Annotated in this window: 106 protein-coding genes and 3 tRNA genes (2 of these 109 cut by a window edge); 68 read left to right on the top strand and 41 right to left on the bottom strand. The window is 72.5% G+C overall.

The genetic code is table 11. The annotated features are described in order from the left end of the window. Positions 1 to 4,037: the 3' portion of an FtsK/SpoIIIE domain-containing protein gene (locus FB462_RS16225; protein WP_141863008.1), read on the top strand. The gene continues 244 nt to the left of window position 1, outside the view; only the last 4,037 of its 4,281 coding nucleotides appear in the window; the start codon falls outside the window, past its left edge; its stop codon occupies positions 4,035 to 4,037. Positions 4,038 to 4,191: 154 nt separating this feature from the next. On the opposite strand, the gene FB462_RS16220 is transcribed toward FB462_RS16225, so the two are convergent. From FB462_RS16220 to FB462_RS16210, 3 genes are read right to left on the bottom strand one after another with little or no spacing between them, the layout of a single operon-like run. Continuing rightward, complete coding sequence (locus FB462_RS16220) at positions 4,192 to 6,198, bottom strand: serine/threonine-protein kinase (RefSeq protein WP_141863006.1); 2,007 nt, start codon at positions 6,196 to 6,198, stop codon at positions 4,192 to 4,194. 45 nt (positions 6,199 to 6,243) lie between these two features. Continuing rightward, positions 6,244 to 7,104 (bottom strand): mycothiol synthase, encoded by an 861-nt coding sequence (gene mshD / locus FB462_RS16215; RefSeq protein ID WP_141863004.1) that lies wholly within the window; start codon positions 7,102 to 7,104, stop codon positions 6,244 to 6,246. Further along, positions 7,104 to 7,787 carry a winged helix-turn-helix domain-containing protein gene (locus FB462_RS16210; protein ID WP_058741557.1) on the bottom strand — a complete coding sequence of 228 codons (684 nt, stop codon included), beginning with the start codon at positions 7,785 to 7,787 and terminating at the stop codon, positions 7,104 to 7,106. Before FB462_RS16210 ends, mshD begins: the two co-directional genes overlap by 1 nt. A gap of 150 nt (positions 7,788 to 7,937) precedes the next feature. Here FB462_RS16210 and FB462_RS16205 point away from each other — a divergent pair, with 150 nt between their 5' ends. From FB462_RS16205 to ygfZ, 3 genes are all read left to right on the top strand, one after another. Continuing rightward, positions 7,938 to 8,219 carry a hypothetical protein gene (locus FB462_RS16205; protein WP_141863002.1) on the top strand — a complete coding sequence of 94 codons (282 nt, stop codon included), beginning with the start codon at positions 7,938 to 7,940 and terminating at the stop codon, positions 8,217 to 8,219. A 136-nt stretch (positions 8,220 to 8,355) separates the two neighbouring features. Beyond that, complete coding sequence (locus FB462_RS16200; RefSeq protein ID WP_141863000.1) at positions 8,356 to 8,958, top strand: heme-binding beta-barrel domain-containing protein; 603 nt, start codon at positions 8,356 to 8,358, stop codon at positions 8,956 to 8,958. Beyond that, positions 8,958 to 10,022 carry a CAF17-like 4Fe-4S cluster assembly/insertion protein YgfZ gene (ygfZ, locus tag FB462_RS16195; protein ID WP_141862998.1) on the top strand — a complete coding sequence of 355 codons (1,065 nt, stop codon included), beginning with the start codon at positions 8,958 to 8,960 and terminating at the stop codon, positions 10,020 to 10,022. The genes FB462_RS16200 and ygfZ overlap by 1 nt, the downstream gene beginning before the upstream one ends. A 23-nt stretch (positions 10,023 to 10,045) precedes the next feature. Here the strand turns inward: ygfZ and FB462_RS16190 are convergent, their stop codons facing one another. Beyond that, positions 10,046 to 10,819 (bottom strand): class I SAM-dependent methyltransferase, encoded by a 774-nt coding sequence (locus FB462_RS16190; RefSeq protein WP_141862996.1) that lies wholly within the window; start codon positions 10,817 to 10,819, stop codon positions 10,046 to 10,048. Positions 10,820 to 10,863: 44 nt separating this feature from the next. On the opposite strand from FB462_RS16190, the gene FB462_RS16185 reads away from it, so the two are divergent. After that, a complete protein-coding gene (locus FB462_RS16185) occupies positions 10,864 to 11,610 on the top strand; it encodes a phosphoglyceromutase (RefSeq protein WP_111228265.1) in 747 nt (248 codons plus the stop codon). Between the two features lie 72 nt (positions 11,611 to 11,682). On the opposite strand, the gene FB462_RS16180 is transcribed toward FB462_RS16185, so the two are convergent. Further along, complete coding sequence (locus FB462_RS16180; RefSeq protein ID WP_141862994.1) at positions 11,683 to 12,228, bottom strand: P-loop nucleotide/nucleoside kinase family protein; 546 nt, start codon at positions 12,226 to 12,228, stop codon at positions 11,683 to 11,685. 127 nt (positions 12,229 to 12,355) lie between these two features. Further along, positions 12,356 to 13,027, bottom strand: coding sequence for a phosphate signaling complex protein PhoU (gene phoU, locus FB462_RS16175; RefSeq protein ID WP_058741550.1), 672 nt, complete (start codon positions 13,025 to 13,027; stop codon positions 12,356 to 12,358). Positions 13,028 to 13,185: 158 nt separating this feature from the next. Between phoU and FB462_RS16170 the strand changes: the two genes are divergently transcribed. Next, a complete protein-coding gene (locus tag FB462_RS16170) occupies positions 13,186 to 14,352 on the top strand; it encodes a sensor histidine kinase (RefSeq protein WP_058741549.1) in 1,167 nt (388 codons plus the stop codon). Beyond that, a complete protein-coding gene (locus FB462_RS16165; RefSeq protein ID WP_058741548.1) occupies positions 14,349 to 15,029 on the top strand; it encodes a response regulator transcription factor in 681 nt (226 codons plus the stop codon). The genes FB462_RS16170 and FB462_RS16165 overlap by 4 nt, the downstream gene beginning before the upstream one ends. A gap of 145 nt (positions 15,030 to 15,174) precedes the next feature. On the opposite strand, the gene FB462_RS16160 is transcribed toward FB462_RS16165, so the two are convergent. Then, positions 15,175 to 15,780 (bottom strand): hypothetical protein, encoded by a 606-nt coding sequence (locus FB462_RS16160; RefSeq protein WP_114849457.1) that lies wholly within the window; start codon positions 15,778 to 15,780, stop codon positions 15,175 to 15,177. Positions 15,781 to 15,939: 159 nt separating this feature from the next. Here FB462_RS16160 and FB462_RS16155 point away from each other — a divergent pair, with 159 nt between their 5' ends. Genes FB462_RS16155 through rlmB form a run of 4 tightly spaced genes read left to right on the top strand, consistent with a single transcriptional unit; the run spans position 15,940 to position 20,116 of the window. Further along, on the top strand, positions 15,940 to 16,422 hold the full coding sequence (locus FB462_RS16155; RefSeq protein ID WP_017888066.1) for a CarD family transcriptional regulator: 483 nt from the start codon (positions 15,940 to 15,942) through the stop codon (positions 16,420 to 16,422). A gap of 13 nt (positions 16,423 to 16,435) precedes the next feature. After that, a complete protein-coding gene (gene ispD / locus FB462_RS16150) occupies positions 16,436 to 17,638 on the top strand; it encodes a 2-C-methyl-D-erythritol 4-phosphate cytidylyltransferase (protein WP_167510207.1) in 1,203 nt (400 codons plus the stop codon). Between the two features lie 29 nt (positions 17,639 to 17,667). Next, positions 17,668 to 19,077, top strand: coding sequence for a cysteine--tRNA ligase (gene cysS, locus FB462_RS16145; protein WP_114849459.1), 1,410 nt, complete (start codon positions 17,668 to 17,670; stop codon positions 19,075 to 19,077). A gap of 28 nt (positions 19,078 to 19,105) precedes the next feature. Continuing rightward, positions 19,106 to 20,116, top strand: a complete 1,011-nt coding sequence (gene rlmB, locus FB462_RS16140; protein ID WP_058740486.1) for a 23S rRNA (guanosine(2251)-2'-O)-methyltransferase RlmB — start codon at positions 19,106 to 19,108, stop codon at positions 20,114 to 20,116. A gap of 258 nt (positions 20,117 to 20,374) precedes the next feature. Here the strand turns inward: rlmB and FB462_RS16135 are convergent, their stop codons facing one another. Next, on the bottom strand, positions 20,375 to 21,673 hold the full coding sequence (locus FB462_RS16135) for a DUF4032 domain-containing protein (RefSeq protein ID WP_425277724.1): 1,299 nt from the start codon (positions 21,671 to 21,673) through the stop codon (positions 20,375 to 20,377). A gap of 116 nt (positions 21,674 to 21,789) precedes the next feature. Then, complete coding sequence (locus tag FB462_RS16130; protein ID WP_058740485.1) at positions 21,790 to 22,890, bottom strand: ABC transporter ATP-binding protein; 1,101 nt, start codon at positions 22,888 to 22,890, stop codon at positions 21,790 to 21,792. A 248-nt stretch (positions 22,891 to 23,138) separates the two neighbouring features. Between FB462_RS16130 and FB462_RS16125 the strand changes: the two genes are divergently transcribed. Continuing rightward, a complete protein-coding gene (locus tag FB462_RS16125; protein WP_167510151.1) occupies positions 23,139 to 24,068 on the top strand; it encodes a DsbA family protein in 930 nt (309 codons plus the stop codon). A 28-nt stretch (positions 24,069 to 24,096) separates the two neighbouring features. Here the strand turns inward: FB462_RS16125 and ypfJ are convergent, their stop codons facing one another. Continuing rightward, a complete protein-coding gene (gene ypfJ / locus FB462_RS16120; RefSeq protein WP_141862990.1) occupies positions 24,097 to 24,987 on the bottom strand; it encodes a KPN_02809 family neutral zinc metallopeptidase in 891 nt (296 codons plus the stop codon). A gap of 60 nt (positions 24,988 to 25,047) precedes the next feature. On the opposite strand from ypfJ, the gene FB462_RS16115 reads away from it, so the two are divergent. Further along, a complete protein-coding gene (locus FB462_RS16115; protein WP_167510150.1) occupies positions 25,048 to 25,992 on the top strand; it encodes a 2-deoxy-5-keto-D-gluconate 6-phosphate aldolase domain-containing protein in 945 nt (314 codons plus the stop codon). Between the two features lie 54 nt (positions 25,993 to 26,046). Here the strand turns inward: FB462_RS16115 and FB462_RS16110 are convergent, their stop codons facing one another. Beyond that, on the bottom strand, positions 26,047 to 26,853 hold the full coding sequence (locus tag FB462_RS16110) for an NAD(P)H-hydrate epimerase (protein WP_229666863.1): 807 nt from the start codon (positions 26,851 to 26,853) through the stop codon (positions 26,047 to 26,049). On the opposite strand from FB462_RS16110, the gene FB462_RS16105 reads away from it, so the two are divergent. Both FB462_RS16105 and FB462_RS16100 read left to right on the top strand, forming a co-directional pair. Next, positions 26,852 to 27,643, top strand: coding sequence for an alpha/beta fold hydrolase (locus tag FB462_RS16105; RefSeq protein ID WP_141862986.1), 792 nt, complete (start codon positions 26,852 to 26,854; stop codon positions 27,641 to 27,643). The two genes, FB462_RS16110 and FB462_RS16105, sit on opposite strands and share 2 nt — an antisense overlap. Before the next feature lie 148 nt (positions 27,644 to 27,791). Next, on the top strand, positions 27,792 to 28,823 hold the full coding sequence (locus FB462_RS16100; RefSeq protein ID WP_114849466.1) for an aldo/keto reductase: 1,032 nt from the start codon (positions 27,792 to 27,794) through the stop codon (positions 28,821 to 28,823). Positions 28,824 to 29,059: 236 nt separating this feature from the next. Here FB462_RS16100 and FB462_RS16095 read toward each other — a convergent pair whose 3' ends face one another. From FB462_RS16095 to msrB, 3 genes are all read right to left on the bottom strand, one after another. Continuing rightward, positions 29,060 to 30,562, bottom strand: coding sequence for a glycosyltransferase family 39 protein (locus FB462_RS16095; RefSeq protein WP_141862984.1), 1,503 nt, complete (start codon positions 30,560 to 30,562; stop codon positions 29,060 to 29,062). Further along, positions 30,562 to 30,637: transfer RNA gene (locus FB462_RS16090), tRNA-Thr, on the bottom strand. Before FB462_RS16090 ends, FB462_RS16095 begins: the two co-directional genes overlap by 1 nt. Positions 30,638 to 30,670: 33 nt before the next feature. Beyond that, the gene (gene msrB, locus FB462_RS16085) at positions 30,671 to 31,072 is read right to left on the bottom strand and encodes a peptide-methionine (R)-S-oxide reductase MsrB (RefSeq protein ID WP_058740477.1); all 402 of its coding nucleotides are present in this window, start codon (positions 31,070 to 31,072) and stop codon (positions 30,671 to 30,673) included. A 62-nt stretch (positions 31,073 to 31,134) separates the two neighbouring features. On the opposite strand from msrB, the gene FB462_RS16080 reads away from it, so the two are divergent. The 7 genes from FB462_RS16080 (at position 31,135) to FB462_RS16050 (ending at position 37,153) form a co-directional block, all read left to right on the top strand. Continuing rightward, positions 31,135 to 31,602: a GNAT family N-acetyltransferase gene (locus FB462_RS16080; protein WP_141862983.1), complete on the top strand. Its 468-nt coding sequence runs from the start codon at positions 31,135 to 31,137 to the stop codon at positions 31,600 to 31,602. After that, positions 31,599 to 32,678 (top strand): DUF2332 family protein, encoded by a 1,080-nt coding sequence (locus FB462_RS16075; RefSeq protein WP_141862980.1) that lies wholly within the window; start codon positions 31,599 to 31,601, stop codon positions 32,676 to 32,678. The genes FB462_RS16080 and FB462_RS16075 overlap by 4 nt, the downstream gene beginning before the upstream one ends. A 98-nt stretch (positions 32,679 to 32,776) precedes the next feature. Further along, entirely contained in the window at positions 32,777 to 33,076 is a 300-nt protein-coding gene (locus tag FB462_RS16070; protein ID WP_229666864.1) for a DUF3263 domain-containing protein, read from the top strand. Then, positions 33,073 to 33,669, top strand: coding sequence for a LytR C-terminal domain-containing protein (locus FB462_RS16065; protein ID WP_114849471.1), 597 nt, complete (start codon positions 33,073 to 33,075; stop codon positions 33,667 to 33,669). The genes FB462_RS16070 and FB462_RS16065 overlap by 4 nt, the downstream gene beginning before the upstream one ends. Positions 33,670 to 33,861: 192 nt before the next feature. After that, complete coding sequence (locus FB462_RS16060) at positions 33,862 to 34,065, top strand: cold-shock protein (protein WP_058740472.1); 204 nt, start codon at positions 33,862 to 33,864, stop codon at positions 34,063 to 34,065. A 265-nt stretch (positions 34,066 to 34,330) separates the two neighbouring features. Next, entirely contained in the window at positions 34,331 to 35,950 is a 1,620-nt protein-coding gene (gene groL / locus FB462_RS16055) for a chaperonin GroEL (RefSeq protein ID WP_114849472.1), read from the top strand. A gap of 294 nt (positions 35,951 to 36,244) precedes the next feature. Further along, positions 36,245 to 37,153, top strand: coding sequence for a hypothetical protein (locus FB462_RS16050; protein ID WP_141862978.1), 909 nt, complete (start codon positions 36,245 to 36,247; stop codon positions 37,151 to 37,153). Between the two features lie 198 nt (positions 37,154 to 37,351). Here the strand turns inward: FB462_RS16050 and FB462_RS16045 are convergent, their stop codons facing one another. The 5 genes from FB462_RS16045 to FB462_RS16025 all read right to left on the bottom strand — a co-directional run bounded on the left by FB462_RS16045 (position 37,352) and on the right by FB462_RS16025 (position 43,713). After that, positions 37,352 to 39,040: a sensor histidine kinase gene (locus tag FB462_RS16045; RefSeq protein WP_114849474.1), complete on the bottom strand. Its 1,689-nt coding sequence runs from the start codon at positions 39,038 to 39,040 to the stop codon at positions 37,352 to 37,354. A gap of 61 nt (positions 39,041 to 39,101) precedes the next feature. Further along, positions 39,102 to 39,797 (bottom strand): response regulator transcription factor, encoded by a 696-nt coding sequence (locus FB462_RS16040; RefSeq protein WP_058740468.1) that lies wholly within the window; start codon positions 39,795 to 39,797, stop codon positions 39,102 to 39,104. A 55-nt stretch (positions 39,798 to 39,852) separates the two neighbouring features. Then, a complete protein-coding gene (locus FB462_RS16035; RefSeq protein ID WP_114849475.1) occupies positions 39,853 to 41,547 on the bottom strand; it encodes a DNA repair helicase XPB in 1,695 nt (564 codons plus the stop codon). 74 nt (positions 41,548 to 41,621) lie between these two features. Next, positions 41,622 to 43,385, bottom strand: coding sequence for a helicase-associated domain-containing protein (locus FB462_RS16030; protein WP_141862976.1), 1,764 nt, complete (start codon positions 43,383 to 43,385; stop codon positions 41,622 to 41,624). Between the two features lie 28 nt (positions 43,386 to 43,413). Beyond that, positions 43,414 to 43,713, bottom strand: a complete 300-nt coding sequence (locus FB462_RS16025; protein ID WP_058740465.1) for a hypothetical protein — start codon at positions 43,711 to 43,713, stop codon at positions 43,414 to 43,416. Positions 43,714 to 43,768: 55 nt separating this feature from the next. On the opposite strand from FB462_RS16025, the gene FB462_RS16020 reads away from it, so the two are divergent. Next, the gene (locus FB462_RS16020) at positions 43,769 to 44,146 is read left to right on the top strand and encodes a cold-shock protein (RefSeq protein WP_114849477.1); all 378 of its coding nucleotides are present in this window, start codon (positions 43,769 to 43,771) and stop codon (positions 44,144 to 44,146) included. Beyond that, positions 44,146 to 44,787 (top strand): DUF3027 domain-containing protein, encoded by a 642-nt coding sequence (locus FB462_RS16015; RefSeq protein ID WP_141862974.1) that lies wholly within the window; start codon positions 44,146 to 44,148, stop codon positions 44,785 to 44,787. The genes FB462_RS16020 and FB462_RS16015 overlap by 1 nt, the downstream gene beginning before the upstream one ends. Positions 44,788 to 44,925: 138 nt before the next feature. Here the strand turns inward: FB462_RS16015 and serC are convergent, their stop codons facing one another. Next, complete coding sequence (gene serC, locus FB462_RS16010; protein WP_114849479.1) at positions 44,926 to 46,044, bottom strand: phosphoserine transaminase; 1,119 nt, start codon at positions 46,042 to 46,044, stop codon at positions 44,926 to 44,928. A 222-nt stretch (positions 46,045 to 46,266) separates the two neighbouring features. Between serC and FB462_RS16005 the strand changes: the two genes are divergently transcribed. The 6 genes from FB462_RS16005 to argG all read left to right on the top strand — a co-directional run bounded on the left by FB462_RS16005 (position 46,267) and on the right by argG (position 52,147). Then, positions 46,267 to 46,962, top strand: a complete 696-nt coding sequence (locus tag FB462_RS16005) for an iron-dependent transcriptional repressor DtxR (RefSeq protein WP_114849480.1) — start codon at positions 46,267 to 46,269, stop codon at positions 46,960 to 46,962. 300 nt (positions 46,963 to 47,262) lie between these two features. Next, a complete protein-coding gene (locus FB462_RS17830; RefSeq protein ID WP_114849481.1) occupies positions 47,263 to 48,228 on the top strand; it encodes a C40 family peptidase in 966 nt (321 codons plus the stop codon). 378 nt (positions 48,229 to 48,606) lie between these two features. Continuing rightward, positions 48,607 to 49,101, top strand: a complete 495-nt coding sequence (locus FB462_RS15995; RefSeq protein ID WP_141862972.1) for an HNH endonuclease — start codon at positions 48,607 to 48,609, stop codon at positions 49,099 to 49,101. Positions 49,102 to 49,417: 316 nt separating this feature from the next. Continuing rightward, a complete protein-coding gene (locus FB462_RS15990; protein WP_141862970.1) occupies positions 49,418 to 50,521 on the top strand; it encodes an epoxide hydrolase family protein in 1,104 nt (367 codons plus the stop codon). 13 nt (positions 50,522 to 50,534) lie between these two features. Continuing rightward, positions 50,535 to 50,609: transfer RNA gene (locus FB462_RS15985), tRNA-Arg, on the top strand. Between the two features lie 95 nt (positions 50,610 to 50,704). Beyond that, positions 50,705 to 52,147: an argininosuccinate synthase gene (argG, locus tag FB462_RS15980; protein ID WP_058740458.1), complete on the top strand. Its 1,443-nt coding sequence runs from the start codon at positions 50,705 to 50,707 to the stop codon at positions 52,145 to 52,147. Between the two features lie 104 nt (positions 52,148 to 52,251). On the opposite strand, the gene FB462_RS15975 is transcribed toward argG, so the two are convergent. Further along, on the bottom strand, positions 52,252 to 53,406 hold the full coding sequence (locus FB462_RS15975; protein ID WP_141862968.1) for an AI-2E family transporter: 1,155 nt from the start codon (positions 53,404 to 53,406) through the stop codon (positions 52,252 to 52,254). A 340-nt stretch (positions 53,407 to 53,746) separates the two neighbouring features. Between FB462_RS15975 and FB462_RS17445 the strand changes: the two genes are divergently transcribed. Next, positions 53,747 to 53,914 (top strand): hypothetical protein, encoded by a 168-nt coding sequence (locus FB462_RS17445; RefSeq protein ID WP_167510149.1) that lies wholly within the window; start codon positions 53,747 to 53,749, stop codon positions 53,912 to 53,914. Positions 53,915 to 54,390: 476 nt separating this feature from the next. After that, positions 54,391 to 55,218, top strand: coding sequence for an ammonia-dependent NAD(+) synthetase (gene nadE / locus FB462_RS15970; protein ID WP_058740456.1), 828 nt, complete (start codon positions 54,391 to 54,393; stop codon positions 55,216 to 55,218). Positions 55,219 to 55,325: 107 nt separating this feature from the next. Here the strand turns inward: nadE and FB462_RS15965 are convergent, their stop codons facing one another. Next, complete coding sequence (locus FB462_RS15965; RefSeq protein ID WP_114849485.1) at positions 55,326 to 55,781, bottom strand: hypothetical protein; 456 nt, start codon at positions 55,779 to 55,781, stop codon at positions 55,326 to 55,328. Between the two features lie 149 nt (positions 55,782 to 55,930). Between FB462_RS15965 and FB462_RS15960 the strand changes: the two genes are divergently transcribed. From FB462_RS15960 to FB462_RS15925, 8 genes are all read left to right on the top strand, one after another. Next, positions 55,931 to 57,922, top strand: a complete 1,992-nt coding sequence (locus FB462_RS15960) for an MDR family MFS transporter (protein ID WP_188868865.1) — start codon at positions 55,931 to 55,933, stop codon at positions 57,920 to 57,922. Positions 57,923 to 58,132: 210 nt separating this feature from the next. Beyond that, a complete protein-coding gene (locus FB462_RS15955) occupies positions 58,133 to 59,473 on the top strand; it encodes an enolase C-terminal domain-like protein (protein WP_141862966.1) in 1,341 nt (446 codons plus the stop codon). 75 nt (positions 59,474 to 59,548) lie between these two features. Next, positions 59,549 to 60,784, top strand: a complete 1,236-nt coding sequence (locus FB462_RS15950) for an ABC transporter substrate-binding protein (RefSeq protein ID WP_229666865.1) — start codon at positions 59,549 to 59,551, stop codon at positions 60,782 to 60,784. Between the two features lie 107 nt (positions 60,785 to 60,891). Further along, complete coding sequence (locus FB462_RS15945) at positions 60,892 to 61,863, top strand: carbohydrate ABC transporter permease (RefSeq protein WP_141862961.1); 972 nt, start codon at positions 60,892 to 60,894, stop codon at positions 61,861 to 61,863. Then, positions 61,856 to 62,773, top strand: coding sequence for a carbohydrate ABC transporter permease (locus FB462_RS15940; RefSeq protein ID WP_141862959.1), 918 nt, complete (start codon positions 61,856 to 61,858; stop codon positions 62,771 to 62,773). Before FB462_RS15945 ends, FB462_RS15940 begins: the two co-directional genes overlap by 8 nt. 34 nt (positions 62,774 to 62,807) lie before the next feature. Beyond that, entirely contained in the window at positions 62,808 to 64,133 is a 1,326-nt protein-coding gene (locus tag FB462_RS15935) for an alpha-L-fucosidase (protein ID WP_141862957.1), read from the top strand. Then, on the top strand, positions 64,133 to 64,453 hold the full coding sequence (locus FB462_RS15930; RefSeq protein WP_114849490.1) for an L-rhamnose mutarotase: 321 nt from the start codon (positions 64,133 to 64,135) through the stop codon (positions 64,451 to 64,453). Before FB462_RS15935 ends, FB462_RS15930 begins: the two co-directional genes overlap by 1 nt. After that, entirely contained in the window at positions 64,450 to 65,400 is a 951-nt protein-coding gene (locus FB462_RS15925) for an aldo/keto reductase (protein ID WP_058740449.1), read from the top strand. Before FB462_RS15930 ends, FB462_RS15925 begins: the two co-directional genes overlap by 4 nt. 98 nt (positions 65,401 to 65,498) lie before the next feature. On the opposite strand, the gene FB462_RS15920 is transcribed toward FB462_RS15925, so the two are convergent. The 6 genes from FB462_RS15920 to FB462_RS15895 all read right to left on the bottom strand — a co-directional run bounded on the left by FB462_RS15920 (position 65,499) and on the right by FB462_RS15895 (position 70,716). Continuing rightward, on the bottom strand, positions 65,499 to 66,866 hold the full coding sequence (locus tag FB462_RS15920; RefSeq protein WP_141862955.1) for a HEAT repeat domain-containing protein: 1,368 nt from the start codon (positions 66,864 to 66,866) through the stop codon (positions 65,499 to 65,501). Next, complete coding sequence (locus FB462_RS15915) at positions 66,863 to 67,540, bottom strand: FadR/GntR family transcriptional regulator (RefSeq protein ID WP_083519733.1); 678 nt, start codon at positions 67,538 to 67,540, stop codon at positions 66,863 to 66,865. Before FB462_RS15915 ends, FB462_RS15920 begins: the two co-directional genes overlap by 4 nt. Positions 67,541 to 67,664: 124 nt before the next feature. After that, complete coding sequence (locus FB462_RS15910) at positions 67,665 to 68,408, bottom strand: SDR family NAD(P)-dependent oxidoreductase (protein ID WP_141862953.1); 744 nt, start codon at positions 68,406 to 68,408, stop codon at positions 67,665 to 67,667. Then, positions 68,408 to 69,262, bottom strand: coding sequence for a fumarylacetoacetate hydrolase family protein (locus FB462_RS15905; RefSeq protein WP_141862951.1), 855 nt, complete (start codon positions 69,260 to 69,262; stop codon positions 68,408 to 68,410). The genes FB462_RS15910 and FB462_RS15905 overlap by 1 nt, the downstream gene beginning before the upstream one ends. Before the next feature lie 48 nt (positions 69,263 to 69,310). Next, positions 69,311 to 70,285: an amidohydrolase family protein gene (locus FB462_RS15900; RefSeq protein ID WP_208738923.1), complete on the bottom strand. Its 975-nt coding sequence runs from the start codon at positions 70,283 to 70,285 to the stop codon at positions 69,311 to 69,313. 167 nt (positions 70,286 to 70,452) lie between these two features. Beyond that, a complete protein-coding gene (locus FB462_RS15895) occupies positions 70,453 to 70,716 on the bottom strand; it encodes a glutaredoxin family protein (RefSeq protein ID WP_141862949.1) in 264 nt (87 codons plus the stop codon). Positions 70,717 to 70,789: 73 nt separating this feature from the next. Here FB462_RS15895 and FB462_RS15890 point away from each other — a divergent pair, with 73 nt between their 5' ends. After that, positions 70,790 to 71,782: a PrsW family intramembrane metalloprotease gene (locus FB462_RS15890; RefSeq protein ID WP_141862947.1), complete on the top strand. Its 993-nt coding sequence runs from the start codon at positions 70,790 to 70,792 to the stop codon at positions 71,780 to 71,782. Between the two features lie 41 nt (positions 71,783 to 71,823). Here FB462_RS15890 and FB462_RS15885 read toward each other — a convergent pair whose 3' ends face one another. Beyond that, entirely contained in the window at positions 71,824 to 72,546 is a 723-nt protein-coding gene (locus tag FB462_RS15885; protein ID WP_141862945.1) for a hypothetical protein, read from the bottom strand. A 322-nt stretch (positions 72,547 to 72,868) separates the two neighbouring features. Here FB462_RS15885 and FB462_RS15880 point away from each other — a divergent pair, with 322 nt between their 5' ends. From FB462_RS15880 to FB462_RS15855, 6 genes are all read left to right on the top strand, one after another. Then, positions 72,869 to 74,569 (top strand): adenosylhomocysteinase, encoded by a 1,701-nt coding sequence (locus tag FB462_RS15880; RefSeq protein ID WP_141862944.1) that lies wholly within the window; start codon positions 72,869 to 72,871, stop codon positions 74,567 to 74,569. Next, positions 74,566 to 75,939: an amidohydrolase family protein gene (locus FB462_RS15875; protein WP_208738922.1), complete on the top strand. Its 1,374-nt coding sequence runs from the start codon at positions 74,566 to 74,568 to the stop codon at positions 75,937 to 75,939. Before FB462_RS15880 ends, FB462_RS15875 begins: the two co-directional genes overlap by 4 nt. Positions 75,940 to 76,013: 74 nt before the next feature. Continuing rightward, positions 76,014 to 76,517, top strand: coding sequence for a cupin domain-containing protein (locus FB462_RS15870; protein ID WP_229666866.1), 504 nt, complete (start codon positions 76,014 to 76,016; stop codon positions 76,515 to 76,517). A 132-nt stretch (positions 76,518 to 76,649) separates the two neighbouring features. Beyond that, the gene (locus FB462_RS15865) at positions 76,650 to 77,471 is read left to right on the top strand and encodes an ABC transporter substrate-binding protein (RefSeq protein WP_141862942.1); all 822 of its coding nucleotides are present in this window, start codon (positions 76,650 to 76,652) and stop codon (positions 77,469 to 77,471) included. A 4-nt stretch (positions 77,472 to 77,475) separates the two neighbouring features. After that, positions 77,476 to 78,354 (top strand): amino acid ABC transporter permease, encoded by an 879-nt coding sequence (locus FB462_RS15860; RefSeq protein ID WP_141862940.1) that lies wholly within the window; start codon positions 77,476 to 77,478, stop codon positions 78,352 to 78,354. An 89-nt stretch (positions 78,355 to 78,443) separates the two neighbouring features. Beyond that, complete coding sequence (locus FB462_RS15855) at positions 78,444 to 79,166, top strand: amino acid ABC transporter ATP-binding protein (RefSeq protein WP_208738948.1); 723 nt, start codon at positions 78,444 to 78,446, stop codon at positions 79,164 to 79,166. A gap of 105 nt (positions 79,167 to 79,271) precedes the next feature. Here FB462_RS15855 and FB462_RS15850 read toward each other — a convergent pair whose 3' ends face one another. Beyond that, entirely contained in the window at positions 79,272 to 80,237 is a 966-nt protein-coding gene (locus tag FB462_RS15850) for an NAD(P)H-quinone oxidoreductase (RefSeq protein WP_141862937.1), read from the bottom strand. Between the two features lie 109 nt (positions 80,238 to 80,346). Between FB462_RS15850 and FB462_RS15845 the strand changes: the two genes are divergently transcribed. Then, a complete protein-coding gene (locus FB462_RS15845) occupies positions 80,347 to 80,850 on the top strand; it encodes a hypothetical protein (RefSeq protein ID WP_114849499.1) in 504 nt (167 codons plus the stop codon). A gap of 128 nt (positions 80,851 to 80,978) precedes the next feature. Here FB462_RS15845 and FB462_RS15840 read toward each other — a convergent pair whose 3' ends face one another. After that, positions 80,979 to 81,854, bottom strand: a complete 876-nt coding sequence (locus tag FB462_RS15840; RefSeq protein ID WP_141862935.1) for an aldo/keto reductase — start codon at positions 81,852 to 81,854, stop codon at positions 80,979 to 80,981. A 153-nt stretch (positions 81,855 to 82,007) separates the two neighbouring features. Between FB462_RS15840 and FB462_RS15835 the strand changes: the two genes are divergently transcribed. Continuing rightward, the gene (locus FB462_RS15835) at positions 82,008 to 82,745 is read left to right on the top strand and encodes a DUF6891 domain-containing protein (protein WP_141862933.1); all 738 of its coding nucleotides are present in this window, start codon (positions 82,008 to 82,010) and stop codon (positions 82,743 to 82,745) included. 13 nt (positions 82,746 to 82,758) lie between these two features. Here the strand turns inward: FB462_RS15835 and FB462_RS15830 are convergent, their stop codons facing one another. Genes FB462_RS15830 through FB462_RS15820 form a run of 3 tightly spaced genes read right to left on the bottom strand, consistent with a single transcriptional unit; the run spans position 82,759 to position 85,362 of the window. Next, on the bottom strand, positions 82,759 to 84,000 hold the full coding sequence (locus FB462_RS15830; RefSeq protein WP_141862931.1) for an FAD-dependent oxidoreductase: 1,242 nt from the start codon (positions 83,998 to 84,000) through the stop codon (positions 82,759 to 82,761). Continuing rightward, complete coding sequence (locus tag FB462_RS15825; protein ID WP_141862929.1) at positions 83,997 to 84,479, bottom strand: DUF6264 family protein; 483 nt, start codon at positions 84,477 to 84,479, stop codon at positions 83,997 to 83,999. The genes FB462_RS15830 and FB462_RS15825 overlap by 4 nt, the downstream gene beginning before the upstream one ends. Positions 84,480 to 84,489: 10 nt before the next feature. Continuing rightward, on the bottom strand, positions 84,490 to 85,362 hold the full coding sequence (locus tag FB462_RS15820; RefSeq protein ID WP_141862927.1) for an HpcH/HpaI aldolase/citrate lyase family protein: 873 nt from the start codon (positions 85,360 to 85,362) through the stop codon (positions 84,490 to 84,492). A 138-nt stretch (positions 85,363 to 85,500) separates the two neighbouring features. Between FB462_RS15820 and FB462_RS15815 the strand changes: the two genes are divergently transcribed. Beyond that, positions 85,501 to 89,337 (top strand): AAA family ATPase, encoded by a 3,837-nt coding sequence (locus FB462_RS15815; protein WP_141862924.1) that lies wholly within the window; start codon positions 85,501 to 85,503, stop codon positions 89,335 to 89,337. 355 nt (positions 89,338 to 89,692) lie between these two features. Then, complete coding sequence (locus FB462_RS15810; RefSeq protein ID WP_114849505.1) at positions 89,693 to 90,277, top strand: CDP-alcohol phosphatidyltransferase family protein; 585 nt, start codon at positions 89,693 to 89,695, stop codon at positions 90,275 to 90,277. 118 nt (positions 90,278 to 90,395) lie between these two features. Here FB462_RS15810 and mscL read toward each other — a convergent pair whose 3' ends face one another. Genes mscL through FB462_RS15795 form a run of 3 tightly spaced genes read right to left on the bottom strand, consistent with a single transcriptional unit; the run spans position 90,396 to position 91,865 of the window. After that, on the bottom strand, positions 90,396 to 90,896 hold the full coding sequence (mscL, locus tag FB462_RS15805) for a large conductance mechanosensitive channel protein MscL (protein WP_058743106.1): 501 nt from the start codon (positions 90,894 to 90,896) through the stop codon (positions 90,396 to 90,398). A 56-nt stretch (positions 90,897 to 90,952) separates the two neighbouring features. Continuing rightward, a complete protein-coding gene (locus FB462_RS15800; protein ID WP_141862922.1) occupies positions 90,953 to 91,279 on the bottom strand; it encodes an FmdB family zinc ribbon protein in 327 nt (108 codons plus the stop codon). A 1-nt stretch (position 91,280) separates the two neighbouring features. After that, positions 91,281 to 91,865, bottom strand: coding sequence for a 5-formyltetrahydrofolate cyclo-ligase (locus tag FB462_RS15795; RefSeq protein ID WP_141862920.1), 585 nt, complete (start codon positions 91,863 to 91,865; stop codon positions 91,281 to 91,283). A gap of 115 nt (positions 91,866 to 91,980) precedes the next feature. Between FB462_RS15795 and galU the strand changes: the two genes are divergently transcribed. From galU to FB462_RS15775, 4 genes are all read left to right on the top strand, one after another. Next, positions 91,981 to 92,871 (top strand): UTP--glucose-1-phosphate uridylyltransferase GalU, encoded by an 891-nt coding sequence (galU, locus tag FB462_RS15790; RefSeq protein WP_141862918.1) that lies wholly within the window; start codon positions 91,981 to 91,983, stop codon positions 92,869 to 92,871. A 90-nt stretch (positions 92,872 to 92,961) separates the two neighbouring features. Then, positions 92,962 to 93,624 (top strand): GNAT family N-acetyltransferase, encoded by a 663-nt coding sequence (locus FB462_RS15785; protein WP_141862916.1) that lies wholly within the window; start codon positions 92,962 to 92,964, stop codon positions 93,622 to 93,624. Between the two features lie 119 nt (positions 93,625 to 93,743). Further along, positions 93,744 to 94,850, top strand: a complete 1,107-nt coding sequence (locus FB462_RS15780; protein WP_114849509.1) for a hypothetical protein — start codon at positions 93,744 to 93,746, stop codon at positions 94,848 to 94,850. Between the two features lie 84 nt (positions 94,851 to 94,934). Further along, positions 94,935 to 95,007, top strand: a tRNA-Ala gene (locus tag FB462_RS15775). Positions 95,008 to 95,072: 65 nt separating this feature from the next. Here the strand turns inward: FB462_RS15775 and FB462_RS15770 are convergent. Next, positions 95,073 to 95,456 (bottom strand): hypothetical protein, encoded by a 384-nt coding sequence (locus FB462_RS15770; protein ID WP_114849510.1) that lies wholly within the window; start codon positions 95,454 to 95,456, stop codon positions 95,073 to 95,075. Positions 95,457 to 95,529: 73 nt separating this feature from the next. On the opposite strand from FB462_RS15770, the gene FB462_RS15765 reads away from it, so the two are divergent. Further along, the gene (locus tag FB462_RS15765) at positions 95,530 to 96,579 is read left to right on the top strand and encodes an amidase domain-containing protein (RefSeq protein WP_114849511.1); all 1,050 of its coding nucleotides are present in this window, start codon (positions 95,530 to 95,532) and stop codon (positions 96,577 to 96,579) included. A 176-nt stretch (positions 96,580 to 96,755) separates the two neighbouring features. On the opposite strand, the gene FB462_RS15760 is transcribed toward FB462_RS15765, so the two are convergent. Next, positions 96,756 to 97,991, bottom strand: coding sequence for a hypothetical protein (locus FB462_RS15760; RefSeq protein WP_188868866.1), 1,236 nt, complete (start codon positions 97,989 to 97,991; stop codon positions 96,756 to 96,758). Positions 97,992 to 98,115: 124 nt separating this feature from the next. On the opposite strand from FB462_RS15760, the gene FB462_RS15755 reads away from it, so the two are divergent. Further along, the gene (locus FB462_RS15755; RefSeq protein WP_114849512.1) at positions 98,116 to 98,955 is read left to right on the top strand and encodes an alpha/beta fold hydrolase; all 840 of its coding nucleotides are present in this window, start codon (positions 98,116 to 98,118) and stop codon (positions 98,953 to 98,955) included. Positions 98,956 to 99,043: 88 nt separating this feature from the next. Here the strand turns inward: FB462_RS15755 and FB462_RS15750 are convergent, their stop codons facing one another. Further along, positions 99,044 to 100,900 (bottom strand): glycoside hydrolase family 2 protein, encoded by a 1,857-nt coding sequence (locus tag FB462_RS15750; RefSeq protein ID WP_114849513.1) that lies wholly within the window; start codon positions 100,898 to 100,900, stop codon positions 99,044 to 99,046. Between the two features lie 100 nt (positions 100,901 to 101,000). Between FB462_RS15750 and FB462_RS15745 the strand changes: the two genes are divergently transcribed. After that, positions 101,001 to 102,263 (top strand): phosphotransferase, encoded by a 1,263-nt coding sequence (locus FB462_RS15745; protein ID WP_058742095.1) that lies wholly within the window; start codon positions 101,001 to 101,003, stop codon positions 102,261 to 102,263. A 133-nt stretch (positions 102,264 to 102,396) separates the two neighbouring features. Here FB462_RS15745 and FB462_RS15740 read toward each other — a convergent pair whose 3' ends face one another. After that, complete coding sequence (locus FB462_RS15740; RefSeq protein WP_058742096.1) at positions 102,397 to 102,750, bottom strand: DUF1844 domain-containing protein; 354 nt, start codon at positions 102,748 to 102,750, stop codon at positions 102,397 to 102,399. Between the two features lie 274 nt (positions 102,751 to 103,024). Here FB462_RS15740 and infC point away from each other — a divergent pair, with 274 nt between their 5' ends. The 10 genes from infC to FB462_RS15690 form a co-directional block, all read left to right on the top strand. Beyond that, positions 103,025 to 103,684, top strand: a complete 660-nt coding sequence (gene infC, locus FB462_RS15735; protein ID WP_083519974.1) for a translation initiation factor IF-3 — start codon at positions 103,025 to 103,027, stop codon at positions 103,682 to 103,684. Between the two features lie 79 nt (positions 103,685 to 103,763). Continuing rightward, complete coding sequence (gene rpmI, locus FB462_RS15730; RefSeq protein ID WP_058742097.1) at positions 103,764 to 103,958, top strand: 50S ribosomal protein L35; 195 nt, start codon at positions 103,764 to 103,766, stop codon at positions 103,956 to 103,958. Between the two features lie 28 nt (positions 103,959 to 103,986). Beyond that, entirely contained in the window at positions 103,987 to 104,370 is a 384-nt protein-coding gene (gene rplT / locus FB462_RS15725) for a 50S ribosomal protein L20 (protein WP_022908516.1), read from the top strand. A 71-nt stretch (positions 104,371 to 104,441) separates the two neighbouring features. Next, positions 104,442 to 105,293 (top strand): TrmH family RNA methyltransferase, encoded by an 852-nt coding sequence (locus FB462_RS15720; RefSeq protein ID WP_114849514.1) that lies wholly within the window; start codon positions 104,442 to 104,444, stop codon positions 105,291 to 105,293. 70 nt (positions 105,294 to 105,363) lie between these two features. Beyond that, entirely contained in the window at positions 105,364 to 106,404 is a 1,041-nt protein-coding gene (gene pheS / locus FB462_RS15715) for a phenylalanine--tRNA ligase subunit alpha (RefSeq protein ID WP_114849564.1), read from the top strand. Continuing rightward, positions 106,404 to 108,899: a phenylalanine--tRNA ligase subunit beta gene (pheT, locus tag FB462_RS15710; RefSeq protein WP_141862914.1), complete on the top strand. Its 2,496-nt coding sequence runs from the start codon at positions 106,404 to 106,406 to the stop codon at positions 108,897 to 108,899. Before pheS ends, pheT begins: the two co-directional genes overlap by 1 nt. A 75-nt stretch (positions 108,900 to 108,974) precedes the next feature. Further along, positions 108,975 to 110,072 carry an N-acetyl-gamma-glutamyl-phosphate reductase gene (locus tag FB462_RS15705; RefSeq protein ID WP_141862912.1) on the top strand — a complete coding sequence of 366 codons (1,098 nt, stop codon included), beginning with the start codon at positions 108,975 to 108,977 and terminating at the stop codon, positions 110,070 to 110,072. Continuing rightward, on the top strand, positions 110,069 to 111,268 hold the full coding sequence (gene argJ, locus FB462_RS15700; RefSeq protein WP_244289142.1) for a bifunctional glutamate N-acetyltransferase/amino-acid acetyltransferase ArgJ: 1,200 nt from the start codon (positions 110,069 to 110,071) through the stop codon (positions 111,266 to 111,268). Before FB462_RS15705 ends, argJ begins: the two co-directional genes overlap by 4 nt. Beyond that, positions 111,268 to 112,296: an acetylglutamate kinase gene (gene argB, locus FB462_RS15695; protein ID WP_141862910.1), complete on the top strand. Its 1,029-nt coding sequence runs from the start codon at positions 111,268 to 111,270 to the stop codon at positions 112,294 to 112,296. Before argJ ends, argB begins: the two co-directional genes overlap by 1 nt. Further along, positions 112,293 to 113,497: the 5' portion of an acetylornithine transaminase gene (locus tag FB462_RS15690; RefSeq protein ID WP_141862908.1), read on the top strand. 16 nt of this gene lie beyond the right edge of the window; only the first 1,205 of its 1,221 coding nucleotides appear in the window; the start codon lies at positions 112,293 to 112,295; the stop codon falls past the right edge of the window. Before argB ends, FB462_RS15690 begins: the two co-directional genes overlap by 4 nt.

Here is a 113,497-nt window from a genome sequence, read left to right as displayed (position 1 = left end):
GCGTGACCCTCGCCGGAGGGCTCGACGCCGGCCTGGTCCTCGCCGTGCCGCGGAACCGGAAGCTCGTGGCTGGGCGAGCGCCGCAGGCCGACGTGGTCCTGCCGACCGAGAGCGCATCGTGGGAGCACTGCACCGTCGAGCGCGAGGGCGACGGGGTCCGGGTGCGCGACGCCGGCTCGACGAACGGGACTGTCATCGGCGGCGAACGGATCGACGACGAGGGCGTCCTGCTCACCCGCACGACGAGCGTCATCGTCGGCGGCGCCGTGCTGCTGGTCCGCCCGGAGCTGCCGGAGACCACCGTGCCGCCGGCCGGATCGCTGCCGAACCTCACCCCGGCCGCGACGGCACCGTTCAACCGTCCGCCGCGGCCCGGTCGGGTCGGTGACGCCGAGACGGTCGTCCCGCCGACGCGGAAGGACGTCGCTCCCGCGTCGAAGTTCAGCTGGATCACGGTGGCGGCACCGCTCGTCCTCGCGGGCGCGATGGTCCTGCTCCTCGGTGACGCGCGCTTCGCCCTGTTCGCCCTGCTCAGCCCCGTGACGGCGATCGGCATGTGGTTCGAGCAGAAGCACCGCCGCGCCAAGAACCTCAAGGAAGAGGAGACGCGCTTCGCCGCGGCGGTCGAGACGTTCCGCGGCGAGATCACGGCCGCGGCGGCGGTCGAGGCCGCGCGCCGGCAGGAGCTCGTCCCCGATCCGGCCACCGTCGTCCGCCGCGCCGCGCTGCCGACGACCGCGCTCTGGCAGCGCCGCTCGGACGACGACGACTTCCTCAGCCTGCACGCCGGCACGGGTGACGCACCGTGGCGACCCGAGGTCGACCAGCGCGCCGCGACCACGAAGCTCGAGGACGAGGCCAAGGCCGCGATCGCGGACAGCCGGCTCACCGCGGCGCCCGTGGTGACCGACCTGTCGGACGCCGGGGTCGTCGGGATCGTCGGCGACCGTGACGGCGCCCTCGCCCTCGCGCGCAGCCTGCTCGCCCAGGCGACCGTGCACTGCGGGCCCGCGGACCTGACCGTCGGCGTCTTCTGCGACCGCGGCCGCGAGACGGACTGGTCCTGGGCATCCTGGCTGCCGCACACCCGCGTGGCCGGCAGCAGCACCGGGGCGCGCTGGATGTCGGCGCAGCGCGACCAGAGCGCCGCGGTCCTCCGCGGCCTGCGTGAGTCGCTCGACGAGCTGCCCACACCGAACCTGCTCGTCGTCGTCGACTCCGAGGTCCTGACCGAGGGCCGTGACGCCCCGGCGCGCAACCTGCTCGGCCAGGGACGGACGGTCCCAGGGGCGTCACTGCGCCCGGGGGAGCGTCGGCAGCGCGTCAGCGGCATCGTCATCGCCACGAACGAGCAACAGCTCCCCGCCGCGTGCACCACGATCGTCACGGTCGCGGCGGACGCAGCCGCGACCGTGTACCGGCCGGAGGACCGCACCCGCGTCGAGGACGTCGTGCTCGCGGGGCTGTCGACGGAGACCGCCGAACGGACCGCCCGAGCCGTGGCGCACTTCGACGACCCAGAGCTCACCGTGCCCGGCGCCTCGCTGCCCGCGCTCGTCCGCCTGCCCGAGCTCCTCGCCGTGACCCAGCGCCGCGGGGCCGGCGACACCGCGCTCGACCCGTCGAGCCCCGAGGCGATCCGCGCGGCGTGGGACGCGCGGACAGGCGTCTCGACCCCGATCGGCTCGTCCGAGGGTGGCGTGCTCGAGATCGACCTCGTCCGCGACGGCCCGCACGGCCTGGTCGGCGGGACGACGGGCTCGGGCAAGAGCGAGTTCCTCCGGTCGTTCGTCGCCGGGCTCGCCGCTCGGAACGACCCGACCCGCCTGAACTTCCTGCTCGTCGACTTCAAGGGCGGCGCCGCCTTCGCCGCGTGCGAACGGCTGCCGCACACGATCGGCACCATCAGCAACCTCGACGAGCAGCTCGCCGACCGTGCCATCCGTGCGCTCGAGGCCGAGCTCGAACGACGCCAGCGGGTCTTCGCGACCGCGGGGGCCGACATCGACAACCTCGACGCCTACCTCGCCACGGGTCCGACCGAGCCGATGCCGCGGCTGCTCTTCGTGGTCGACGAGTTCGCCATGCTCGCGAAGGAGTTCCCGGACGTCCTCACGTCCCTCGTCGCGATCGCCGCGGTCGGCCGCACGCTCGGCGTGCACATGGTGCTCGCGACGCAGCGTCCCGCCGGTGTCGTGAGCGAGGACATCCTGGCGAACACGAACCTCCGCGTCGCCCTGCGCGTGCAGAGCCGCGAGGACTCGACGAACGTGATCGGCGTCCCGGCCGCATCGGCGATCGGCCGCCAGCAGACCGGTCGCGCCTTCGTGAAGCTCGGGCAGGACGACATCACGCCGGTGCAGACGGCACTGGTGACCGGCCGCGCCCGCGACCAGCGCGAGTACCAGCCGGTGACGGCGCGCCCGACCGACGTGTTCGGGGTCCCGGCGCCGATGCCCACGCCGGCACCGAGTGCGTCGGACGAGACCGACCTCGACGTCCTCATCGACGCGATCCGGCGCGCGAACGACGCCGCCGGGTACGCGCCGCCCCGCCCGATCTGGCCCGAGGCACTCGGCGACCGCGTCGACCTCGACACGCTGCCCATCAGCACCGCGACCACCCGACCCGAGCGGCAGGTCGTCGTCGCCCTCGCCGACGACCCCGACCACCAGCGCCAGGTCCCCGCCGGCTGGGACCTCGACGAGGGCAACCTCATGCTCATGGGCATCCCCGGCAGCGGCACGAGCACGGCCCTCGCGAGCCTCGCCCTGCGCCTCGCCGCCACCCACGACCCCGCCGACCTCGACCTCCTCGTCCTCGACATGGGCGCCGGTGACCTCGCGCCCCTCGCGCGGCTGCCGCACACCACCGCGTACGTCGGCTCCGGTCCGGGCGCCGGGGAACTACAGGCGCGGTTCCTCCGCCACCTCCGCGCGGACCTCGAGCGCCGACGGGCCGCCCCCGGTGGTCGGCGCGCGGTCGTGCTCATCGACGGCCTCGCCGCCCTCCGCGACGAGTACCAGGACTTCGAGGGGCAGCTGCTCCTCGACGCACTGCACCGCGTCTACGCCGAAGGCCCCGCGCTCGGCATCTCGTTCGCCGTCTCGACGACCCGCGCCAAGGCGGTGCCGTCGGCGATGGACGAGGTCACCACCCAGAAGTGGCTGTTCCGCCTCGCGGACCCGTACGACTACTCCTCGATCGGCGTCCGCCCGAAGGACGTCCCGCCGCCCGTGCCCGGTCGCTTCATCGACTCGACGATGCGCCTGCAGAGCCACGTCGCGACGCCGTCCGCTCCGCTCGACCGGGCCGTCGCGGACGTCGCCGCCACGTGGCCGGAGGCGCCGACCAAGACCAGCGCCGTCGGACGACTGCCGGACGCCGTCCGTGTGGGCGACCTCGCCGAACCCGCCCGGTTCGACGCCGAGCCCTGGCGCCTCCCCGTCGGCATCGCGGAGGACGACCTCGGCACCGCCGTCCTCGAGGTCTACGACGGCGAGCACGTCCTCGTCGCCGGCCCCGCGCGGTCCGGCAAGTCGACGGTGCTCCTCGCCCTCGCTGACCTCGCCCGCTCTGCCGAGGGTGTCCGTCCCGCCGTGTGGGGGATCTGCGACCGTCGGTCACCCCTCGCCGAGGCCCCGCTCGACCGCGTCGCCGTCGGCGTGGACGAGGTGCCCGCACTCCTCGCCGGACTCCGCCTCGAACGCGGGCCGGTCCTGCTCCTCGTCGACGACGCCGAACGGTTCGAGGACGCGGACCAGGGCATCGCGGCGCTGCTCACATCGGAACGACCGGGCCTCTGCGTCGTCGCGGCCGGCCGCTCGGTGGACCTCCGCTCGCTCTACAGCCACTGGACGCGGCAGGTCCGCAAGAGCCGCTGCGGGGTCCTGCTGCAGCCCGACGTCGACTACGACGGCGAGCTCCTCGGCATCACCCTGCCCCGGCGCGCACCCGTCGCGCTCAGCGCCGGTCGCGGCTACGCCGCCTCGGGCGGGTCGGTCCGCCTCGTGCAGACCGCGTCCTCCGGCGCCTGACCGACCCGTCCCACCGCCGGACGGGAGGCACGGTGCGAGCCCGCCGCACGCCTCCAGTACCGGGGAGCCACCGCCGGACGGGAGGCGCGGCGCCAGCCCGCCACGCGCCTCCCGTCCGAGGGGCCAGGCGCGCCGGGCGATCGGACGCGACGGATCAGTCCCGCGTGGTGATCCCGAACGGCGCGCTCTCGAGGTTCGTGAAGTTCCCCACCGTGGCCCGCACCGTGCACGACGGCGCGACCGACAGCGCCGTCACGACCAGTCCGTCCGACGACACCGCGAGCGCCCCCGAGCACCCGTCGGCGAACCGCACACCCGACTCGCCGCCGGCGACGTCGGTCAACATCTGCGACGGGCTCCCGGTCGCCGGACTGCGGTAGAGCGGGTTGAGGTCGTCGGCGCCGCTCGGCCACACCGGCACCAACGTCACCGGGAGCGTGGTCTGGCTGACCGTGCGGTCGGGCGTGCGGACCTCGACGCCCTGCAGCCGCTGCACCGGGTACGCGGTCCCCGTGACCCCGCGATCGGTGACTGCGGCGGTGGTCGCACTGCCGGCGGCGTCGAGCCACTCCTGCAGGGCCGCCTGGTCGCGGACGCCGGCGAGCCGGACGCTGGCCTGCACGGTGAGGTCCTGGCCGGCCGGGACCTCGACGTCGTCGAGCGCCCAGGAACACGCGGTGCCGACGCCGGTGAGCGACGGCTGGTTGCGCGCCGCGGAGACGCCCTCGCCGGTCCAGGTCACCGCGGGGCACGATGCCTTCGCGGTGGCGCCGGGCACCACCTCGAGCAGGGGCCCGCGGAGCGCCACGGACTGCGCGGCGTAGGTGATCGACAGGGCGACCGTGCCGCGCTCCGGGTCGAGCGTCGCCTTGCGGGTCGTGGTCAGCCCGGTCGGCAGCGGACGGTCCTGCTGGTACGCGCTGCCCGCCTGCGCGGTGGCGGCGGGCGTCGACGAGCCCCGGCCTGCCAGCGCCCCGGGGAGCCACACGACCCCGCCCACGACGAGCACGGCGACGAGGACGACACCGAGGGCACCGAGCGCCGCCATCCGGTTCGTCAGCCAGTCCGGGCGCTGCCAGGGGCTCCGCGGCGGTGCCTCGGGTTCGCGGACGACGGGCAACGGCTGCCGGGCGAGCGGGCGGATGACGGTCTGCGAGCCAGCCGGGCCGAGCTCCGGCGCGGGGGAGACGTCCTCGACCGCCGAGGCCTCGACTGCCGCCGTGTCCGGCCGGACACCACGGACGACGGTCGCCGGCCGCTCGACCTCGGCGAAGGACTCCGGGTCGGCCGCCGGGGCGAGTGCCGGGGCGTCCACCAGCGAACGCGCGAGCCGGCGGAGGGTCGCGGCGGCGTCGGCCGCGGCCGGACGGGCGCCGGGGTCCTTCGCCAGCAGCGTCGTGAGCGCGGTCCAGAGTGCGTCCGGGACGTCGATGCGGGGCGGGTCCGACGTGACGTGTCGGTAGGCGACGGCGAAGTCGGTGCCGGGGCCGGCGAAGGGCGTGCGGCCGGCGAGGAGCTCGTAGAGCATCACCCCGGCGCCGTACACGTCGGCCGCCGGACCCGCGCGGCCCTGGCTGATCGACTCCGGTGCCATGTACTGCGGCGTGCCGAGGAGCCCGGTGGTCGTGCGTTCGCGGTCCGCCACGACCGAGGCGATGCCGAAGTCCGACACCCGGACGTCGCCCGTCGCACCCGCGGTCCACGCCGTCGCGAGGAGCACGTTGTCGGGCTTCACGTCCCGGTGCGTGACGTCCTGCCCGTGTGCCGCAGCCAGGGCGTCGAGCGTCTCCGCCGTGATGGTCAGCGCGTCGCGGGGCGGCAGCGTGCCGGACGCCCGGAGCAGGTCCCGCGCGGAGCCGCCGTCGACCAGGTCCATGACGATCGCGAGCCGGTCGCCCTCGACCACGAGGTCCCGGACGCGCACGATCGAGGGGTGCTGCAGCCCGAGCAGCACGGTGCGCTCCCGCACGAAGCGTTCGACGATCGCCGGGTCCGCGGCGAGCTCGGAGCGCAGCAGCTTCGCGGCGACGTGCTCGCCCGAGGCGGTGTGCTCGGCACGCCAGACCTCGCCGGTGGCACCCGTGCCGAGCAGGTCGACGAGTCGGTACGAGGCGCCGAGCGGCTCTCCGCGGCCGTACTGTGCCTGGCCCTGCTCCGCCACGATCCCCCCGAGTGCCCCGGCCGACCCCTCGCCGACCGCGCCATGTTACCGGCCGGGACCCGCCGCGTACTGGACGTCGACCGCGTGCTGTGCGAAACCCGACCGGCGGTAGAGCGCGAGTGCCGGCTCGTTGTCGCCCTCGACGTAGAGCGCCGCCGCGGACAGTCCCCGCCCGGTCAGGCGCGAGGCACCGGCGCGCATGAGCACGCCCCCGATCCCGCGACCCTGCTGGTCGGGACGGACGGCCACGGCGTAGAACTCGCCGAGGTCGCCCTCGACCTTGAGCCAGCACGACCCGACGAGCTCGCCGGCGTCGTCGCGCAGGAGCAGCAGGTCGTCGCCGGAGAACCACGGCTCGGCCTCGCGGGCACGGAGGTCGTCGAGCGTCATCCGCCCCTGCTCCGGGTGGTGCGCGAACGCGGCGGCGTTCAGGGCGAGCCAGGCGGACTCGTCCTCGGGGTCCCCGGCACGGAACGCCTCGAGTGTCCAGCCCGTCGGGACCCGGGGGTCGACGGGGCCGTCGGCGATCGGCGCCCGCAGCTGCAGGAGCGTCCGGACGGCGGTCCACCCGTGCCGTCGGGCGAGTGCCCGGGCAGCGGGGTGGTCCCCGTGCGCCCACGCGAGCCGCGGGACACCGGCCCCGGACGTGCCGCCGGCCTCGCCGGCGGCACCGGCGTCACCGGGCGCGAGCACCTGCGCGACCAGGGCCGACCCGATCCCGCGACCACGGGCCTCCCGTGCGACCACGAGCTCCAGCTCGCCGTCACGGACCACGGCGACCCCGCGCTCGTCCCCCACGACGTGCGCGCGCCCCGCGCGCACGTCGACCAGCGTCTGGTCGGAGAAGGGCGGGGCCTCACCGGCGGCGGCGGACGCCGCGGCCAGGAGCTCGACGACCGCGAGCACTACTGACCCGCCAGCCGGTCCGCCTCGTCGTCGTAGACGTTGAAGCGGTAGCCGACGTTCCGGACCGTGCCGATCAGGGACTCGAGGTCCCCGAGCTTCGCGCGGAGTCGGCGGACGTGGACGTCGACCGTGCGGGTGCCGCCGAAGTAGTCGTAGCCCCAGACCTCGCTGAGCAGCTGCTCGCGGGTGAACACGCGGGAGGGGTGCGTGGCGAAGAACCGGAGGAGCTCGAACTCCTTGAAGGTCAGGTCGAGCGGCCGACCCCGGACCTTGGCGGAGTAGCTCGCCTCGTCGATGACGACGCCGGAGGCCTGGATCTTCGAGCCCGTCTGGGTCTTGGCGGCGCGCCCCGTGGTGAGGCGGATGCGGGCGTCGACCTCGGCCGGTCCCGCGGTCTCGAGCACGACGTCGTCGACGTTCCACTCGTTGTTCACGGCGGTCAGGCCGCCCTCGGTCACGACGAGCACGATCGGCGTCGTCGACCCGCTCGTGGCGAGGATCTTGCACAGGGCCTTCGCGCTGACCAGGTCGGTGCGGGCGTCCACGAACATCAGGTCGCTCTGCGGGGCGTTGACCAGCTGCGCCGCCTCGGCGGGCACGTGGCGGATCCGGTGGCTCAGGAGACCGAGACTCGGCAGGACGTCGCCGGGCGCGGCTGAGGTGAGTACCAGGAGCTGGGCCACAGGACCTCCAGGGCGTGGGGGAGTCGTGCACACATCCTAGTGATGCTCGGGAAGACGGCCCCCGTCCGGCCGGACGGCGGCCCGGCGCCGCGCAACGACGCCGGACGTCGACCGGACGCCGGACACCGTGCGCCTGCCATGATGGTCCGCGTGAGCGAGACGGACCAGCCCCTCGACCAGCGTCGCCTGCGTCTGACCTCCGTGCTGCCCGTCTGGCTGCTCGCCGTCGTCGGCGCCGTGCTCGTCCTGACGCTCACGCAGAAGGACTCCTTCGCGTGGCTGCTCCTCGTGTTCGTGCTGTGCGTGCTCGTCAGCTTCGTGCTGCAGCTCATCACCGCGACGAAGGACGGCCTGGTCGAGCGGATCAGCATCGCCTCCTCGGGGGCGTTCGTCGTCGTGCTCGTCACCGCCGTGGTGCTCCTGGCGCGCTGAGGTCCACCGCGTAGACTCGCGGCATGGATTCGCTGCTTGCGCTCGAGCTGTTCTACGTGGGTCTCCTCGGCCTCGCGTCGCTCGCGATCGCGTTCATCTCGGTCGTCGTCGTCGTGAAGCTGTTCAAGGGTCAGCGTTGATCGAACTGCCGGAGGGCCTGGCGCCCGAACTCGTCCCGCTGTCGTGGCTCGTGGGCGTCTGGGAGGGCACCGGCGTCGTCGAGTACCCCGTGGGCGACGAGGACGAGCCCCGGAAGTACGAGTTCGGCCAGCGCGTGAGCTTCAGCCACGACGGCCTGCCGTACCTCAACTACTCCTCCACGACGTGGCTGCTCGACGACGAGCACACGCCGCTCGCCGCGGAGATGGGCTACTGGCGGATCGACCGGCCGAACGAACCCGGCGACCGCGGTCCCGCGATGCTCATGGGTGACGGGCCGACCCCGTTCAGCACGGTGGAGAGCGTCGAGACGCTGCGCAACACCACCGACGGCTTCGACGTGGAAGCCGCGATCATCCACCCGACGGGCGTCGACGAGCTCTACGTCGGACGCGTCAAGAAGGGCCGCATCGACCTGGCGACCGACGCCGTGATGCGCTCGCCGAACGCGAAGGACTACTCCGCGGCCACCCGGCTGTACGGCCTGGTCGAGGGCAAGCTGTTCTGGGCCTGGGACATCGCCGCGCTCGGGCAGCAGCTCACGTCGCACGCCTCGGGGCAGCTCGCGAAGGTCGACTGATGGCCGTCTTCGCCGAGCGACCCGGCTTCGTCGCGTCCGACGCCGGTCCCGCCGCGCACTTCGGCAACCCCACGGGCGAGCAGCGTGCGCTCGCCGCGGGCCGTGCCGTGGTCGAGCTCGGCCTCGGCATCGTCACGGTGACCGGGCCGGACCGGCTGACCTGGCTCAACTCGATCACGTCGCAGCTGATCACCGGGCTCGCGCCCGGCACGTCCACCGAGACGCTCGTGCTCGACCAGTCCGGTCGCGTCGAGCACGCCGCGCGGGTCGTCGACGACGGCGGGACGACGTGGCTCCTCACCGAGCCGGCCGACGCCGCACCGCTGGCAGCCTGGCTCGACAGCATGCGGTTCATGCTCCGCGTCGAGGTCGCGGACCGCTCCGCCGACCTCGTCACGCTGGGCCGCTTCGCGGGGTCGGCGGTCGCCGACCCGGTGGTCGAGTGGGTCGACCCGTGGGCGTCCGTCACGCCCGGTGGGTGGGGCTACGCCGCACTGGAGGCACACCCCGCCTCCGACTGGACCCTCCGCATCGACGTGGTCACCTCCGAGGCCGCTGCCGACACGGCCGCGTCCGACGTCCCCGCCGCGGGGCTCCTCGCGCTCGAGGCCCTGCGCATCGCCGCCTGGCGTCCCTCGCTCTCCGACGTCGACGAGCGGACGATCCCGCACGAGCTCGACTGGCTCCGCTCCGCCGTCCACCTGTCGAAGGGCTGCTACCGCGGGCAGGAGACGGTCGCCAAGGTCCACAACCTCGGGCACCCGCCGCGCCGCGTCGTGATGCTGCACCTCGACGGGTCGGACGGTGTGCTCCCCGCGCCCGGCACCCCCGTGGTGTCCGACGGGAAGGACGTCGGCCGGCTCACCGCGGCGGCGCTGCACCACGAGCTCGGGCCGATCGGGCTCGCGGTCGTCAAGCGCTCCCTGGACCCGGCGGCGACGCTCGAGCTCACGGTCGACGACGTGGTCGTGACCGCTGCGCAGGAGACCATCGTCCCGCCGCAGGCCGGCGCGACGGCGAACGTGCCGCGCCTGCCCCGGCTCGGAGCCGTCCGGCGCGGCTGAGCAACAGCGCCTGCGGCCCGGGCTCAGGCAGGGGCGACGGCCGACCAGGGGACGCTGAGCTCGCCGAGGCGCCACCGGGTCACCCCGTGCAGCACCGGCCAGCCCCGGTCGCGCACGCCCTGCACCGTGGCGATCCACCGCTGGCGGGGACCGTACGTGCCGAGCGGCGCGGCCACCGCCCACGCGCGGTCGAGGTCGAGCAGGAACGCGTGCACCCGCTCCCCGGGGACGTTCCGGTGGATGAGTGCCTTCGGCAGCCGTTCGGCGACGATGCTCGGCACCTCGAGGCCGGCGACCCGCAACGACACCGTGAAGGTGTGCGGCGCGTGCTCGTCGAGGGTGACCCACGACGCGACCCGCCCGACCTCGTTGCAGGTGCCCTCGACGAGCGCCCCGCCCGGCTGCAGGCGGTCCTGCATGATCCGCCACGAGTCGACGACGGCCGACTCGTCGTACTGCCGCAGGACGTTGAACGCCCGGATCACTGCCGGGCGGCGGTCTCCCGGCGTCGGGGTCTCGAACCCGCCGAGCCGGAAGGTCACCCCGTCGCGGGTGCCGGCGTTCGCCAGGGCCACGCGTGCGGGCTCGATCTCGATGCCGGTGACCTCGACGTCCGGACGGACCCGGGCCAGTCGGTCGCGGAGCTCGAGCGTCGTGGTCGGCCGGGCGCCGTACCCGACGTCGGCCACGAGCGGGTCGTCCGTCCGCCGCAGGACCGGGAGCGACGCGATCCACCGGTCGACCCGGCGGAGCCGGTTGTACCCGGTGGTGCCGCGCGTGACGTTCCCGATGGGCATGGGACCAGGCTACGGGGCCGACGCCGCTCGGTAGACTCGGGCGCATGACCTCCACGCTCGTCCTGCTCCGTCACGGCAACAGTGACTGGAACCAGAAGAACCTGTTCACCGGTTGGGTCGACGTCCGGCTCAGCGAGCTGGGCGAGAAGGAGGCGAAGCGCGCCGGCGAGCTCATCGCCGAGTCCGGCATCGTGCCGGACGTCCTGTACACGTCGCTCCTGACCCGTGCGATCCAGACCGCCGACATCGCCCTGCTCGAGGCCGACCTCGCGTGGCTGCCGGTCAAGCGCGACTGGCGCCTCAACGAGCGGCACTACGGCGACCTGCAGGGCAAGGACAAGGCGCAGACGCTCGAGCAGTACGGCGAGCAGCAGTTCATGGAGTGGCGCCGCTCGTTCGACGTGCCGCCGCCCCCGATCGCCGACGACGCCGAGTGGTCGCAGGCCGGCGACCGCCGCTACGCCGACCTCGGCGACCAGCTGCCCCGGACCGAGTCGCTCAAGCTCGTGATCGACCGCCTGCTGCCGTACTGGGAGTCCGACATCACGAAGGACCTCGGCGCGGGCAAGACCGTCCTCGTCACGGCCCACGGCAACTCGCTGCGGGCGCTCGTGAAGCACCTCGACGGCATCTCCGACGACGACATCGCCGGCCTGAACATCCCGACGGGCATCCCGCTCGTGTACGAGCTCGACGACGACTTCCGTCCGACGAAGCCCTCGTACTACCTGGACCCGGAGGCCGCCGCAGCCGGCGCCGCCGCGGTCGCCGCCCAGGGCGCCAAGAAGTAAGCAGCCCCACGACGAACGCCCCGCCGGCGACCGGCGGGGCGTTCGTCGTCTGCGGCGGTCGGACCGGTCGGGTCAGACAAAGTGCGACGCGATCTCCTGCACGAGGGCCCCGACGTCGTACGGGTGCGCGGTGTCCACCCGGACGACGGGCACCCCGGGCAGCGCGACCGGGCCGGCGTCGCCGTGCTCGTCCCAGAACGCCAGGACGTCGGCGAGGTCGCCGTGCACCTCGTGGCGCACCGGCAGGGTGCCCGGGTCGTACCGGTCGCGCAGCCGGGCCTCGGCGGTGGCCCGGTCGACGTCGCACCACACCTCGACGGCGCGGGGCGACGAGGCGGCGGCGAGTCCCTCCTGCAGGCGGTCCCGGTCACGCGACGGCAGCCAGACGGCGTCGAGGACGACCCCGTTCTCGACGGCCCGCGCCATGGACCACATGGTGTCCATCGCGATCCCGCCGAGCGGACGCGAGGCGATCATCGGGCCGACGACGTCGGCGAGCGGTTCCTTGATCCGGTCCTTCGACAGGAAGGGACAGCCGAGCACCTCGGCGAGGGCCGCCCCCACCGTGCTCTTGCCCGAACCGGGCATCCCGTTGACGACGATCGCGACCTGAGCCATGCCACGATCCTCCCGTCCCCCTGCGCAGAGCGCAAAACGCAACAGGGGCGGTTCCTCGCAGCGGTATGGCGCTGCGAGGAACCGCCGACGTTGCGTCTTGCGGATGCGACGCGACGGGAGCGGTGGGTCAGGCGGGGGAGGCCGTCACCGACGCGGCGCCGGCCCAGTCGCCCGTCGCCAGGTACTCCACCTTCTTCGCGATCGACACCGCGTGGTCCGCGAAGCGCTCGTGGTAGCGCGAGGCGAGCGTGGCGTCCACCGTGTCGATCGGGTTGCCCTTCCAGGTCTCGCCGAGCACGAAGTCGAAGACGCTGGCGTGCAGCTCGTCGACCTGGTCGTCCTCGTCGCGGATCTCGGCGGAGAGCGCGATGTCCTCGGTGGCGAGCAGGCGGGTGAGCTTCTGCGCCATCGCGACGTCGTGCGCGCCCATCTTCTTGAAGGTGGGGCGCAGGCCCTTCGGCACGACCTTCTCCGGGAAGCGCTGGCGGGCGAGCTGGGCGATGTGCTCGGCCATGTCGCCCATGCGCTCGAGCGACGAGCTGACGCGCAGCGCGGTCACGACGACGCGCAGGTCGCGGGCGACGGGGGCCTGGCGGGCGAGGATGTCGATGGCGACCTCGTCGAGGGCGTTCGCGGCGGCGTCGATCTTGGCGTCGTCGGCGATCACCTCCTCCGCGAGGGCGACGTCGGAGTCGCTGAACGCCTGCGTCGCGCGGGTGATCGCGGACTCGACGAGCCCGGCGATCTCGGTCAGACGCTCTTGGACGTCCTGGAGCTCCTGCTGGAAGACTTCGCGCATGGGGGATGTGCCTCTCTGATGCGTACCGGTCGAGTGTCGTCAGGGCAGGTGAACGAACGGTGACCTGCGGCTGAACACCTCGCGCAGCGGACCCGGAAACACCGTCGCCGGGGGTGAACGGCGTCGGAACCGGACGTGTCCGTCCCTACACTGGCGGCATGGACAACGTGTGGCTCGTGCCACTCTCGATGCTCCTCGGTGGGGTGTTCGGCGCGGGGGTCGTGGTGCTCGTCATCACGGCGGAACGCACCGCCCGTGCCGCCGACGTCGCGGAGCGGACCCTGCCGGACGGCGTCGCCGCGGTGATCGCGACGATGCACAACCCGGCGGTCGTGGTCGACCCGTCGAACACCGTCGTCGCGGCCTCGCCGCAGGCGCTCACGGTCGGGCTGGTGGTGCGGCGGAAGCTCGCGCACCGGGAGCTCGTCGAGCTGGTGGACCGGGTGCGTCGGAGCGGCGAGATGGGGTCGGAGGACCTCGAGCTGCCCCGCGGCCGGAGCGGCGAGCTCATCGGCTACCTGAGCTTCCGGGCGGCGCAGCTCGGCAACCGGTACGTCCTCGTCACGGCCGACGACCTCACCGAGAGCCGCCGCATCGACGAGGTCCGACGGGACTTCGTCGCGAACATCTCGCACGAGCTGAAGACCCCGATCGGCGCGATCGGCCTGCTCGCCGAGACCCTGGTCGTCGCCGCGGACGACCCCGAGCACGTGAAGAAGTTCGCCGGGCAGCTGATGACCGAGTCCGAGCGGCTCGGTGCCCTCACGAAGGACATCATCGAGCTCTCGCGCCTGCAGTCCGTGGACACGCTGGAGAACAGCGAGGAGACCTCGATCGACAAGATCGTGCAGGCCGCCGTCGACGCGAACGAGGTCGTCGCGCGCGCCCGGGACATCGACCTGGTCCGTGCGAAGCGCACGAAGCTCCGCGTGATGGGGGACCCGGGGCTGCTGCAGGTCGCGGTGTCGAACCTCATCGCCAACGCCGTGAAGTACTCGCCGGACCACACCCGCGTCGGCGTGGGCGTCCGGTCGGCGAAGGGCTTCGTCGAGATCGCCGTGACCGACCAGGGCGTCGGCATCCCCGAGGCCGACCTCGACCGCGTGTTCGAGCGGTTCTACCGCGTCGATCCGGCGCGCTCCCGGGCGACCGGCGGCACCGGGCTCGGCCTCGCCATCGTCAAGCACGTCGTCGGCAACCACGGCGGCGACGTGCGCGTCTGGTCGCAGCCCGGCAAGGGCTCGACCTTCACGATCCGTCTCCCCGAGGCGGATCCCGACCTCACCACCGCCCTCGAAGAGCAACTGGAAGAGCAGCCATCGTGACCAAGATCCTCATCGTCGACGACGAGCCGGCCCTGAGCGAGCCCCTGGAGTTCCTCCTGCAGCGGGAGGGCTACGAGACCGCCGTCGCGGCGGACGGCGTGACCGCGCTGTCGAAGTTCGACGCGGAGAACCCGGACCTCGTGCTGCTCGACCTCATGCTCCCGGGCCTCAGCGGCACCGAGGTCTGCCGGCAGATCCGCACGCGGTCGAACGTGCCGATCATCATGCTCACCGCGAAGGACTCCGAGGTGGACATCGTCGTCGGGCTCGAGCTCGGCGCGGACGACTACGTGACGAAGCCGTACTCGACGCGGGAGCTGCTCGCCCGGCTCCGGGCGGTGCTGCGGCGTCGGACCGAGGACGACCCGGGCGACAGCGGGATCCTGCAGGTCGGCGGGATCCGGATGGACGTCGAGCGGCACACGGTGTCGGTGGACGGGTCCGAGACGCCGATGCCGCTCAAGGAGTTCGAGCTGCTCGAGCTGCTGCTGCGGAACGCCGGCCGTGTGCTCACCCGCGGGCAGCTCATCGACCGGGTGTGGGGGTCCGACTACTTCGGGGACACCAAGACGCTCGACGTGCACATCAAGCGGATCCGCTCGAAGATCGAGCGCGTGCCGAGCACACCCGAGATCCTCGTCACCGTCCGCGGCCTCGGCTACCGCATCGAGGGCTGAGCCCGACCCGTCGGCCGTTCCTGGTCGCGTCGCCTCGGCGACGCGGCCGGGTCCGGACGGACTGGAGGCCCGGTGCCGGTTCTCGGAACCGGCCCCGGGCCTCCAGTCTGACGCGCCTGGTGCGCGCTCGCTTTGGCGCGCTGCGTCAGTTGCCGGAGCTGGTGGCCTCGCCGGTCGGGGTGGCCCCGTCGGTGGACTCGGTGCCGGCGCCCGGCGTCGCGGTGCCCGTGGGGCTCGGCGACGGTGCGAGGCTCTGGTACTCCTCCATCGCGTTGGTCAGCACGGGGACGCTGGCCGAGACGCCCTCGGCGCCGGAGTACGAGAAGTAGGTCTTGACGAGCGAGCCGGGCCGGGCGTCCGCGCCCTCGAAGACGACCGCCTTCGCGCCGGTCTGCTCGGTGCCCTGCGAGTCGCTGCCCTCCTGGGCGCTCGAGCCCTCGCTGCTCGACACCGTCGGGGTGTTCGTGCCGAGGTCGCGGCGGCTGCCGGCGGGGACGACGACCGTCTGGGTGTCGCCGCCGAGCTCGATCGAGAGCGTGATGTCCTCGGACTCGTCGGTGTTGATGACGGTGCCGATGAAGCGTGCGTCCTCGCCGCGGTCGGAGATGAAGAGCGCGTTGCGGATGTCGAGCTTGCCGGTGGTGACGTTCACGCCGTCGGTGATCTGCTTGATCTCCGTCGTGTGCGCCGGCGACATGAACTCGCAGCCGGTGGCGCCGAGCGCGATGGTTGCCGCAACGGCGACGGACACGAGTACCCGAGCTCGCAAGAGATTCCTCCGGAAGATCACGATGGTGGACCGGACGGTCCGGCACCATCCTAGCGATCACCCGGGTGTGGGTCCGCCCCGGCCCCACTACCCGAAACGCCCTTGTGGTAAACTGGGGGTTCTGGGAACGGAGCCTGATACATGCAATTCGAGGTCGGCGAGACCGTCGTCTACCCCCACCACGGGGCGGCAACCATCTCTGAAGTCAAGACTCGCGTCATCAAGGGCGAGGAGAAGGTCTACCTGAAACTCCGCGTCACGCAGGGTGACCTGACGATCGAGGTCCCGGCGGACAACGTCGACCTGGTCGGCGTCCGCGACGTGATCGGCAAGGAAGGACTCGACAAGGTGTTCGAGGTCCTCCGGGCACCGTTCACCGAGGAACCGACCAACTGGTCGCGCCGCTACAAGGCGAACCTCGAGAAGCTCGCCTCCGGTGACGTCATCAAGGTGTCCGAGGTCGTCCGTGACCTCTGGCGCCGCGACCAGGACCGCGGGCTCTCGGCGGGCGAGAAGCGGATGCTGGCCAAGGCGCGCCAGATCCTGATCTCCGAGCTGGCCCTGGCCGAGAAGACCGACGAGGACAAGGCGTCGACCGTCCTCGACGAGGTCCTCGCCTCCTAGCGCGACCAGCACCCTGGCGCCACAGCACGACGACACGACCGCCCTGCTCCCCGGACCCCGGGTGAGCAGGGCGGTCGTCGTCGTCGCGGCCGGCTCCGGGACGCGCCTGGGCATCGGTGACGCGAAGGCCTTCGTGCCGGTCGCCGGCGAGCGCATGCTGACGCGGGCGGTGCGGACGGTGTTCACCCTGGCCGAGCCGACCTTCGTGGTCGTCGTCGCGCCGACCGCCCGGTTGGACGAGTGCCGGGCGCTCGTCGCGGCCGTCGCGGGTCCCGCCGCTGCCCTGACGAGCGTGGTCGCCGGTGGCGCCGACCGGCACGCGTCCGTGCAGGCCGGGCTCGACGCGCTGCCCGACGGCATCGAGTGGGTGGGCGTGCACGACGCCGCCCGGTGCCTGACCCCGGCGGCGCAGTTCGCCGCCGTGTTCGAGCGCGCGGAGACGACCGGGGACGGGGTCGTCCCGGCGCTGCCCGTGACCGACACCGTCAAGCGGGTCGAGGGCGACCTGGTGGTCGAGACGGTCGACCGGTCCGCGCTCGTCGGTGTCCAGACCCCGCAGGTGTTCCCGCTGCGGGCCCTCCGGGACGCGTACGCGGCGGCGCAGCGGTCCGAGACCGACGACGCCGGGGTGTTCCGTGCGGCGGGCGGCGTGGTCCGCACGGTCCCCGGGCACGCCGACGCGTTCAAGATCACCACCCGCTGGGACCTCGCACGGGCCGAGGCGATCGTCGCGGACTCGGCGCTGCCCACGGTCCGCATCGGGCTCGGCGTCGACGTGCACGCGTTCGACGACGCATCGCCCTGCCGCGTCGGCCTGCTCGACTTCCCCGGACAGCCCGGACTCTCCGGCCACAGCGACGGGGACGCCGTGGCGCACGCCGTCTGCGACGCGCTGCTCTCCGCCGGCGGGCTCGGGGACATCGGCGGTCGGTTCGGCACCTCCGACCCCCGGTACGCGGGCGCGTCCGGCGACGTGTTCGTCCGCGGGGCCGTCGAACTGCTCGCGGCGGCGGGTCTCGTGCCGACCTCGGTGACGGTGCAGGTGATCGGCAACCGCCCGCGCATCGGGGCACGGCGGACCGAGATGCAGGACGCCCTCGCCGCGGTCGTCGGGGCACCCGTCGCGGTGTCCGGCACGACGACCGACGGGCTCGGGCTGACCGGACGCGGCGAGGGGCTCGCCGCGATCGCGACCGCCGTGGTGCGCCCCGCCTGACCGCCCGTCCGACGTCCTAGGCTGGACGGGTGACCGTTCGCCTGTACGACTCCCGCGCCGCAGCCGTCGTCGACCTCGTCCCGCTGGTCGACGGACAGGTGAGCATGTACGTCTGCGGTCCGACGGTGCAGTCGTCGCCCCACATCGGGCACCTGCGCTCGGCGCTCGTGTACGACGTCTGGCGCCGGTGGCTGACCTACCGCGGCTACCACGTCACCCTCGTGCGGAACGTCACGGACATCGACGACAAGGTGCTCGACCTGGCTGCGGGCACCGACGAGCCGTGGTTCGCCCGGGCGTACCGCGTCGAGCGGGAGTTCACCGCGGCGTACGACGCCCTCGGCATCCTGCCGCCGACGTACGAACCCCGTGCGACCGCGAGCGTGCCGCAGATGCACGACATCATCCAGCGGCTCATCGAGCGCGGGCACGCCTACGCCGCCGCGGACGGCTCCGGCGACGTCTACTTCGACACCGGCAGCTGGGCCGACTACGGCGCCCTGACCCGGCAGCGCCGCGAGGACATGGTGGACGCCGCCGACGCCGACCCGCGCGGCAAGCGGGACCCGCGGGACTTCGCGCTCTGGAAGGGCGCGAAGCCCGGCGAGCCGGCGACCGCGACGTGGGACTCCCCGTGGGGCCCGGGTCGGCCAGGGTGGCACATCGAGTGCTCCGCGATGTCCCGCCGGTACCTCGGTCCGGCGTTCGACGTGCACGGCGGCGGGCTCGACCTGCGCTTCCCGCACCACGAGAACGAGCTCGCGCAGTCGACCGCTGCCGGTGACGGCTTCGCGTCGTACTGGCTGCACAACGGACTCGTGACCGTCGACGGGCAGAAGATGTCGAAGTCGCTCGGCAACTCGATCTTCGCCGCGGACTTCCTCGGCGCCGCCCGGCCGGCGGTCGTCCGGTACTTCCTCGGCGCCGCGCACTACCGCTCGTCGATCGACCACCACGAGGGCTCCCTGGCCGAGGCCGAGGCGGCGTACGACCGGATCGCCGGGTTCCTCGACCGTGCCGCCGGCCGCCTGACCGGGCAGCACGCGACGACCGCCGCGGGGGTGCCCGACGCCTTCGCCGCGGCCATGGACGACGATCTCTCGGTGCCCCAGGCCCTCGCCGTGCTGCACGACACCGTGCGCGCCGGGAACGCCGCCCTGGACGCCGACGATGCGGAAGCGCTCGGGGTCGCGTACCATCAGGTGGCCGCGATGGTCGAGGTCCTCGGCATCGACCCGCGAGCGGCCCACTGGTCCGGTGGTGGTCAGGACGTCTCGGCCGCACCGCTCGCCGCGCTCGTCGACCGCCTCGTGCAGGAGCGCGCGGACGCCCGTTCCGCACGGGACTTCGCCACGGCGGACCGCGTGCGCGACGACCTCGCAGCCGCGGGGATCACCATCGAGGACACCGCAGCAGGAACACGCTGGAGCATCGCCTGACAACGGCCGTGCCGGACAGGAGAGAGCAATGAAGAACGTCTCGGGGAGCAAGAAGGGCCGGCCCGGCGCCGTCCGCTCCGGCCGCAAGGGCAACAAGCAGGTCGGCTCCGGCGGCCAGGGCGCGCAGGCGCTCGAGGGGCGCAAGCCCACGCCGAAGGCCGAGGACCGGCCGTACCACCCCGCCGGCAAGCGCAAGGCCGCCAAGGAGCGCTTCGAGGCCGCTCGGGGTCGCCACGGCGCCTCGAGCTCGCCGCAGCAGCGCACCGGCCGCCCGCCGCAGCGGAAGACCGACGACTCGGAGCTCGTGACCGGACGCAACTCCGTGCTCGAGGCCCTGCGCACGAAGACGCCCTCGACGACGCTCTACGTCGCCGCCCGCATCGAGGTCGACGACCGCGTCAAGGAGATCCTGGCGCTGGCGAACCACCGAGGTGTCCCGATCATGGAGATCATGCGGCCGGAGCTCGACCGCATCACCGGGCACGACAGCGTGCACCAGGGCGTCGCGCTCAAGGTGCCGGCGTACGAGTACGCGGTCGCCGAGGACCTGGCCGAGCGTGCGTTCTCCCGCGATCAGGTGCCGCTCATGGTGGCGCTCGACGGCATCACCGACCCGCGGAACCTCGGCGCGATCATCCGCTCGACCGCGGCGTTCGGCGGGCACGGCGTCATCGTGCCGCAGCGTCGCTCGGTCGGGGTGACCGCGTCGGCGTGGAAGACCTCCGCCGGTGCCGCCGCCCGCACCCCGGTCGCGATGGCGCCGAACCTGACGCAGACCCTGAAGTCGCTCAAGTCGATGGGCCTCTTCGTGCTCGGCCTCGATGGTGACGGTGACGTGGAGCTCGACGCCCTCGAGCTCGCCGACCGGCCGATCGTGATCGTCGTCGGGTCCGAGGGCAAGGGCCTGTCGCGCCTGGTCACCGAGACCTGCGACGCGATCGTCTCGATCCCGATCTCGAGCGCCACGGAGTCGCTCAACGCCGGCATCGCCGCGAGCGTCACCCTGTGGGAGGTCGCCCGGCGCCGACGCGCCCAGTAAGCGACGAGCGCTGCGCGGACGAGCGCTGCGCGCACCAGCGCGACCACCGCAAGGCCCGGTGCCGGTCCACGTGACCGGCACCGGGCCTCCTGTCCGTCCGCCCGCCCGTCTCGCGCCGCGAGCGTTCACGACGTGCCGCGTGCGGTCCGCCGAGCATGCACCAAGTGTCGGCTGCGGGCCGCGAACGTGACAGATCTGGCCCGCTCGCGGAACGCGAGCGGGCCAGGCGCGCCCCGGAAGGCGCGTGACCCGGCAGCGTCAGACGCTCGCGCGCCAGTCCTCGACGTCCTCCTCGTCGGACGCTGTGTCTGCGTCGTCGACGACCGGGATCGGCAGCGTCATGGACGAGGTCGGCGGGTTGATCAGCAGGCGCTCGTCGCGGCGGTGCCGGAGCACGTCGTTGATGTACGCGGTCGTGGCCTCGGGGAGGGAGACCGAACGCTCCTCCTCCTGGGACATGTACCAGCGGTGCTCGAGCAGCTCGTGGAAGACCTCGGCGGGCTCGAGCCGTCCGCGCAGGTCCCGCGGGATCGAGCGCACGACGGGCTCGAACACGCGCGAGACCCACTCGTGCGCCACCATCTCCTCGTCGAGCCGGTCCCGGCCGTTGCGCGCCCGGTACGCATCGAGGTCGTTGAGCAGCCGCCGCGCCTGGTTCTCGCCCGCGTCCAGTCCGGTCAGGCGGAGCAGCCGGCGCTGGTGATGCCCCGCGTCCACGACCTTGGGCTGGATCCGCACCTGCGAGCCGCCCTCTGTCGTGTGGATCGACAGCTCCTCGATGTCGAAGCCGAGCGCGTTGAGCCGCTCGACCCGGTCGTTGATGCGCCAGCGCTCCTTGATGTCGAACTGCTCGGTGCCGGTGAGCTCCTTCCAGAGCGTCCGGTACTGCGCCACGATGCGGTTCGACACGTCCACGGCGTCGGCGTTCTCGTCGAGCCGCCCACCGGCCTCGAGGTCGAGCAGCTCGCCCGCGATGTTGACGCGCGCGACCTCGAGGTCGTTCTCGCGCTGCCCGTTCGACAGTCCGCCGGGGTAGAGCTTGCCGGTCTCGGCGTCGACCAGGTAGGCCGCGAACGCGCCGGCGTCACGGCGGAACAGCGTGTTCGAGAGCGAGACGTCGCCCCAGTAGAAGCCGATCACGTGCAGCCGGACGAGCAGCAGGGCGAGGGCGTCGACGAGTCGCGTCGCCGTCTCCGGGCGGAGGGTCTGCGAGTACAGCGCCCGGTACGGCAGCGAGAAGCGCAGGTGCCGGGTGACGAGCACCGGGTGCAGCGGCTCGCCGTGCTCGTCGACGCGGTTCGTGATGACCGCCACGGGGTCCACACACGGCACGTCCATGCGCTGCAGCGTCTTGAGCATCTCGTACTCCGCACGGGCGACCTCTTCGCCGGTCTCCTTCACGGCGGCCACGTACCCGCTCAGGTGCACGAAGCGGACGAGGTGCCGCGAGATGCCCTTCGGGAGCGCGACGATGACGTCGTCCGGCCAGTCCTCGAGCGGCAGGTCCCACGGCAGGTCGAGGAGACCGGGGTCGACGGTGGCTGCGGTGATGGACATGGAGTCGGGCACGGTTGGCTCCTGTTGATACGGGTGGCTCCTGCTGGTACGCGCGGCTGGCAGACGGGAGGCGCGGTGCCAGCTGGCACCGCGCCTCCTGTCCGGCTGTTCCAGCGTCAGGCGCTGACGACGGCCTTGTCGTCGAGACGCTCGCCCGACTCGGTGTCGAAGGCGTGGACGTGGCCCTGCTTCGGCGCGATCACGATCGTGTCACCGATCGAGGGGTGCGAGCGACCGTCGACACGGGCGACGATGTCGGCGCGCTGGCCGTTCACGTCGGCGTGACCGTACAGGTAGCCGTCGGCGCCGAGCTCCTCGACGACGTCGACCGTGACCGGCAGGCCCTCGCCCGAGGTCGAGACGATGACGTCCTCGGGACGGATGCCGACGGTGATCTGCCCGGCGCGCGCGTTCGACAGCGTGTCGCGGTCGATCGCGTGGTTCAGCGTGCCGAACTTGATCCCGCCCTCGACGACGTCGGCCGGGAGCAGGTTCATGGCGGGCGAACCGATGAAGCCGGCGACGAACACGTTGTTCGGCTTCTCGTACAGGTCGCGCGGGGTGCCGACCTGCTGCAGGATGCCGTCCTTGAGCACCGCGATGCGGTCGCCCATGGTCAGCGCCTCGGTCTGGTCGTGCGTGACGTAGACCGTGGTGACGCCGAGGCGACGCTGCAGCGAGGCGATCTGCGTGCGGGTCTGGACGCGGAGCTTGGCGTCGAGGTTCGACAGCGGCTCGTCCATGAGGAACACCTGCGGCTGACGGACGATGGCGCGGCCCATCGCGACGCGCTGACGCTGACCACCGGAGAGCGCCTTCGGCTTGCGGCCGAGGTACTGCTCGAGGTCCAGGAGCTTGGCGGCCTCCTGCACGCGGGTGGCGCGCTCTTCCTTGCCGACACCGGCGATCTTGAGCGCGAAGCCCATGTTCTCGGCGACGGTCATGTGCGGGTACAGCGCGTAGTTCTGGAAGACCATCGCGATGTCGCGGTCCTTCGGCGGGACGTCGGTGACGTCGCGCTCGCCGATGCGGATCGCACCGGAGTTGACCTCTTCGAGGCCGGCGAGCATGCGCAGCGAGGTCGACTTGCCGCAGCCGGAGGGGCCGACGAGGACGAGGAACTCGCCGTCGGCGATGTCCAGGTCGAGGGAGTCGACCGCGGGGCGGTTGCCTCCGGGGTAGAGACGGGTTGCCTTGTCGTAGGTGACGGACGCCATGAGCGTTCGATCCTTCCTTCACCGGCAGGTACGTGCCGGACGATCCGTTGTGAAGCGGTTGCCCGATGGGGCCCCGGATGGTCGCCGTCGACCATCGATGCTCATACAACACGAGTTCCCCCCGCAGCGCCAGTGCCCCGGACGACCTGGTTGGCTGGTCCCAGGAAGGACCACTACGATCGGCGGGTCCGTCCGGCGTGCGGGGGAAGCCGTGCGGACACCAGGATCGACGTGAGGACCATCGACGCATGACCAACCGCCCCGAGGGTGACGCACGCGCCGCGCGCAACGAACGACGAGAGGCCGCGCGACAGCGGGCCCAGCGGATCCGGACGCAGCAGAAGCGCCGGCAGCGCGGGACCCGGCTCGGCCTGCAGATCGGCCTGGGCGTCGTGCTCGTCGCGGCGGCGGCCGTCGTCACGCTGGTGCTCGTCGACTCGACGCAGCCCGCCGGCCCCGGACCCGCGAACATGTCGCAGGGCGGCATCACCATCGGGCAGGACCTGAAGGCCGTGGGGTCGGGTTCGTCCGCTTCCTCGGACGCCTCGCCGTCGGCCGACCCGAGCGCGACCGCGGCGCCGAGCGTCCGCATCACGATGTACGTCGACTACCTCTGCCCGACGTGCGGCCAGTTCGAGAAGGCGAACGGCGACTACATCGCGAGCCTCGCCGAGTCCGGTGCCGCCACGGTCGACATCCACCCGATCGCGACCCTGTCGAACCGGTCGCAGGGCACGAAGTACTCGCTCCGGGCCGCGAACGCCGCCGCGTGCGTGGCGGACCGCTCGCCCGACCAGTTCTACGCCGTGAACCAGGCGCTCTTCGCCCGCCAGCCGGAGCAGGGCACCGCGGGGCTCACCGACGCACAGCTGCAGCGCATCGTCACCGGGGTGGACGGGATCCGCGACGCCGGTGCGATCCGGGACTGCATCGCCGACCAGACCTTCGCGAAGTGGGTCGACGAGCGGACGACCGCGGTGACGGCTGGCGACGTCCCGGGTTCGGACCTGCAGGACTTCCCCGGTACGCCGCTCGTGCTCGTGAACGGCAAGCAGTACGAGCTCACCTCCCCGATCACCAACGACGACTTCCGCACGTTCGTTGTGTCCGCCGCGGGGGCGACCGAGGGCACGCCGACGCCGACGCCGAGCGCGTCGGCCACGCCGTCCGCCGAGTAGCCGGCCGCCCGGCAGCGCCGGCCAGCCGTTACAGCGCGGACCCCGGCACGCTGAAGGTGTCGCACCGGGTCACGCCCTGCTCGTACCCGCGCGTGAACCACGCCTGGCGCTGCGCGCTCGACCCGTGCGTGAACGAGTCCGGGTCGACGCTGCCGGTGGCCCGCTCCTGGATGCTGTCGTCGCCGACCGCGCTCGCGGCCGACAGGGCGTCCCGGATCTGGTCGCGCGTGATCGGCTCGAAGAAGGTCTGCCCGTCGGCGTCCTTCGTCGTCGCGGCCGCGCCCACCCAGGCGCCCGCGTAGCAGTCCGCCTGCAGCTCGACGCGGACGCTCCCCGACGACGCTCCGGTGCCGGACCGGTCGGTCGCCGCGAACGTGCCCTGCAGCTGCTGCACGTGGTGGCCCCACTCGTGTGCGACGACGTACATCTGCGCGAGCGGTCCGCCGGACGAGCCGTAGCGGGACTGCAGGTTGTCGTAGAACGCGGTGTCGAGGTAGATCGATCGGTCCGGCGGGCAGTAGAACGGTCCCGTCGCGGCGGACGCCTGCCCGCACCCGGTGCCCGTCGAGCCGTCGAAGAGCACGAAGCCCGGGGTGGCGTAGTCCGTGCCGAGGTCGCGGGACTCCCGGATCCAGTAGGCGTCGAGCGACTCCGCGGCGCCCTCCATCCGGCACTCCACGTCGAGGTTCGCGTCGCGGCCGGTCCGGCACCGGGACGCCGCGTCGACGGTGTCGCCCTGCTGCTGGATCTGGGTGGTCCCGTCCCCGCCGAGGAACGGCGTGAGGTCGACGCCCGTGAACTGCGCGACGAGGAACACCACGATCGCGCCGATGCCCACCGCGCCGCCGCCGATCGCCGCCCCGCGACCGCGACGCTGCACCTTGCCGCCGGACAGCCTGGAGTCGTCGTTGAAGGTCATGCGCCAGAACGTACCCGCTCGCCGGGTCGGCGCGGAGGGACGGCGAGGAACATGGCCGGCATGGCCGACCTCGACGAACAGCACCCCCTCTTCCTCTTCGCGATGGACCAGCGGTCCTCGCTGCTGGAGCACACCTACGGCGACGACTCCGGTGAGCCGGCCGACGAGGCCGACGCCGAGCGGGTCCGCGCCGGCAAGCAGCTCGTCTACCGCGGTGTGCTCGCGGCGCTGGCCGCCGGCGCGTCCCGGGCACGCACGGGCGTCCTCGTCGACGAGCGCTACGGCGCCGACGTCGCACGGCTGGTCAAGGAGGCCGGGCTGGTGCTCGCGATGCCGGTCGAGCGGTCGGGCCGGGAGTGGTTCGAGCTGGAGTACGGCGACGACTGGGTCGCGCACGTCGACGCGTTCGACCCGGACTTCGTGAAGGTGCTCGTCCGCGACAACCCCGGTTTCGACGCCGACGAGCGCGCCGCACAGGCCGAGCGGCTCGCGGCGGTGTCCCGCACCCTGCACGACGCCGGGCGGCCGTTCCTCGTCGAGCTCCTCGTCCCCGCGACGGACGAGCAGCAGCAGGACGGCGGGACGGACTACGACCGCGACGTCCGCCCCGGGCTCGTCGTCGAGGTCGTCGGCTACCTGCAGGAGCACGGAGTCGAGCCGGACGTGTGGAAGCTCGAGGGGCTCGACCGCTCCGAGGACGCCCGACGCGTGGTCGAGGCCGTCCGCGCGGGTGGCCGGGACGGCGTGCAGTGCATCGTGCTCGGCCGGGACGCCCCGGAGGAGCAGCTCGACCACTGGCTCCGGACGGCGGCCCCGGTGGACGGGTTCGTCGGGTTCGCGATCGGCCGGAGCAACTGGGAGGACGCGCTCGACGACGTCGTGCACGAGGGCCTCGACCACGAGGGCGCCGAGCGGCTGATCGCGGCGAACTACCGGCACTTCGTCGACACCTGGCTCGAGGCGCGACCGGACGTCGTCGACGGGGTGGACGCCGGCGGGCACTGACCCGGCGACACCGTCCCGGTCCCGGTCCCGGTCCCGGGCCGGGGTCCGGGGCGGTCAGGTCCGGACGAGGGGCTCCACGGCCGCGAGCTCGTCACCGATGCCGACGTCCACGAGCTCGATGCGCCCGGCGAGGGTGGCACCGGGCCCCCGCAGGAGCCCCGCCTTCACCGCGCCGAACGTCACCGTCACGTCCGCGTGCAGCACGTGGTCGTCGGCCACGCCGCCCGTGTCGACGTCGATGCCGCTCGGCACGTCGACGGCGACGACGTACGGTGCGCGCTGGTCGCGGGCGAGCTCCCGGACCGCGTCGACGACCTCGCGGGCGGGGGAACGCAGCGCGGTGGCGCCCCGCACCCCGATGCCGAGGACGCCGTCGAGCAGCAGGTCGGCCCGCTCCGCGGCCTCCGCGGTCAGCGCCGCGAGCCGCTCGCCGTCCGACACGACCGCCGCCCGCAACACGTCGGCAGCGCCGGCGGCCGCGACCCCGCCACGGGGCGGGGTCGGACCGGCCAGGAGGCGCGCCCCGGCTCCCAGCGCGGCTGCCAGGCCCGCCTCGTGCACACGTCGGCCGACGCGCACGACCGCCACGTGCCTCCCGGCCGACGCCAGCCGCGCCGCCGCGAACAGGGCGTCACCGCCGTTGTCGCCGCTGCCGGCGAGGACCAGCACCGAACCGGGCCCGTCCTGCGGACGGACCGCGGGGTCGTCGAGCAGGTCGCCCACGACCCGGGCGAGGCCGTCGGCCGCCCGCTGCATGAGGGGCTCGCCCGCCTCGAGGTGCGGCCGCTCCGCCGCCCGGACCTGATCGCCGCCGTAGCCGTCCATGTCGACCACCATGCCCCGGTAGCCTGGTCGCGCCATGTCACTCGTCCCCGAAGCGCCCCGACCACGTGCCGTGATGTCCCCGGACGGGCTGAAGCTCGCCACCTACGACTTCGGCGACCCGGACGCCCCCGTCGTCGTCGCGGTGCACGGCTTCGCGTCGAGCGCGGTGCTCAACTGGCACGCCTCCGGTTGGACCCGCGACCTCGTCCGCGCCGGCTACCGGGTCGTCGCGCTCGACCAGCGCGGCCACGGAGCATCGTCGAAGCCGCACGATCCGTCCGCGTACTCGATGGACCTGCTCGTGGCGGACGTCACCGCGGTCATCGACACCTACCTGCTGTCCGACGTCGCCTACCTCGGGTACTCGCTCGGCGCGCGCGTCGGCTGGCACACCGCCGAGCGGATCCCGGACCGCGTGACCCGCGCCGTCTTCGGCGGCATCCCGGACGCCGACCCGATGCGCCGGGTGGCCGTCGACCAGGCGAAGGCGTACATCGTCGACGGGACCCCCATCGAGGACCGCGTCACGAACGGGTACCTGCAGATGGCCTCCGGGGTGGAGGGGAACGACCTGCGGGCCCTCGTCGCGATGGTCGAGGGGATGCGGGACAGCATCGAGCCGACGCCCGAGAACGCCCCCGCACAGCCGATCCTGATGGCCGCGGGCAGCGAGGACGGGATCAAGGACAGCGCGGTGCGGCTCGCGGCGGCGGCACCGGACGCGGACTTCTTCGAGATCCCGGGGCGCAACCACTTCAACGCCCCGACGTCGCGGGCGTTCCGCGAGCGGGCGATCGCGTTCCTCGGGGGCGGAACCACGCAGTGACCTCGCTCGGCGCCACGACGTCGCGGGCCTTCCGCGACGCGGCGATCGCGTTCCTCGGCGCTTCCGTGGACGCCGCGGTGTCCGACGGGCGCTGACAGGTACTCGTGGGTCCTCGCTGACGCAGACGCCCGCGCGTAGCGTCCCGGCCATGGACTACAGACTCCTCGGCAACAGCGGGACATCGGTGTCGACGCTGACCCTCGGCACCATGACGTTCGGCAGCGAAGCCGACGAACCCACCTCGCACCAGATCCTCGACACGTTCGTCGCCGCGGGCGGCACGCTCGTCGACACCGCGGACGTGTACTCCGGCAACGAGTCGGAGCGCATCATCGGCCGCTGGCTCGCCGCGCACCCGACCGAGGCGCAGCAGGTCGTCCTCGCCACCAAGGGGCGCTTCCCGCAGGGCGACGGCCCGAACGACCTCGGCCTGTCCCGTCGGCACCTCCGGGTCGCCCTCGACGCCTCGCTCGAGCGACTCGGCGTCGAGCACATCGACCTGTACCAGATGCACGCGTGGGACGCCCTCACCCCGATCGAGGAGACCCTGCGCTTCCTCGACGACGCCGTCTCCGCGGGCAAGATCGGCACGTACGGCTTCTCGAACTACCTCGGCTACCAGGTGACGAAGGCCGTCTACGAGGCGAAGGCGCACGGCTGGGCCCCGCCGGTGACCCTGCAGCCGCAGTACAACCTGCTCGTCCGCGACATCGAGCACGAGGTCGTCCCCGCGTGCCTGGACGCCGGCATCGGCCTGCTCCCGTGGTCGCCCCTGGCCGGCGGCTGGCTCTCCGGCAAGTACCAGCGCGACGAGGCCCCCACCGGCGCGACCCGGCTCGGCGAGAACCCGCAGCGCGGCATGGAGGCGTGGGAGGCCCGGAACGGCGACGAGCGCACGTGGCAGGTCCTCGACGCAGTGTCCGCCGTGGCCGATGCGCACGGGGCCTCGAGGTCGCAGGTCGCCCTCGCGTGGCTGCTCGCCCGTCCGGCGGTGACGAGCGTCATCCTCGGCGCCCGGACGGTGTCACAGCTCGAGGACAACCTCGGTGCCGCCGACCTCGTGCTGACGGACGACGAGCTCCGGACGCTCACCGACGCGAGCGCCCCGCGGATCGACGACTACCCGTACGGCACGGCGGGCGTGGCGCAGCGCGAGCGTCGCATCACCGGCGGCCGCTGACCCCGGGCGGCTGCCTGCGGGAACGCAGTCGAGGCGGCCGGATCCTGCACATCCGTGCGGGAAGCCGCGAAGAGTCACCGATCTGTGGACACGTCCCCCGTTCTGGTGTCATCCTCGACACACGGCCGGCTGGTTACCGCGTCGAGCGCCCGGAACGCCCCCTGATCCGCGTTCCACGCGCCGAGAGCCCGAGCGATCCGTCGCTCGGGCTCTCGCCGTCCACCGGTGTCGCTCGGTCAGCGCGGGACCACCTGCCACCCTCCCGGGGTCAGCTGCAGGCGTCCGTCGGGAACGAGCACCTCGACGTCGTCCAGGTGCACGACCCGGACCAGGTCGGGGTGCGCCGCCGCGAACGCCGGGAGGGCCGGGTCGAGCCCGTACCGCGGGTCCTGCCCGATGACGACCAGGTCGAACGGTCCGGCCGCCGGGTCGCGCGTCTGGTCGTGCCCGACGAACGCGGCGACCGAGGACGGCGACTGCCGTTGGGCGAGCACGAAGGCGTCCTCGCGGGGGGTCTGCGCGAGCACCTCCGGCAGCCGGCCGATGCCCGTCGGGTGCATGGTCCAGGTCGCGATCGACAGCCGGACGGACGAGAACCCGGCTGCGGACACGAGCGCCAGGGCGACGACGAGGCCGGCCACGCGCCACCAGGTCGGGCCGCGCAGGGTGCCGAGTCGGCCGATGCCGATCGCTGCGAGCACGACCACCATGGGGACCCAGGCGATGTAGTACTCGCCGAGCGCCACGTCGCTGACCGCCAGGAAGAACACCACGAAGGGGACGGCCGCGAGGGCGACCCAGAGGACCAGCCGGGACGGGCGGAGCACCAGGGCGGCGAGGACCCCGACGCCGAGGACCGTGCACACGACGGTGCCGGTGCCCTGCCACATGTACCAGAGGTTCGCCCACCACGGAGAGTGCCGCGTGATGATGCCGGCGACCTCGACCAGGTGCCCGTCGACGGCGTGCTGCCGCTGGAAGGCGATCATCTCGGTGATCGTCGAGACGACCCCGAACGGCAGGTACGGCACCACGACCGTGGCCGCGAACCCGGCCAGGAACAGCGCACCGCCCCAGAGCAGCGCCCACCAGCGACGGAAGAGCACGGGGAGGAGCAGGAACGCCGGCACGAGCAGGACGCCGATCTCCTTGGACGTCACGGAGAGCCCCGCGGCCAGCCCGGCGACGAGCACCCACCACCAGCGGCCACCGGTCGCCCACCGCCAGCCGCACCACATCGCCACGACGCCGAACGCCACCATCGGACCGTCGAGGAGTGCCAGACGGTCGATGCGACTCGGGTCGTCGAGGATCCCGTGCGGCGGCAGCCACCAGAGCGCCGCGGCGAGCAGTCCCGTCCACCACCCGACGTCGCGCCGCAGCCACACGAACAGCACGAGACCGGTCAGGAGTCCGAGGACGGCGACCGCGATCCGCGCCGACGTGACGCCCTCGCCGAACACCAGCTGCGACAGGCCCATCAGGTACTTCGCGGTCGGCGGGTGCTGCCGGTTCTCGCTGAAGTCGCCGTGCAGGTAGCCCCAGCCGGGCTGCTGGTAGGCCGGTTCGTCGGTCTGGACGTTGCCCTCGCCGAGCCGCCACAGGTCCTGGTACACCGCCCACAGCGCCACGACGGCGAAGACGCTCCAGCGGGTCCACGGCGCCGTCGCCAGGGGGAGCCACCGCGACGGTCGTCGTCGGGGCCGCATCGGAGCGGGTGCGGTGGCCGTTGCGATCATGGGGCCGGCAGCGGGACTCGAACCCGCAACCCCCGTATTACAAGTACGGTGCGCTACCAATTGCGCCATGCCGGCTGACGCGCCCACTCTACCGGGGCGCGTCGGGGGTCACTCCGCGGCCTCGAAGTTCAGCGAGATCGAGTTCATGCAGTAGCGGTCGCCGGTCGGGGTGCCGAAGCCGTCCGGGAAGACGTGCCCCAGGTGGCCCCCGCAGTTCGCGCAGCGGACCTCGGTGCGGACCATGCCGAGGGACTTGTCCTCGATGAGCTGGACGGCCTCGGGGCGCACCGACTCGTAGAACGACGGCCAGCCGCAGCCGGAGTCGAACTTCGTGCCGCTCTTGAACAGCTCCGCTCCGCAGGCCGCACACGTGTAGACGCCGGCGCGCTCCTCGTCGAGCAGCTCACCGGTCCACGGGCGCTCGGTCCCGGCCTGCCGGAGGACGGCGTACTGGTCCGGAGAGAGCTCCTCGCGCCACTGGGCGTCGGACTTGTCGACGTTGTACGTCATGTGTTCCTCCTGCTTCCGGCCGGGTCGACGTGCTGCCCGGCCACCTCAGTAAACTCGCCACGATGTCCGAGCATTCCGTGCGCCACGCCCGCTGGGACTGTCTGACGACGGACGAACTGTACGGCATCGTCGTCCTCCGGAACCGCGTGTTCGCGCTCGAACAGCGGGTCACGGCAGAGGACTTCGACGGCCGCGACCGCCACCCGGACACCGAGCACTGGTGGTTCGGAGCGGACGACGATCCGGTCGGGTACCTCCGGCTCGTCCGACCGGCCGCGGGGGAGCCGCACCCCGACGGCGCCGCAGCACCGGCGTGGGTTGTCGGTCGGGTCGCGACGCACCCGGACTACCGCGGGCAGGGGGTCGCCGACCGGCTGGTCGGCGCGGTGCTCGCCGCCCACGGCGACGAGCCGTTCGTGCTGCACGCGCAGGAGTACGTGGCCGGGCTGTACGAGCGGCACGGGTTCGCCCGCTTCGGCACCCCGTACGACGAGGCCGGCATCCGCCACGTCGGCATGTACCGACCGTGACCGGGACGCGGGAGCGGTACGCCGCCTACGCGGAGCGCATCGCCCCGGGCTCGCCGTCGTACGCGGCCTGGGCACGCTCGGTGGACGACGACCTGGTCGCGCTCCTGGAGGCGGTGCCGGCGCAGCAGCGGCAGCCCGAGCTGGTCTTCGCGGTCGCCCGGCGGCTGGGTGCGGACCCGGCGGACCCCGGTGCGCTGCGCGCGCTCGGCCGGGAGGCACGCCCCATCCTGGTCGCGGCCCTCGCCGCCGCCACGGTGCAGGCCAACGACCCGCGTCGCCTCGGTCCGGTGGTCCCCGTCCTGCAGGCGCTCGCCGCGGCGACCGACCGGCCGCTGGGGCTCGTCGACGCGGGTGCCGCCGCCGGACTCTGCTCGATCCCGGACCGCGTGACGCTCGACCACGTGCCCGCTGCCGAGCGTGCGTCCGGTCGCACGCCGGTACCCGCGTCGCACCCCGGTGTGACGGGGTGCGACGTCGGTGGCGGGGTGCGCGACGAGCGGGTGCGGGTGCACACCGCGGTCGCGGAGCCGTCGATCCACCTGACGGTCGCCGTCTCCGGTGCCGTGCCCGCGCCGCGTGCCACGCCGATCCGGATCGGTGCGCGCGTGGCCCTCGACCCGAACCCGATCGACCTGGCCGAGCCCGGCGCGTTCGACCGGCTGGTCGAGGCCGTCCCGCCCGAGGCGACGGACCGCACCGCCCTGATGCGTGCGGCGGCGCGCGCGACGCTCGCCGTGCCTCCCGTCCGGATCCGGGGCACCCTGCCCGGTGACCTGGACCGCGCACTCGACGCCCTGCCGGACGACTGCGAACCGGTGGTCCTGACGACCGGGACGCTCGTCTACGTACCCGGCGCGGACCGGCAGCGGGTCGTCGACCGGCTCCGCGAGCGCGGCGTGCGCTGGGTCGCACTCGAACGGACCGGGATCCTGCGCGGGGTGGCCGCCAGCCTGCCCGGCGACGTCGACCCCGGCGACCCGGACGCGTTCGCGACCCTGTCGCTCGACGGCGTCGCGCTCGCGGTGTCCGACCCGTTCGGCGTCCGCGTGCGGTGGTTCCGCGCGCCCGCAGCCTGAACGCGGGCTTCGCGACAGTCCAGGCGCGTGCCAGGGTCGGCGTGCCCGCCACCCCTACGATGTGCGAGACCCGTTACCCCACCGTGACCGGAAGTGCCGTGACCACCATCCCCGCCGACGAGCTCAGCGAGCTCGACAAGCACGTACTCGCCTTCGAGCACGAGCGGGCGCGGCACGACCGCACGAAGGAAGCGGAGATCCGGGTCGAGTTCGACATGTCGCCGGCGCGCTACTACCAGGTGCTGAACCGCGTGATCGACCTGCCGGCGGCGCTCGCGTACGACCCGCAGCTCGTGACGCGACTGCAGCGGCTCCGGCACGCCCGCACCCGTGCCCGCGCGGCGCGCTCCTTCGTCGCCCCCGGCACGACGACCGATCCCCGTGAAGAGGAACGATGACCCAGAGATTCCCGCGAGACCGGTTCGACGACGTCACCGACGGCCCCCGGGTCGGGGCGCACCGCGGTGCCCGGCGTCGTGGCCGCGGCTGGATCGCGTTCGCCTGGGCAGCGCTCGCCACCGGGGTGCTCGTGCTCATCGGGGTGCTCGTGCTCGCGCTCCTCAACGGCAGCTACTCGTTCCCGGGGACGACGTCCTCGCCGGCTCCGTCGTCGTCCGCGTCCGCCTCGGCCCCGGCGACCGGTGCGCCCTCGGGCGAGGCCACGCCGTCGCCGTCCGAGACCCAGGCCCCGACGGCCGCGACCCCCGCCGAGCAGGGTGCGACGAGCGTCGTCGTCCTGAACGGCACATCGACCACCGGGCTCGCGGCGAAGGGCTCGACCGCGCTGCGGAACGCCGGCTGGCAGGTCCGCTCGACCGGGGACGCCGGGACGACCGGCACCACCGCGACGATCGTGTACTACCAGCAGGAGTCGCAGGCGGCCGTGGCGCAGGGCGTCGCGCAGGCGCTCGGGGTCTCCGCGGTGCAGCAGTCGGCGGCGTTCCCGAACGCCGACGTGACCGTGGTGCTCGGCGCCGACTACGCCGGCTGACGCGCTCCCCGCGCCGGGTTCGTTACGGCGGTGTTTCCGGGACGTTGAATTCTGACGGAATCGGCGTGAAAGGGCGTCACAACCCTTGCCACGCCGCGCTTGTTCGGTCAGAGTCATCGCCAGACGACGGCCTGTCGTCCGCACCAACGACGACCCGTCGTCTGCACCAGCACCACCAGGGAGCAAGAGATCATGGCCAACGGAACCGTGAAGTGGTTCAACGCCGAGAAGGGCTTCGGCTTCATCACCGTCGATGGAGGGGGCCAGGACGTGTTCGTGCACTACTCGGCGATCGACATGTCGGGCTACAAGGTCCTCGAGGAGGGCCAGGCGGTGACGTTCGACGTCGGCACCGGCGCGAAGGGGCCGCAGGCCGAGTCGGTCCGCCCCGCCTGAACCGCGACACCCGGAACGCGCCGTCCCCTCGGGGGCGGCGCGTTCGTCGTGCCGGGTGTTCGTCGTGCCGGGTGTTCCTCGTGCAGGGCGTTCGTCGTGCCGGGCGCGACCGTGCCGTGTCGGTGCGTGTCCTGGGAAGACGACCCGTGCCTCCCGGCTGTGTTGCACTCGACCTCGTCGAGTGCCAGAATCGGCGTTGGCACTCGCTCACGCTGAGTGCCAGCACGACCCCCATGACGACGTCCGGGAGGGACGAGAAACTCACATGGCTAAGATCATTGCTTTCAACGAGGAGGCCCGTCGCGGCCTCGAGCGCGGCCTGAACACCCTGGCCGACGCCGTGAAGGTGACGCTCGGCCCGCGCGGCCGCAACGTCGTCCTCGAGAAGAAGTGGGGCGCCCCCACGATCACGAACGACGGTGTCTCCATCGCCAAGGAGATCGAACTCGACGACCCGTACGAGAAGATCGGTGCGGAGCTCGTCAAGGAGGTCGCGAAGAAGACCGACGACGTCGCCGGTGACGGTACGACGACCGCGACCGTCCTCGCCCAGGCGCTCGTCCGCGAGGGCCTCCGCAACGTCGCCGCCGGTGCCGACCCCGTGTCGCTCAAGCGCGGCATCGAGAAGGCCGTCGCCGCCGTCTCCGACCAGCTCCTCGCCAACGCGAAGGACATCGAGACCAAGGAGCAGATCGCCGCGACCGCGTCGATCTCCGCCGCTGACTCCACCATCGGCGAGCTCATCGCCGAGGCGATCGACAAGGTCGGCAAGGAGGGCGTCGTCACCGTCGAGGAGTCGAACACCTTCGGCACCGAGCTCGAGCTGACCGAGGGCATGCGCTTCGACAAGGGCTACCTGTCGCAGTACTTCGTCACGGACCCGGAGCGCCAGGAAGCCGTCTTCGAGGACCCGTACATCCTCATCGTCAACTCGAAGATCTCCAACATCAAGGACCTGCTCCCGGTCGTCGACAAGGTGATCCAGTCGGGCAAGCAGCTCCTCATCATCGCCGAGGACGTCGACGGCGAAGCCCTCGCGACCCTCGTCGTGAACAAGATCCGCGGCATCTTCAAGTCCGTCGCCGTCAAGGCCCCGGGCTTCGGCGACCGTCGCAAGGCCATGCTGCAGGACATCGCGATCCTCACCGGCGGCCAGGTCATCTCGGAAGAGGTCGGCCTCAAGCTCGAGAACGCGACCCTCGACCTGCTCGGCAAGGCCCGCAAGGTCATCATCACCAAGGACGAGACGACCATCGTCGAGGGTGCTGGCGACGAGGACCAGATCGCCGGCCGCGTCAAGCAGATCCGCGGCGAGATCGAGGCGACCGACTCCGACTACGACCGCGAGAAGCTCCAGGAGCGCCTTGCGAAGCTCGCCGGTGGCGTCGCCGTCATCAAGGCGGGCGCTGCGACCGAGGTCGAGCTCAAGGAGCGCAAGCACCGCATCGAGGACGCCGTCCGCAACGCGAAGGCCGCCGTGGAAGAGGGCATCGTCGCCGGTGGTGGCGTCGCGCTCATCCAGGCGTCCGTCGTGCTCGACTCCCTCAAGCTCGAGGGTGACGAGGCGACCGGCGCGAACATCGTCCGCGTCGCGATCGACGCGCCGCTCAAGCAGATCGCGCTGAACGCCGGTCTCGAGCCGGGCGTCGTCGCCGCGAAGGTCCGCGAGCTCGAGTCGGGTCACGGCCTCAACGCCGCGACCGGTGAGTACGTCGACCTCGTCGCCGCGGGCATCATCGACCCGGCCAAGGTCACGCGCTCGGCGCTGCAGAACGCTGCGTCGATCGCCGGTCTGTTCCTCACGACCGAGGCCGTCGTCGCCGACAAGCCCGAGAAGGCTCCGGCCATGCCGGCCGGCGACCCCACGGGTGGCATGGACTTCTAAGCGGTCCTGACAGAAGGGCCCCGCACGCTGCGCGTGCGGGGCCCTTCTGCGTGCGAGGGGCGCGGGCGGTGCGGTGCGGTGGTCGCGCGCGCGGTCGGGTTCGCCGAGGTTCCGAAATTCTGGCATCCGGCCGCGCCAGACGCCCGGCGGTCACACCCGGGCGTCGCTGATGCGGCGAGTCGTGTCACCTGGGTGCGCACCGGCCGGGTTCGGCCTGGAGGGACGTGGCGAGATCTTCTCCACAGATCGACCCGAGGCGGTCGGCTGGGAACCGCCGTCGGCAACGCTCGAGTCGTGCAGAGACGATCCGAGCCGCCCCGGTTCGACACCGAGGCGTTCCGCGTCCGAGACGCGGTCGCCACCGGCAGCAGCCGGACCCGGCTGACCCGACGAGACCTCACGGCTCCGATCCACGGTGTCCGCGCACCGGTGGATCTCGACCTGCGACTGGTCGAGGCGATCGCGGTCGTCATGCGGCGCGACCAGTTCGTGAGCCACCTCGACGCAGCGCGCCTGTGGGGTGGGCCGGTCCCGGCTCGGTTCGACGGCGGGCCGGTGCACGTGACGTCCATCGGCGACAGCCCGATCATGCGACGGCCGCAGGTCACACCTCATCGCACCCGCCTCGTCGACGTCCCGGTCGACACCGTCCGGGGGATCCGCGTGAGCACACCCGCTCGGGCCTGGTTCGAGTGCGCGAGTCTCCTCACCGAGGAGGAACTGGTCGTCCTCGGCGACCACTTCGTCGGACCGGCGGGCCTCGCGACCCCGGACGACCTGGCGGCATCGATCGTCGCAGGCAGCCGTTCGGCGCGTCGCGCGCGGGCCGCACTCGCCCGCGTGCGGCCCGGTGTCGAGTCGCCGATGGAGTCGCGCATGCGCCTGGCGGTCGTCGACGCCGGCTTCGCGGAGCCCGAGATCAACGTCGACGTCACCGATGACGACGGCGGATTCCTCGGGCGCGTGGACCTGTCGTGGCCGGCCCTCCGGATCGGCCTGGAGTACGACGGCGACCACCATCGCGACCGCTCGACGTTCCGACACGACCAGCGACGGTCGAACGGCTTCGTGGTGAACGGCTGGATCCTGATCCACGCCACCGCGTCCGACGCAGCACGACCGGCCGTGCTCTTCGAACGGCTCCGACAGGCCTTCGTCCAGCGCCGCCTCGCGCGGATGGCGCCTTCGGGGCAATCGTCCTGATCAGCCGCCGGCGCCCACGGCGTTCGAGCGGCGCGACACGTCGAACATCGGAGCGTCGAGGTGCCACGACTCGCCGCGACTCCCTCGTCGAGGGAGCGAAGACGGGGGCTGAGCGGGCCCAGATGCCGAAATTCCGGCACCTCGGCGGGGGCGGCGGGGCGCGGGGCGGGCGCGCCGGCGGCGGCGCCGGCGGCGGCGTCAGGCGGTGGGCGTCGGGGTGTAGTCGCGGGGGAGCAGGGGGAGCCAGACGCGGAAGGTGGCGCCGCCGCCCTCGGTGTCGAAGACCTCGACCGAGCCGTGGTGCGCCTGCACGATGCCGGAGACGATCGCCAGGCCGAGCCCTGAACCGCCGGTGTCCCGGGCACGCGAGGTGTCCGCACGCCAGAAGCGCTGGAAGATCTTGTCGCGGAGCTGCGGCGGGATGCCCTCGCCGTGGTCGATCACGTCGATGTGGGCCATCCCGCGCTCGTCGTCCACGCCGATGCCGATCTCGATCGGGTCGTCGTGCTCGGTGAAGCGCATCGCGTTGCCCATCAGGTTCGTGACGACCTGGCGGATCTTGTTCTCCTCCGCCAGCACGATCGGTGGGCGGGCCGGCAGCACGATCGTCGGCAGCGGGGTGGTCTCGTCGGTGGGCACGCCGCCTTCGACGCCCATCGCCCGCGTCCGACGGGCACGCAGGCGCGCGATGGTCTGCCGCGAGAACGCGATCGGCCCGGTGGTGTTCGCCGACGGGGGCGAACCGGGGACCTCGCCGGTGTCGCCCTTCGCCAGGGTCGGCCGCACGGGCTGCGCGACGCTCACCCCGGTGACGGAGTCCTCGACGAGCACCTGGATCTCGCGGTCCGGGTTCGACGCCATCGTGTCGAGAGCGGAGTCGCGGGCGATCGCGACGAGGTCGACCGGTCCGAGCTCCAGCGGCTTCGACTCGTCGATGCGCGCGAGCTGCAGCAGGTCCTGCACGAGCAGGCCCATCCGCTGTGCTTCCTTCTCGATGCGCTCCATGGCCTGCGCCACGTCCTCCTCCTTGCGGAGGGCACCCATCCGGTACAGCTCGGCGTAGCCGCGCAGGGACACGAGCGGCGTCCGGAGCTCGTGCGAGGCATCGCCGACGAAGCGGCGCATCTGGTCGATCGTGCGCTCGCGGTCCTCGAACGCCGAGTCGATCCGCTCGAGCATCGCGTTGAGCGAGCGGTTGAGCCGTCCGACCTCGGTGTTCGGGGTGTCGGCCTCGAGGCGCTGGTTGAAGTCGCCGGCGGCGAACCGGGCGGCGGTGTCCTCGACGTCGCGGAGCGGGTCGAAGGTGGCCGTGACGAGGAGCCGGGTGAGCATCGCGCCGAGCAGGATCACCGAGATGCCGAAGCCCAGGAAGATGACCGTGAACCGTGCGATGGTCTGGTCGGTGTCCGCGCTCGACACCGCGACGAGCACGTAACCGGTCTCCGACGTGCCGCTCGACTGGTTCTGCAGCGACGCCGGGATGATCTGCGCACGCCACTCGTGGTTGTGCTGGCTGTCGTACAGCGAGAAGCGCTGCGAGCTCTGCGCGGCTGCCGAGAAGTCGAGCGAGCGGATGTCCGGCCGGCTCGACGCCTTCGTCTGGCAGATCTGGTCGCCCCGGGAGTCGTAGGCCGCGACGTAGGCGCTCTGCGACAGGACGACGGACAGCTTGCAGTACTGCTCGCCGTCGCTGATGTTCTGGCCCTCGAGCTGCTCCGTCGTCTGCTTGACGTTGTTGTCGAGCTGCGACATCAGGTACGTCGACAGCACCGTCATGGTGCCGAGTCCGGCGACGAGTAGCCCGAGCGCGACGAGCAGCACCGTGATCCCGGTGATCTTCGTGCGGAGGGAGATCCCGTCCCACCAGCGGCTCATTCGCGTGTGCATGCTGTCCCGAGGATAAGCGGCGGGCGTCCGGTGGAACCGGACGCCCGCCGAGAGAGCGACCCTAGGACGCCTTCGTCGCCTTCAGCATGTAGCCGAACCCGCGCTTCGTCTGGATGATCGGCTCGCTCGAGTACTGGTCGAGCTTCCGGCGCAGGTACGAGATGTAGGACTCGACGATGCCGGCGTCGCCGTTGAAGTCGTACTCCCACACGTGGTCGAGGATCTGCGCCTTCGACAGCACCCGGTTCGGGTTGAGCATGAGGTAGCGGAGGAGCTTGAACTCGGTCGGGGACAGCTCGATCTGCGCGTCGCCGATCGTGACCTCGTGCGTGTCCTGGTCCATCGTGAGCTCGCCCGCGCGGATGATCGCGTCCTCTTCGTCGTTCATCGTGCGGCGCAGGATGGCCTTGATGCGCGCGACGATCTCGTCGAGTGAGAACGGCTTCGTGACGTAGTCGTCGCCGCCGACGGTGAGGCCGGTGATCTTGTCCTCGGTGTCGTCCTTCGCGGTGAGGAACAGGATCGGCGAGGTGTAGCCCGAGGAACGGAGGCGCTTGGTGACGCCGAAGCCGTTCATGTCGGGGAGCATCACGTCGAGGATGATCAGGTCGGGTTCCTCCTCGAGCACGGCCGAGATCGCCTGGGCCCCGTTGCCGACCGCACGGACGGCGAACCCGGCGAAACGCAGCGAGGTCGTGAGGAGGTCGCGGATGTTCGGTTCGTCGTCGACGATCAGGATCTTGGGGCCATCGGTCATGGACACATCCTCTGACCGTTCCCTAGAGGTTTCCTGGGAGCGACTCGTGTGCCGGCTACGCGGCTGCCTGGACCTGGTCGGCGTCGAGGATGGTGTACGCGTACCCCTGCTCGGCGAGGAACCGCTGCCGGTTCTGCGCGAAGTCCTGGTCGACGGTGTCCCGCGTCACGAGCGTGTAGAACGACGCCGGCAGACCGTCCTTGTTCGGGCGCAGGAGTCGGCCCAGTCGCTGGGCCTCTTCCTGACGGGACCCGAAGGAGCCGGACACCTGGATCGCCACGGTCGCGTCGGGCAGGTCGACGGAGAAGTTCGCGACCTTCGAGACGACCAGGACGTCGATGTCACCCTGCCGGAACGCCTGGAACAGCCGCTCGCGTTCGTCGACGGGCGTCGCCCCGGTGATCTCCGCGGCGTCGAGCGACTCCGCCAGCGCGTCGAGCTGGTCGATGTACTGGCCGATCACCAGGATCTGCTCGCCGCGGTGCTTCTCGATGAGCTCCCGCACGACCGGGGTCTTCGCCGGTGACGTCGCGGCGAGCCGGTAGCGCTCGTCGTCGCCGGACGCGGCGTACTCCAACCGGTCGGCGTGCGGCAGGTCGATCCGGACCTCGTAGCAGGCGGCGGGGGAGATGTAGCCCTGCGCCTCGATCTCCTTCCACGGGGCGTCGTAGCGCTTCGGCCCGATCAGCGAGAACACGTCGCTCTCACGCCCGTCCTCGCGCACGAGCGTCGCGGTCAGGCCGAGCCGACGGCGCGCCTGCAGGTCCGCCGTCAGCTTGAACACCGGCGCGGGGAGCAGGTGGACCTCGTCGTAGACGATGAGGCCCCAGTCGAGGGCGTCGAGGAGCGACAGGTGCGTGTACTCGCCCTTCCGGCGGGCGGTGAGGATCTGGTACGTCGCGATGGTGACCGGGCGGATCTCCTTCGACGTGCCCGAGTACTCGCCGATGTCGTCCGCGGTCAGGCTCGTCCGGCGGAGGAGCTCGTCGCGCCACTGCCGCGCGGACACGGTGTTCGTGACGAGGATGAGCGTCGTCGCCTTGACGGTCGCCATAGCACCGGCACCGACCAGCGTCTTGCCCGCGCCGCAGGGGAGCACGACGACGCCGGAACCCTGCGCGAAGAAGGTGTCGACCGCCTGCTCCTGGTACGGCCGCATGTGCCACGACGCGGTGTCGAGGTCGATCGGGTGCGGCTGCCCGGGCGTGTAGCCGGCGAGGTCCTCGGCCGGCCAGCCGAGCTTCACGAGCTCCTGCTTGACCTGGCCCCGTGCCCACGGCTGCAGCTCGATCTCCGAGGACGACCGCTGGTCGCCGAGCAGCGGCTTGATCCGCTTCGAACGGGTCACCTCGGCCAGGACGGACGGGTCCTCGGCCGTCAGGAGCAGCACGGGCTGGCGCTCGAGCTCCTCGGTGGGTGAGTTCGCGATCACCGGGGCGTCCGGACGCTCCTCACGCCGGATCACGAGCCGTCCGTAGCGCGACACCGTGTCGCGGATGTCCACCGTGACGCTCTGCGGGACCGGGAACTTCGCGAAGCGCTCGAGCGTGCCGATCATCGCCTCGGCGTCGTGCCCCGCCGCCCGTGCGTTCCAGAGCCCGAGCCGCGTGATCCGGTACGTGTGCACGTGCTCCGGGGCGCGTTCGAGCTCGGCGAAGGCGGCGAGCTCGTGCCGCGCGTCCTCGGCGTCGGGGTGCGCGACCTCGAGGAGCACGGTGCGGTCGCTCTGCACGATCAGCGGTCCGTTCATGACGGATCAGCCTAGGCGTCGCGGCTGCGAGCTGCCGTGCCCGGCCCGGACGCTGCGCGTCGCGGCCCTCGGCGTCACGCCTCGCTCTCGACCGCCACGACGAGCGACAGCGGCAGGGTGCGTTCGACGTCGACCGCCGTGTCCCGTCCGCGCACACGGCCGGCCGCGACGGAGGTCGGGATGATCGAGACGGGCCGTTCGGATCCGTCCGGCATGCGCACCGTCAGCCGGATCGGGGTCTTCCCCCGCACGGCCAGGTCGATCTGCCGGCCGAGCCACTCCTGCTCCGGCTCCGCCTCGCCGCGCTCGGTCGTCAGCCGCAGCCGCTCGACGAGTGCGTGCGCCGCCTGTTCCGGCGTGCGTCCGGCGGCACGGCGACGGACGGGAGGCACGCCCTGCGTCGCGGGGCGGGCTGCGGCCGTCAGCACGGCCGGGTAGCGCTGGTCCTCGAGCGCCGCGTGCACCACGTGCGCCGGGTGCCGGGTCACGAGGGTCGTCAGGTCGGGCCGCTCCCACGTGAGCTGGCGGAGCTCGGCGTCGACCCCGACCAGGTCGAGCTGGTCCGGCGTGCCGTGCACCCGGGTGCCGACCCCGCCCGGTCCGACGTCGACGACGATGCTGCCGTCGCGTCCGGCGACCTGCTCGACGAGGTAGCCGAGCGGCTGCGGCACGCCCGTGGCGGACAGCCGGTCCAGCAGCGCGAGGAGCTCGTCCTTCGTGCTGCCGGCGCGGAGGGCACGGCGGACGGACTCCTCGGACACGCGGTACCGGGCCGCGAGCCCCGGGGCCTCGAGGTCGGCCACCGAGCGGAGGGCCGCGTCGTCGGCGGGGGAGAGCGGCCCGGGAGCGATGACCGTCAGGTCGTGCTGCAGGTACACGCCCTCGACCGTGGGCGGCAGGTCGGCGGCGGCGGCGTCGGCGTCCCCGTCGAGCACGGCCCGACCGGTCGGGGTGAGCACACCGTCGACCGCGAGCCCGATGGACTCCGCGGTGCCGGCCACGACGAGGAGCTCCGAGTCGAGCCACCGCGCACCGGCCGGGTACGCCCAGCGCCCGAGCGCCACGAGGTCGCGCAGGTCGTCGCCGGCGGTCTCGAGCACGTCGTGCACCGCCGGGTCGAGGGCGTCCCGCCAGCGCCCGGCGAGCCCGACCCAGCGGTCCGGCCACGGCGCGACGAGCCAGTCGTCGCCCGCCGGTGTGGTGTGCCAGAGCCCTTCGCCGGGGTCGGCGAACCCGACGCGGGCGAGGAGCGCGAGCCGGTCGGGCACGAGCTCGGGATCGGTGCCGGTGCGCTCGCCGAGGATCCTGGCGAGCGGCGTCCCGATCCCGCCCTTCACGAGCTCCTTCACGCTCCCGGCGCGGACGGCGCGCAGGAGCTCGGCGAGGACGGTCATCGTCGTGAAGGCGCGTTCGGCACCCGTGGCGCGCGCGCGGTCGGGGTCAGCCGCCTGCGTGACGTCGCCCGACCGCCGGACGCCGGACGGGCCTCCTGTCCGGTCCAGTGCCACGAGGTCGGGGTGGGCGGCCAAGCGGGCCGCGACCGCGTCGTCGACGCCGCCGGACGCGTCCGCCAGGCCGAGCGCCACGGCGGGGGCGAGTGCGTCACCCGCCTCGCCGTCCCGCAGCGCGAGCAGCGCGGCACGGGGCAGGTGCTCGAGTGCGGCGTCGACGGCGTCGTCGGTCCGCAGCGCCTCGGCGAGGTCGAAGAAGTCGGCGGCGTGCTGCGGACCGGAGTCCGCGAGGACGGCCGCGGGCAGCCGTCGGGCGACGACGAGTCGTTCGAGGTCGTCGTCGGGCGTCGCGCGCAGGCGTGCGGCGAGGTCTGCGGTGGTCGTCATCGTCCGCCGCTCCGGTCGTCGCCGGTCCTCAGCGTGCCGACCGGTTCTCGCGGGCGCGCTTGGACCAGGTGAGACCGAGGAGGACGAAGACGAGCACCATCCCGATCGGCAGACCGATCAGCGGGATCGCCATGATCACGGGCCAGGGCATCGAACCCTGGGCGCTCGGGACGGTCAGCCACATCACGATCATGGCCGCGATGCACAGGAAGGCGGCGATGAAGATGCCCCCGACCATGAACCCGAGGACGCGTTCGGTACGATTGAACGTCACCGAGGAGTCCGCTGCGTCGCGGGGGGTCCCGGTGGATCGGGTCGGCTTGGCCATCGACCCAGGATATCCGACGCACCACGGCCGTTCCACGACCACGAGGAGTCCACGCATGCCCACCGGCAAGGTCAAGTTCTACGACGACCAGAAGGGGTTCGGGTTCATCTCCGGAGACGACGGTGAGTCCGTGTTCCTGCACGCGTCCTCGCTGCCGGACGGTGTCACCTCGGTCAAGCCCGGGACGCGGCTGGAGTACGGCGTCGTCCAGGGCAAGAAGGGCTCGCAGGCGCTGTCCGCCCGCCTGCTCGAGCCCGCACCGTCCCTCGCGAAGATGTCCCGCCGATCGGCCGACGACATGGCCGTCATCGTCGAGGACCTCGTGAAGGAGCTCGACCGCATCAGCGGCGACTTCCGGCACGGTCGCTACCCGAAGAACGGCGAGCGCATCGCCGCGATCCTGCGCCACGTCGCAGACCAGCTGGACGCCTGATGGTGGACGTCACGGAGCTCGCGCGGAAGGCGCTGCTCGAGGTCACGCCGGAGTCCACGGTGGGGCAGCCGGTCGGCACGGTCGACGAGGGCGACGGGGTCGTCTCGGTCCAGTTCTCGAACCGGATGCCCGGGTACCCCGGCTGGCGCTGGACCGTCTCGGTCGCGCAGGTCGAGGGTGACGAGCCGACCGTGCTCGAGGTCGAACTCCTGCCGGGTGACGGCTCGCTGCTCGCGCCGGAGTGGGTGCCGTGGTCCGAGCGCCTCGCCGAGTACCGGGCGGGGCACGACGACGCGGAGGCGGAGTCGGACGAGGACGACGACGAGTCCGACGAGGACGACGACGACGAGGACGCGGACTACGAGGACCCGGACGACGACGAGGCGGACGACGACGAGTCCGACGACGACGACGCGTTCGGCGACGAGGACGAGGACGACCTCGAGGAGTCCGACGACGACGAGCTCGACGGGGTCGACGTCGACGCGGCGGACGAAGACGACGAGGACGAGGAGCCCGCTCCGCTGCGCTCCCGTGGCGCCCGACGTCGTGCCGCGCGGGTCCGCCCCGTGGACCCGGACGACGACCTGGAGCTCGACCGGCTCGACCCGACCGAGGTCGACCCGGACCGGCACGCCTGACGTCGGTCTCCGGCCTCCGGGCCCGGCCTTCGCAAGACGCAACGAGGGCGGTTTCCCGCAGCGACGTTCCGCTGCGAGGAACCGCCCTCGTCGCGTCTCGGGACCCGAGCCAGCTCGCGCGCCCGGCCGCCGCGGGGGTCAGCCGCGCAGGGCCTGCACCACGAAGTCGATCGAGCGGACGAGCTGGGCGACGTCGTCCGGGTCGATCGCCGTGAAGGTCGCGACGCGGAGCTGGTTGCGCCCGAGCTTCCGGTACGGCTCAGTGTCGACGATGCCGTTCGCGCGGAGCGTCGCCGCCACGGCCTTGGCGTCGATCGCGTCGTCGAGGTCGATCGTCGCCACGACCTGCGACCGGTGCCCGGGGTCGGTGACGAACGGCGTCGCGTAGTCGACCGACTCCGCCCAGTCGTAGATCGTCGCGGACGACGTCTTCGTGCGGGTGTCCGCCCACGCGAGCCCGCCGGACTGGTTGATCCAGGACACCTGGTCGTCGAGCATGAGCAGGGTCGCGAGGGCCGGGGTGTTCAGCGTCTGGTCGAGCCGGGAGTTGTCGACAGCGTTCTTGAGCGACAGGAACTCCGGCACGTAGCGGTCGCTCGCGGCGACCCGCTCCACGCGCTCGAGCGCCGCGGGGGAGAACAGTGCGAGCCACAGGCCGCCGTCCGAGGCGAAGTTCTTCTGCGGCGCGAAGTAGTAGACGTCGGTCGCGCTGACGTCGAAGGCCGCACCGCCGGCGGCGCTCGTGGCGTCGACGACGGTCAGGGCACCGGGGTCGCCGGCCGCGCGGACGACGGGGGCCATCACGCCCGTGGACGTCTCGTTGTGCGGGTAGGCGTAGAGGTCGACGCCCTCGACCGGCTCGAGTGCGGCGAGGGAGCCGCCGGGGGCCTCGACCACGTGCGGGGCCTCGAGCCACGGGGTTGCGGTGGCCTTGGCGAACTTCGAGCCGAACTCGCCGAAGGACAGGTTCTCGGCCCGGCGCTCGACGAGCCCGAACGCGGCGGCGTCCCAGAACGCGGTCGAGCCGCCGTTGCCGAGGACGACCTCGTATCCGTCGGGGAGCTGGAACAGGTCGGCGAGGCCGCGCCGGACGCTGCCGACGAGGTCCTTGACGGGCTTCTGCCGGTGGGACGTGCCGAGGATCGTCGCCCCGCGCGTCACGAGGGACTCGAGCTGCGCGCCGCGGATCTTGGACGGTCCGCAGCCGAAGCGGCCGTCGGTCGGGAGGAGGTCGGCGGGGATGACGATGTCTGCCATGGAGCGATCCTAGCGAGCGGTATCCCAGCCCAGCCGACCCTGCACCGGCCGGACGGGGCGGGCGTGGGGCATGCCTCCAGGCCCGTCGCCGCGTGCCGGACGGGACCCGGACGCGCGTGACGATCCCTCGGGACGGTCTGTCCCCTGACGGATGTCGGTCCGTCGCTGTCACCGTGAACAAGTAGGGTGGGGCGCGCTGGAACCGGACCTGAGAGGCGGACCGTGACCGATCTCGTCGACACCACGGAGATGTACCTCCGGACGATCCTCGACCTCGAAGAAGAGGGGATCGTCCCGCTGCGAGCGCGCATCTCCGAGCGCCTCGGTCACTCGGGTCCGACGGTCTCGCAGACCGTCGCCCGGATGGAGCGCGACGGACTCGTCGTCGTCTCCGGCGACCGGCACCTCGAGCTCACGACCGAGGGCCGCTCCCGTGCGACCCACGTGATGCGGAAGCACCGGCTCGCCGAACGCCTGCTGTCCGACGTGATCGGGCTCGACTGGGCGTTCGTGCACGACGAGGCCTGCCGCTGGGAGCACGTGATGAGCGAGCAGGTCGAGGTCCGCCTGCTCGAGATGCTCGGCAACCCGACCGAGTCGCCGTACGGCAACCCGATCCCCGGGCTGGCCGAGATCGGCGGGCCGACGGCGCCGGGCTTCCTCGACGGTGTGCGGAACATCGTCGCCGCGACCGAGGGCACCGACGCCGTGGCGACCGGGGTCGTCCGCCGTCTGGGCGAGCCCGTGCAGTTCGAACCCGAGCTCCTGCACCAGCTGCGGACCGCCGGCGTGATGCCGGGTCGGGTCGCGAGCGTGCAGCGTGCGGGGGCCTACGTGGCCGTCCGGGTCGAGGGCGAGGAGTCGGGCATCGAGCTCCCGGCCGAGGTCGCCCAGCACGTCTACATCGAGCACGCCTGACCCTGGCGCGGTTCGCAACGAGCACCCCTGAGCCTGAGAAACCGCACAAGGTCATGCAGGTGACGGGCCCCTGATCAGGGATTCGTCATCGTTCCGTTACCGAACCACCGTTTCATCTCGACACGGTAACGACGCCCACGTACACTCGTCGAGTCCCGGGTCGCCCACGAGGCCCAGGACCCGTGGCAGGACGTCTCGCGCCCGTCTCCTGCCTCGATCGGAAACGATGACGAACGGATGGGGTTGCACGACCGGGAACACCCGCCCGGCCGTGGTGACGAGACGCCGGAGACACCACCCTTGACGCAGACCGGTTCCGCCGCGGACGGCCAGACCCCCGCGAACCCGACGAACACCGCGAACGCCATCCCCACGGCAGCCGCCCCGCTCACCCGGCGGGCAGCACGCCAGGCCCCCGCGACCACCTCCACCGTCCGCAAGGTGACCCCGGTCCGCGACGCGCCGCTCCCCGGAGGTCGTCGTGCCGCGCAGGCCGCCCTCGCCGCCGAGAAGACGAAGGCGAGCGCCACCGCCCGCAAGCGCCGCTTCCTGGCACCGGTCGTCCTCACCGTCGCGTGCGGCATGTTCGGCACCGTCGCGGTCGCCCCGGCGTTCGCCGCGACGCAGCAGACCGGCTCCGCCGCGGCCACCGCCCAGCGCGAGGTCCGTGCGACCCAGGCGCAGGAGTTCTCCGTCTCGGACGCCGTCGCCCTCGCCGGCACCAACCGTGACGGCTACGGCGCGACCTCGCAGGCGACCCTCGACCAGGAGGCCGCGCAGAAGGCCGCAGCGGACGCCGCCGCCGAGGCAGCGAAGCAGGCCGAGGCGACGCAGGCCGCCCGTGCCGCGACGGCGAAGCAGTACTCGTCGTACAGCGGCCCGAGCGCCGAGCAGATCGCCGCGACCTCGGCGAACACCCCGTTCTCGCTGCCGGCCGTCGTCGCCACCGCCAAGCAGTACATCGGCACGCCGTACGTCTTCGGCGGCGCGGACCCGTCCGGCTTCGACTGCTCGGGCTACGTCATGTACGTCTACGCGCAGTACGGCATCAGCCTCGCGCACTCGGTCCCGCTGCAGGACGCGGCCGGCACCACGATCCCCGAGTCCCAGGCGCAGCCCGGCGACGTCGTCGTCTTCAACGACGGCTCGCACGACGGCTTCTACATGGGCAACGGCATGATCATGGACGCGCCGAAGCCCGGCGGCAAGGTGTCGATCCGCCCGATCTGGACGAGCAGCTACCACATCGTCCGCTTCGGGATCTGACCCCGGCCCTACCCCCCGCGGTGACGACCCGTGTGTCGTTCCCGTGAACACTCCCGGAAACCGGCCCGCACACCCTCGTGCTGGGCCGGTTCCTGACGTAGCCTGATGCTGCACCGGTCCGAACACGGCCCGACCACGGGAGACCTCATGTCAGCGATCCGCACGACCCGCACCACGGGTCGGCGCGCGCTCGTGGACATACGGTCCACCGCCCCCTGCGTGCACCATCACGCCCTGACCTGACGAGAGCACTACCCATCCGGGTGGTGCTCTTCGTGGTTCCGGGCGTGGTCGCAGACCGCGGTCCCACGTCGGCGTCGCTCGGTCCGACGCACCCGCAGCGCCTGGAAGCCGTCCAGGCACGTCGGAAGGGAACCCATGCGCACTCTCGTCCTCAACGCCGGTTACGAGCCCCTCGCGGTGATCTCGGACCGACGGGCCCTCGTGCTGGTGATGAACCAGAAGGCCGCCATCGTCACCGCCGACGCCGAGCACCCGGTCACCGGGTCGACGTCGTCGTTCGACCGTCCGTCCGTCATCATCCTCACCCGCTACGTGCGCATCCCGCACGCCCGGCTCGTGCCCGTCTCGCGCCGCGGGGTCCTCCGGCGCGATGCGAACCGCTGCGCGTACTGCGACCGGCACGCGACGACGATCGACCACGTGCAGCCGCGGTCCCGCGGTGGGCAGGACTCGTGGGAGAACCTCGTCGCCTGCTGCCTGGCGTGCAACAACACCAAGGGCGACCGCACCCCGCAGGAGATGGGCTGGCGACTCCGGTTCCGGCCGAAGGCGCCGCACGGTGCCTCGTGGGTGGTGCGCGGCATCGAGCGGCCGCAGTCGGAGTGGGACGAGTACCTGGTCGCCGCGTAGCGGCGGCTGCTGCCGCAGCCACGGACGGACGGGAGGCACGGTGCGGCGCCGCCACGTGCCTCCCGTCCGCCGGTGGTCGCGCCCGGCGACCGTGGTGTGCCGATCCGCGCGTGGTGGGCCGATCCGCGCGTGGTGTGCCGATCCGCGCGTGGTGGGCCGATCCGCGCGTGGTGTGCGGATCCGCGCGTGGTGGGCCGATCCGCGCGTGGTGTGCGGATCCGCGCGTGGTGGGTCAGGTGTTCCTGCGCATCATGCGCGGAACGTCCTCCGATCGCGAGCGTGATGGGAAGGAACACGCGGGCGTAGCGTGCGCTGCATGAGCGAGACGCCGGACATCGACGACGCCACCATCGCGGACCTCCGGGCACGCCTCCGGGCGACCCGCTGGCCGGACGCGACGGGTGTGGACGGCTGGTCGCTGGGCGTCGACCTCGACGAACTCCGCCCGCTCGTGGCGTACTGGGCGGACGGGTTCGACTTCGACGCGCACCGCGCCGCCCTGGCCGCCCTGCCCTCGCGTCTGGTCGAGGTCGACGGCATCCGGGTGCACGTGCTGCGCGCGCGGTCCGGACGGGACGACGCGATCCCGCTGCTGCTCGCGCACGGTTGGCCGGACTCCGGGTGGCGGTACCGGAAGGTGCTGCCGATGCTCGTCGCGGCGGGCTTCGACGTCGTCGTCCCGGACATGCCCGGCTACGGGTTCTCGGACGCGCCGCCGCAGGTCCTCGACGCGCGACAGGTCGCCGGGATGTGGGCGGAGCTCATGACGACGCTCGGGTACGAGCGCTTCGCGGCGTCCGGCGGCGACATCGGCACGCACGTGGTCCGGTACCTCGCGCTCGACCAGCCGGACCGGGTCGTCGCAGTGCACCGCATCGACGGCGGCCTGGCGTGGCCGGGGCTCGACGCCTCGGCGCTCTCGCCGGCGGAGCGGGCCTTCGTCGACGAGACGGCACGGTGGCGGACCGACGAGGGTGCCTACGCGATGCTGCACCGGACGAAGCCGCAGACCGCGGCGGTGGGGTTGACGGACTCGCCGGCGGGCACGGCGGCGTGGATCGTCGAGAAGCTGCGGTCGTGGAGCGACTGCGGCGGGGACCTGTGGTCGGTGTACACGCGGGACGAGGTGCTCGCGCTGCTGACCGAGTACTGGGCGACCGGAACGATCGGGTCGTCCATGCGGATGTACCACGCGAACGCGGCGATCCCGGCGGAGCAGCTGGCCCGGCGGGTGGAGGTGCCGTCGGGGTTCTCGGTCTTCCCGGGGGACCTCGTGCGGGCACCGCGGGAGTGGCTCGAGCGGACGACGAACCTCGTGTACCACCACGAACTCGACCGGGGCGGCCACTTCGCGCCGGTCGAGGTGCCGGAGCTGTACGTGTCCGAGGTCCGGACGTTCCTGGAGCCGTACCGCCGCTAGAGTGGACGGGCCAGCCTCTGTAGCTCAACGGAAGAGCAGTTCCGTCCTAAGGAAACGGTTGGGGGTTCGAGTCCCTCCAGGGGCACCAGGTGCACCAGGGCCGCCAGAGCACCAGGACACGATCGATCCACAACCGTCGGCCCGGACGGTAGTGCGGCCCAGCGGACCCGTACGATTGTCACCGTGTCCAAGGTCCTGAGCAGTCTCCCCGTCGGCGAACGAGTCGGCATCGCGTTCTCCGGAGGTCTCGACACCTCCTGCGCGGTCGCCTGGATGCGCGAGAAGGGAGCGGTGCCCTGCACGTACACGGCCGACATCGGCCAGTACGACGAGCCGGACATCGACGCCGTCCCCGGTCGCGCCCACGAGTACGGCGCGGAGATCGCCCGCCTGGTCGACGCGAAGAGCGCCCTGGTCGAAGAGGGCCTCGTCGCGCTGCAGACCGGTGCCTTCCACATCCGCTCGGGCGGCAAGACGTACTTCAACACGACGCCGCTCGGCCGCGCCGTGACGGGCACGATGCTCGTCCGCGCGATGAAGGAGGACGGCGTCGACATCTGGGGCGACGGCTCCACCTACAAGGGCAACGACATCGAGCGCTTCTACCGCTACGGCCTGATGGCCAACCCGCGGCTCCGCGTCTACAAGCCGTGGCTCGACTCCGAGTTCGTCGAGGAGCTCGGCGGCCGCAAGGAGATGAGCGAGTGGCTCGTCGCGCGCGGCTTCCCGTACCGCGACTCCACCGAGAAGGCGTACTCGACCGACGCCAACATCTGGGGCGCCACGCACGAGGCGAAGAGCCTCGAAGAGCTCTCCAGCGGGCTGGACATCGTCGAGCCGATCATGGGCGTCGCCGCCTGGCGCGACGACGTCGACGTCGCGACCGAGGTGGTCTCGGTCCGCTTCGAGGCCGGCCGCCCGGTCGCGATCAACGGGGTCGAGTTCCCGGACGCCGTCGCGCTGGTGTACGAGGCGAACGCCATCGGTGGTCGGCACGGCCTCGGTGCGTCCGACCAGATCGAGAACCGCATCATCGAGGCGAAGAGCCGCGGCATCTACGAGGCGCCGGGCATGGCGCTGCTGCACATCGCCTACGAGCGGCTCCTCAACGCGATCCACAACGAGGACACCGTCGCGGCGTACCACAACGAGGGTCGTCGCCTCGGCCGTCTGATGTACGAGGGCCGGTGGCTCGACCCGCAGTCCCTCATGCTGCGCGAGTCGCTGCAGCGCTGGGTCGCGTCGGCCGTCACCGGCGAGGTCACGCTCCGCCTGCGTCGCGGGGACGACTACACGATCCTCGACACGACCGGGCCCGCGCTGTCGTACCACCCGGACAAGCTCTCGATGGAGCGCGTCGGGGACGCCGCCTTCGGGCCGGACGACCGGATCGGGCAGCTCACGATGCGGAACCTCGACATCGCGGACTCGCGCGCGCGGCTCGAGCAGTACGCGGCGGCCGGTCTGATCGGCGGCGCGACGGGCGAGCTCGTCGGGCAGCTGCAGGCGGGCGAGGCCGAGGAGATCCTCGGCGGCGCGGTCGTGACCTCCGACGCGGACGACGCGCTCGGGCGGGCGACGGACGCCGCGTCCGAGGGTGCTGCGTTCGACTCCGGGACCGACTGACCCGTCCCGTCGGGTCGAGGCCGGACACGACGAAGGGGAGCCACCGCGGCGTGCGGGGGCTCCCCTTCGTGGTGCGTGGGCGGCGTCGGTGCCGCGCCGGCGCGCTACCGCCGCTCGACGGTCTCCGGGCGCTTCTGCCGCCACGGCAGCGCAGGCTGCCCCGGTCCGTCCCACACCTGCACGGCACCCCAGGCCGCGGCGAGCAGCGGCACCGAGATGATCGCGCCGGTGATGCCCGCGAGCACCGTCCCCGCGGTCAGGCCGATCAGGATGACGAGCCCGTGCAGCTTGAGCGTCTTGCCCATCAGGACGGGCTGGAGCAGGTTGCCCTCGAGCTGGTTCACGAGCACGACGATGCCGACGACGACGAGGGCGGCGACGGGGCCGTTCGCCACCAGGGCCACCAGGGCGGCGAGGATGCCGGCGGCGGTCGCACCGACGATCGGGATGAACGCCGTGATGAACACGACGACGGCGAGGGGGAGCGCCAGTGGGACCCCGACGATCGCGAGCCCCACGCCGATGCCGATCGCGTCGACCGCGGCCACGCTGGCCGTGCCGCGGACGTACCCGCCGAGGGTCTGCACCACGCGGTCGCCCACGCGGCGCGCCCGCTCGTAGCGGGCCCCGGTGAAGGGGCGGAGCAGGAACTCCCAGATCGCCGGACCGTCCTTGAGGAAGAAGAACAGCACGACGATCATCAGCACGAGGCCGGTGAGGAAGTTCGCGGTGGCCGAGGCGCCCGCGAGTGCGCCGGAGCCGAACTGCGAGCTGGTCAGGAAGCCCTGCACCCCGTCGACGACCTGGTCCACCTGCTGGTCGGAGATCGCGAAGGGCAGGTGGTCGACCGCGTCCTGGAGCTGCTGGAAGCCGCTGATCGCGGACTTCTGCAGGTCCGGCCACTGCGCGATCACGGCGACGACGATGAGCCACCCGACGAGCCCGAGCACGACGAGCACACCGAGCAGCACCGCGAGGGTCGCGAGCACCGACGGCACCTTGTGGCGTCGGAGCCAGGAGACCACGGGGTGCATGGCCGACGCGATGATGAGCGCGAGGAGCACCGGGATGGTCACGACGCTCAGCGTCGCGGCGGCGTAGACGATGCCGATCGCGACGACGAGCACCACGATGATCTGCAGGCAGCGCGTCGCGAGGGTGCCGAACGGGTCGGCCCACCTGCGGGCGAAGACACTGGGGGCGGCATCGGGGCGGGCGGCGTCGGACTGGGCGTCGCTGGGACGGCCGAACAGGGGCATGGGGCTCCTCGTGGTCGTGCGGAGCCACCACGCTACCGGCGCGGCAGCACCTCGGCGGGGTCGCCGCTAACCGCATCCACCTGGACGCGGTCCACCACCACTCCTACCCTGGAGTCACCGGGTTCTCCTCCAGGTCCCGTCGTCACGATGCCCTCGCGGTCCGCGAGGTCTGGCACAGCGGGACGGCCCGGTCGGATCCGAGGTCTGCAACTCCTCGATGAAGGGCTGTCACCATGGCCGCCACGAACTGCTCGTGCACCGCACACCCCCTCGACTTCTCGGCGGGCCAGACCCGCACCCCCGTCGTCCCGTCCGCCACGACCGTCCTGCTGGGGCTCTCGTGACGCCCCGGGCCCCGGAGGACTGGCACCGGCACGGTCTCCGGTCCCCGGAGGAGGTCGCCGACATCATCTCCGAGCGGATCGCCGGCGCCTCGGACGCGTCCGCGCCCGCCGGCGCGGAGCACGACGAACCGTCGTACGCCGACTTCCTCGGCGAGCAGGTCTGACCCGCGCGCGACCGACGACGCGACGCAACGCGCCCACGGGGCCCGGCAGCGCGACGCGCCCACCCAACGGACGGGAGGCACGGTGCCAGCTGGCACCGTGCCTCCCGTCCGTCAGTGCGGTCCGTGGCTCTCGCTGGCTGTTCCGCGCGTAGCCTTGTAGATTGCTCATGTCTCCGCGTGCCCGGCGGAGGTGCCTCCACATCACCGGTGGAGCGCGGATCAGCGGCGGGCACGGGGCGACCCGTGGCCGCCGGAGAGCGAGGACCCGAGTGCACGACCACGACACCCACCCCCTGGACCGGCACGTCGGCCCGCCCCACGTCGAACGTTTCCGCCTGACCCGCGGCGACGAGACGTTGCGCGTGGTCTGCACCTGCGCGATCGGGACGGACCACGACAACACCATCCGCCCGGAAGGAGCCGCGACCTCGCGGTGAATCCGTGCCGTCCGCGGCCCGGCGCGTGATACTGGAGCGGTGCGTGAACTCCAAGCCGCCATCGCCGCGGACCTCGACGTCCAGCCGACCATCGACCCGGAGCAGGAGATCGCCCGACGCGTCGGGTTCCTCCGGGACTACCTGACCACCACGGGTGCGAAGGGCTTCGTCCTCGCCGTCAGCGGCGGCCAGGACTCCACGCTCGCCGGGCGGCTGACGCAGCTCGCGGTCGAGGGCCTGCGCGCCGACGGGCACCCGGCCGAGTTCGTCACGGTCCGCATGCCGTACCGCGTGCAGGCCGACGAGGACGACGCGCAGCTCGCCCTCCGCTTCATCGCGGCGGACCCGGGCATCGTCGTGAACATCGAGCACGGGGTCGACGGGGTGGTGCAGGACACCACGGCCGCCGGCGTCGAGCTGAGCGACTTCGTCAAGGGCAACGTCAAGGCCCGCATGCGGATGGTCGCGCAGTACGCGGTCGCCGGGCAGCGCGGGCTCCTCGTCGTGGGCACGGACCATGCAGCCGAGGCGGTCACGGGCTTCTTCACGAAGTACGGCGACGGCGGCGTGGACCTCACCCCGCTGACGGGCCTGACCAAGACCCAGGGGCGGCAGCTGCTCGAGCACCTCGGGGCGCCGGCCCGACTCTACGAGAAGGCGCCGACGGCGGACCTGCTCGACGACCTGCCCGGCCAGACGGACGAGGCGAACCTCGGCCTGACCTACGCCGAGATCGACGCGTACCTGCAGGGCCACGACGTCCCGGACGAGGTCGCCGAGGCGATCGAGGCGCGCTACCGCGCGACCGAGCACAAGCGCCAGGTCCCGGCGACGCCCTTCGACGCGTGGTGGCGCCAGGGCTCCTAGTCACCAGGGCGCCTGGTCACCAGGGCGCCGAGTCACCACCGCGGCCACGGACAGGAGGCGCGGTGCGGGTTCGTCCCGCACCGCGCCTCCTCGTGTGCTCGGGCTGGTCAGCCGTCGTCGCGGGGGTCGTCGTCGCGTCGCTGCGGGTGCCCGGCGTCCTCGCGCTCGCCGGCATCGGTGTCCGTCCCCGGGTCCGCCTCCGTCGGCCGCGGCGCGCTCGTGGCCGCGGCGTCTCGCTCGGCGGCGAGGCGCTGCTGCCAGACGACGCTCCGGGCCGCGCCCTCGAGCACGTCGTCGACGCTGCTGCCGGTCTTCGCCGCGAGCGCGCCGCTCAGGCCGGCCGTCAGGGTGCCGCCGGCCGAGGCCAGGCGCTCGACGACCTGCTCCTGCCGGTCCGTGAGGGGTTCGTCGACCATGCTGTCGACGGTCTCGCGGATGTTCTCCTCGCTGGCGTCGAGTGCGCCGTCGTCCCCGGCGTGCAGGGCGGCGGCCTCGCCGACGACGACGAGTCCGAGCCGTGCGGCGTCGTCCTCCGGGCGGGGGTGTTCGTTCGCGTCGGTCATGGCGGGGACGGTACGCCGCGCACCCTGGACGCGCTGCGCACTCGACGCGCGCCTGAAGATGCGTGCAGACAGGGCAACCTTGCGCTGGTGGCAAAGGTGCCACGGGTGTAAAGTTGCACGGTCTGCAAGATAGAGTCCCAGGAGGATCGATGTCCACTGCCACCGCACCTGTCGAGGTGCAGCGCGGCCGACCGGAGGCCACGGCTCCCGCACTCGCGAAGCCGATCATGACCCACCGCCAGATCCTGCTCGTCATCTACGGGCTGATGGCGGGCATGTTCCTGTCCTCGCTCGACCAGACGATCGTCGGCACCGCGATCCGCACGATCGGCGACGACCTGCACGGGCTCGACCAGCAGGCGTGGGTCACGACGGCGTACCTCATCGCGTCGACGATCACGACGCCGATCTACGGCAAGCTCTCCGATGTCTTCGGCCGCCGACCGCTCTACATCTTCGGCATCAGCGTCTTCGTGCTCGGTTCGCTGCTCTCGACCTTCTCGACCTCGATGGTCATGCTCGCCGCCTTCCGGGCGTTCCAGGGCATCGGTGCGGGCGCGCTCATGTCGCTGCCGCTCGCGATCATGGGCGACATCCTCGCGCCCCGTGAGCGTGCGAAGTACCAGGGCTACTTCCTCGCGGTGTTCGGCATCTCGTCGGTCATCGGTCCGCTCATCGGTGGGCTGTTCGCCGGTGCGTCCTCGATCCTCGGGGTCACCGGGTGGCGGTGGGTGTTCCTGGTCAACGTCCCGATCGGCATCGGCGCGCTCCTCATGGTGATCGCGTTCCTGCACCTGCCGAAGTTCGGCGACGCCGCGCGGAAGCCGCGCATCGACTGGTGGGGCGCGACCGCAGTGATCGTGGCGCTCGTGCCGCTGCTGCTCGTCGCCGAGCAGGGCCGCACCTGGGGATGGGCCTCCGCTGGCTCCATCGCCTGCTACGTCGTCGGCGGGCTCGGGATCGTGGCGTTCCTGGTCGCCGAGACGCTCATGCGCGACGACGCGATCATCCCGCTCAAGCTGTTCCGCTCGGGGACGTTCTCGATGGCCACGGTCCTCGGGTTCCTGGTCGGCTTCGCGATGTTCGGCGCCATGCTGACCATCCCGCTGTACCTGCAGATCGTCACGGGGCTCACCCCGACGGAGTCCGGCTTCGCGACCCTGCCGATGATCGGCGGCCTGATGATCGCGTCGATCGCCTCGGGCCAGATCGTGGCGCGCACCGGCCGCTACCGGGTGTTCCCGGTGATCGGGACCGCGCTGGTGTCCGCCGGTTACGTCGTGCTGACGTTCATGACGATCGACAAGCCGCTCTGGTTCCTGATGATCGGCATGTTCCTCATCGGCCTCGGCCTCGGCCAGCTCATGCAGAGCATCACCCTGGCGTCGCAGAACTCGGTCCAGCCGCGCGACATGGGCGTGGCGACGTCGTCGGCGACCTTCTTCCGGCAGATCGGCGGGACGCTCGGCACCGCGGTGCTCCTCAGCGTGCTGTTCTCGCTCATGCCGACGAACATCACCGCGGCGACCGCCGACAAGGCGAACCTGACCGGCGCGCTCGACGCGGCCCTGAACCCGACCGTCGCGAGCGCGAAGGTCAACCGTGGCGTGATGGACCAGCTGTGGACACCGATCGTCACCCCGCTCGAGCAGCAGGTGCAGTCCGGGCTCGACCAGGCCACGGCGAAGGTGACCGCGGCGACCGCCGGTGCCCCGGAGGCCGTGCAGCAGCAGGCGCTCGCGGCCGCGGCCGACCAGGCGCACGCGTCCGTGCAGGGTGACCGCCTGGTGGTCGACTGGTCGGACACCGCGCAGCGCACCTACTGGGTCGACCAGCTCGCGCCGAAGCTCTCGGACGCGATCTCGTCCGGGTCCGGCAAGGGCGGGAATGCCACCGCGGAGACGAGCGACACCTCGTTCCTGAACGGGGCGGACCCCGCGCTGACGAAGCCCTTCATGACGGGCTTCAACGCCTCGGCGGTCACCGTCTACTGGGTCGGCTTCGCGGTGATCCTGCTCGCGTTCGTCCTGAGCTGGTTCTTCAAGGCACCCCCGCTCCGGAAGAGCTCGGCGCTGCAGGAGCAGGCCGACCGGGCCGGTGCGGCGGAGGACCTCCCCGCGACGGCGGCGGTCCGCGCCTGACCCGACCGCGAGCGGGTGTGTGCCCGCCGGGGTGACGCAGTCCGCAGAACGCCCCGTGGCAGCCGCCACGGGGCGTTCTCCGTGTCACCGGTAGGACGACTCCGCCGCTCCTGACCGCAGAACGCGGGCCGATCGGCTCTTGACAGCCGATACATCCGATGTTTCGATGTCCTCGTTCGGTCGACGGCGACCGGACGGGCAGGAGCAACGATGAGCCGCATCACCGGTCTGCGGGTCCGGGACATCCGGTTCCCGACCTCGCGGGAGCACGACGGGTCGGACGCGATGAACCCCGACCCCGACTACTCCGCGGCGTACGTGGAGGTCACCACGGACGCCCTCGACGGCCTGACCGGTTCGGCGTTCGTGTTCACGATCGGCCGGGGCAACGAGGTGCAGGAGGCCGCGATCGCCGCGCTCCGCGGGCACGTCGTCGGCCGCGACGCCGAGGCACTGCTCGCCGACATGGGCGGCACGTGGCGGAGCATGGTGCACGACTCGCAGCTGCGGTGGCTCGGCCCGGAGAAGGGCGTGATGCACATGGCCATCGGCGCGGTGGTGAACGCGCTGTGGGACCTGAAGGCCAAGCGCGCCGGACTGCCCCTGTGGGCGCTCCTGGCATCGATGTCGCCGGAGGACCTGGTCGACCTGGTCGACTTCCGGTACCTGACCGACGCGATCACCCCGGCCGAGGCCCTCGAGCTCTTCCGCGCCGCCGAGCCCCTCCGTGCGGAACGCCGACGCCGGCTCGAGCAGTCCGGCTACCCGGCGTACACGACCACGCCCGGCTGGCTCGGCTACGACGACGACAAGCTCGCCCGCCTGTGCCGCGAGGCGGTGGCCGACGGCTTCACCCAGATCAAGCTCAAGGTCGGCGGCAGCGTCGACGAGGACGTCCGACGTCTCCGCATCGCCCGGCAGGTCGTCGGCCCGGACGTCCGGATCGCGATCGACGCGAACCAGCGGTGGGACGTCGACGAGGCGGTCGAGTGGATCGACCGGCTGCGGGAGTTCGACATCGCCTGGGTCGAGGAACCGACGAGTCCGGACGACGTCCTCGGGCACGCCGAGATCGCCCGCCGCATCGCCCCGGTGCCGGTGGCGACCGGGGAGCACATGGCGAACCGCGTGATCGCGAAGCAGCTCATCCAGGCGGACGCGATGCGGGTGCTGCAGATCGACGCCACCCGGGTCGCCGGCGTCAACGAGAACGTCGCGATCCTGCTCCTCGCCGCCAAGCACGGCGTCCGGGTCTGCCCCCACGCGGGCGGCGTCGGGCTGTGCGAGGCGGTGCAGCACCTGTCGATGTTCGACGCGGTCGCGCTCTCCGGGGCGCTCGAGGACCGCTGCATCGAGTTCGTCGACCACCTGCACGAGCACTTCGTGACCCCGGTCGACGTCCGCGGCGGCCGCTACTGGCCCCCGACCGCCCCGGGCGCCGGCACCGAGATGCTCTCCGACTCCCTCGACGCCCACACCTACCCCGACGGCCCGGTCTGGGCGGCGGCCTCGGCCGCCGACCCGGTCCGCGACACGATCCGCGTCGCCTGAGCCGGACACGTCAGACCGACTCGCCAGACCAACCCCGACACACCCCAGCACCACCACGACGAAGTGGAGACACCGATGCAACGACGTTCCATCGCGGGGCTCGCGGCAGCAGCTGCCGTGACCCTCGTGCTGACCGGCTGTTCCTCCGGCAGCAGCGCCGGCGGCGGCCAGACCGAGGACTCCCTGACCTGGTCCATGTGGATCGCCGGGAAGGAGGACCAGGCCGCCTGGCAGAAGGTCGCCGACACCGTCAAGAGCGACGACGGGATCACCCTGACGATCCAGGGCGCGCCGTTCGAGAACTACTTCACGAAGCTCAGCACGCAGCTCAGCGGCGGCAGCGCCCAGTGCGTCGTGAGCATGCAGTCCCTGCGCGCGGCGAACTACACCTCGTCGCTCCTGCCGCTCGACGAGCTGGCGAAGAAGGACGGGCTCGACCTGTCCGCGTTCGACAGCACCGCGCTCGACGGCATGAAGGTGGACGGCAAGCTCTACGGGCTGCCGTACGACACCGGGCCCATCATGATGTTCTACAACCGGGACCTGTTCAAGCAGGCCGGCGTCGACGAGCCGAAGCCCGGCTGGACCGTCGACCAGTTCGAGGCCGCCGGCGCCGCGCTCAAGGCGAAGGGCATCACCGAGTTCGGCTCCACCGTCAGCGACCTGAACCTCGAGTCGATGATCTACGGCTACAACGGCGGTCGGGTGATCACCGAGGGCGGGAAGATCGACGCCACGGACGCGAAGTTCGCCGAGGGCCTGGACTGGCTCGGCAGCCTGGTGCAGAAGGGCTACGCCACGCAGGCGTCGTCCGACTCGTCCCAGTCGAGCAACGACTTCGCCGCCGGCAAGGTCGCCATGTACACCGACGGTCCGTGGTCGCTCATCAGCCAGAAGGCCAAGGTGCAGTTCGACCTGGGCGTCACGACGCTGCCGAGCGGTACCTCCGGCCCGTCGACCTTCGCGGCCGGCTCGGGCTTCGGCATCTCGAAGCAGTGCAAGTACCCGGAGCAGGCGTTCAAGGCCGTCCAGACGATGACGAGCGAGAAGGTCCTGACCTCGCTCGCCGAGGAGGGCCGCGCCTTCCCGGGACGCACCGCCGCCCAGGCGTCGTGGTACTCCAGCGCCGGCATCGAGGGCGCCGAGGAGGCGCTCAAGGCCGCGCTGGCGAAGTCGTCGCCGCTGCTCGGCAACAAGCAGAGCGACCAGCTCTCGCAGCTCTTCACGCAGTACGCCCTGCAGGCGGTCAACGGACAGGCCTCCGGGAAGGACACCATGTCCTCCATCTCGGGCCAGCTCGGCTCGCAGTGAGCGAGCCCACCACCTGACTGACTGGAGGCACGGGTCGACCCCGCCGCGTGCCTCCCGTCCGCCCCATCCCGCCACCAGGACCGCGTGAACGACGAGGAGGTCGTCGCATGACCACCATCCAGGACCCACCCACCGCGGCCGTGCCCGCGGTCGCGACCGCGGTGGCCGGCCCGGCCGCGCCGCGCCGGACCACCGGCGACGCCGAGGGCGTCACGGGCCGCCGCTCGTGGTGGGGCGCCGTGTTCGCGGCACCCCACTCCATCGGGCTCGTCGTCTTCACGGCGTTCCCGATCCTGGCGTCGCTCGTCGTCAGCTTCATGAACTGGCCGATGCTCGGCGAACGCACGTTCGCGGGCGTCGAGAACTACGTCCGCCTGTTCAGCGACCCGGTGTTCCGCACCGTCGCGCTCAACACGACGCTGTTCGTGGTGCTCTACGTGCCGCTCAACCTGGTCGTCTCCCTCGGACTCGCCGCCTGGCTGACGCCGCGGATCGCCGGCCGGCACGTCTTCCGCGTCCTGTTCTTCATCCCGACCATCACGCCGATCGTCGCGAACGTCGTCGTCTGGCGGATGCTGTACCAGCCCGACGGCGCCATCGACGCGACGCTGCAGTCGACCATCGGCGTGCACGCGCCGAACTTCCTGGCCGACCAGCACTGGGCGATGCTCGCGATCGTCGCGATGAGCGTCTGGCAGGGCTTCGGCTACAACATGCTGATCTTCTCGGCGGCGCTCGACGCGGTCCCGGAGAACCAGATCGAGGCGTCGCAGCTCGACGGTGCGAACGCGTGGCAGACCTTCTGGGCGATCAAGTTCCCGCTCATCTCGCCGTCGGTGTTCTTCGCGACGATGATGACGCTCATCACCTCGTTCCAGGTCTTCACGCAGCCCTTCGTCCTGACCAAGGGCGGACCGGGCACCGCGACGGAGACCCTGGTGCAGTACATCTACAACACGGGCTTCCAGAACCAGCAGCTCGGCCTCGCCTCCGCCGGTGCCTGGGTGCTCTTCGTCATCATCCTCGGGATCACGGCCGTCCAGTTCCTCGGACAGAAGCGGTGGGTGCACTATGAGTGAAGCGGTCCGCTCGCGCCTCGGCGCGACCACGTCGAACCGGACGGTCAACCCCCGTGCCGTCGCCCGCACGAAGTCGGCGCCGCGCCCCGGCCGGGTCCGCCACACCGTCGGGTACGTGCTGCTCTGCCTCGTCGCGCTGCTGTTCGTCTCGCCGCTCGTGTACATGGTCGCGACGAGCCTGAAGCCCGCCGACCAGGTGTTCACCACGCCGCCGACGCTCTGGGGGCGCTCGCTCGAGTGGGACAACTACGTCCAGGCGTTCACGTACCTGCCGTTCGCGCGGTTCATCCTGAACGGGATCCTGGTCGCGGTCGCCGGCACCGCGATCAACGTGACGGTCGCGGTCCTGTCCGGCTACGCGTTCTCGCGGCTGCGGTGGCGCGGGCGGAACACGGTGTTCGTGCTGTTCCTGGCGACGCTGATGATCCCGCAGGACGTCCTGGTGATCCCGATGTACGTGATGATGCAGGGGTTCGGGTGGGTCGACACCTTCCAGGCGCTCATCATCCCGTGGGCGTTCACGGCCCTCGGCGCGTTCCTGGTGCGGCAGTTCTTCCTGACCGTGCCGCAGGAGCTCGACGACGCGGCGCGCGTGGACGGCGCGGGACCGATCCGCACGTTCTTCTCGGTGATGCTCCCGCTCGCGCGGCCGACCATGGCGGTGCTCGCCGTCTTCTCGTTCATCTCCTACTGGAACTCGTTCCTGTGGCCGCTCGTCGTCGTGAACGACGTCGAGGCGCACGGGACCATCCCGCTCGGGCTCCAGCAGTTCTTCGGCCAGCAGGGTTCCGAGTGGAACCTGGTGATGGCGGCGTCGGTGATCTCGATGCTGCCGACGGTCGTGCTGCTGGTCCTGCTGCAGAAGCACCTCGTCAAGGGCATCGTCACCTCCGGCCTCGGCGGCCGGTGACCATCTCCACCTCCACGAAAGGAACACCGGTCCCATGACCATCACCGCACCCGCCCAGCCGCAGCCCGACACCGACGCCTCCGGCCTGCCCGCGTGGTTCACCCACGACCGGTTCGGCATGTTCATCCACTGGGGCCTCTACGCGCTCCCGGCCCGCCACGAGTGGGTGAAGAACTTCGAGCGGATCACCGACGAGGACTACCAGAAGTACTTCGACCACTTCGACCCGGACCTGTTCGACCCCGCCGACTGGGCCCGCCGCGCCCGCGAGGCCGGGATGAAGTACGTCGTGCTCACCACGAAGCACCACGAGGGCTTCTGCCTGTGGGACACCGCCCTCACCGACTACAAGTCCACGAACACCCGCTTCGGACGGGACATCGTGCGCGAGTTCGTCGACGCCGTCCGCGCCGAGGGGCTCCGGGTCGGCTTCTACCACTCGCTCATCGACTGGCACCACCCGGACTTCACGATCGACGGCGTGCACCCTCGTCGGGACGACAGCCCGGAGGAGATCGCCCGGCTCAACGAGGGCCGGGACATGGCCCGCTACCGCGAGTACCTGCACGGGCAGGTCGAGGAGCTGCTGACCGGCTACGGCCGGATCGACTACCTGTTCTACGACTTCTCGTACCGGGACAACGACCACGAGGACCGCTGGGGCGGCAAGGGCCGCGACGACTGGGGCTCCGAGGAGCTGATGGCGCTGACGAAGCGGCTGCAGCCCGGGATCATCGTCAACGACCGGCTGGACATCCCCGGCGACCTCGTCACGCCCGAGCAGTACCAGCCGGACAAGCCGATGGAGGTCGACGGCGTCCCCGTGCCGTGGGAGGCGTGCCAGACGCTCAACGGCTCGTGGGGCTACGACCGCGACAACCTCACCGTCAAGAGCGTCGACCTGCTCGTCCGGATGCTCGTCGACGGGGTCTCGAACAACGGGAACATGCTGCTGAACGTCGGCCCGACCGGCCGCGGCGAGTTCGACGGGGTGGCGCGGAGGGCGCTCGAGGGCATCGGGGAGTGGATGCGCCGGCACGACCGGTCGGTGTACGGCGCCGGGCCGTCGTCGTACCGCGCGCCGGCCGGCACGGTCTACACGCAGCGGGGCGACCGGCTCTACCTGCACCTGCTCACGTGGCCGTTCGAGCACGTGCACCTGCCCGACCTCGCCGGCAAGGTGGCGTACGCGCAGCTCCTGAACGACGCGTCCGAGGTGCACTTCCGCGAGATCCCGCCGGGCACCCGCGCGCAGAACACCGGACTCGGCGGCCAGCCCGCGGGGACGCTGACCCTGACGCTGCCGATCGTCCGCCCCGACGTGGCGGTGCCGGTCGTCGAGCTGTTCCTCCGCGACTGATGCAGCGGATCCTCTCCCGCACCCGGCTGCGCGCCGGACACGAGGCCGAGTACGAGCGGGTGCACGCCAGCATCCCGCCCGAGCTCGCCCAACGCCTGCGCGCCGCCGGGGTCGCGAACTGGAGCATCTGGCGCGACGGCCAGGACCTGGTCCACCTCATCGAGGTCGAGGACTACCGTGCGATGCGACGGGCACTGGCCGACGACCCCGTGAACGCGGCGTGGCAGGCCGTGGTCAACCCGCTGCTCGAGGCGGACGACGACTACTCCGGCAACGACGACGGCGTCCCCCTGGTGTGGACGCTCGAAGGGCAGGCATGAGCGACGTGGACCTGGACCGCGGGCCGTTCTGGTTCGGCGGGGCCGGCATCGGGAACCTGTTGCGGGAGGTGTCCGACGACGACGCCCGCGCGACCGTCGACGCGGCGTGGGACGTCGGCGTCCGCGGCTTCGACACCGCCCCGCACTACGGCCTCGGGTTGAGCGAGCGGCGGCTCGGGGCGGCGCTCGCCGGACGGCCGCGGGACGAGTACGCGATCTCGACGAAGGTCGGGCGGCGGCTCGTGCCCGGGCCGGGCGACGGGGTCGACGACGACGGCTTCGCGGTGCCGAACGACCTCGTCCGGCAGTGGGACCCGACCGCCGACGGGGTCCGTCGGTCGCTCGACGAGTCCCTCGACCGGCTCGGCCTCGACCGGGTCGACATCGCGTACCTGCACGACCCCGACGTGTACGACCTGGCGGCCGGGCTGACCCAGGCGCTGCCGGCGCTCGCCGCGCTGCGGGACGAGGGCGTGGTCCGGGCGGTCGGCGTCGGGTCGAACTCGGTGGCTGCGCTGACGGCCGCCGTCGAGACCGGGCTGTGCGACGTCGTCATGCTGGCCGGGCGGTACACACTGCTCGAACAACCCGCCGCCGCGCTGGTCGACCGGTGCGCGGAGCTCGATGTGGACGTCGTCGCGGTCGGGGTCTACAACTCCGGGCTGCTCAGCCGTCCGCTGCCGGCGCCGGACACCACGTACGACTACGCCCCGGCCCCGCCCGAGCTGGTCGAGCGGGCGCGGGCGCTCGCCGCGGTGTGCGGACGGCACGGGGTCACGCTGCCCGAGACCGCCGTCGCGTTCCCGCTCCGGGCACCCGCGGTGCGGGCGATCGCGGTCGGCGCGCAGTCCGCCGAGCAGGTGCGGTCGAACGCCGAGCGTGCCGCGGTGCACGTGCCCGCGGCGCTCTGGGACGAGCTGCGGTCGATCGGGCTCCTCGCCGACTGACGGCTCCGGCTGGGTTCCGGTCGACTGGTCAGCGCCGACTGGTCAGCGTCGACTGGTCAGCGCCGACCGGTCAGCGTCGACTGTTCCTGGCCGACCGGTCAGGGGCGGCTCCGTCGGAAGAACGACCATCGCCTGCGCCGGACCGGTCGAGCGGGAGGAGGACCGTCGGCCAGGGCCCGGAGCTCACGGACGAGCGCCGGGTCGTCCTGCGGGACCCCGACACCCGGGTGCCGGGGGAACGGCGAGCCCTCGACGGCGAGGATCGCCAGCGCCGAGCGGGCGTGCTCGGCGGCATCCTCCGGCCGTCCACGGCGGTGGGCCACCCGGGCCAGAGCGGTCAGCCAGCGCACGACGCGGTTCCGGAAGAACGCGGTCCGCAGGATCTCGGGTTCCACCGCCACGAGCAGCGCATCGGCCTCGGCGAGCGATGCTGCGTCGCCCTTGCCGAGCAGGACCTCGGCCAGGAGCAGCTCCGTCCCTCCCGAGGTGAACGAACTGCTGCCGCACGCGGCGATCCCACGGAGGGCCGTGCGGTACTCGTCCACGGCGTCGTCGAGCCGACCGGACACGACGTACGAGTTGCCGAGCTCCTCGTGGATCCCGTTGACGACGGTCGCGGACGCGCCGATGCGGTCCCGCTCCGCCAGGTAGCGACGGAGCAGCGACCGACCGGCGCGCCGTGTGGCCTCGTCGGCGGTCGCCTGCACGGCGAGCGTCCCGCCCTGGATCCGGAGGTACTCGCCCCGCGACGACCGCGACCTCGCGAGACGCGCCTCGAACGCCTCTGCGATCGCGGTGTTCCACTCGGTGGACCGGTACCAGTCGTGGTCGACGGGAGGACGGACCCGCTTCGGCGGCGCCTTCGGGGCCGCAGGCGGCAGGGCATCGAGGTGTTCGAGCGCTCGTCGTGCCGGGCGCCTCGCCCAGGCCGGGCCGTGCTCGAGTGCGCCGAGCAGGGCCGGGACGGCCGCGGGGGTCCGCAGCCGAGCGAGGGCGGTGATGGCTTCGCCGCGCACGTCCGGGTCGTCGACCAGTCCGAGGAGCACCGCCACGGCCTCGGGACGCCGTGACCTGCCGAGCGCGGCGACCGCTCGCCCACGGGACGGGCCGTACGACGAGTCATGCACGAGCGCGACGACGTCGTCGAACCACCGGTCGTCCCAGGTCCGTTCGACGGCGCCACCGAGGGCGAACCGGACGTCGGCGTCCTGTTCCACGCGGAATGCGTCGAGGAGGGCCTGGTTCACGGTCGGACGTGCCCATCGCTTGCCGAGGGCACCGGCGACGGACCGGCGGACGGCCGGCGAGTCGGCGCGCCGCAGCCAGTCCAGCAGCACCGGGAGTGCCGCCCGGTACCGCTCGCCGGAGCTCGTCATCGCGGCGAGGCTCCGCACCACGACCCCGGCGGCACGGAGGTCGTCGAGGATCGCCGCGGTCTCCCGCTCCGCGGCGGAGGGCCCGGTCACTCGAGGGAACGGCGGAGCCAGCGCTCGACGCCCTCGACGTGTGCGACCACGAGCGACTGCACGAGCTGCGGGTCGCGGCGACGGATGGCCTCGACGATGGCCGCGTGCTCGTCGAGCGTGCGCTGGACGGAGCCGTTCTGCGTCAGGCCCCGCCAGACCCGAACGCGGACGGTCTTGCTCGACAGGGCGTCGAGCAGGCCGGACAGGTACCGGTTGCCGCCGATGCCGGCGATCGTGGAGTGGAAGTGGAGGTCGTGGGCGACGAGGTCCTCGACGCCGGTGTCCTCACCGACGCTCTGCATGAGCACCGCGAGGTCGTCGATCTGCTGTTCGGTCGCGCGGGCGGTCGCGAGCACGGCGGCCGCGGGCTCGAGGATGCGCCGGACCTCGAGCAGGTCGACGAGCGACCGGTCGTGGTGCATGTCGACGACGAACGACACCGCCTCGAGCAGCACGTTCGGCTCGAGGGACGTGACGTACGTGCCGTCGCCGCGACGGACGTCGAGCACGCGGATGAGCTCGAGTGCCTTCACCGCCTCGCGCAGGCTGTTGCGGGACAGACCGAGCGATTCGCTCAGTTCCTTCTCCGGAGGGAGGCGCTGCCCCGGTCGGAGCTCACCGCTCACGATCATCTGCTGGATGCGTGCGATCGCATCGTCCGTCAACGACGCCACGTCACCACCTCCTGCTGCAGCCCGGCAGCGCCGGGTCGACGGGCCGGGCCGCGTACGCGTCCGGACACGCCGAATCTAGCCGACCCGTGCCTCCCGGCCGGCCCCGCCCGCCACGCGCCGTCCGTCACGCGGGTCGGAGACGGAGGGCCTGCATGCCCCCGTCGACCGCGAGGTCGACCCCGGTCGTCGACCGCGCGCTGGGGCTGCTCAGGTAGGCGACCGCCTCGGCGACCTCCTCCGGCGCGACGAGGCGACCGTGCGGCTGCCGTGCCTCGAGCGCGGCACGCTCCGCCTCGGGATCCGCCGCCGTCGACAGCAGCCGGGCGACCCACGGGGTGTCCGCGGTGCCCGGGTTGACCGCGTTCACGCGGATGCCCTCGCGGAGGTGGTCGGCGGCCATCGCACGCGTCAGCGCGGCGATCGCGCCCTTCGTGGCCGAGTAGAGCGCGCGCTGCGGCAGCCCGGCGGTCGCGGCGATGGAGCAGGTGTTGACGATCGACGCGGCCGTCGACGCCCGCAGGTGCGGGAGGCACGCGCGCGAGAGCCGCACCGCGCCGAGCACGTTGACCTCGTACACGCGCCGCCACTCGTCGTCCGGGTTGTCCTCGACCGTGCCCTGCGCGCCGATGCCCGCGTTGTTGACGAGCACGTCCAGTCCGCCGAGCTGGTCGACGGCCGCCGCCACGGCGGCCCGGACGGACTCGTCCGACGACACGTCGCACGTGACGGACGGCGCCGACGGGGACGGCTGCAGGTCGAGCACGACGACGGTCGCGCCGCGCTCCTGCAGTGCTGCGACGATCGCGGCGCCGATGCCGGAGGCGCCTCCGGTGACGACGGCGCGGAGTCCCTCGTGCGTCCCGGGCATCACGCAGCCCCCATCGTCTGGCGCTGCGTGCCGAGGCCGTCGATCGAGCACTCGACCACGTCCCCCGGACGGAGGTACGGTGCGCCACCGCCGAGGGCGACACCCGCCGGGGTGCCCGTGTTGATGACGTCGCCGGGGCGGAGGACCATGAACTGCGACAGGTACCGGACGACCTCGACCGGGTCGAAGACCATGTCCGCGGTGGTGCCGTCCTGCCGGACCTCGCCGTTCACGGTCAGGCGCATCCGCAGGTCGGCTGGGTCGACGGCGTCCGCGGTGACGAGCCAGGGCCCGAGCGGGTTGAACGTCTCGCAGGACTTCCCCTTGTCCCACTGCCCGCCGCGCTCGAGCTGGAACGCGCGCTCCGAGACGTCGTTCGCGACGGCGTAGCCGGCGATGCAGCCGGCGGCGTCGGCCGCGGAGTCGCAGTAGCGCGCGGTCCGCCCGACGACGACGGCGAGCTCGACCTCCCAGTCGGTCTTCTCGCTGCCACGGGGGACGAGCACGGTGTCGTCCGGCCCGACCACGGTCGACGGGTCCTTCATGAAGACGATCGGCTCGGCGGGGATGTCGGCGCCCGTCTCCGCGGCGTGGTCCCGGTAGTTCAGGCCGATGCAGACGACCTTGCCCGGGCGGGCGACCGGGGCGCCGCGGCGCATGGTGTCCGCGCCGGTGAGCTCGGGCAGGTCCCCGGCGTCGCGGGCGTGCCGGACGAGCTGCGCGGGGCCGGGGTCGCTCGCCAGGAACGCTCCCGTGATGTCGGAGGTCAGGCTCCGCAGGTCGAGGACCCGGCCGTCCTCGTCGATGGCCACCGGGATCTCCTCGCCGATCGGGCCGAGTCGTGCGAACTGCATCGTTCCCCGTTCCTCTGGGTGTACGCGACCGGACGTCGCACAGACATCCTATGTCTGGCTCGGGTGCTCGACAAGGTACGTCCTGGTGGCGGTGCCGGCGAACACGGTGTCACGCTCGGTGGGGGAGAGGTCGTCGAGGGCGGCCTGCGTGGTGGCGAGCACCGCGGCGTGGTCGGCGACCAGGGTGGAGACGGGCCAGTCCGAGCCCCACATCGTGCGGTCCGGGCCGAAGTGCTCGACGGTCTCGCGGATGTACCGGTGGACGGGGCGCTCCCGCCAGTCCGGGCCGGCCTCGGTGAGGAGTCCGGAGGCCTTGACGACGACGTTCGGGCGGGCGGCGAGGTCGCGCATGCGGGAGCGCCAGGCGTCGGCGGGGCCGGGGTCGCCGGGGCCGCGGTCGGGGTGGGCGGAGGCGGCACGCAGCTCGGCGGCGCACGGTTCGCCGGCGCGCGGTCGGGTGGTGCGCGGTTCGTCGGCAATGGCCGGTTTGCCGGCGTGGTCGAGGACGAAGCGCCCCTCGGGGACGGCGTCGACGAGGGCGAGGGCAGCCGCTTGCTCCCGGGCGCGGACGAGCAGGTCGAACGCGAGTCCGGCGGCGGCGACGGCACGGACACCGCGGACCACCTCGGGGCGGGCGAGCCAGCCGGGGTCGGGTTCGTCGTGGGCCTGGTGCCGGATGCCGACCAGGCGGGGGCCGGAGTCTGCGCCGCGGGCGCCGGGGCCGGCGCCGCCGGGGCGGGCGCCGTCGACCAGGGCGGCCAGTCGGTCGGCGACGTCCGGTGCCGTGAGGTCGACCCAGCCGACGACCCCGACGACCGGGCTGGGCTGGGTCAGGAGCCACTCGGTCTCGCCGGGGTCGTGCGCCGCCTGCACGACGATCGTCCGGTCGATGCCAGCGGCTCGCGTGAGGGCGCTGAGGTCGTCCGTGTCGAAGCGGCGGCGGAGCGGGGCGACCGAGTCGTCCATCCAGGGGTACGGCCGGTCGGACGGGTCCCAGAGGTGGTGGTGAGCGTCGATGATCACGAGCTCATCCTGCCGGATTCATCCGATGTCCGCGCGGGGGTGCGCGCTCCCGACCCGCGGGCTGGTGGCGTGGCCGAGTCTCGCGCTGGACGACGAGTCTCGCGAATGCGCGGCCGGGCCTCGTCGCTCAGCGCGAGACTCGAGCCGCGCAGACCCCGCGGCCGGCGTCAGATCGCCCCGGACGCCTCGAGCTCGCCCTGTAGTTCGGCGTCCGACGGCTCCACGAAGTGCTTGCCGTTCGGGAGCACCACGACGGGGATGTTCTTCCGCCCGCTGATCGCCTCGGCGCGGTCGGCCGCCGACAGGTCCGCCTCGACGTCCACGTACTCGTAGTCCACGCCGAGCCGGTCGAGCAGCGCCTTCGACCGCCGGCAGTCGCGGCACCAGTCCGCGCCGAACATCGTCACCTTGTCGAACGTCTCGTCAGTCATGTCCACACAGTACGTCCGTACAGGTCCGGACATTCCCGCGGCATCGGCGGCGCGGCGGGAGCACGATGGCCGCATGACCCTGACGACGGACGTCGCCGTCCACCCGCACCACCGCCACGGCTGGTGGTGGAAGACCCTGCTCGCCGGCTTCCTGCTCTGGGCCGTGACCATCGTCGTGACGGTGGTGACGCTCAACACGAACCTCGTGCCGACGATCATCCTGCTCGGCAGCTTCCTCGTGCCGTTCACGGTCGTCCTGTTCGTGATCGAGCGGGTGACCGGGACCGTCAGCACGATGCAGCTCGTCACCGCGTTCTTCGTCGGCGGGATCCTCGGCGTGCTCGGCGCCTCGCTCCTCGAGGCCGACCTGCGCCAGGGCGCCTTCATCTACGTCCTCGTGGGCTTCGTCGAGGAGTTCGTCAAGGGCGTCCTGCTCCTGTTCGTCGGTTGGCGCGTCCGCCCGAAGACCGCCGGCCAGGGTGCCCTGCTCGGCGCGACGATCGGCGCGGGCTTCGCGGCGTTCGAGTCCGCCGGCTACGCCTTCAACGCGGCGATCACCGAGCGCGGCATCGACCTGGTGTCCCTGCTGCAGACCGAGGTCGTGCGGGCCGTGCTGTCACCGGTCGGGCACGTGCTCTGGACGGCGATCCTCGGGGCGGTGCTGTTCGGCGCCGCGCGGGGCGGGGCGAAGCTCCGCTGGTCGTGGTGGATCCCGACCGCGTACGTCGTCGTCTCGGTGCTGCACGGGCTGTGGGACAGCAACAGCACCCTGTCGACGCTCCTGGCGTTCGTGTTCACCGGAACGCCCCTGTCGGCGGCGCAGACCGGGACGTTGCCGCCCGGGCTCGCCTCGCTCGCGACGACGCTGTACGTCGTCGGGCTGCTCGTCGTGACCCTGATCGGCGTGGTCGTCCTCGTCGCGGTGCTCGTGCACCATCACCGCCGGGACGGCAGCCCCGAAGCCGTGGCGTGGTCTCGGTCGTCCGCGCCGGCATGGTCGGTCAGCAACGCGGGTGCGGAGGATCGGGATTGGCGGTCGACGCCACCCCGGCTGCCTGGGCAGTGATGCGTCCGGCACGGGGCCCGATCCTCCGCTTCCTGCGCTCGCTACTGGCTCGCGCGGACCACACAGCTCGCGACGACGCCCGTCGGGAAGCCGATCGACGCTCCGATGCAGACCGCGCACGCCGTGCCGGCGGTCACGATGCAAGCGGCACCGCACACCCCGGCGAGGATGGCGAGGGCCCAGGCGTTCACGTTCTGCTTGCTCAGGCAGTCGTTGAGCCTGGCCCAGAACCCGGCCGACGCGCGTGACTGCTGTGCGGCGAGCGCGACGCTCTTCTCTGCCTCCGCAGCGGTGATCGACTTCGAGAAGCGCAGTTCGCGGTCCTGCCAGACCTCGAGGCTCCCGCCGCCCTCGCCGTCCCCTCGGAAGGCGAACTCGACCGTGGTCGTCAAGCGACCAGCTGCGTCGAAGAAGGAGGATCGGCTCGAGATGGTCTCCAGCCCTGCCCCCTTCAGGCCGATCCTGACGACGGAGCCGCTGCCGTTCGCGAGCACCGTCGCGGTGGATCCGTCGAGCGTCGCTCCGCTCGACGTTCGGTGATCATCGAGAGCAGCTCGACGGACAGCCGCCTCGCGTTCTGACGCGGGGAGCTCGTCGAGTCGGTTCTGGACGAGGGCTTGCTCGAAGTCCGCGATCTCAGCCGCGCGGTCTCGGACGGCCGCTGCCTCGGCTGGGACCGGACTCAGTGTCGTCGCGATCATGGCGATCGCGGCACCCCCGACGAGGAAGGCCGTGAACCGCTTCGAGAGCGCTGCAGTGTTCATCTTCTGTGGTGGATGGCAAGGGTCACGATCGCCGCCAGGGAGGCCAGGAGCACCGCCGCACTCCAGGCGACGATCGCCTGGTCTGGCATTGCTGCGCCCACGGCAGCCAATCCTGCTGTCATCAGCAGCAGTGCGGCTGTGAGCCGTTTCCCTCGGTGATCTCTGCGCATCATCTCCTCCGCGCTCAACGATCGAAGACCGGTCCCGCGGCGTCAAACATCAGGAATCAGATATTCACACCAGCCGCGCGTGTCGCGCGGGTCCGGCCAGGGCGAGCCACTCCCCACCCCGCCCCGCCACCCCCGCCCCCTACGATGTCCCCATGCCGCAGCGACCCGACCCCGCCCGGGCCGCGTGGGCCTCGGCAGCCGTCCGCCGCTTCGCCGCCGCGACGAACCTGCTCGTCGCCGCCCGCACCTACCGCATCGTCGGTGGCGACCCCCGCGACACCGCCGCGCTCGACGCCCTGCTGACCGGACTCGGCGCCCGTCCGGCCGAGCCGCACGAGCCCGTCGACCAGCTGTGGTGCGTCGGGGACCCCGCCGAGTCGACCGCGGCCGTCGAACGCGAGGCCGACCGCCCCCGCGGCGCCACCCTCGTCGTGGTGGACGCCGGCCGGTACGTCCCCGCCGTCGACGAGGACGCCTTCGGCCCGGTCACCCCGGCACGCCCCGGGGTGCTCGCCGTCCCGGCGCTGTCCGACGACGTGTTCCTCGTCTCGACGGGCCGCGACCCCGAGGACGACCCCGCCGCGGCAGCCCGCATCCGCTGGGCCCGGCGCTCGATGCCGGTGTCGCGCGCGGTCGCCGCCGAGCTCCGGGACGGCGGCCTGCTCCGCGGCACCCGGGTCGGGGTGTCGATGGTGCTCGAACCGAAGACCGCGGTCCTCGTGCTGCTCCTGCGGGACGCCGGCGCCGAGGTGGTCGTCTACGCGCACGCCGACGAGACCGACGACGCGGTCGCGCAGGCGCTCCGGGACGCGGGTGTGCCGGTGCACGCGTCGAGCACGGCGACGACCGCCGAGCAGAAGACCCTCGCGCTCGCGATGCTCGACACGCGTCCGCACGTCCTGCTCGACGACGGCTCGCACCTCGTCCGGCTCGCCCACCAGGAGCGGCCGGACCTGCTGCCGACGATGCTCGGCGCGGCCGAGGAGACGACGAGCGGCCTCCGACCGCTCCGCACGATGGCGGCGCGCGGCACGCTCGGCATCCCCGTGGTCGCCGTGAACGACGCCCGCAGCAAGACCTTCTTCGACAACCGGTACGGCACCGGGCAATCGACGGTCGCCGCGACGCTCGACCTGGTCGACGGGCTCGCGTCGTCCGCGCACCGCGTCCGGCCGGGAGGCTCGGCGGTCGTCGCCGGGTCCGGTCCCGTCGGCGAGGGGGTCGCCCAGGTACTCCGCGCCTTCGGCTTCCGGGTGACGGTCGCCGAGGTCGACCCGGTCCGGGCCCTGCAGGCCCGGTTCGCCGGCTCCGCGGTGGCGCCGCTCGTCGACGCGGTGCGGGACGCCGACCTGGTGATGAGCGCGACCGGGGTGCCGGACACGATCGACCATGCGGTGCTCCGGGCCGCAGCAGCCGGCGCGGTCGTGTCGGTCGCCGGCGGGGTCGACCACGAGGTCGCGGTCGAGGACGCCCTGGCCGCCGGGGCGACCCGTGTCCCCGAGGCGCCGGGCGTGGAGCGCCTGACCTGGCCGGACGGCCACCACGTGCTGCTCCTGGCCGGGGGCGCCGGGGTCAACACGAGCGCGGCCGAGGGCAACCCGGTCGAGATCATGGACCTTTCCTTCGCGGTGCAGCTCGGAGCCGTGCGGATGCTGCTCGAGCACGGCGACGAGCTCGACCGCGCCGTCGTGCCGGTCGACCCCGCGGTGGACGAGGCGACCGCCCGCGCGGCGCTCGCCGCCTGGGGGAGCCGCTGCGATCCTCCCGTCCGTCCCGCCGGCCACCTGCCGGACCGCGAGCCGGACGTCCGCACCCACCGCTTCGGCGACCCGTCGACGGACCACCGGCCGTGAGCGCCGCGCACCCGACCGTCGTCCACTCCGCCCGCGTGGTGGTCCCGATGACCGCGCCGCCCATCGCCGACGGCGCGGTGGCGGTCCGCGACGGTCGGATCCTGCACGTCGGCGACCGCTCCTGGGTCGTCGACCAGCTCGACGGCCAGACGTTCACCGAGCGGCGGTGGCGGGGTGCCCTGCTGCCCGGGCTCGTGAACGCGCACTCGCACCTGCAGTACACCGGCATGGCGGGTGTCGGGCAGCGGCAGTACCAGGGCTTCGAGGACTGGGCCGCCGCGTTCAACGTCGACTACGCCCTGCCGCACGACTGGCGGGCCGAGGCGTCCGCCGGCGCCGAGGCCTCGCTGCTCGCCGGTGTGACGAGCGTCGCGGACATCGTCACGGACATCGAGGCGGCGACCGTCCTCGGCTCGTACGGCCTCGGCGGGATCACCTACTGGGAGGTCATGGACCAGGAGAACCAGGCGTGGCAGGAGCACGGCCGCGCCCAGGTCCTCGACGAGCTCGCGCGCATCCCGACCACCCCCGGCGCCGGACTCTCCCCGCACGCGCCGTACTCGCTCGACGTCGCGCCCCTGCTCGAGCTCCCCGACATCGTGCGGCAGCGCGGACTCCGCCTGCACCTGCACCTCGGCGAGGCCGCGTTCGAGGGCGAGCGGACCGCGCTCGGCCCGGTCCCCGGGCTCGAGGGCGTCGACGGTGTCGGACCGGCCGGGGGCGGACACAGCGCCGACTGGCACCTGGCGAACGTCCCGTCCTTCCGGGCGATGCGCGCGCTCGGGTTCGGCGCGAGCGCCACCGCGTTCGTCGACCGGCTCGGGGTCCTCGGGCCGGACTGCCACATCGCGCACGGCGTGTACGTGACCGCCGCCGACCGGGCCCTGCTCCGGGCACGCGGCACCGCGGTCGCGCTCTGCCCGCGCTCGAACGCCGTCATCGGGCTCGACCCGCCCCCGGTCGCGGACTACCTGCGCGAGGGCAGTCCGATCGCGATCGGCACCGACTCGCTCTCGTCGTCGCCCTCGCTCGACCCGATGGCCGACGTCACGGCCCTGCACCGCATCGCCCGCGCGCAGGGCTACGGCCACCGCGACCTGCACGAGCGGCTCCTCGCCGCCGCGACCCTCGGCGGCGCGCACGCGATGGGCCTGGCCGTCGGGCCGGACCGCGCCGGGCACCTGGCCGTCGGGGCGCGGGCCGACCTGGCCGTGTTCGACGTCGACGCTCGCACCGTGCCGGACGCGCTCGCCGAGCTCGTCGAGGACGGTGCCGGTCGCGCCGTCGCCACCGTCGTCCGCGGGGTGGTCCGTGCGAGCGACGGCGTCCTGCACCCGTTCGACGCCGGCACCCCCGTCCCCGTCCCGTGACCGACCGCGTCCGCGCGCTCGTCCTCCGTCTCCGTCTCCGTCCCCGTCCCCGTCCCCGCCCCCGAGGAGTCCCGATGACCGACACCGCACCCCGTCCCGGCATGGTCCCCCGTCGCACCGTCGACGGCCGCGTGCTCGAGTGGCTCGACGTGCCCCAGCGTGCCGCGGCGCTCGGCATGGACCCGCACCCCGAGGGCGGCTGGTACGTCCGGACGTGGACCTCGCCCTCCGAGGTCGCCACCCCCGCCGGGCAGCGTCCCGCGGCGACGCTCATCCACTTCCTGCTGCCCCCGGGTGAGGCGTCCGCCTGGCACCGGGTGACGAGCGACGAGATCTGGATGTGGCACGGACCCGACACCGTCGTGCTCGAGCTCGGCGGCAGCGGGGACCAGCCCGAGCCCGGCGACCGCATCACGCTCGGCCCGGACGCCGGCCGGCACCGGCTGCACGACGCGCAGGCGTTCGTCCGCGGCGGGGTCTGGCAGCGGACCCTGCCGAGCGACGGCGAGGTGCTCCTGAGCTGCATGGTCTCGCCCGGCTTCTCGTTCGACGACTTCACGATGGCGGACCCCGCCTGACCGGACCCGCGCCCGCCTGCCCGACCCGGCCCGGCCGCCCCGCGCGTCACGTGCCGTCGCCGGCGTCGCGCTGGTATCCCAGCCGCCGGTACACTGCGTCCTGCCCCCGACCCTCCTGACGAAGGCCCGCCCGTGACCCGCACCCGCCGTCTCTCCCTCGCCGTCGCCACCGCCGCGGTCGCCGCCCTCGCGCTCGCCGCCTGCTCCGGCGGGGGCAGCAGCTCTGCCGACGGCAACGTCACCGCGGGCAAGCTCACGATCGCCACCGGTGACCCGGCGTACTCGCCCTGGGTCGAGGACAACGAGCCGCAGTCCGGGAAGGGCTTCGAGGCCGCCGTGGCGTACGCCGTCGCGAAGGAGATGGGCTACGGCAAGAGCGACGTGGTCTGGAAGCGCAGCACCTTCGACAGCGCGATCGCCCCCGGCCCGAAGGACTGGGACCTCAACGTCCAGCAGTTCTCGATCGACGCCAAGCGCAAGAAGGCCGTCGACATGTCCACGGCGTACTACACGACCACCCAGGCCGTCGTGACCACGACGAAGTCGAAGGCCGCGAAGGACACCACGGTCGCCGCGCTCAAGGGCGACACGATCGGCGTCGCCGCCGGGTCGACGAGCATCCAGAGCGTCAAGGACGTCCTCGGCGTCACCCCGCAGGTGTTCAACTCGAACGACGACGCGGTCCTCGCCCTGAAGTCCGGGCAGATCGACGCCATCGTCACCGACCTGCCGACGGCCTTCTACATGTCCGGCGCGCAGCTCGACGACGGCACGGTCTCGGCGCAGTTCCCGCAGGACGGCACGGGCGACCAGTTCGGCTTCGTGCTGCCGAAGGGCTCCGCGCTGACGACCAAGGTCGACGAGGCGCTGGCCGCCCTGAAGTCCGACGGCACGCTCGAGCGGCTGCAGACGACCTGGCTCTCCTCGGCGACCAACACCCCCGTCCTGAAGTAGCCCGGTGACCGTCCCCGCAGGCGCCGGCACCCCGGTCGCCACACCAGCGCCGAGCGCGGTGGAGGCCGAGCGCCGGCTGTACCGCCGGCAGCGCGGCCGCCGCTCGGTCGTGGTGTCCGTCGTCTCGACGCTCGTCGTCGTGGTGGTGCTCTGGCTCGGCGTGGTGAGCACCCCCGGGTGGGCCGCCGTCCAGCAGTCGTTCTTCGACCCGCAGACCGCCGTCGACGTCTTCCCGCAGGTCCTGCTCGGCCTCTGGCTGAACATCCGGATCCTGTTCTTCGCGAGCATCGGCGTCGCGGTGCTCGGGACGCTGCTCGCGGTCGTCCGGGGCCTGCGGAACCCGGTCTTCTTCCCGCTGCGGGTGCTCGCGACGGCGTACACCGACCTGTTCCGCGGCCTGCCGCTCATCATCGTGCTGTACCTGGTCGGCTTCGGCATCCCCGGGCTCGGGATCTTCCCGCGCCAGCCCCCCGAGGTCTGGGGCACCATCGCGATCGTGCTCACCTACTCGTCCTACGTCGCCGAGGTCCTGCGCGCCGGCATGGAGGCCGTGCACCCCTCGCAGCGGCTCGCGGCCCGGTCGCTCGGGCTGTCGCACGCCGGGACGCTCCGGCTCGTGGTGCTGCCGCAGGCGATCCGCAAGGTCACGCCCGCGCTCATGAACGACTTCGTGTCGATGCAGAAGGACGTCGGACTCGTGTCGATCCTCGGCGCCGTGGACGCGGTCCGCAGCGCGCAGATCGCCCAGGCCGAGGCCTACAACTTCACGCCGTACCTGGTCGCCGGACTCCTGTTCGTCGGGATCAGCCTGCCGCTGATCCGCGTCACCGACGCGGTCGCGCGGCGCCAGCAGCGCCGTGAGCAGATCGGAGGGACCGTGTGACCGAGGCATCCGCTGCGGGGGCGAGCCGCGCCTGGCGTCCGACCACCGGCCCGGAGGCACGTGGTGCGTCCGACGCGTCGGTCCCCGTCCTGGAACTGCGCGGTCTGCGCAAGTCCTTCGGTGGGCACGAGGTCCTGCGCGGCATCCACCTGACCGTGCACCGGCACGAGGTGATCTGCGTCATCGGGGCGTCCGGCTCCGGGAAGTCGACGCTCCTCAAGACCGTGAACCTGCTCGAGGGCATCGACGACGGCGAAGTGTTGCTCCAGGGCACCGACATCGCCGACCCGCGCATCGACGTCGACGCCACCCGCGCGCGCATCGGCGTGGTCTTCCAGCAGTTCAACCTGTTCCCGCACATGCGCGTCCTCGACAACGTGACGCTCGCGTCCCGTCGGGTGCACGGCGTCCCGCGGGCCGAGGCCGAGGCGACGGCCCGGCGGCTGCTCGAGCGGATCGGACTGTCGGACTTCGCGGACGCGTACCCGGACCGGCTCTCCGGCGGGCAGCAGCAGCGCGTCGCGATCGTGCGTGCGGTGGCGACCTCGCCGGAGCTGCTCCTGCTCGACGAGGTGACGAGCGCGCTCGACCCGCAGCTCGTGGGCGAGGTGCTCGACCTGGTGCGCGAGCTCAAGGAGCAGGGTTCGACGATCCTGATGACCACGCACGAGATGCAGTTCGCCCGGAAGGTCGCCGACCGGATCGTGTTCCTGCACCGCGGCGAGGTCGTCGAGCAGGGCGCCCCGGCCGACGTGCTCGACCGCCCGCAGCACCCCGCCCTCGTCGAGTTCCTGGCGCGCGTCCACGCCTGACCCGGCGTCCCGCGTCTCGCGTTCCGCAGAACGCAACCGTGGCGGTTGCTCGCAGCGGTATGACGCTGCGAGCAACCGCCGACGTTGCGTTCTGCGGAGGCCTTGCTACGGGCGCAGCAGCACCTTCCCGACCACCTCGCCGTCGCGCACCCGGCGGTGCGCCTCGGCGGCGTCGGCGAGCGGCAGCACGCTGTCCACGACGGGTCGGACGCTGCCGTCGGCGACGAGCGGCCAGACGTGCTCCCGGACCGCGGCGACGATCGCGGCCTTCTCGTCGAGGGGCCGGGCGCGCAGGGTCGTGGCGCTGATCGTCGCGCGCTTCCGCATCATCGCGCCGAAGTCGAGCTCGCCCGTCCTGCCGCTGCCCGCCGCGATGACCGCGATGTGCCCGTTCGGCGCCAGGACGGCGAGGTGCTTCGCCAGGTAGTCCGCGCCGACGACGTCGAGCACGACGTCGACCCCGCGGCCGTCCGTGAACGCCAGGGCCCGCTCGACGAAGTCCTCGGTGCGGTGGTCGACGACCAGGTCCGCGCCGAGCTCCTGCGACGCCCGGACCTTCCGCTCGCCGCCGCTCGTCGCGATCACCCGGACACCCATGGCCTTCGCCAGCAGCACCGCGTGCGAGCCCATCCCGCCGGTGCCGCCGTGCACCAGGAGTGTCTGCCCGGCACGCAGGCCCGCAATCATCCCGAGGTTCGACCAGACCGTGCACGCCGCCTCGGGCAGCGCCGCGGCCTCGACCAGGTCGACGCCGTCCGGGACCGGGAGCACCTGCGCCGCCGGGACCGCCACGAGCGAGGCGTACCCGCCGCCGGACAGCAGGGCGCAGACCCGGTCGCCGACCGCGAACCCGGTCCCCCCGTCGCCCAGGGCACGGACGGTGCCGGAGACCTCGAGGCCGAGCACGTCCGAAGCGCCGGGCGGCGGCGGGTAGTTCCCGGCGACCTGCTGCAGGTCCGCGTTGTTCACCCCGGCCGCGGCGACCTCGACCAGGACCTCGCCGGGACCGGCCACCGGGTCCGGGAGCTCGTCGAGTCGGGGTGCGCCGTCGTGTGCCGTGATCGCCTGCATGCCCTCGACGCTAGCCCCGGGACCCGCGACCACCTGTGCGTCCGCCATGTACCGTCGACGGCGACCCGCGCACGACCGAGGCGCGGGCACGGACTCCAGGGGGACCCACATGGCCAGGAAGACCACCGCACTCGCGACCGCCGCACTCGCCGTCGCACTGCTCGCCGGCTGCTCGGCCGGCGGATCGGGCGGCAACGGCAACGGCAACAGCAGCGGGAGCGGCAGCGGCAGCACGGGACAGAGCAGCGCACCGAAGGCGTCGTCGCAGGCGTCGTCCCAGTCGAAGGCCGAGGCCTGCTCCGCCTTCCAGTCGAAGGTCGAGGACGCCGCGAAGGGCCTGCAGTCCCAGGTCTCCGCGCTGCAGTCCGACCCGAACGCCGCCGTCGCGAAGCTCAAGGAGTTCGACCAGTCGCTCTCCGACGGCGTCGACGCCGTGCAGAACACGGACGTGAAGCCGAAGGCCGAGGCGTTCCGCTCCGCCTACGACGAGATGCTCACCCAGATCGAGTCGATCGCGAAGGACCCGAAGTCCGCCGACCTCTCCGCCTTCACTGCGACGACGCAGAAGGTCCAGGACGCGGGCACCGAGTTCCAGAAGGTCTGCACGGCCTGACCCCGAGCCGCACGACGACGCCCCGCCCGGCACCACTGCCGGACGGGGCGTCGCTGCGCCGGGGGAGCGGGAGCGCGGCAGACGCGCCGCGCAGGACCTCGCGCCGCGCGCGCCGCAGCGCCCGTGCCTCAGGCCGCAGGCCGTGCGGCGTCGAGCCGGGCGACGTCCTCGTCGCGGAGCTTCACGGTCGCCGCGACGACCGAGTCCAGGATCGACTGCGGCCGGGACGCCCCCGGGATCGGCACGACGACGTCGCTCTTCCGCAGCTCCCACGCGAGCGCGACGACCTGCGGGGACACCCCGCGCTCCCGGGCGATGACCGCGAAGTCCTCGTACGCGGTGCCCAGGTCCGCGGCCTTCGCGATGCCGCCGAGCGGGCTCCAGGGCAGGAACGCGATGCCGAGCTCGTCGCACAGCTCCAGCTCGGGCTCACTCGACCGGAACGCGGGCGAGAACTGGTTCTGCACCGACGCCAGTCGCCCGCCGAGGACCTCGTTCGCCGTGCGGATCTGGTCCGGGTCGGCGTTCGAGATCCCCGCCATCCGGATGACCCCCTCGTCGAGCAGTTCGGCGAGCGCGCCGACCGAGTCGGCGTACGGGACCGCGGGGTCCGGCCGGTGGAACTGGTACAGCCCGACGGCGTCGACGCCGAGTCGCTTCGCCGAGGCCTTCGCCGCCTCCTTGAGGTACTCCGGCCGCCCGTCCTGCGCCCACGGCCCCGCCTCGGGGCGCAGGTGCCCGCCCTTCGTGGCGATGAGCACGGCGTCCGTGTCGCCGTGGAACTCGCGCACCGCCTTCGCGATGAGCGTCTCGTTGTGCCCCACCTCGTCGTGGCCGGCCAGGTGGTAGGCATCCGCGGTGTCGATGAGCGTGACGCCCGCCTCGAGCGCCGCGTGGATGGTCGCGATGGACCGCCGTTCGTCGGGCCGGCCCTCGATGGACATGGGCATGCCGCCCAGTCCGATCGCGCTGACCGACACGTCTCCGATGACTCGTTGCTTCATGTCGCCAGCATGCGCCCGTCCGTCGGGTGGGTGCCCAGTGTGCGCACGGCCGGGAGGCACGGTGCCCGTCCCACGGGTCGGCTCGCGTCCGCCGCCCAGACCGGTCCGGTCTGGTCGGGTCCGGGGCACGGGGCCGCTCGGTAGCATCGGCGCATGGCGTTCCGGTGGTGGCGACGACGGCGCTCCGAGGCGACCCCCGACACGAGCACACCGGCACCGGCGCCGGCACCCGTCGCGATCGACCCCGTGGCGCTCGCCGAGACGATCGACGCACTCGTCCTGCCCGGCTTCACCCCGTTCGAGGACGTCGTCGAGACGGTCGTCGAGGTGCACGAGGACGAGGTCGACGACCCGGAGACCCTCCGGCCGGTGGTCGAGCGGGCCGTCCGCGACCGCTGGGCCGCGCGCCTGACCGAGCAGCACGCGTGGGAGCCGGGATCCGGACAGTACGAGCGGCTCCGGGACGCCTTCGCCACGCTCCGCGAGCAGGGCTTCGTGACCGGCATGGCGGTCGGCGTCGACCAGGCCGACGGCGTCGCCGAGTGCGCGGACGCCCGGACGCCGGACCCGACCGCGCCGGACGGGCACCGGGAGTGGGCCTACGTGTTCTTCCACCAGCAGGACGCCGAGCGGCTGGCCGAGCCGACTGCGCTGCTGTACCTGGCCTACGGCGCCTTCCGACCGTCGCCCGACCTCGAGCCGGACCACGTCGCGCTCGCGGAGCAGTCCGCCGACGGGCGGGCCGTCCTGGGCCGGCACAGCCGCGTGAGTGCGGCCTCGGCGGTCGTGGCGGCCCTCGTCGACCACGGGCTCGACGCCGACTGGGACGGGCAGACCACGCAGCGCATCGCGGTGCGGATCGACCGCTGGCAGAAGCCCCTGCCGGCCTGAGCGTTCCTGGCGGTCAGCGCCGTGCCCAGGCGGGGGCGTGCTCCGGCAGCGGTCCGAACGCCACCGCCCGCGCGTAGAGGCCCCGCGCCGGGGGCACCCACCGGGCGAGCAGCACGGGCAGGAGCGGTGGCCCGCCCTGCAGCCGCCCGGCGAAGGCGCGCTCGAACACCACCCGGTGCAGGAACCGCTGCGCCGTCTGCACCACGACGGTCGGGGGCGTCCGACGGCGCTGCACGGCCCGGAGCGCGGGGTCGAGGGCCCGGCCGCGCAGCCCCTGCCGGAGTGCGGGGACCAGGGCGGTGGCGGTCGCGACCGCGTCCTGCACGGCCAGGTTGATGCCGACCCCGCCGGCCGGGGACATCGCGTGCGCGGCGTCGCCGATGCAGAGCAGCCCGGGACGCCACCAGCGACGGAGCCGGTCGGTCCGGACGTCGAGCACGTGCACGTCGTCCATCGACCGGATGCCCTCCACCCGGTCGGCGAAGTCCGGTCGCAGCCGCGCGATCCGCGCCCGGAAGGCCTCGACGCCCGCGGCACGCAGGGCGGCGTCGGACCCCTTCGGCGCGAAGTACGCGACCTGGTGGTACCCCTGCCGCGGGAAGGCGAGCAGGACGTCTCGACCGGTGAAGGCCGGCACGAGCGCGGTCGCGTCGTCGTCCTCGTGGCGGGGCAACCGGAACCACCACGTGTCGAACCCGACCGGGAAGCGTCGCGGACGCAGTCCCGCCGCGGCACGCAACACCGAGTTCCGGCCGTCGCACGCGATGACCACGTCGGCGCGCAGCTCCTCGGGCTCGCCGCCGTCGCGCGGCGTCAGGTGCACGCCGGTGACCAGCCCGTCCTCCACGATCAGGTCGGAGGCCGCGGTGCCCATGGTGATGGTGAACGAGGGCTCCTGGCGCGCCGCGGTGGTGAGCAGGTCGAGCAGGTCCCACTGCGGCACCATCGCGACGTGGTCGTACGGCGGACGGAGCCGCGAGAACTCGCCGAGCACGAGCCGTGACCCGTCCGGCCGGGGCAGCGAGAAGTCGTCGAGGCGCGACTGTGGGAGCGCCCGGAACCGGTCGCCGAGCCCGAGCTCGTCGAGCAGTCGGATGGTCGAGGCGTGCACGGTGTCGCCGCGGAAGTCGCGGTTGAAGTCGTGATGCGACTCGACGACCCGCACGTCGACGCCGGCCCGAGCGACGAGCAGCCCGAGCACCACACCGGCGGGGCCGCCCCCGACGACGGCGACCGACGTCCGCGAGACCCTCACGGTGCTGCGGTCGCGGTCCCTGCCGTCCCGACACCGTCCGCCGCGTCGGCGAACACCACGCCGCCCCAGGTGATCACGGCGATCGCCAGGACGAAGCCGATCGCGGCGATCCACCACGACGAGCGCCGCCGGAGCCAGGCGCCGATCGTCAGCACCACGGTCGCGACGCCGACGATGAAGGCGCCGCCGACCGCGACGGCCGTCCCGCCGAGGTAGCCGCCGGGCGAGCACCCGGTCGCGGCGTCGCACCCAGCGGTGGCGGAGACGAGCGCGACGATGCCGACGACCGCCGTGACGAGCGTCATCACGGCGCCGAACACGAGCAGGAGCACGGTCGACACCCGGTCGGCGATGCGCCCGGCGGGGAACAGTGTCGTCCCGCCGCGCGCCCACTCGGCCCGCTGCTGGGCGTCGCGGTCGTGGGGACCGCCGGTGGGCGAGGACTGCGGCGGACCGCCGGGCACGTTCGACCAGGTCATGGGGACCGGTCTACCGCGCCTCGACCCCGAACGCCTGGGCGAGTCGCTGGATCTTCTGCGCACGGCCGAGTCGCGGCAGGTCGGAGCCGTCGCGGATCACCCGGCCCCGGGCCTCGAAGTCGTCGAGGAAGTCCTGCGCCCAGGCCACGTCGGTCGGCGTGGGGGAGATGACCTCGTTGATGACCGGGAGCTGCTCGGTGTCCAGGCAGAGCTTGCCGGTCAGGCCGAGGGACACCGCCACCTGCGACTGCTCACGCAGGATCGCGTGCGCGGACCCGACCGTCGGGCCGTCGATCGGCCCGGGCAGGTCGCCGACGCGGGACGCCACGACGAGCCGGGAGCGCGGGCACGCCATCGCCATCGTGTCGGCGGAGGTGCCGGTGTCACGGCGGTAGTCGCCGGAGCCGAACGCCAGTCGGAAGGCGCCCTGCGCGCGGGCGATCGACGTCGCCTCCTCGATGCCGAGCGCCGACTCGACGAGCGCGATCACGGGCGTGTGGCCGCCGAGCCGGTGCCACGTGTCGGTGACCTGTGCGGGCGACTCGGTCTTCGCGAGCATGACGCCCTGCAGGCCGGGCAGGCCGCGGAGCTCCTCGACGTCGTCCGCCCAGAAGTCCGTCGTGACGTCGTTGATCCGCACCCAGGCCTCACCGCCGCCGGCGAGCCACGAGGCCACCGTCTGGCGGGCGCCCGGCTTGGCGGCGGGGTCGACCGCGTCCTCGACGTCGAGGATGATCTGGTCGGCCCGGGACCGCTGCGCCCGCTCGAACCGGTCGGCGGCGGTGCCGGGGACGAGGAGCCACGAACGGGAGATCTCGGCGGGGACCGATCGACGCCGGTCCGGCGCAGGGGTGGACGTGGTGGTGCGGTCGTCGATGGCCATGTCCACGTTGGTACCACACGCGGGTGGCGGGGGAGCCCGACCGTCCCGGGGCGGCCCGGAATCCCGGAAACCTCGGTTCATTGCCAGAGAGGGCGGTCGCTTCCGCCTACAGTGTCCGATGTGTGGCGAGCGGACAGGGTGACCGACGACGAGGGCGACGCGAACGGCGACGTCCCCGCGCGCGGCCGCGCCGTGCCCGCCGACGGCCGGGGGGAGCAGGACGACCAGCAGGTGGAGCAGGGAGCGAACGTCGTGACGGACGAACCGGACCGGACCCTGCGGCCGGAGCTGCAGCTCACGAGTCCGCAGGCGATCAGCCTGGGTGATCCGCGCCTCCAGGCCGGCAACGCCGCGGAACCCGCGTGGGACGCGTGGCGGAAGCAGCTGACCGGGGTCGGCGGCGTCAGCCCCCTCACGCACTTCAGCGACCACCCGCGCACCCGCATCGAGCTCTCGACCACCCACCCGGGTGGCCTCGCGCAGTTCATCACCGGCAAGACCACCCTGCTCTCCAGCCTGATCCGCGACGAGGTGGCGCTCCGCGCCGCCCGCGTCGCCGCCGCCCGGGTCGAGGAGAAGGGCACCGAGCTCGCCACGGTCCGCGGCATCGACGCGGTCGAGCTCGGCATCGGCATGGCCGACTGGACGCACGCCGACGAGCACTTCCGCGGCCCCGTGCTCCTCCGCCCGCTGGCCATCCGACGCCACGGCCGCGACTTCGAGGTCCGTCTGCTCGGCGAACCCGTCCTGAACCCGGGCCTCGCCGACGCCCTGCACGAGCAGTACGGCGTCATCCTCGACGCGCAGTCCTTCGTCGCTCTCGCGCAGCAGGACGGCTCGTTCACGCCGAACCCGGTCATCGACCGGCTCCGCGGCCTGACCGCGCACATCCCCGGCTTCTCGGTGCACGCGCGCCTGGTCGTGTCGACCTTCGCCGAGGTCGCGAGCGGCCTGGTCGAGGACACCGAGGACCTGTCGCACCCGGTCCTCGACGCCCTCGCCGGCAACCCGAGCGCCAAGTGGCAGGTCGAGCAGTCGTACCACCCGGTCGAGCAGACGCCGTCGGACGAGCGCAGCCCCGAGACCGACACGCTCCTGCTCGACGCCGACGACGAGCAGGAGAACGTGATCGCGCAGATCACGGCCGGCAACTCGATCGTGGTGAAGACCCTCCCCGGCACCGGCGGCACGCAGACCATCGTGAACGCGCTCGGCGGGCTCGTCGCGGCGAACAAACGCGTCCTCGTGGTCAGCCCGCGCCGCGCGACCCTGCGGGGGATCGCCGCGCGCTTCGCCGAGGTGCAGCTCCCCGGGGTCGCCGTCACGCCGTCGACGCTCCGCCGTGACGTCGTCCGCGCGATCGCCCGGAACGAGAAGGCGTCCAGGCCGAACCTCCGCGAGGTCGACGACGCCCTGGTCCGGCTCCGCAAGGTCCTCACGGACTACCGCGGTTCGCTGACCCGGGTCGACCGGCACTTCCGCGTCTCCGTGCTCGACTGCCTGGTCGAGCTGTCCCGGCTCTCGCTCCTGCCGGTGCCGCCGTCGACGACCGCGCGCCTGTCGTCCACCTCGGTGACGAGCATGGTCGAGGGGCGTTCGCGCGTCGCCGAGACCATGGTCAGCGCGGCGAACCTCGGCGAGTTCCGCTACGGGCCCGACGACTCGCCCTGGTACGGCGCGAAGTTCGGCTCGAGCGACGGGGCGCAGCGGGCGCACCGCACCGCGCAGGACCTCGACGCCGACGGGCTGCCGACGCTGCTCCGGCGCGCGCAGGACCTCGTCGCCTCGACGCACATGCGGCAGTTCACGACCATCAACGAGCTCGGCATCTACCTCCGCCTGCTCACCGAGATCCGGGACACGCTCGACCGCTTCCTGCCCGTCGTGTTCGACCGCTCGGTCGCCGAGCTCGTCGCCGCCACCGCCCCGCGCGGCGAGGGCGCCCCGATGTCGTCCACGAACCGGCGCCGGCTGAAGAAGCTCGCGCGCGAGTACGTCCGCCCGGGCGTGCACGTGTCCGACCTGCACGAGGCCCTGACCCGCGTGCAGCAGCAGCGCGTGCTCTGGCAGCGGTACGTCGCCGCCGGCGTGAACCCCGAGGTGCCCACGGGCATCGGGGACGTCCAGGTGCTCTTCTCGAACGTCGTGCAGGACCTCGCGCGCCTGGACGAGCCGCTCGGCCGCACATCCCGCGAGACCCAGCTGGCCAACCTGCCCATCGACGAGCTCGTCCCCACGATCGCGCGCCTGGCCGAGGAGTCCGACGTCCTGCACAACCTGCAGGAGCGCACCGAGCTCATGCAGACCCTGCGCGACCTGCAGCTCGAGCCGCTCATCACCGACCTGGCGAACCGCCACGTCCCGGACACCCAGGTGCCCGCCGAGCTCGAGCTCGCGTGGTGGCAGTCCGCCCTCGAGACCATGCTCGAGTCCGACCGGGCGCTGCTCGGTGGCAACACCGACATGCTCGACCGCGTCGAGGCGGACTTCCGGCTCGTCGACGACGCGCACGCCGCCGGGGTGTCCCAGGGTCTGGCGTGGCAGCTCGCCGAGAACTGGAAGGTCGGTCTCGTCGACTGGCCGGAAGAGGCGACCGCACTCCGCACTCAGCTCAAGGAGGGCGCGATCACCTCGCGCCTGCTCCAGGACTCCGCGCCGCACCTGTCCCGGTCGATCGCGCCCGTGTGGCTCGCATCGCCGTACGAGGTCGCGCAGATCGCCGACACGATGCCGTTCGACACGGTCATCCTGGTCGACGCCGGCGCCGTCACGATCGCCGAGACCGTCGGTGCGATCCGTCGCGCCCGGCAGACGGTCGCGTTCGGCGACCCGGTGACGCAGACGCCGTCGCCGTTCCGGATCGCCGTCGACCCCGACCACCGCGCCCTGCAGGTGGACGAGGGCACGCTCGACGCCCTGCACGCCGACTCCGCGCTGGCGAAGCTCTCCACGCTGCTGCCGACCCTGTCGCTCACGCGGTCGTACCGCGCCGGCGGCGAGGACCTCGCCGAGCTCGTGAACCGGCGCTTCTACGGCGGCCGCATCGAGTCGCTGCCGTGGGCCGGGTCGTTCCTCGGGCACGGCTCGATCGCGATCGACTACGTCAGCGACGGCAAGGCGGTCCCGGACCCCGAGTCCGGCGCCGTCGAGAGCGTCGATGCCGAGGTGGACCGCGTCGTCCGGCTGGTCATGGAGCACGCCCGCACCCGGCCGTCCGAGTCGCTCATGGTCATCACGGCCTCCGCGAAGCACGCCGTCCGCGTCGAGCAGGCGGTCCTGACGGCCGCGCAGGGACACAAGGACCTCACCGAGTTCGTCATCGGCGACCGGGCCGAGCCGTTCATCGTCGCGACGCTCGAGCAGTCGGTCGCCCAGAGCCGCGACCGCGTCGTGTTCTCGATCGGCTACGGGCGGACGCCGCACGGCCGGGTCCTCCGCGACTTCGGGGCGCTCGGCAAGCCGGGCGGGGAGCGCCTGCTCGCCGTCGCGATGACCCGTGCGCGCCGCTCGATGGTCATCGTCACGTGCTTCCAGCCGTCCGACATCGAGGCCGAGCGGATGGGGCACGGCACCGTCGCGCTGGCCGAGATCCTCGCCGAGGTCCGCGCGCGCACCACGGCCGAGTACGTGCCGGACGACTCCGACCCGCTGCTCGTCGACCTGGCGCGACGCCTCGAGATGCGCGGCATCCCGGTGGCGCTCGGGCACCGCGGGAAGCTCGGCCTGGTGGCCGCGCACGGCGGGGTCTGCGTCACGATCGAGACCGACGCGTCGCTCGTCCGCGGGTCGCTCCGCGAGAGCCTGCGACTCCGTCCCGAGGTGCTCCGTCGACTCGGCTGGCACTACGTGCGTGTGCACGCCTTCCAGCTGTTCTCCGACCCGGACCGCGTCGCGGACACGGTCGCGTCGGTGCTCGGCGTCGACCGCGGGGCCACCCAGGAGATCAGCATCCCGCCGATCCCGGCCCGCCGATGAGCGCGTCGGATCTCGCGCCCCGCGTGCCCGCTCCGGGCCCCGCCCGCCGATGAGCCGCAGGGCGCACCGGCCCGCGGGACCGGTGACGCCCGACACGGACCAGCTGGTGGGCACGTGGACGCGGGCCGACGACGCGCCGGACCCCGCGCCTCCCGTCCGGCCGGCGGCTGCCGGACCGGAGACGGGGGACCGGCCTGGAGGCACGGCGCGACCCCGTCGGCGCGTCACCACCCAGCCGGTGCCGGGCAGCGACCCCGCTCCCGCACCGGAACCGCCGCGGCACCGCACGGGGGAGAACGACGACCAGCTCCGCCGCGACGTCCCCCCGCACTGGTGACGGGTAGCCTGGGACGCGATGACTGACACCGTGCGGCAGCGCCCCGACTGGCAGACGTGGCCGAACCTGATCACGGTGGTCCGCTTCCTGCTGATCCCGGTGTTCATCGGGCTCGTCGTCGCACACCACTCGGGCTGGGCCCTGGTGACCCTCGTCGTCCTCGGCGTGAGCGACTGGGCGGACGGGTTCATCGCGCGGAAGTTCGACCAGGGTTCGAAGCTCGGCAAGGCCCTCGACCCGATCGCCGACCGGCTCGCCATCATCGCGATCGTGCTGTCGCTCGTGCTCGTCGGACTGCTGCCGTGGCCGAGCGTCGCGATCATCGTGCTCGTCGACGCGGTGCTGGCGCTGCTGTCCGGGCTGTGGTTCCGTGGCGATCCCGACCTCGACGTCACCTGGACCGGCAAGGTGCGCTCGGCCCTGCTGTTCGTCGGCCTGCCGCTGCTGCTGTTCTCGTCGACGTCGTTCGCGGCCGACCACGACTGGGTGCGGGTCACCGCGCTCGTGTTCGTCTGGGCGGGGACGATCGGACACGTCGTCGCGGGCGTGCAGTACGCCAGGGCCCTCGCCGCGAAGCACCGCGCGGAGTCCCGCGCGCGCTGACGCGCCGCCCGCCATCGCGGGCGGATCGAACCACGAAACCGACGTGGAATCAGCACACGTGCATGGTTCGACGTCGGTTCCGTGGTTCGGAGCGGGGCGACCGCGGTCGCCCAGCGCGCTACAGCTTGGTCGTGCCGGCGATCCCCGGACCCTCGGGCGCGGTCGACGGGGCCACGTGCGCCCCGCCACCCGTGCCGACCGCGGCGCCGTTCTGCGTGCGCAGCAGGTCGCGGATCTCGAGCAGCACCTCGACGTCCGTCGGCGGGACGTCCTGCGGCGTCTGCTCCTGGTTCTTCTGCACCCGCTCGAAGGCGAGCTTCTTGAGGTGGTTCACCGGGAGCACGAGTGCGAAGTACACGACCGCCGCGACGATGACGAAGTTGATGACCGCGCCGATCACCGCGCCGAAGTACATCACCGCCTCGCCGCCCGAGACGGTCGGGATCGCGACGGGCAGCGCCTTGTCCAGGCTCGACGCGTTGAAGACCGCGCCGATCGCCGGGTTGATGACGGCGTTGACGATCGCGGTCACGATGGCGGTGAACGCCGCACCGATGACGACCGCGACGGCCAGGTCGATGACGTTCCCGCGGAGCAGGAACTCCTTGAAGCCCTTCACGCGGGCCTCCTTCCGTGTCGAGGAGACCCCACCGTACCGACGGGGACGAGTCCTCGTCAGGAGGCGCTGGGCGCGGCCGGCTTCGACTCGGTCTTCTTCGGTGCGGCCTTCGACGTGCTCGACGAGGAGTCACCGGACGACGAGCCGCCGGACGACGAGCCACCCGACGACGAGCCACCCGACGACGGGCCACCGGACGAGGGCGTCGACCGCGAGTCGGTGCGGTAGAAGCCGCCGCCGTTGAACGTCACGCCGACGGGGGAGAAGACCTTGCGCAGGACGCCCCCGCACACCGGGCACTCGGTGAGTGCGGCGTCGGAGAACGACTGCTTGACGTCGAAGGCGTTGTCGCACGCGGTGCAGCGGTACGAGTAGGTGGGCACCCTAGCTCCGGAAGGTGATGATGCGCGACGGCGTGATGATGCCGTCGACGGGTTCGTCGTGGGCCTCGCGCGGGACCTCGTCGAGGTACTCCGCGTCGAAGATCACAGCATAGACGGGCGGACGGTTCGCCATGGACCCGAGCGTCTTGTCGTAGTAGCCGCGGCCCCAGCCCATCCGGCAGCCGTCCCTCGCGACGGCGGCCGCGGGGGTCAGGATCGCGTCGACGTCGCCGAGGGCGAGTGGGGAGAGCACCTCGCCGACCACCTCGGGCATGCCCGACAGGCCCTCGCGCTCGGACTCGCCGTCGCCGACGGCCCAGTCGAGCAAGCCGTCCTCGCGGGTCACCGGCAGGAGCACCCGCACGCCGTGCTCGTGCGCCCAGTTCAGGAACGGTCGCACGTCGGGCTCGTCCGGCGCCGACAGGTACAGTGCGAGGGAGCGGACCTGCCGTTCCTCGACGAAGCGCTGCAGGGTCGCGGTCAGGGCGAGGCTGTCGCCGTCCCGTTCGGTCGCGGTCCGGGTGCGCCGGCGCTGCCGGAGCTCGGCCCGCAGGGCTCGCTTCTCGTTCCCGAGGTCGGCGGTCATGGCGAGGAGTCTAGCGAGCGGGCTCGATGCGGCTTCCCGCCGCTCGACGCGGGAAGCCGTGTCCCCAGCAGTGACGACATGCCCCGTGCAGGGGTCATCCGATACGTTCGACGGCATGGGCTTCCAGATTTCGAAGGCGGTGATCCCGGCCGCAGGCCTGGGCACGCGCTTCCTCCCCGCGACCAAGGCGATGCCGAAGGAGATGCTCCCGGTCGTCGACAAGCCGGCGATCCAGTACGTGGTGGAAGAGGCCGTCGGCGCCGGACTCACCGACGTCCTGATGATCACCGGGCGCAACAAGAACGCGCTCGAGAACCACTTCGACCACGTGTCCGAGCTCGAGGAGACCCTGAAGAAGAAGGGCGACCACGAGAAGCTCCAGAAGGTCAACCAGTCGACCGACCTCGCCGACATGCACTACGTCCGCCAGGGCGACCCGCTCGGCCTCGGCCACGCGGTGCTCCGGGCCAAGATGCACGTCGGGCGCGAGCCGTTCGCGGTCCTGCTCGGTGACGACATCATCGACGCCCGCGACCCGCTCCTCAAGCGCATGATCGAGGTCCAGGGCGAGAAGAACGCGACGATCGTCGCGCTCCTCGAGGTCCCGGCCTCGCAGACCCACATGTACGGCATCGCGACGGTCGAGGAGACCGACACCGACGACGTCGTGAAGATCACCGGCCTGGTCGAGAAGCCCCCGCAGGGCGAAGCCCCCTCGAACCTCGCCATCATCGGCCGCTACGTCATCCGCCCCGAGGTCTTCGACGTCCTCGAGAAGCAGGAGCCGGGCAAGGGCGGCGAGATCCAGCTCACCGACGCCCTCATGAAGATGGCCGGCGCCGAGGAGTGGACCGGCGGCGTGTACGGCGTCGTGTTCCGTGGACGTCGGTACGACACCGGTGACAAACTCGACTACATCAAGGCGATCGTGCAGCTCGCCTCGGACCGCGATGACCTCGGCCCCGACCTCAAGTCGTGGCTCAAGGAGTTCAACGCGGGCGAATAGCCGACCCCGTGCGAACGGGTCCGGGGGTCACCCCCGGGCCCGTTCGTGCATCCACCCGGCCGACCACCGGGTACCGGAGGAACCACAGCGATGACGACGATCCCGACCCTGTCCCACGGGCGGGTCACCATCCGGCCCCTCCGCCTCCGGGACACACGCGACCTCGACGTCGCCCTGGCCTCGAACCGCAGCTGGCTCCGGACGTGGGAGGCCACGAACCCGTCCGGCCACGTGTCGACGGACGTCCGCGGCAGCATCCGCGCGCTGCAGGCCAACGCCCGCGCCGGGCTCGGGCTCCCGTTCGCGATGGAGCTCGACGGTCGCTTCGTCGGCCAGCTCAACGTGTCCGGCATCTCCTACGGCTCCCTCGCGAGCGCGTCGATCGGCTACTGGGTCGTCGAGGACGCCGCCGGGCACAACGTGACCCCGATCGCCGTCGCGATGGCCGTCGACCACTGCTTCCGGGTCGTCGGCATCCACCGCATCGAGATCTGCATCCGTCCGGAGAACGCCCCCAGCCTGCGGGTCGTCGAGAAGCTCGGCTTCCGGTACGAGGGACTCCGCCGCCGCTACATCCACATCAACGGCGACTGGCGCGACCACTTCTGCTTCGCCCTCGTCGCGGAGGAGGTCCGCGAGGGCGTCCTCGACCGCTGGGTGGCGGGTCGCGTCCCGGCCGGCGTCGGCAGCGTGCCGCTGGCGGCCCGCGACGAGGCCGCCATGCCGCTCGACACCCGTCCCCGCATCCAGTGACCGCGCGCATCCAGTGACGGCCGGGAGGCGCGCCCCGCCTCCACCGGATCCGTCGCGACCCGCGCAACACGCGACCGGCAATCACCCGCCAGGGGAACCCGCACCCCTACCGTTGCCCCATGGCAGGTATCGGCTCCTGGGGCGGCGGCATCGTCCTGCTCATCGCGGCCGTGCTCTGGGTCGTCTACCTGATGCCCTCGTGGGCCGCCCGACGCCAGTACCTCGCCACCGAGCGCAACGCCATCCGGCTGCAGCAGACCCTCCGCATCCTCGCCCAGACCGCCGAGCTGCCGGACGAGGTCCGCGTCGAGATGAACGCCCGGTCGCTCGCCGAGGCGCAGCGCGTCGCGCGGTCCGAGGAAGCGAAGCGCGCCGCGATCGTCCGCGCCCACGAGGCTGCTCGGCAGCGTGAGATCACCCGGCGACTCGCCGAGCAGCAGCCCCAGCTCGAGCGTGTGTCGGCCGTCCCCGCACTGACCGCCCGTCGGATGCGACGGTCCCGGCTCGGCGCGACGACCTTCGGCGCGATCGGCCTCGTCGTCGCGCTCGTCGTCCTCGTCGCCGCACCGTCCGCGTGGCTCGTGGCGGTCGCCGGACTCGTCGCGGCCGGAGCGTCCGCCGCCGTGCTCGCCCAGCTGCACCAGGTCGCCCAGGCGCGGAAGGCGCGTGCCGCAGCCGGCGCTGCCGACGCGCGCCGTGCCTCCCGGCCGTCGACCACGTGGACGGACCCGGCGCCGCCGCTGCCCACGGAACAGCAGACGGAGCCCACGCGCGACCGCACCTGGACTCCGCCGGCTGCCGTCCCGAAGCCGCTCTACGTCGAGCGCCCCGCCGCACCGACCCCCTCGCCGGAGTCGTCCGCGGAGCTCGCCGCACGGCTGCGGGAGCGCGTCGCCGCGGCGAAGGCCGAGGCGGACGCCGAGGCCGCGGCGATCCGCGCCGCCGAGACGGACCCTTCGCTCGCCAGGGTGTCGCGGATGCGGCCGGACGTCGAGGAAGCGGTCGCCTCGCTCTCCGCGCACGACCAGGGCCGGCTCGCCGAGCGGCTCGGACTGCGGGCGCCCGCGCCGGAGCCGCGCGGGCAGGAGACCGCCGCTGCCCCGACCGCCGAGCCCGTGGCGGAACCGGCCCCGCCGAGCCGCTGGGCGGGCATGGGCGTGCTCGACGAGGACGGCTTCCAGCAGGCCGACCTCGACGCGATCATGCGTCGCCGTCGCGCGGTCTGACCGGAGTCGACCGCGCGGCACGCCCGAGTGGGTCGGACCGATTTCGGATCGTCCGTGACGTGGTGCTAGTGTGGTCGAGCACTCGGGGCTATGGCGCAGTTGGTAGCGCGTCTCGTTCGCAATGAGAAGGTCAGGGGTTCGAATCCCCTTAGCTCCACTCCGAGTCAGAAGGCCACCCCGCGGGGTGGCCTTCTGCTTCTCCGGCCTGCTGCCGGTGCTCGGTCAGCTCGCGATGCTGTCCGTCAGGATCCCGGCCTGGGTGAGCTCGGCGTGGATCGCGTTCGCAGCCTGCTCGAACGCGCGGTTGCCGCGGGAGATCCCGATCGCACCGCCCTTCAGCGCGGACTTGCCGGAACCGCGGAGCAGGCGGGCGACCGTGCGTCCGTCGGGCGCGACCATCACCTGCACGTCGAGTCGGGTGTGGAACGTGCGGTCGTTCGCGAGGCCGCCGATGAGCAGCGTGAGGCCGAGGCTGCCACGGGTGGCCTGCAGGGCGCCCTGCTCACCGTCGACGACGGCGTACCCCTCGCGGACGAGGGCGTCGCGGACGCGGGCTCGGGTGGACTCGGGGTCGGCGGCGACGAAGAAGTCGTGGCTCTCGGGCATGGTCTGATCCTTCCGGTGCTGGTCGGGTTGCTACGGGTGATCCTGCCGCACCGTCGCCTACCCTGGACAGGTCATGTCTTCCTCGTTCACGCGTCGTTCGCTGCTCTCGCTCGCCGGTGTCGCCGGCATCGGCCTCGCCGTGGCCGCCTGCTCCCGTGGTGGGGACGGCGGATCGGACCCCACCGGGGCCGCCTCGGGCCGTGCGTCCGGCGGGTCCGGCAGCGCGGCCGGCACGGCGACACCCGCGGCCTCCTCGCTCGAGCCGGCGCAGGTGCCGCTCGCCGGCGGGGTCACGGTCACGATCGCGGGGACCGGCCTCGGTGCCGTCCGGGGGGTCACGGTCGGCGGGGTCGCCGCGCGGGACGTGCAGGCCTCGGCGACCAAGGTGACCTTCACGGTTCCGCACCAGGCGATGTACACCGCCGGAGCCGCGGACGTCGCACTCTTCACCACCGCGATCGAGCCTTCGCCGTCGGCGAACCGCTCGTCGGACGGCAACGGCAGCGCCGCGAACGACGGTCAGGCGGGGGCGACGCAGGACGACGCCACCGCGACGCCGAGCCCGACCGTCGCACCGGTGCCGGACGCGTCGACCGCCGTCGCGACGAGCTCGCTGACGTACGCGGCCCTGACCGACGTGGACCGGCAGCTCGAGTACGCGATGGCCCACTGGGAGGACTACAACACCGCCGAGTACGGCACCATGAACCCGATCGGCGGTGACTGCGCGAACTACGTCAGCCAGACGCTGATCGCGCGTGGATGGCAGCAGCGGAGCGACTGGTACAACCGGGACGGCGGGGCGCAGCACAGTGCGACGTGGACCTACTGCCCGTCGATGGACCCGTGGCTCAGCGCGAACGCGTCGACGTTCGGTCTGACCCGTCGGCCCCTCGACGAGCGCAGCAAGGTCAAGGTCGGGGACATCGTCTTCTACGACTGGAACGCGAATCAGTCACCCGACCACGTGACGATCGTGTCCGAGGTGTTCACCGAGCCGGACGGCACCGTCCGCATCAAGTCGGCGAGCCACAACCAGGACGGGCCCTACCGGGACCTCGACGAGATGATCACCGTGCAGCACCCGGGCGGCACCGCCTGGTTCCACACGTTCGACGCGTAGCCGCCGCCGCGCGCGCGTTCGGGCGGGCCGCCGGGCCGCCGCGGGCGCCCGCACAACCGGAAGCACGCCGCGCCACGGAACTCAGTTGTTCGGCGTGCTTCCCGTTGTGCGCAGACACGCCGAACAAGCCGCGGCCCGCCCCGCACGCGCGCCGCGCTGCCCCGCGCCGCCGCGGCTCACGGGTACCCGAGGAACCACAGCAGCACCACGGCCACCGGCTGCAGGCACACCCCGACCACGAGCCACCCCACCGCCCGCCGCCGCGTCGCCGTGAACGCGTCCGCCCCGAAGAGCGGAGCCGTCGGCATGAGCAGCCGCGGCAGGCTCTGCTGCGGCAGGAACACCGCGACGAGGTACAGCGCGTACGCCGCCGTGAACGACACCACGTCGACCCCCAGGGCACGGACGCCCCGCCGGGTCCAGAACCAGACGGCCCCGGCGAGCACGACGACCACCAGGACGATCCCGGCCGGCCCGAGCCAGGTCCCCGCCATCGTGAACCACGGCGTCAGGGGCGCGAAGTGCTGCCGACCGACGAACCCCACCCACCACGACAGCTCGGTGTCCAGGTACGCGTCCGGTCGTCCGGTCACCGCCGAGGCGACCACGGGCCACGCCAGACCGGCCGCCGCGATCCCGAGCCCCGCGACGACGATCGCCACCGCGTCCCGCGCCGGCAGCGCCCGACGCTCGCGTGTCCACCGCACGACCAGGTGCACCGCGAGCGCGACCGCGAGCGCGAGGACCCCCGGCTTCGTGAACGCCGCCACCAGCCCGAGCGGCAGCACGGCCCAGTACCGCCGCCGCACGAGCGCGAGGAGCGCCCCGAAGAGCAGCAGCAGGAAGGTGCTCTCCGCGTAGGCCACCTGGAGCAGGAACCCGGTGGGCCCGAACGCGAACAGGGCGGTCGCCCACCGCGCGCGCCCGACGTCGGCGACCGCCGCGACGAGCCGGTAGAGCACCACGCACGCCCCGGCCCCCGCGAGCGTCGCGACGAGCACCCCGGCCACCCAGAAGGACCCGCCGACGAGCGGCTGCACCGCGCGTACGAACGTCGGGAACACCGGCAGGAACGCCCAGGCGTTCGGGAGCACGTGCCCGTCCTGGTCGAGTGGGAGCACGGCCGGGTAGCCGCGTTCCGCGATGGTCCGGTAGAAGGACGCGTCCCAGGAGCCGAGGAACGACCAGAACGTGCCCTCCCGGCGGTGGGACGCGAACGTCCAGCCCTGCGCGGTGGCGATCAGCCAGACGCCGAGCAGCAGGACGGTGCTGACCACGCGCGAGGCCAGCCACACGAGCAGGGGAGCCGTCCACCCGCTGTGCCGCGCCTCCAGTCCGTCCGTCACCACGCGTCGGACGCGGGTCGGCAGACCCGGCCGGGAGGCGCGGGTCGGCTCCGCCAGGTCGGTCACCGCCCGATCCTCCCACCTCCGCGCGCGCCGGTGCGCTGTCCGGTCACCGCACGCGGTCAGGTTCCGTCAGCGGAGCGGGCGTTGCATCGAGCACGTTCCACGGAAACCAACGACAGGAGGCACCATGCCCTTCATCACCGTCGGCGCCGAGAACGGCCACGACATCGACCTGCACTACGACGACCTCGGCACGGGCGACCCCGTGGTCCTCATCCACGGCTGGCCGCTCTCCGGCCGCTCGTGGGAGGGCCAGGTCCCCGCACTCGTCGAGGCCGGCCACCGCGTCATCGCCTACGACCGCCGTGGCTTCGGCCAGTCGTCGCAGCCGTGGGGCGGCTACGACTACGACACGTTCGCGGCCGACCTCGACAAGCTCATCACCGAGCTCGGCCTGTCGGACGTCACCCTCATCGGCTTCTCGATGGGCGGCGGCGAACTGGCACGCTACGTCTCGACCTACGGGACGTCGAAGGTGAAGAAGCTCGTCTTCGCGAGCGCCGTGCCGCCGTACCTGTGGAAGTCGGACGACAACCCGGACGGGGCCGTCGACCAGGACCTCGCAGACTGGTTCGCGAACGGCATCACCGGGGACCGCCCGGCGTTCCTGCACCAGTTCGTCGACATGTTCTACACGCCGGGGGAGTCCGGGGAGCCCGTGGTCTCCGCCGACCAGCGCGCGTACGACCTGGCGATCGCCGAGCTCGCGTCGCCGAAGGGCACGCTCGACTGCACCGTTGCGTTCGCGACGACCGACTTCCGCGACGACCTGACGAAGATCGACGTCCCGACGCTCGTCATCCACGGCGACTCGGACGGGATCGTGCCGTTCGAGGCCTCTGGGAAGCGCACCGCCGAGGCGATCCCGGACGCGCAGACGCACGTCATCGAGGGCGGCCCGCACGGCGTGCTCGCGTCGCACACGGACGAGTGGAACGAGGCAGTCCTGCGCTTCCTCGCTTCCTGAGGCGCTCCCGGCTCGCAAGACGCAACGTGGGCGGTTTCCCGCAGCGACATTCCGCTGCGAGGAGCCGCCCACGTTGCGTTCTGCGGGGTCAGGCGCCGGTGACCGCCCGTCGGATGCGCTCGATCGGCACCTTCGGGGTCCGGTCGGCGTTCAGCAGGCCGTTCGTCTCCTGCAGCGTGTCGGTGAGCTGCGTCCAGCACGACCCCGCGAGGAACGAGCTCGCCCGGACGCCGTCGTACAGCGCCGTGATGCGCGCGATCCAGTCGTCGCCGTCGACGGCCGAGGTGTACCCCCACCCGTCCTCCCGCTGCGCCCCCGGCTGGTAGTCCACCCCGCCGAACTCGGTCAGCATGACGGGCTGCCCACGGTCCACCGCACCGCCGACCAGGATCCGCCGGTCAGCGGGCCCCCGTCCGCCGAGCAGGGCCGTCCGGGCTGCGTCGTCGGCGTAGGTCGCCGCGAGCCGCGAGCCGTCGCCCTCGTAGTCGTGCACCGTGACGATGTCCGAGTCGGGGTGCTCCCACCCGTCGTTGGAGACGACCGGCCGCGTCGCGTCGAGGGCCCGGGTGACGTCGGCCAGCGCCCGGGCGTACGCCTGCTGCGCCGGGTCGGTCGCGATCTGCTGCACGCCCCAGCTCTCGTTCGCGGGCACCCACGTGACGATCGACGGGTGCGACGCGTCGCGCTCGACGGCGTCCATCCACTCCCGCACCAGCCGTTGCACCGCGAGCGGGGAGAACGCGTACGCCCCTGGTGCCTCACCCCAGACGAGCAGCCCGAGCCGGTCGGCCCAGTACAGGAACCGTGGGTCCTCGATCTTCTGGTGGTTCCGGGCCGCGGTGAAGCCGAGCTCCTTGATGAGCTCGACCTCGCGCCGGAGTGCCGCGCGGGACGGTGCGGCGAGGTGCGACTCCGGCCAGTAGCCCTGGTTCAGGACGCTCCGGACGTCGTACGCGCGCCCGTTGAGCAGGAACGCGCCGCCGTCCAGCCCGACCGTCCGGACACCGAAGTAGCTCGCCACGGCGTCGACGGGGGTGACCCCGTCCTGCAGCAGCGTGACGGTGGCGTCCACGAGCCGCGGGGTCTCCGGGCTCCACGTCAGCTCGTCCGCCGCCTGCCCGTTCGTCTGCCGGGTGACCGGCACGGTCACGTCGACCTCGTCCGCGGTGGCCGGGACGCTGGTCTCGACGCGCGCGATCCGCTCGCCCTGCTCCTCCCACCAGGCCTCGACCCGGACCCGCTCGTCCGTCCGGCGCTCGCCGCGGAGCCGCACGGTCAGGCGCACGGTGGCGTGGTCGACGTTCGTCCACCGCAGGGCCGCGACGGAGCGGGACGGGACCGCCTCGAGCCACACCGTCTGCCAGATCCCGGTCGTCCGGCGGTACCAGATGGCGTGCGGGTACTCGTGCCAGTCCTGCTTGCCGCGGGGCTGCGTCACGTCGTGCGGGTCGTCCTCGGCACGGACCACGAGCAGGTGCCCGCCGTCCGGGGTGTCACTGTCCGGGGCGCTGCCGAGCGCCTCGGTCACGTCGAGCACGAACGGGGTGTGGCCGCCCTCGTGCTCCCCGATGAACTGCCCGTCGATCCACACCCGCGCGCGGTGGTCGACGGCACCGAAGTGCAGCAGGAGTCGGTCCCGGTCGGCGCCGAGTCCGGCGGCCGTGAGCTCCTCGCGACCGATCGTCCTGGCGTACCAGACGACGGCGTGGAAGCCGGGTTCGTCGATGCCGGACGCCGCGGACTCCGGCGGGAACGGCACGGTGATCTCCCGCGCGTCGGGGAAGCCGTTCCGCCAGGCGGGGTCGTCGCCGGTGTTCCGGAACGACCACGTCCCGTCGAGGTCGGCCCACTCGCCGCGGAGGAGCTGGGGGCGGGGGTACTCGCCGTCCTGGCGGGACGCGAGCGGGAGGTCAGGTGCGGCGACGGTGCCGTCGAGCGTGCTCATGGGTCCATGCTGCCGCCGAAGTACATCGTTGTAAAGCAATGTGCATCGTTGTTGAGCACTGCGGGTGCCTTCACGGCGACCGCCGCGTACCGTCCATCCCATGAGCGCCGAGGCACCCGACCAGGTCAGCGACCGCACGCTCGAGGGCTGGATCGCCCGGCAGCGCTGGTACACCGCGAAGGGCAGCACCCCGGCGCTGCACACCATCGCGCAGACCGACGGCACCCGGCTCGTCCTCGACGACGCCCCGACGGGCCCCGTCCTGTACCAGGTGCCCGTCTCCGGCGGTGGACCGGACGCCGACCCGGTCGACGCCACCACCGACACCGCTTGGGTGCAGCAGCTCGCCGCGCGCATCGACGCCGACCCCGCGAGCCTCCGCCCGATCGGCCGCGTCACGGCATCGCGCGTGCTGTCCGGCGAGCAGTCGAACACCTCGGTCATCTGCGACACCGCCGACGGCGCGCGGGTGATCGTCAAGGTCTTCCGCGTCCTGCACCACGGCGACAACCCCGACGTGACGACGCAGCTCGCGCTCTCGGCGGCCGGCAGCGCGCGCGTCCCGACCGTGTACGGCGCGCTCCGGGCGAGCTGGCCGGACACCGGTCGTCCGGACGGCACCGCGACCGGGCACCTCGCGTTCGCGCAGGAGTTCCTCCCCGGGCTCGACGACGCCTGGCGCGTGGCCCTGACCGACGCCCGCGAGGGCAACCCGTGGGACGACCACGCGCAGCGGCTGGGGGAGGCCCTCGCCGAGGTGCACCGCACCCTCGCCCAGGCCCTGCCGACGGAACCCGCGGACGACGCGCGCCGTGCCGCGGCCGTCGCGACGATGCACGCGCGCCTGGACGCCGCCGTCCGCGAGGCCCCGACGGTGGAACCCCACGTCGACGCCGTCCGCTCGGTCTACGGGCGCGCCGCGGCCGCGCGGTGGCCGGACCTGCAGCGCATCCACGGCGACCTGCACCTCGGGCAGGTCCTCGCCGCGCCGGAGCCCCGCGGCTGGGTGTTCCTGGACTTCGAGGGCGAGCCGCTCCGCCCGCTGACCGAGCGGTCCCTGCCCGACGTGACGCTCCGCGACGTCGCCGGGATGCTCCGCTCGTTCGACTACGTCGCGGGCTCGCTCGCGCACGACGCCACGTTCGTGGACGCCGGCGCGTGGGCGCACACCGCCCGGGCCGCGTTCCTCGACGGCTACCAGCGGGGGACCGGGACGGACCTGCGGGAGCACCGGGAGCTGCTCGACGCCTTCGAGCTCGACAAGGCCGTGTACGAGGTCGTCTACGAGACCCGCAACCGCCCGGACTGGGCCGGGATCCCGCTCGCGGCGGTCGCGCGGCTCGCAGCGCGCAGCGCTGCTTGACGGGAGCAGAGCGCGCGCAGCGCTGCTCGACAGGAGCAGTGCGCGCGCAGCGCTGCCTGCCAGGCCGACCCACCGACGGACGGGAGGCACGGTGCCAGCCGGCACCGTGCCTCCCGTCCGTCGTGTGGTCCGGTCAGTTCACCGGCCCCGTGTACTTCTCGCCGGGGCCCTTGCCGACCGGGTCCGGGATCGCCGACGCCTCGCGGAAGGCGAGCTGCAGCGACCGCAGTCCGTCGCGCAGCGGACGGGCGTGGTGGTCGCCGATCTCCGTCGCGGCCGCCGTGACGAGGCCGGCCAGGGCGGTGATGAGCTTCCGAGCCTCGTCCAGGTCGGTCTGCTCCTGCGGGTCGTCCGCGAGCCCGACCTTGACGGCGGCGGCGCTCAGCAGGTGCACCGCGACGGTGTTGATGAGCTCGACCGCGGGGACCTCTGCGATGTCGCGTGCCTCGTCGGCCCCGGTGGGCTCGTTCGGCGGGGTGTCGGTCACGGTGCTCCTCTGCTAGACTCGTCGGCGGCAGATGCTGTCCGTGTACCCTGGAACCTGTTCCAAGGTGGTCGAACGGCGTCGTAGAAGAGGAGTCTCTCCCACCCGCGGCCGTGCACCAAGGCTACCGGGTCCCACCGCTCCGCCGGCCCTTCGCTGGCAGGTCGTCCCGCAGGGGACGGCGTCGGGCGGCTGCCGAACGGGTTCCGATCCGTGCGTCAGATCTCCTCTCTCGTGCCGTCGTCCAGGGCAACAGCCCCGGACGGCCACCACCTGATTGAAGGAGCTCCGCATCACCGATCCCCGCACCAACGACCGAATCCGCGTTCCCGAGGTCCGACTCGTCGGCCCCCAGGGTGAGCAGGTCGGCGTTGTCCCGATCGCCATGGCCCTGCGTCTCGCGCAGGAAGCCGAACTGGATCTGGTCGAGGTCGCCCCGAACTCGAAGCCGCCCGTGGCCAAGATCATGGACTACGGCAAGTTCAAGTACGAGGCTGCGCAGAAGGCCAAGGAAGCCCGTCGCAACCAGGTGAACACGGACCTGAAGGAGGTCCGGTTCCGCCTGAAGATCGACGTGCACGACTACGAGACGAAGCGCAAGCGTGCCGAGGGGTTCCTCCTCGGTGGCGACAAGGTGAAGGCCATGATCCTCTTCCGCGGCCGCGAGCAGTCGCGTCCGGAGCAGGGCGTCCGTCTCCTCCAGAAGTTCGCCGAGGAGATCGCCGAGTTCGGTGTCGTCGAGTCGCGTCCGACCCAGGACGGCCGCAACATGACGATGATCATCGCCCCCCTCAAGAACAAGTCCGACGTCAAGGGCGAGCAGAACGCCAAGCGTGCTGCGCAGAAGGCCGAACGTCGCGCGACGGAGCACGCCGCGAAGGGCAAGGAGACCTCCGGGTCCTCCGAGTCCGAGCCGGCCGAGGCTCCCGCCGAGTAGGTCCTGGTGATCGCCCCCGCGGCGCTCCCCGAACCGCGATGACGCGGCCCACCCATCCACCCCACGGAAAGGCACCACGATGCCCAAGCAGAAGACCCACTCCGGGTCGAAGAAGCGCTTCAAGCTCACCGGCAGCGGCAAGATCATGAAGCAGCAGGCCGGTATGCGTCACAACCTCGAGGTCAAGAGCGCCAAGCGCAAGGCCCGCCTCAACGAGGACCAGGTCCTCGCCAAGGCCGACGCGAAGAACGTCAAGAAGCTTCTCGGCCACTGAGCCGGCGGAATCGTAAAGGAACGAAAACATGGCACGTGTAAAGAGAGCGGTCAACGCCGCCAAGAAGCGCCGCGTCATCCTCGAGCGCGCCGAGGGCTACCGCGGCCAGCGTTCGCGCCTGTACCGCAAGGCCAAGGAGCAGGTCACCCACTCCCTCGTCTACGCGTACCGGGACCGTCACGCGAAGAAGGGCGAGTTCCGTCGCCTCTGGATCCAGCGCATCAACGCCGCGTCGCGTGCGAACGGCCTGACCTACAACCGCCTCATCCAGGGCCTCGGCCTGGCCGGCGTCGAGGTCGACCGTCGCATCCTCGCGGACCTCGCGGTGAACAACCCCGAGACGTTCGCGGCGCTCGTCGAGACCGCCAAGAAGGCCCTGCCGGCCGACACCTCGGCCCCGAAGGCCGCGTAGTCACGCCAGCTCCCGAAGCCCCCGCTCCGTCCACGGAGCGGGGGCTTCGTGCATGCTGCGACACTTGGTCCGTGAGCGATCTCCTCGAGAACCCGAAGGCCGGCCGCGTCCGGGCCGTGGCCGCCCTGTCGAAGAAGGACGTCCGAGCCGACACCGGGCTGTTCCTGCTCGAGGGTCCGCAGGCCGTGCGCGAGGCGATCGAGTACCGTCCCGAGCTCCTCCGCGAGCTGTACGTCACGCCGACGGCCGCCGCGCGCTACGCGCTCGACGACGCGCCGGTCGACACCTGGTTCGTCACCGAGCAGGTGCTCGACACGATGGCGGACACCGTGACGCCGCAGGGCGTCGTCGCGGTCTGCCAGCAGTTCCCGACGTCGGTGCGCGAGGTCTTCCCGGACCCCGGCACGGTCGGACGGGAGGATCGTGGCGGGCTCCCGGGGATCGTCGCGATCCTGGAGCAGGTGCGCGACCCCGGCAACGCCGGCACGATCATCCGCGCCGCGGACGCCGCGGGCGCAGACGCCGTGGTGCTGACCGGGCGCTCCGTCGACCCGTACAACCCCAAGGTCGTCCGGTCGACCACCGGGTCGCTCTTCCACGTCCCGGTGTCGGTCGGGGTCTCGCTGCAGGACGCGGTCGCCCGCGCGAAGGCCCTCGGCTACACGGTCCTGGCGGCGGACGTGTCGGGCGACGACCTGCCCGACGTCCGGGCGGACGGGATGCTCGACGGGCCGACGGCGTGGGTCTTCGGGAACGAGGCCCGCGGGCTGACCAGCGAGGACCTGGCCCTGGTCGACCGGGCCGTGAAGGTCCCGATCTACGGCAAGGCGGAGTCGATGAACCTGGCGACCGCCGCGTCGGTGTGCCTGTACGAGAGCGCGTTCGCCCAGCGCACCGCGGCTTCCTCCTCCACAGGCGCCTGACCGCGGGGTCCGTCCACGGTCCGGGCGGTACAGGACGGCGGTATCCCATCGGCCGGTAGGCTTGGGCCTCGTGTCAGAACACCTCGAGATCAGCGAACCGGCCGTCGCCGCCGCCGTGGACGAGGCCCTCGCCGCCGTCCGTGCCGCGACGACCGTGGCGGAGCTGAAGCAGGCCCGGGCCGAGCACACCGGCGAGCAGTCCCCGCTCGCACGGATGAACGCGGCGATGCGCAGCGTCCCGAAGGAGCAGAAGGCCGCGGCCGGCAAGCTCGTCGGGCAGGCCCGTGGGCAGGTGAACCAGGCGATCGCCGCGCAGGAGAGCGTCCTGGCCGAGGCCGAGGAGCACGCGCGGCTCGAGGCCGAGCGCGTCGACGTCACCGCCCTGCCGAGCCGACGCACGCCGGGCTCGCGCCACCCGCTGTCGCTCCTCAACGAGACCGTCGCCGACATCTTCGTCGGCATGGGGTGGGAGGTGGCGGAGGGTCCCGAGCTCGAGCACGAGTGGTTCAACTTCGACGCACTGAACTTCGACCAGGACCACCCGGCCCGGGCGATGGCGGACACCGTCTTCGTCGAGCCGGTCGACCGGCACCTCGTGATGCGCACGCACACGTCGCCCGTCCAGGTCCGGTCGCTGCTCTCCCGCGAGCTGCCGCTGTACGTGATCGCCCCCGGACGCGTCTACCGCGCCGACGAGCTCGACGCGACGCACCTGCCGGTCTTCACCCAGGTCGAGGGCATCGCGATCGACAGGGGCCTGACGATGGCGCACCTCCGTGGCACGCTCGAGCACTTCGCCCGCCAGGTCTTCGGCGACGAAGCGCAGATCCGCCTGCGCCCGAACTACTTCCCGTTCACCGAGCCGAGCGCCGAGATGGACGTCTGGCAGCCGAACGCCAAGGGCGGTGCCCGCTGGGTCGAGTGGGGCGGCTGCGGCATGGTGAACCCCAACGTCCTGCGTGCCGCCGGGATCGACCCGGACGAGTACCAGGGCTTCGCGTTCGGGATGGGCATCGAGCGGACGCTGCAGTTCCGCAACGGCCTGAACGACATGCGTGACTTCCTCGAGGGCGACATCCGCTTCTCGCAGCAGTTCGGAACGGTGGTCTGATGCGCGTCCCAGTCCGTTGGCTCGGCGAGAGCGTCGACCTCCCCGACGACGTCAGCCTCGAGCACGTCCACGCCGCGCTGGTGTCGGTCGGCTTCGAGGAAGAAGCGGTCCACACCTTCGACCTCACCGGCCCGGTCGTGGTCGGCCGGGTGCTGTCGCGCGAGCCGGAGCCGCAGAAGAACGGCAAGACCATCAACTGGTGCCAGGTGGACGTCGGCGAGCCCGAGCCCCGCGGCATCGTCTGCGGCGCGCACAACTTCGACGTCGGTGACCTCGTCGTGGTCACGCTGCCCGGAGCCGTCCTGCCCGGACCGTTCCCGATCGCCGCGCGCAAGACCTACGGCCACGTGTCGGACGGCATGATCGCCTCGGCCCGTGAACTCGGGCTCGGTGACGAGCACGACGGCATCCTGCGCTTCGCCGACCTCGGCATGGAGCCCGAGGTCGGTGCGGACGCTATCGGCCTGCTCGGGCTCGACGACGCGGCGGTCGAGATCAACGTCACGCCGGACCGCGGCTACGCCATGAGCCTGCGCGGCGTCGCCCGCGAGTACGCCCACGCGACCGGCGCGACCTTCCACGACCCAGCAGAGCGCGTGACGCCCCGTTCCGGCGAGGGCTTCCGGGTCACGATCGACGACCGGGCGCCGATCCGCGGCCGCGTCGGTGCGCACACCTTCGTGACGCGCGTCGTCCGGGGTATCGACCCGGCGCGGACGACACCGGCGTGGATGGTGTCCCGCCTGGCCCTCGCCGGTGTGCGGTCGATCTCGCTGCCAGTCGACATCACGAACTACGTCATGTTCGAGCTCGGGCAGCCGCTGCACGGCTACGACCTCGCGAAGGTGCAGGGCGGACTCGGTGTCCGGCGTGCGACCGCGGGGGAGCAGCTCGTCACGCTCGACGACACCACCCGTACGCTCGACGCCGAGGACCTCGTCATCACCGACGACCAGGGGCCGGTCGGTCTCGCCGGTGTGATGGGCGGCGCGCGGACCGAGATCTCCGACACCACGACCGACGTCCTGATCGAGGCCGCCGGCTTCGACCAGGTGTCGATCGCGCGCACGGCCCGTCGCCACAAGCTGCCGAGCGAGGCCTCGAAGCGCTTCGAGCGCGGCGTCGACCCGCTCGTGGCCGAGGCCGCCGCGAACCGCGCGGTCGAGCTCCTCGTCGAGCTCGCCGGCGGTACCCCGGACGCCCTGGGCTCGACGCTCGTCGACACCACCCCGCGCCCGCTCGTCCCGATGCGGCTCCGTCGCCCCGCCGAGCTCATCGGCGTGGAGTACACCGACGCCGAGGTCATCGACACCCTCCGCGCGATCGGTGCCACGGTGAAGGCGGACGGTGAGCATCTCGCGGTCACCGCCCCGAGCTGGCGCCCCGACCTGACCGACGACACGACCCTGGTCGAGGAGGTCGCCCGGATCGTCGGGTACGGCCGCATCCCGAGCGTGCTCCCGGTGGCGCCGCCCGGACGTGGCCTCACCGCGCACCAGCGCGCCCGTCGTCGCGTCGCCGCGGCCCTCGCCTCGGCCGGTCTGTTCGAGGTCGTGACCGCGCCGTTCGTGTCCCGCGCCACGCAGGACGCGTACCCGGGCATCGACGGCACGGGCGGTCCGAGCGTCGTGCTCGCGAACGCGCTCGACAGCGAGCAGGACCTGCTCCGCCGCAGCGCCGTCCCCGCCCTCGTCGACGCGGCACGTCGGAACGTCTCCCGCGGACTCGTCGACGTCGCGCTCTACGAGACCTCCCGCGTCTTCCTGCCGGCGGCCGACACGGTGCTCGGCACGGACACGGTCCCGGCCGGGGCCGTCCGTCCCGACGCGGACGTGCTCGCCGCCCTCGACGCCGCGCTGCCCGCGCAGCCCTTCCACGTCGCGGCCCTGCTCACGGGCAACCGCGTCGTGAAGCAGCCCGGCGTGCAGCCCGAGCCGTACGGCATCGCGGACGCCCTCGACGTCGCCCGCACGGTCGCCTGGGCGGTCGGCGGTGTGGAGCTCTCGGTCGCACAGACGTCGCACCCGTCCCTGCACCCGGGACGGGCGGCATCCCTGCTCGTCGGTGACTCCGTGGTCGGCGTGGCCGGCGAGCTGCTGCCCGCGCTGACCGAGGCTGCGGTGCTGCCGCGGGTCGTCGCCGTCGTCGAGCTCGACCTCGACGCCCTCGTCGCCGCGGCGCCGGACCTGGCGTCGGTCGGACCGATCGTGTCGTACCCGGCGGCCACCCAGGACCTCTCCCTGGTCGTCGACGCGGACGTCCCTGCCGGTGACGTCCTCGCCGAGGTCCGCTCGGGCGCCGGCGAGCTGCTGGAGTATGCTCGGCTCGTGGACGACTACCGGGGCACCGGCGTGGACGAGGGACAGAAGTCCCTGACGTTCGCGCTGCGCTTCCGCGCCACGGACCGCACGCTGACCGCTGCCGAGGCCTCCGAGGCCCGTGACGGCGCCGTCCGACGTGCCGGCGAGCGATTCGGGGCGACCCTCCGCGACTGATCCCGACGGATCAGCACCGCGCGGGGCCGCCGCCTCCGACTCCCTCGACGACCAGTCCGACCAAAGGTGGAACCCATGTCCGTATCCGTCGCCGTGGCGGGAGCCTCCGGCTACGCGGGTGGTGAGCTCCTGCGCGTGCTCGCCGCCCATCCGGAGTTCGACGTCAGGACGGTGACCGCGTACTCCAACGCCGGTCAGCCGCTCATCGCGACCCAGCCGCACCTGCGATCGCTGGCCCACCTGACGCTCGTCGAGACGACCGCGGAGCACCTGCGCGGGCACGACGTGGTCTTCCTCGCGCTGCCGCACGGGCAGTCCGGGGCGATCACGGCGGAGCTGGACGAGGACACCCTCGTGGTGGACTGCGGTGCGGACCACCGGCTGACCGACCCCGCGGCGTGGGACGCGTTCTACGGCGGCGACTACCACGGCGCGTGGACGTACGGGCTGCCGGAGCTGCTGCACGCGGCGCCGACGCCGGGTTCGGCGGAGGAGTGGCGCGACGTCGACGACATCGCCGGCACCGGGCGCCAGCGCACCGAGCTCGCCGCGACGAAGCGCATCGCGGTCCCCGGGTGCAACGTGACAGCCGTCACCCTGGGCATCCAGCCGGGCGTCCAGGCCGGGCTCGTCGAGTCGGACGACATCGTCGCCGTGCTCAGCGTCGGGCCGAGCGGAGCGGGCAAGAAGCTCGCGACCACGTACCTGGCCTCCGAGATCATGGGCTCCGCGAGCGCGTACGCCGTCGGTGGGACCCACCGGCACATCCCGGAGATCCAGCAGAACCTGTTGGCCGCAGGGGCTGGCGACGTGACGATCTCGTTCACCCCCGTGCTCGTCCCGATGTCGCGGGGGATCCTCGCGACGACGACGGCCCGGCTCGCGCCCGGCGTGAGCGCCCGGGACGTCCGGCTGGCCTGGGAGCAGGCGTACGCGGACGAGCCGTTCGTGCACCTCCTGCCGCAGGGCGAGTTCCCGCGGACGGCCGACACCGTCGGCGCGAACACCTGCCTGGTCGGACTCGCCGTCGACGAGGCCGCCGGCCGCGTCGTCGCGGTCTCGGCCCTCGACAACCTCGCGAAGGGGACCGCCGGTGCCGCGGTCCAGTCCGCGAACATCGCCCTCGGCTTCCCCGAGACCCTGGGCCTCAGCGTGGACGGAGTCGCACCGTGACCGACGTGACCGAGACGGACGACGCAGGCACGAGCCTCCAGGGCGTGACCGCGGCAGCGGGGTTCCGCGCCGCGGGCGTGACCGCCGGTCTCAAGGAGAGCGGCAAGCCCGACGTCGCGCTCGTCGTCAACGACGGACCGGACGCCGCGGTGGCCGCGGTGTTCACCACGAACCGTGCGCAGGCGCACCCCGTGATCTGGTCGCGCCAGGTCGTCGGCGACGGGACCGCCCGCGCCGTCGTGCTGAACTCCGGCGGTGCGAACTGCTTCACCGGGCCGTTCGGCTTCCAGACCACCCACCTGACGGCCGAGGCCGTCGGCGACGCCCTCGGCGTCGGTGCGGGCGACGTCGTCGTCTGCTCGACCGGCCTCATCGGCCGCGGCGACCAGACCTTCCGCGACGGTGTGCTCCGCGGGGTCGACCTCGCAGCTGCCGCGCTGTCCGCGGACGGCGGGCCGGACGCCGCCGCGGCGATCATGACGACCGACACCCGCGCGAAGCAGTCGGTCGTGACCGAGGACGGCTGGACCGTCGGCGGCATGGCAAAGGGTGCGGGGATGCTCGCGCCGGGGCTCGCGACGATGCTCGTGGTGATCACCACGGACGCCGTGCAGACCCCGGCCCAGCTCGACGACGCCCTGCGCGCCGCGACCCGCGTCACCTTCGACCGCGTGGACTCCGACGGCTGCATGTCGACGAACGACACCGTCGTGCTGCTGTCGTCCGGCGCGAGCGGAGTCACCCCGGAGGTCGGTGACTTCCAGGAGGCACTGACGGCCGTCTGCGCGGACCTCGCCCGACAGCTCCAGCAGGACGCCGAGGGTGCGAGCCACGACATCACGATCGCGGTGACCGGCGCGGTGTCCGAGGACGACGCGGTCGAGGTCGGCCGGAGCGTCGCCCGGAACAACCTGTTCAAGGCCGCGGTGTTCGGCAACGACCCCAACTGGGGGCGGGTGCTCGCCGCGATCGGCACGACCGACGCCGAGTTCGACCCGTACGCCGTCGACGTGAGCATGAACGGCGTCCGGGTGTGCCACGCGGGCGCGCCCGACCGACCCGTCGACGAGGTCGACCTCAGCCCGCGCGAGACGCACGTGCTCATCGAGCTCGGGGTCGGTCCGCACGCCGCGACGATCCTGACGAACGACCTGACGCACGACTACGTCCACGAGAACAGCGCGTACTCCAGCTGATGAGCGACCTCACCAAGGAAGAAGAGCACGAGCTCGCCGCCGTCAAGGCCGCGACGCTCATCGAGTCCCTGCCGTGGCTGAAGCGGTTCTCCGGCAAGACGGTCGTCGTGAAGTTCGGCGGCAACGCCATGGTGAACGACGACCTGAAGCGCGCGTTCGCGGAGGACATGGTCTACCTCCGGTACGCCGGCCTGCACCCGGTCGTGGTGCACGGCGGCGGCCCGCAGATCTCCGCCGCACTCAAGGAGCAGGGCATCGAGTCCGAGTTCCGGGGCGGCTACCGGGTCACGACCACCGAGGCGATCACGGTCGTCCGCGAGGTCCTGGCCGGCGAGGTGAACCGCGAGATCGTCGACCTGATGAACGAGCACGGCGACGGCCTGGCGGTCGGGGTGTCCGGTGACGGCGGTTCGCTGTTCACCGGCGAGAAGAAGGGCGTCGTCGTGGACGGCGAGCACTTCGACCTCGGCCACGTCGGCGACATCACGCACGTCGACCCGTCCGGCGTCCTGGCCGCGATCGAAGCCGGCCGCATCCCGGTCGTGTCGAGCATCGCGATCGACGACGCCCACCCGGACCAGGCCCTCAACGTGAACGCCGACGCCGCGGCCGGCGCACTCGCGATCGCCCTCGGCGCCGCGAAGCTGCTCATGCTGACCGACGTGCCCGGCCTCTACCGCAACTGGCCGGACCGGGACTCGATCATCGACCTCATCGCGGTCGAGGAACTCCGGGAGCTCCTGCCGAGCCTCGAGTCCGGCATGATCCCGAAGATGACCGCGTGCCTGGACGCCGTGGTCGGCGGTGTCGGCGGTGCGACGATCATCGACGGTCGCATCCCGCACTCGATCCTGCTCGAGGTCTTCACCCTCCGCGGCGCGGGGACCGAGGTCATCCCGGACCCGAGCCGTCGCACCGAGAACCAGAACACCCACGCCGAGGTCGGCCGACGGGTCCCCGAGTCCGCAGCGGACCCGGGCCGGCACGCAGCCGACGCCGACACCACGCAGAAGGGGAACGAGCAGTGAGCACCGAGACGCAGACCCAGACCTGGAACGACCGGTTCGGGGCGTCGCTCATGCGATCCCTGCCCGCCCCGAAGATCATGCTCGAGCGTGGGAAGGGCTGCCGTGTCTGGGACGTCGACGGCAACGAGTACCTGGACTTCCTCGCCGGCATCGCGGTGAACTCCCTCGGCCACGCGCACCCGGCGCTCGTCGAGGCGGTCGCCGACCAGGCCGCCAAGCTCGTGCACGTCTCCAACTACTTCGCGACCCCGCCGCAGCTCGAGCTCGCCGAGCGGCTGAAGCGCATCACCGGCGCCGGGGACGCCGGACGCGTGTACTTCGGCAACTCCGGGGCCGAGGCGAACGAGGCCGCCTTCAAGCTCGCGCGCCTGAACAAGGGCGCCGACGGTCGCAAGACCCGCATCCTCGCGCTCAAGCAGGGCTTCCACGGCCGCACCATGGGCGCCCTCGCGCTGACCGGCAAGCCCGCGCTGCAGCAGGACTTCCTGCCGATGGTGGCCGGCGTGGACCACATCGACTCCACGGTCCAGGCACTCGAGGCCGCGATCGACGACACCGTGGCGGCCCTCATCGTCGAGCCGATCAAGGGCGAAGCCGGGGTGGTGGACCTGCCCGAGGGCTTCCTGCTCGCGGCCCGTCGCCTGACCGAGGAGCACGGCGTGCTGTTCATCCTCGACGAGATCCAGACCGGGGTCGGCCGGACCGGCAACTGGTTCACCTTCCAGGGCCACGGGTTCACGCCGGACGCGGTCACGATCGCCAAGGGCATCGCCGGGGGCTTCCCGATCGGCGCCCTCGTCACCTTCGGCTGGGCCTCGGAGCTCTTCTCCGCCGGGCAGCACGGGTCGACCTTCGGCGGGAACCCGCTCGGCACGCGGGTCGCGAACGCGGTCCTCGCGGAGATCGAGCGGGCCGACCTGGTCGCCGGTGCCGTCACGAAGGGCGAGCGCATCCGCGCCGGCATCGCGAGCCTCGGTTCGCCGCTGGTGGACGAGGTCCGCGGGACGGGTCTGCTCATCGGCGTCGGGCTGGCCGCCCCGGTCGCCGCCGCCGTCAACGCCGCCGCGCTCGAGCGCGGTCTCATCATCAACGCCCCGAACGAGTCGAGCCTGCGCATCGCGCCGCCGCTCATCGTGTCCGACGCCGAGATCGACGAGTTCGTGTCGATCCTCGGCCAGAGCCTCGCGGCCGTCGCCGTCCA

It is taken from the genome of Curtobacterium citreum, from assembly GCF_006715175.1.
Lineage (GTDB): Bacteria > Actinomycetota > Actinomycetes > Actinomycetales > Microbacteriaceae > Curtobacterium > Curtobacterium citreum.
The sequence above is the reverse complement of the archived record's forward strand: the minus strand, read 5'-3'. Positions and strand labels throughout refer to the sequence as shown.

Excerpts from the sequence above, each read along its gene's own strand:
- FB462_RS16130 (WP_058740485.1), bottom strand. The coding sequence starts at position 22,890 with ATGGCGTCCGTCACCTACGACAAGGCAACCCGTCTCTACCCCGGAGGC.
- FB462_RS15845 (WP_114849499.1), top strand. The coding sequence starts at position 80,347 with ATGGCCAGGAAGACCACCGCACTCGCGACCGCCGCACTCGCCGTCGCA.
- FB462_RS16030 (WP_141862976.1), bottom strand. The coding sequence starts at position 43,385 with ATGACGACCACCGCAGACCTCGCCGCACGCCTGCGCGCGACGCCCGAC.
- rlmB (WP_058740486.1), top strand. The coding sequence starts at position 19,106 with ATGAAGAACGTCTCGGGGAGCAAGAAGGGCCGGCCCGGCGCCGTCCGC.
- FB462_RS16065 (WP_114849471.1), top strand. The coding sequence starts at position 33,073 with ATGACCCAGAGATTCCCGCGAGACCGGTTCGACGACGTCACCGACGGC.
- FB462_RS15990 (WP_141862970.1), top strand. The coding sequence starts at position 49,418 with ATGAGCGAGACGCCGGACATCGACGACGCCACCATCGCGGACCTCCGG.
- FB462_RS15765 (WP_114849511.1), top strand. The coding sequence starts at position 95,530 with ATGTCTTCCTCGTTCACGCGTCGTTCGCTGCTCTCGCTCGCCGGTGTC.
- FB462_RS15950 (WP_229666865.1), top strand. The coding sequence starts at position 59,549 with ATGCAACGACGTTCCATCGCGGGGCTCGCGGCAGCAGCTGCCGTGACC.
- msrB (WP_058740477.1), bottom strand. The coding sequence starts at position 31,072 with ATGACGTACAACGTCGACAAGTCCGACGCCCAGTGGCGCGAGGAGCTC.
- FB462_RS15880 (WP_141862944.1), top strand. The coding sequence starts at position 72,869 with ATGCCGCAGCGACCCGACCCCGCCCGGGCCGCGTGGGCCTCGGCAGCC.
- ypfJ (WP_141862990.1), bottom strand. The coding sequence starts at position 24,987 with ATGACCTTCAACGACGACTCCAGGCTGTCCGGCGGCAAGGTGCAGCGT.
- FB462_RS16185 (WP_111228265.1), top strand. The coding sequence starts at position 10,864 with ATGACCTCCACGCTCGTCCTGCTCCGTCACGGCAACAGTGACTGGAAC.
- FB462_RS15960 (WP_188868865.1), top strand. The coding sequence starts at position 55,931 with ATGTCCACTGCCACCGCACCTGTCGAGGTGCAGCGCGGCCGACCGGAG.
- rplT (WP_022908516.1), top strand. The coding sequence starts at position 103,987 with ATGGCACGTGTAAAGAGAGCGGTCAACGCCGCCAAGAAGCGCCGCGTC.
- FB462_RS16135 (WP_425277724.1), bottom strand. The coding sequence starts at position 21,673 with ATGTCCATCACCGCAGCCACCGTCGACCCCGGTCTCCTCGACCTGCCG.
- FB462_RS16035 (WP_114849475.1), bottom strand. The coding sequence starts at position 41,547 with ATGAACGGACCGCTGATCGTGCAGAGCGACCGCACCGTGCTCCTCGAG.
- FB462_RS15955 (WP_141862966.1), top strand. The coding sequence starts at position 58,133 with ATGAGCCGCATCACCGGTCTGCGGGTCCGGGACATCCGGTTCCCGACC.
- argB (WP_141862910.1), top strand. The coding sequence starts at position 111,268 with ATGAGCGACCTCACCAAGGAAGAAGAGCACGAGCTCGCCGCCGTCAAG.
- FB462_RS16040 (WP_058740468.1), bottom strand. The coding sequence starts at position 39,797 with ATGACCGATGGCCCCAAGATCCTGATCGTCGACGACGAACCGAACATC.
- FB462_RS15975 (WP_141862968.1), bottom strand. The coding sequence starts at position 53,406 with ATGCCCCTGTTCGGCCGTCCCAGCGACGCCCAGTCCGACGCCGCCCGC.
- FB462_RS15905 (WP_141862951.1), bottom strand. The coding sequence starts at position 69,262 with ATGCAGTTCGCACGACTCGGCCCGATCGGCGAGGAGATCCCGGTGGCC.
- FB462_RS16095 (WP_141862984.1), bottom strand. The coding sequence starts at position 30,562 with ATGATCGCAACGGCCACCGCACCCGCTCCGATGCGGCCCCGACGACGA.
- FB462_RS15785 (WP_141862916.1), top strand. The coding sequence starts at position 92,962 with ATGACGACGATCCCGACCCTGTCCCACGGGCGGGTCACCATCCGGCCC.
- FB462_RS15825 (WP_141862929.1), bottom strand. The coding sequence starts at position 84,479 with ATGACCTGGTCGAACGTGCCCGGCGGTCCGCCGCAGTCCTCGCCCACC.
- groL (WP_114849472.1), top strand. The coding sequence starts at position 34,331 with ATGGCTAAGATCATTGCTTTCAACGAGGAGGCCCGTCGCGGCCTCGAG.
- FB462_RS16115 (WP_167510150.1), top strand. The coding sequence starts at position 25,048 with ATGGCCGACCTCGACGAACAGCACCCCCTCTTCCTCTTCGCGATGGAC.
- FB462_RS16105 (WP_141862986.1), top strand. The coding sequence starts at position 26,852 with ATGTCACTCGTCCCCGAAGCGCCCCGACCACGTGCCGTGATGTCCCCG.
- FB462_RS16180 (WP_141862994.1), bottom strand. The coding sequence starts at position 12,228 with ATGGCTCAGGTCGCGATCGTCGTCAACGGGATGCCCGGTTCGGGCAAG.
- FB462_RS15840 (WP_141862935.1), bottom strand. The coding sequence starts at position 81,854 with ATGAAGCAACGAGTCATCGGAGACGTGTCGGTCAGCGCGATCGGACTG.
- serC (WP_114849479.1), bottom strand. The coding sequence starts at position 46,044 with ATGGCAGACATCGTCATCCCCGCCGACCTCCTCCCGACCGACGGCCGC.
- FB462_RS15910 (WP_141862953.1), bottom strand. The coding sequence starts at position 68,408 with ATGCCCGGGACGCACGAGGGACTCCGCGCCGTCGTCACCGGAGGCGCC.
- FB462_RS16015 (WP_141862974.1), top strand. The coding sequence starts at position 44,146 with ATGGTGGACGTCACGGAGCTCGCGCGGAAGGCGCTGCTCGAGGTCACG.
- FB462_RS15930 (WP_114849490.1), top strand. The coding sequence starts at position 64,133 with ATGCAGCGGATCCTCTCCCGCACCCGGCTGCGCGCCGGACACGAGGCC.
- FB462_RS15945 (WP_141862961.1), top strand. The coding sequence starts at position 60,892 with ATGACCACCATCCAGGACCCACCCACCGCGGCCGTGCCCGCGGTCGCG.
- FB462_RS16155 (WP_017888066.1), top strand. The coding sequence starts at position 15,940 with ATGCAATTCGAGGTCGGCGAGACCGTCGTCTACCCCCACCACGGGGCG.
- FB462_RS15750 (WP_114849513.1), bottom strand. The coding sequence starts at position 100,900 with ATGAGCACGCTCGACGGCACCGTCGCCGCACCTGACCTCCCGCTCGCG.
- FB462_RS15780 (WP_114849509.1), top strand. The coding sequence starts at position 93,744 with ATGGCAGGTATCGGCTCCTGGGGCGGCGGCATCGTCCTGCTCATCGCG.
- FB462_RS15745 (WP_058742095.1), top strand. The coding sequence starts at position 101,001 with ATGAGCGCCGAGGCACCCGACCAGGTCAGCGACCGCACGCTCGAGGGC.
- FB462_RS16100 (WP_114849466.1), top strand. The coding sequence starts at position 27,792 with ATGGACTACAGACTCCTCGGCAACAGCGGGACATCGGTGTCGACGCTG.
- FB462_RS15795 (WP_141862920.1), bottom strand. The coding sequence starts at position 91,865 with ATGACCGCCGACCTCGGGAACGAGAAGCGAGCCCTGCGGGCCGAGCTC.
- galU (WP_141862918.1), top strand. The coding sequence starts at position 91,981 with ATGGGCTTCCAGATTTCGAAGGCGGTGATCCCGGCCGCAGGCCTGGGC.
- FB462_RS16170 (WP_058741549.1), top strand. The coding sequence starts at position 13,186 with ATGGACAACGTGTGGCTCGTGCCACTCTCGATGCTCCTCGGTGGGGTG.
- FB462_RS16125 (WP_167510151.1), top strand. The coding sequence starts at position 23,139 with ATGACCAACCGCCCCGAGGGTGACGCACGCGCCGCGCGCAACGAACGA.
- FB462_RS15995 (WP_141862972.1), top strand. The coding sequence starts at position 48,607 with ATGCGCACTCTCGTCCTCAACGCCGGTTACGAGCCCCTCGCGGTGATC.
- FB462_RS16110 (WP_229666863.1), bottom strand. The coding sequence starts at position 26,853 with ATGGCGCGACCAGGCTACCGGGGCATGGTGGTCGACATGGACGGCTAC.
- FB462_RS15820 (WP_141862927.1), bottom strand. The coding sequence starts at position 85,362 with ATGGCCATCGACGACCGCACCACCACGTCCACCCCTGCGCCGGACCGG.
- FB462_RS15810 (WP_114849505.1), top strand. The coding sequence starts at position 89,693 with ATGACTGACACCGTGCGGCAGCGCCCCGACTGGCAGACGTGGCCGAAC.
- FB462_RS16025 (WP_058740465.1), bottom strand. The coding sequence starts at position 43,713 with ATGGCCAAGCCGACCCGATCCACCGGGACCCCCCGCGACGCAGCGGAC.
- FB462_RS15850 (WP_141862937.1), bottom strand. The coding sequence starts at position 80,237 with ATGCAGGCGATCACGGCACACGACGGCGCACCCCGACTCGACGAGCTC.
- phoU (WP_058741550.1), bottom strand. The coding sequence starts at position 13,027 with ATGCGCGAAGTCTTCCAGCAGGAGCTCCAGGACGTCCAAGAGCGTCTG.
- FB462_RS15870 (WP_229666866.1), top strand. The coding sequence starts at position 76,014 with ATGACCGACACCGCACCCCGTCCCGGCATGGTCCCCCGTCGCACCGTC.
- FB462_RS15890 (WP_141862947.1), top strand. The coding sequence starts at position 70,790 with ATGACCCTGACGACGGACGTCGCCGTCCACCCGCACCACCGCCACGGC.
- FB462_RS15925 (WP_058740449.1), top strand. The coding sequence starts at position 64,450 with ATGAGCGACGTGGACCTGGACCGCGGGCCGTTCTGGTTCGGCGGGGCC.
- rpmI (WP_058742097.1), top strand. The coding sequence starts at position 103,764 with ATGCCCAAGCAGAAGACCCACTCCGGGTCGAAGAAGCGCTTCAAGCTC.
- FB462_RS15935 (WP_141862957.1), top strand. The coding sequence starts at position 62,808 with ATGACCATCACCGCACCCGCCCAGCCGCAGCCCGACACCGACGCCTCC.
- FB462_RS15755 (WP_114849512.1), top strand. The coding sequence starts at position 98,116 with ATGCCCTTCATCACCGTCGGCGCCGAGAACGGCCACGACATCGACCTG.
- FB462_RS15770 (WP_114849510.1), bottom strand. The coding sequence starts at position 95,456 with ATGCCCGAGAGCCACGACTTCTTCGTCGCCGCCGACCCCGAGTCCACC.
- FB462_RS15705 (WP_141862912.1), top strand. The coding sequence starts at position 108,975 with ATGTCCGTATCCGTCGCCGTGGCGGGAGCCTCCGGCTACGCGGGTGGT.
- FB462_RS16020 (WP_114849477.1), top strand. The coding sequence starts at position 43,769 with ATGCCCACCGGCAAGGTCAAGTTCTACGACGACCAGAAGGGGTTCGGG.
- FB462_RS16190 (WP_141862996.1), bottom strand. The coding sequence starts at position 10,819 with ATGCCCATCGGGAACGTCACGCGCGGCACCACCGGGTACAACCGGCTC.
- ygfZ (WP_141862998.1), top strand. The coding sequence starts at position 8,958 with ATGGCCGTCTTCGCCGAGCGACCCGGCTTCGTCGCGTCCGACGCCGGT.
- FB462_RS16045 (WP_114849474.1), bottom strand. The coding sequence starts at position 39,040 with ATGCACACGCGAATGAGCCGCTGGTGGGACGGGATCTCCCTCCGCACG.
- FB462_RS15940 (WP_141862959.1), top strand. The coding sequence starts at position 61,856 with ATGAGTGAAGCGGTCCGCTCGCGCCTCGGCGCGACCACGTCGAACCGG.
- FB462_RS15835 (WP_141862933.1), top strand. The coding sequence starts at position 82,008 with ATGGCGTTCCGGTGGTGGCGACGACGGCGCTCCGAGGCGACCCCCGAC.
- FB462_RS16080 (WP_141862983.1), top strand. The coding sequence starts at position 31,135 with ATGTCCGAGCATTCCGTGCGCCACGCCCGCTGGGACTGTCTGACGACG.
- FB462_RS16060 (WP_058740472.1), top strand. The coding sequence starts at position 33,862 with ATGGCCAACGGAACCGTGAAGTGGTTCAACGCCGAGAAGGGCTTCGGC.
- pheT (WP_141862914.1), top strand. The coding sequence starts at position 106,404 with ATGCGCGTCCCAGTCCGTTGGCTCGGCGAGAGCGTCGACCTCCCCGAC.
- FB462_RS15965 (WP_114849485.1), bottom strand. The coding sequence starts at position 55,781 with ATGACCGACGCGAACGAACACCCCCGCCCGGAGGACGACGCCGCACGG.
- FB462_RS15895 (WP_141862949.1), bottom strand. The coding sequence starts at position 70,716 with ATGACTGACGAGACGTTCGACAAGGTGACGATGTTCGGCGCGGACTGG.
- FB462_RS15885 (WP_141862945.1), bottom strand. The coding sequence starts at position 72,546 with ATGAACACTGCAGCGCTCTCGAAGCGGTTCACGGCCTTCCTCGTCGGG.